The sequence below is a fragment of the Gelidibacter mesophilus DSM 14095 genome (genome assembly GCF_000423005.1).
Lineage (GTDB): Bacteria > Bacteroidota > Bacteroidia > Flavobacteriales > Flavobacteriaceae > Gelidibacter > Gelidibacter mesophilus.
Genome location: NZ_AUHD01000007.1, coordinates 230,685 through 331,742, shown reverse-complemented (window position 1 = coordinate 331,742; position 101,058 = coordinate 230,685). Strand labels below are relative to the sequence as shown.

At 36.5% G+C, this 101,058-nt stretch carries 107 protein-coding genes and 1 pseudogene (1 of these 108 cut by a window edge); 41 read left to right on the top strand and 67 right to left on the bottom strand.

The annotated features are described in order from the left end of the window. The 7 genes from G525_RS0110265 to G525_RS0110235 form a co-directional block, all read left to right on the top strand. Positions 1 to 319: transposase (locus G525_RS0110265; protein WP_027126103.1), on the top strand; the 319-nt coding region annotated here is incomplete at its 5' end. 24 nt (positions 320 to 343) lie between these two features. Beyond that, the gene (locus G525_RS0110260) at positions 344 to 1,867 is read left to right on the top strand and encodes an OmpP1/FadL family transporter (RefSeq protein ID WP_027126102.1); all 1,524 of its coding nucleotides are present in this window, start codon (positions 344 to 346) and stop codon (positions 1,865 to 1,867) included. A gap of 388 nt (positions 1,868 to 2,255) precedes the next feature. Then, a complete protein-coding gene (folE, locus tag G525_RS0110255; RefSeq protein WP_027126101.1) occupies positions 2,256 to 2,933 on the top strand; it encodes a GTP cyclohydrolase I FolE in 678 nt (225 codons plus the stop codon). Positions 2,934 to 3,146: 213 nt separating this feature from the next. Continuing rightward, positions 3,147 to 4,628, top strand: a complete 1,482-nt coding sequence (gene cysS, locus G525_RS0110250) for a cysteine--tRNA ligase (protein ID WP_027126100.1) — start codon at positions 3,147 to 3,149, stop codon at positions 4,626 to 4,628. Between the two features lie 45 nt (positions 4,629 to 4,673). After that, a complete protein-coding gene (gene yidD, locus G525_RS0110245) occupies positions 4,674 to 4,910 on the top strand; it encodes a membrane protein insertion efficiency factor YidD (RefSeq protein WP_027126099.1) in 237 nt (78 codons plus the stop codon). 228 nt (positions 4,911 to 5,138) lie between these two features. Continuing rightward, the gene (gene lgt, locus G525_RS0110240) at positions 5,139 to 5,972 is read left to right on the top strand and encodes a prolipoprotein diacylglyceryl transferase (protein WP_027126098.1); all 834 of its coding nucleotides are present in this window, start codon (positions 5,139 to 5,141) and stop codon (positions 5,970 to 5,972) included. After that, positions 5,972 to 6,469, top strand: a complete 498-nt coding sequence (locus G525_RS0110235) for a DUF192 domain-containing protein (RefSeq protein ID WP_027126097.1) — start codon at positions 5,972 to 5,974, stop codon at positions 6,467 to 6,469. Before lgt ends, G525_RS0110235 begins: the two co-directional genes overlap by 1 nt. 747 nt (positions 6,470 to 7,216) lie before the next feature. On the opposite strand, the gene secDF is transcribed toward G525_RS0110235, so the two are convergent. From secDF to asnB, 7 genes are all read right to left on the bottom strand, one after another. Further along, positions 7,217 to 10,201 carry a protein translocase subunit SecDF gene (gene secDF / locus G525_RS0110230; protein ID WP_027126096.1) on the bottom strand — a complete coding sequence of 995 codons (2,985 nt, stop codon included), beginning with the start codon at positions 10,199 to 10,201 and terminating at the stop codon, positions 7,217 to 7,219. Between the two features lie 194 nt (positions 10,202 to 10,395). Next, a complete protein-coding gene (locus G525_RS0110225; RefSeq protein WP_027126095.1) occupies positions 10,396 to 11,052 on the bottom strand; it encodes a hypothetical protein in 657 nt (218 codons plus the stop codon). Positions 11,053 to 11,155: 103 nt separating this feature from the next. After that, a complete protein-coding gene (locus G525_RS0110220) occupies positions 11,156 to 12,301 on the bottom strand; it encodes an acyltransferase family protein (RefSeq protein ID WP_281170393.1) in 1,146 nt (381 codons plus the stop codon). Between the two features lie 389 nt (positions 12,302 to 12,690). Next, entirely contained in the window at positions 12,691 to 13,353 is a 663-nt protein-coding gene (locus tag G525_RS0110215) for a DUF4412 domain-containing protein (protein WP_027126093.1), read from the bottom strand. Positions 13,354 to 13,438: 85 nt separating this feature from the next. Beyond that, the gene (gene mdh / locus G525_RS0110210; protein WP_027126092.1) at positions 13,439 to 14,359 is read right to left on the bottom strand and encodes a malate dehydrogenase; all 921 of its coding nucleotides are present in this window, start codon (positions 14,357 to 14,359) and stop codon (positions 13,439 to 13,441) included. A 214-nt stretch (positions 14,360 to 14,573) separates the two neighbouring features. Next, entirely contained in the window at positions 14,574 to 16,514 is a 1,941-nt protein-coding gene (gyrB, locus tag G525_RS0110205; RefSeq protein WP_027126091.1) for a DNA topoisomerase (ATP-hydrolyzing) subunit B, read from the bottom strand. Positions 16,515 to 16,958: 444 nt separating this feature from the next. Next, positions 16,959 to 18,629 (bottom strand): asparagine synthase B, encoded by a 1,671-nt coding sequence (gene asnB / locus G525_RS0110195; protein ID WP_027126090.1) that lies wholly within the window; start codon positions 18,627 to 18,629, stop codon positions 16,959 to 16,961. 259 nt (positions 18,630 to 18,888) lie between these two features. On the opposite strand from asnB, the gene G525_RS0110190 reads away from it, so the two are divergent. Then, positions 18,889 to 19,428, top strand: coding sequence for a DUF2911 domain-containing protein (locus G525_RS0110190; RefSeq protein ID WP_027126089.1), 540 nt, complete (start codon positions 18,889 to 18,891; stop codon positions 19,426 to 19,428). A 50-nt stretch (positions 19,429 to 19,478) separates the two neighbouring features. Here G525_RS0110190 and G525_RS0110185 read toward each other — a convergent pair whose 3' ends face one another. Both G525_RS0110185 and G525_RS0110180 read right to left on the bottom strand, forming a co-directional pair. Continuing rightward, complete coding sequence (locus tag G525_RS0110185) at positions 19,479 to 20,111, bottom strand: 7-carboxy-7-deazaguanine synthase QueE (protein ID WP_027126088.1); 633 nt, start codon at positions 20,109 to 20,111, stop codon at positions 19,479 to 19,481. A 55-nt stretch (positions 20,112 to 20,166) separates the two neighbouring features. After that, on the bottom strand, positions 20,167 to 20,613 hold the full coding sequence (locus G525_RS0110180) for a RidA family protein (protein ID WP_027126087.1): 447 nt from the start codon (positions 20,611 to 20,613) through the stop codon (positions 20,167 to 20,169). 57 nt (positions 20,614 to 20,670) lie between these two features. Here G525_RS0110180 and G525_RS0110175 point away from each other — a divergent pair, with 57 nt between their 5' ends. The 8 genes and pseudogenes from G525_RS0110175 (at position 20,671) to G525_RS20675 (ending at position 26,510) form a co-directional block, all read left to right on the top strand. Then, positions 20,671 to 22,212, top strand: coding sequence for a helicase HerA-like domain-containing protein (locus G525_RS0110175; protein WP_027126086.1), 1,542 nt, complete (start codon positions 20,671 to 20,673; stop codon positions 22,210 to 22,212). A 42-nt stretch (positions 22,213 to 22,254) separates the two neighbouring features. Continuing rightward, positions 22,255 to 22,809: a hypothetical protein gene (locus G525_RS0110170; protein ID WP_027126085.1), complete on the top strand. Its 555-nt coding sequence runs from the start codon at positions 22,255 to 22,257 to the stop codon at positions 22,807 to 22,809. Positions 22,810 to 22,826: 17 nt separating this feature from the next. Continuing rightward, entirely contained in the window at positions 22,827 to 23,798 is a 972-nt protein-coding gene (locus G525_RS0110165; protein WP_027126084.1) for a YitT family protein, read from the top strand. A 43-nt stretch (positions 23,799 to 23,841) separates the two neighbouring features. Continuing rightward, positions 23,842 to 24,210, top strand: coding sequence for a cupin domain-containing protein (locus tag G525_RS0110160; protein ID WP_027126083.1), 369 nt, complete (start codon positions 23,842 to 23,844; stop codon positions 24,208 to 24,210). A 25-nt stretch (positions 24,211 to 24,235) separates the two neighbouring features. Next, positions 24,236 to 25,060: an alpha/beta hydrolase gene (locus G525_RS0110155; protein ID WP_027126082.1), complete on the top strand. Its 825-nt coding sequence runs from the start codon at positions 24,236 to 24,238 to the stop codon at positions 25,058 to 25,060. 17 nt (positions 25,061 to 25,077) lie between these two features. After that, complete coding sequence (gene rluF, locus G525_RS0110150; RefSeq protein WP_027126081.1) at positions 25,078 to 25,839, top strand: 23S rRNA pseudouridine(2604) synthase RluF; 762 nt, start codon at positions 25,078 to 25,080, stop codon at positions 25,837 to 25,839. 58 nt (positions 25,840 to 25,897) lie between these two features. After that, positions 25,898 to 26,083 (top strand): hypothetical protein, encoded by a 186-nt coding sequence (locus G525_RS0110145; RefSeq protein WP_027126080.1) that lies wholly within the window; start codon positions 25,898 to 25,900, stop codon positions 26,081 to 26,083. Between the two features lie 3 nt (positions 26,084 to 26,086). Beyond that, positions 26,087 to 26,510, top strand: a pseudogene (locus G525_RS20675) (VOC family protein). A 2-nt stretch (positions 26,511 to 26,512) separates the two neighbouring features. On the opposite strand, the gene G525_RS0110135 reads toward G525_RS20675, so the two are convergent. The 4 genes from G525_RS0110135 to argS form a co-directional block, all read right to left on the bottom strand. Continuing rightward, positions 26,513 to 27,238 carry a YwaF family protein gene (locus tag G525_RS0110135; protein ID WP_027126079.1) on the bottom strand — a complete coding sequence of 242 codons (726 nt, stop codon included), beginning with the start codon at positions 27,236 to 27,238 and terminating at the stop codon, positions 26,513 to 26,515. A gap of 49 nt (positions 27,239 to 27,287) precedes the next feature. Then, positions 27,288 to 28,163, bottom strand: a complete 876-nt coding sequence (locus G525_RS0110130) for a bifunctional 5,10-methylenetetrahydrofolate dehydrogenase/5,10-methenyltetrahydrofolate cyclohydrolase (protein ID WP_027126078.1) — start codon at positions 28,161 to 28,163, stop codon at positions 27,288 to 27,290. 156 nt (positions 28,164 to 28,319) lie between these two features. Further along, complete coding sequence (gene ffh / locus G525_RS0110125; protein ID WP_027126077.1) at positions 28,320 to 29,648, bottom strand: signal recognition particle protein; 1,329 nt, start codon at positions 29,646 to 29,648, stop codon at positions 28,320 to 28,322. Between the two features lie 220 nt (positions 29,649 to 29,868). Next, positions 29,869 to 31,647 carry an arginine--tRNA ligase gene (argS, locus tag G525_RS0110115; protein WP_027126076.1) on the bottom strand — a complete coding sequence of 593 codons (1,779 nt, stop codon included), beginning with the start codon at positions 31,645 to 31,647 and terminating at the stop codon, positions 29,869 to 29,871. 643 nt (positions 31,648 to 32,290) lie between these two features. Between argS and G525_RS0110110 the strand changes: the two genes are divergently transcribed. Further along, positions 32,291 to 34,354, top strand: a complete 2,064-nt coding sequence (locus G525_RS0110110; protein ID WP_027126075.1) for a tetratricopeptide repeat-containing sensor histidine kinase — start codon at positions 32,291 to 32,293, stop codon at positions 34,352 to 34,354. A 69-nt stretch (positions 34,355 to 34,423) separates the two neighbouring features. Here G525_RS0110110 and ctlX read toward each other — a convergent pair whose 3' ends face one another. After that, on the bottom strand, positions 34,424 to 35,359 hold the full coding sequence (gene ctlX, locus G525_RS0110105; RefSeq protein ID WP_027126074.1) for a citrulline utilization hydrolase CtlX: 936 nt from the start codon (positions 35,357 to 35,359) through the stop codon (positions 34,424 to 34,426). A 102-nt stretch (positions 35,360 to 35,461) separates the two neighbouring features. Between ctlX and G525_RS0110100 the strand changes: the two genes are divergently transcribed. Then, the gene (locus G525_RS0110100; protein WP_027126073.1) at positions 35,462 to 37,195 is read left to right on the top strand and encodes a M14 family metallopeptidase; all 1,734 of its coding nucleotides are present in this window, start codon (positions 35,462 to 35,464) and stop codon (positions 37,193 to 37,195) included. Between the two features lie 89 nt (positions 37,196 to 37,284). Here the strand turns inward: G525_RS0110100 and G525_RS0110095 are convergent, their stop codons facing one another. Next, positions 37,285 to 37,866, bottom strand: coding sequence for an NUDIX hydrolase (locus G525_RS0110095; RefSeq protein WP_027126072.1), 582 nt, complete (start codon positions 37,864 to 37,866; stop codon positions 37,285 to 37,287). Between the two features lie 125 nt (positions 37,867 to 37,991). On the opposite strand from G525_RS0110095, the gene pyrE reads away from it, so the two are divergent. Further along, entirely contained in the window at positions 37,992 to 38,636 is a 645-nt protein-coding gene (gene pyrE, locus G525_RS0110090) for an orotate phosphoribosyltransferase (RefSeq protein ID WP_027126071.1), read from the top strand. An 84-nt stretch (positions 38,637 to 38,720) separates the two neighbouring features. After that, on the top strand, positions 38,721 to 39,116 hold the full coding sequence (locus tag G525_RS0110085; protein ID WP_027126070.1) for an SRPBCC family protein: 396 nt from the start codon (positions 38,721 to 38,723) through the stop codon (positions 39,114 to 39,116). Here the strand turns inward: G525_RS0110085 and G525_RS0110080 are convergent. Beyond that, positions 39,113 to 39,844: a biotin--[acetyl-CoA-carboxylase] ligase gene (locus G525_RS0110080; RefSeq protein ID WP_027126069.1), complete on the bottom strand. Its 732-nt coding sequence runs from the start codon at positions 39,842 to 39,844 to the stop codon at positions 39,113 to 39,115. The genes G525_RS0110085 and G525_RS0110080 overlap by 4 nt on opposite strands. 95 nt (positions 39,845 to 39,939) lie before the next feature. On the opposite strand from G525_RS0110080, the gene rsfS reads away from it, so the two are divergent. The 6 genes from rsfS to G525_RS0110050 all read left to right on the top strand — a co-directional run bounded on the left by rsfS (position 39,940) and on the right by G525_RS0110050 (position 44,874). Then, on the top strand, positions 39,940 to 40,311 hold the full coding sequence (rsfS, locus tag G525_RS0110075) for a ribosome silencing factor (protein WP_027126068.1): 372 nt from the start codon (positions 39,940 to 39,942) through the stop codon (positions 40,309 to 40,311). 10 nt (positions 40,312 to 40,321) lie between these two features. Then, complete coding sequence (gene ftsH / locus G525_RS0110070) at positions 40,322 to 42,340, top strand: ATP-dependent zinc metalloprotease FtsH (RefSeq protein WP_027126067.1); 2,019 nt, start codon at positions 40,322 to 40,324, stop codon at positions 42,338 to 42,340. A 108-nt stretch (positions 42,341 to 42,448) separates the two neighbouring features. Further along, the gene (locus tag G525_RS0110065; protein WP_027126066.1) at positions 42,449 to 43,054 is read left to right on the top strand and encodes an LUD domain-containing protein; all 606 of its coding nucleotides are present in this window, start codon (positions 42,449 to 42,451) and stop codon (positions 43,052 to 43,054) included. Positions 43,055 to 43,132: 78 nt separating this feature from the next. After that, positions 43,133 to 43,945 carry a phosphatidate cytidylyltransferase gene (locus G525_RS0110060; protein WP_027126065.1) on the top strand — a complete coding sequence of 271 codons (813 nt, stop codon included), beginning with the start codon at positions 43,133 to 43,135 and terminating at the stop codon, positions 43,943 to 43,945. A gap of 12 nt (positions 43,946 to 43,957) precedes the next feature. Next, a complete protein-coding gene (locus tag G525_RS0110055) occupies positions 43,958 to 44,611 on the top strand; it encodes a phosphatidylserine decarboxylase family protein (RefSeq protein WP_027126064.1) in 654 nt (217 codons plus the stop codon). Continuing rightward, the gene (locus G525_RS0110050; protein ID WP_027126063.1) at positions 44,608 to 44,874 is read left to right on the top strand and encodes an acyl-CoA-binding protein; all 267 of its coding nucleotides are present in this window, start codon (positions 44,608 to 44,610) and stop codon (positions 44,872 to 44,874) included. Before G525_RS0110055 ends, G525_RS0110050 begins: the two co-directional genes overlap by 4 nt. A gap of 95 nt (positions 44,875 to 44,969) precedes the next feature. Here G525_RS0110050 and G525_RS0110045 read toward each other — a convergent pair whose 3' ends face one another. After that, a complete protein-coding gene (locus G525_RS0110045) occupies positions 44,970 to 45,884 on the bottom strand; it encodes a dimethylarginine dimethylaminohydrolase family protein (RefSeq protein WP_027126062.1) in 915 nt (304 codons plus the stop codon). A gap of 64 nt (positions 45,885 to 45,948) precedes the next feature. Continuing rightward, positions 45,949 to 47,235 carry a citrate synthase gene (locus G525_RS0110040; RefSeq protein WP_027126061.1) on the bottom strand — a complete coding sequence of 429 codons (1,287 nt, stop codon included), beginning with the start codon at positions 47,233 to 47,235 and terminating at the stop codon, positions 45,949 to 45,951. 197 nt (positions 47,236 to 47,432) lie between these two features. Between G525_RS0110040 and G525_RS0110035 the strand changes: the two genes are divergently transcribed. Then, complete coding sequence (locus G525_RS0110035; protein WP_027126060.1) at positions 47,433 to 48,188, top strand: DUF481 domain-containing protein; 756 nt, start codon at positions 47,433 to 47,435, stop codon at positions 48,186 to 48,188. A gap of 685 nt (positions 48,189 to 48,873) precedes the next feature. Here G525_RS0110035 and eno read toward each other — a convergent pair. The 34 genes from eno to rpsL all read right to left on the bottom strand — a co-directional run bounded on the left by eno (position 48,874) and on the right by rpsL (position 69,228). Then, complete coding sequence (gene eno / locus G525_RS0110020) at positions 48,874 to 50,169, bottom strand: phosphopyruvate hydratase (RefSeq protein WP_027126059.1); 1,296 nt, start codon at positions 50,167 to 50,169, stop codon at positions 48,874 to 48,876. Positions 50,170 to 50,377: 208 nt separating this feature from the next. Next, positions 50,378 to 51,481 carry a glutamine-hydrolyzing carbamoyl-phosphate synthase small subunit gene (carA, locus tag G525_RS0110015; protein ID WP_027126058.1) on the bottom strand — a complete coding sequence of 368 codons (1,104 nt, stop codon included), beginning with the start codon at positions 51,479 to 51,481 and terminating at the stop codon, positions 50,378 to 50,380. Between the two features lie 142 nt (positions 51,482 to 51,623). Then, a complete protein-coding gene (gene rplQ, locus G525_RS0110010; RefSeq protein WP_027126057.1) occupies positions 51,624 to 52,145 on the bottom strand; it encodes a 50S ribosomal protein L17 in 522 nt (173 codons plus the stop codon). 148 nt (positions 52,146 to 52,293) lie between these two features. Then, positions 52,294 to 53,286 (bottom strand): DNA-directed RNA polymerase subunit alpha, encoded by a 993-nt coding sequence (locus tag G525_RS0110005; protein ID WP_027126056.1) that lies wholly within the window; start codon positions 53,284 to 53,286, stop codon positions 52,294 to 52,296. A 19-nt stretch (positions 53,287 to 53,305) separates the two neighbouring features. Continuing rightward, the gene (gene rpsD, locus G525_RS0110000; RefSeq protein WP_027126055.1) at positions 53,306 to 53,911 is read right to left on the bottom strand and encodes a 30S ribosomal protein S4; all 606 of its coding nucleotides are present in this window, start codon (positions 53,909 to 53,911) and stop codon (positions 53,306 to 53,308) included. Positions 53,912 to 54,086: 175 nt separating this feature from the next. Next, positions 54,087 to 54,476, bottom strand: a complete 390-nt coding sequence (gene rpsK, locus G525_RS0109995; protein WP_027126054.1) for a 30S ribosomal protein S11 — start codon at positions 54,474 to 54,476, stop codon at positions 54,087 to 54,089. 97 nt (positions 54,477 to 54,573) lie between these two features. Then, complete coding sequence (rpsM, locus tag G525_RS0109990; protein ID WP_027126053.1) at positions 54,574 to 54,948, bottom strand: 30S ribosomal protein S13; 375 nt, start codon at positions 54,946 to 54,948, stop codon at positions 54,574 to 54,576. A gap of 2 nt (positions 54,949 to 54,950) precedes the next feature. Next, positions 54,951 to 55,067, bottom strand: a complete 117-nt coding sequence (gene ykgO, locus G525_RS22050) for a type B 50S ribosomal protein L36 (RefSeq protein ID WP_008269159.1) — start codon at positions 55,065 to 55,067, stop codon at positions 54,951 to 54,953. A gap of 55 nt (positions 55,068 to 55,122) precedes the next feature. Then, positions 55,123 to 55,338: a translation initiation factor IF-1 gene (gene infA / locus G525_RS0109985; RefSeq protein WP_027126052.1), complete on the bottom strand. Its 216-nt coding sequence runs from the start codon at positions 55,336 to 55,338 to the stop codon at positions 55,123 to 55,125. Between the two features lie 7 nt (positions 55,339 to 55,345). Further along, on the bottom strand, positions 55,346 to 56,692 hold the full coding sequence (gene secY, locus G525_RS0109980; protein WP_027126051.1) for a preprotein translocase subunit SecY: 1,347 nt from the start codon (positions 56,690 to 56,692) through the stop codon (positions 55,346 to 55,348). A gap of 13 nt (positions 56,693 to 56,705) precedes the next feature. Continuing rightward, entirely contained in the window at positions 56,706 to 57,158 is a 453-nt protein-coding gene (gene rplO / locus G525_RS0109975; protein ID WP_027126050.1) for a 50S ribosomal protein L15, read from the bottom strand. A gap of 12 nt (positions 57,159 to 57,170) precedes the next feature. After that, complete coding sequence (gene rpmD, locus G525_RS0109970; protein WP_027126049.1) at positions 57,171 to 57,353, bottom strand: 50S ribosomal protein L30; 183 nt, start codon at positions 57,351 to 57,353, stop codon at positions 57,171 to 57,173. 11 nt (positions 57,354 to 57,364) lie between these two features. Beyond that, positions 57,365 to 57,889: a 30S ribosomal protein S5 gene (rpsE, locus tag G525_RS0109965; RefSeq protein ID WP_027126048.1), complete on the bottom strand. Its 525-nt coding sequence runs from the start codon at positions 57,887 to 57,889 to the stop codon at positions 57,365 to 57,367. 6 nt (positions 57,890 to 57,895) lie between these two features. Next, on the bottom strand, positions 57,896 to 58,252 hold the full coding sequence (gene rplR, locus G525_RS0109960; RefSeq protein ID WP_027126047.1) for a 50S ribosomal protein L18: 357 nt from the start codon (positions 58,250 to 58,252) through the stop codon (positions 57,896 to 57,898). Between the two features lie 10 nt (positions 58,253 to 58,262). After that, entirely contained in the window at positions 58,263 to 58,805 is a 543-nt protein-coding gene (gene rplF, locus G525_RS0109955) for a 50S ribosomal protein L6 (protein ID WP_027126046.1), read from the bottom strand. A gap of 12 nt (positions 58,806 to 58,817) precedes the next feature. Next, positions 58,818 to 59,216, bottom strand: coding sequence for a 30S ribosomal protein S8 (rpsH, locus tag G525_RS0109950; protein WP_027126045.1), 399 nt, complete (start codon positions 59,214 to 59,216; stop codon positions 58,818 to 58,820). Between the two features lie 135 nt (positions 59,217 to 59,351). Beyond that, positions 59,352 to 59,621 carry a 30S ribosomal protein S14 gene (gene rpsN, locus G525_RS0109945; RefSeq protein ID WP_027126044.1) on the bottom strand — a complete coding sequence of 90 codons (270 nt, stop codon included), beginning with the start codon at positions 59,619 to 59,621 and terminating at the stop codon, positions 59,352 to 59,354. A 3-nt stretch (positions 59,622 to 59,624) separates the two neighbouring features. Then, positions 59,625 to 60,176 (bottom strand): 50S ribosomal protein L5, encoded by a 552-nt coding sequence (rplE, locus tag G525_RS0109940; protein ID WP_027126043.1) that lies wholly within the window; start codon positions 60,174 to 60,176, stop codon positions 59,625 to 59,627. Between the two features lie 2 nt (positions 60,177 to 60,178). Next, the gene (rplX, locus tag G525_RS0109935) at positions 60,179 to 60,490 is read right to left on the bottom strand and encodes a 50S ribosomal protein L24 (RefSeq protein ID WP_027126042.1); all 312 of its coding nucleotides are present in this window, start codon (positions 60,488 to 60,490) and stop codon (positions 60,179 to 60,181) included. A gap of 11 nt (positions 60,491 to 60,501) precedes the next feature. Beyond that, positions 60,502 to 60,870 carry a 50S ribosomal protein L14 gene (rplN, locus tag G525_RS0109930; protein ID WP_027126041.1) on the bottom strand — a complete coding sequence of 123 codons (369 nt, stop codon included), beginning with the start codon at positions 60,868 to 60,870 and terminating at the stop codon, positions 60,502 to 60,504. Between the two features lie 2 nt (positions 60,871 to 60,872). After that, positions 60,873 to 61,130 carry a 30S ribosomal protein S17 gene (rpsQ, locus tag G525_RS0109925; protein WP_027126040.1) on the bottom strand — a complete coding sequence of 86 codons (258 nt, stop codon included), beginning with the start codon at positions 61,128 to 61,130 and terminating at the stop codon, positions 60,873 to 60,875. A gap of 18 nt (positions 61,131 to 61,148) precedes the next feature. After that, entirely contained in the window at positions 61,149 to 61,340 is a 192-nt protein-coding gene (gene rpmC / locus G525_RS0109920) for a 50S ribosomal protein L29 (protein WP_027126039.1), read from the bottom strand. A 12-nt stretch (positions 61,341 to 61,352) separates the two neighbouring features. Beyond that, positions 61,353 to 61,778, bottom strand: a complete 426-nt coding sequence (gene rplP, locus G525_RS0109915; protein WP_027126038.1) for a 50S ribosomal protein L16 — start codon at positions 61,776 to 61,778, stop codon at positions 61,353 to 61,355. A 19-nt stretch (positions 61,779 to 61,797) separates the two neighbouring features. Next, complete coding sequence (rpsC, locus tag G525_RS0109910) at positions 61,798 to 62,529, bottom strand: 30S ribosomal protein S3 (RefSeq protein WP_027126037.1); 732 nt, start codon at positions 62,527 to 62,529, stop codon at positions 61,798 to 61,800. A gap of 8 nt (positions 62,530 to 62,537) precedes the next feature. Next, positions 62,538 to 62,945, bottom strand: a complete 408-nt coding sequence (gene rplV / locus G525_RS0109905) for a 50S ribosomal protein L22 (protein WP_027126036.1) — start codon at positions 62,943 to 62,945, stop codon at positions 62,538 to 62,540. A gap of 8 nt (positions 62,946 to 62,953) precedes the next feature. Continuing rightward, positions 62,954 to 63,232 carry a 30S ribosomal protein S19 gene (gene rpsS / locus G525_RS0109900; RefSeq protein WP_027126035.1) on the bottom strand — a complete coding sequence of 93 codons (279 nt, stop codon included), beginning with the start codon at positions 63,230 to 63,232 and terminating at the stop codon, positions 62,954 to 62,956. A 10-nt stretch (positions 63,233 to 63,242) separates the two neighbouring features. Continuing rightward, positions 63,243 to 64,070, bottom strand: a complete 828-nt coding sequence (gene rplB / locus G525_RS0109895; RefSeq protein ID WP_027126034.1) for a 50S ribosomal protein L2 — start codon at positions 64,068 to 64,070, stop codon at positions 63,243 to 63,245. 10 nt (positions 64,071 to 64,080) lie between these two features. Next, the gene (gene rplW, locus G525_RS0109890; RefSeq protein ID WP_027126033.1) at positions 64,081 to 64,371 is read right to left on the bottom strand and encodes a 50S ribosomal protein L23; all 291 of its coding nucleotides are present in this window, start codon (positions 64,369 to 64,371) and stop codon (positions 64,081 to 64,083) included. 6 nt (positions 64,372 to 64,377) lie between these two features. Beyond that, the gene (gene rplD / locus G525_RS0109885; protein ID WP_027126032.1) at positions 64,378 to 65,007 is read right to left on the bottom strand and encodes a 50S ribosomal protein L4; all 630 of its coding nucleotides are present in this window, start codon (positions 65,005 to 65,007) and stop codon (positions 64,378 to 64,380) included. After that, positions 65,007 to 65,624, bottom strand: coding sequence for a 50S ribosomal protein L3 (rplC, locus tag G525_RS0109880; RefSeq protein WP_027126031.1), 618 nt, complete (start codon positions 65,622 to 65,624; stop codon positions 65,007 to 65,009). The genes rplD and rplC overlap by 1 nt, the downstream gene beginning before the upstream one ends. Before the next feature lie 212 nt (positions 65,625 to 65,836). After that, positions 65,837 to 66,142 carry a 30S ribosomal protein S10 gene (gene rpsJ, locus G525_RS0109875; protein ID WP_027126030.1) on the bottom strand — a complete coding sequence of 102 codons (306 nt, stop codon included), beginning with the start codon at positions 66,140 to 66,142 and terminating at the stop codon, positions 65,837 to 65,839. An 11-nt stretch (positions 66,143 to 66,153) separates the two neighbouring features. After that, the gene (gene fusA / locus G525_RS0109870) at positions 66,154 to 68,280 is read right to left on the bottom strand and encodes an elongation factor G (RefSeq protein WP_027126029.1); all 2,127 of its coding nucleotides are present in this window, start codon (positions 68,278 to 68,280) and stop codon (positions 66,154 to 66,156) included. Between the two features lie 3 nt (positions 68,281 to 68,283). Continuing rightward, a complete protein-coding gene (gene rpsG, locus G525_RS0109865; protein ID WP_027126028.1) occupies positions 68,284 to 68,760 on the bottom strand; it encodes a 30S ribosomal protein S7 in 477 nt (158 codons plus the stop codon). Positions 68,761 to 68,853: 93 nt separating this feature from the next. Further along, positions 68,854 to 69,228 carry a 30S ribosomal protein S12 gene (rpsL, locus tag G525_RS0109860; RefSeq protein WP_027126027.1) on the bottom strand — a complete coding sequence of 125 codons (375 nt, stop codon included), beginning with the start codon at positions 69,226 to 69,228 and terminating at the stop codon, positions 68,854 to 68,856. A 159-nt stretch (positions 69,229 to 69,387) separates the two neighbouring features. Between rpsL and G525_RS0109855 the strand changes: the two genes are divergently transcribed. From G525_RS0109855 to rlmB, 4 genes are all read left to right on the top strand, one after another. After that, entirely contained in the window at positions 69,388 to 71,085 is a 1,698-nt protein-coding gene (locus G525_RS0109855; protein WP_245577767.1) for a POTRA domain-containing protein, read from the top strand. Positions 71,086 to 71,437: 352 nt separating this feature from the next. After that, positions 71,438 to 74,674: a SusC/RagA family TonB-linked outer membrane protein gene (locus G525_RS0109850; RefSeq protein ID WP_027126025.1), complete on the top strand. Its 3,237-nt coding sequence runs from the start codon at positions 71,438 to 71,440 to the stop codon at positions 74,672 to 74,674. A 56-nt stretch (positions 74,675 to 74,730) separates the two neighbouring features. Then, positions 74,731 to 76,125 carry a SusD/RagB family nutrient-binding outer membrane lipoprotein gene (locus tag G525_RS0109845; RefSeq protein WP_342662753.1) on the top strand — a complete coding sequence of 465 codons (1,395 nt, stop codon included), beginning with the start codon at positions 74,731 to 74,733 and terminating at the stop codon, positions 76,123 to 76,125. A gap of 163 nt (positions 76,126 to 76,288) precedes the next feature. After that, positions 76,289 to 77,023 (top strand): 23S rRNA (guanosine(2251)-2'-O)-methyltransferase RlmB, encoded by a 735-nt coding sequence (gene rlmB / locus G525_RS0109840; protein WP_027126023.1) that lies wholly within the window; start codon positions 76,289 to 76,291, stop codon positions 77,021 to 77,023. 159 nt (positions 77,024 to 77,182) lie between these two features. Here the strand turns inward: rlmB and G525_RS0109835 are convergent, their stop codons facing one another. After that, positions 77,183 to 77,998 carry a rhomboid family intramembrane serine protease gene (locus tag G525_RS0109835; RefSeq protein WP_027126022.1) on the bottom strand — a complete coding sequence of 272 codons (816 nt, stop codon included), beginning with the start codon at positions 77,996 to 77,998 and terminating at the stop codon, positions 77,183 to 77,185. Positions 77,999 to 78,230: 232 nt separating this feature from the next. On the opposite strand from G525_RS0109835, the gene G525_RS0109830 reads away from it, so the two are divergent. Next, positions 78,231 to 79,511: a replication-associated recombination protein A gene (locus G525_RS0109830; RefSeq protein ID WP_027126021.1), complete on the top strand. Its 1,281-nt coding sequence runs from the start codon at positions 78,231 to 78,233 to the stop codon at positions 79,509 to 79,511. Between the two features lie 200 nt (positions 79,512 to 79,711). Here the strand turns inward: G525_RS0109830 and G525_RS21725 are convergent, their stop codons facing one another. The 4 genes from G525_RS21725 to radC all read right to left on the bottom strand — a co-directional run bounded on the left by G525_RS21725 (position 79,712) and on the right by radC (position 83,726). Continuing rightward, on the bottom strand, positions 79,712 to 80,599 hold the full coding sequence (locus G525_RS21725) for a hypothetical protein (RefSeq protein WP_157491913.1): 888 nt from the start codon (positions 80,597 to 80,599) through the stop codon (positions 79,712 to 79,714). 68 nt (positions 80,600 to 80,667) lie between these two features. After that, positions 80,668 to 81,357, bottom strand: a complete 690-nt coding sequence (locus G525_RS0109820) for a YjjG family noncanonical pyrimidine nucleotidase (RefSeq protein ID WP_027126020.1) — start codon at positions 81,355 to 81,357, stop codon at positions 80,668 to 80,670. Continuing rightward, a complete protein-coding gene (locus G525_RS0109815) occupies positions 81,338 to 82,648 on the bottom strand; it encodes a polysaccharide deacetylase family protein (RefSeq protein ID WP_027126019.1) in 1,311 nt (436 codons plus the stop codon). Before G525_RS0109815 ends, G525_RS0109820 begins: the two co-directional genes overlap by 20 nt. A 379-nt stretch (positions 82,649 to 83,027) precedes the next feature. Further along, the gene (gene radC / locus G525_RS0109810) at positions 83,028 to 83,726 is read right to left on the bottom strand and encodes a RadC family protein (RefSeq protein WP_027126018.1); all 699 of its coding nucleotides are present in this window, start codon (positions 83,724 to 83,726) and stop codon (positions 83,028 to 83,030) included. A gap of 126 nt (positions 83,727 to 83,852) precedes the next feature. Here radC and G525_RS0109805 point away from each other — a divergent pair, with 126 nt between their 5' ends. From G525_RS0109805 to G525_RS0109765, 9 genes are all read left to right on the top strand, one after another. Next, positions 83,853 to 84,305 (top strand): DUF1569 domain-containing protein, encoded by a 453-nt coding sequence (locus G525_RS0109805; protein ID WP_027126017.1) that lies wholly within the window; start codon positions 83,853 to 83,855, stop codon positions 84,303 to 84,305. A gap of 147 nt (positions 84,306 to 84,452) precedes the next feature. Continuing rightward, the gene (locus G525_RS0109800) at positions 84,453 to 85,019 is read left to right on the top strand and encodes a GNAT family N-acetyltransferase (protein WP_027126016.1); all 567 of its coding nucleotides are present in this window, start codon (positions 84,453 to 84,455) and stop codon (positions 85,017 to 85,019) included. A gap of 176 nt (positions 85,020 to 85,195) precedes the next feature. Then, entirely contained in the window at positions 85,196 to 85,762 is a 567-nt protein-coding gene (locus G525_RS0109795; RefSeq protein ID WP_027126015.1) for a hypothetical protein, read from the top strand. 113 nt (positions 85,763 to 85,875) lie between these two features. Beyond that, positions 85,876 to 86,652, top strand: coding sequence for a YoaK family protein (locus G525_RS0109790; protein ID WP_027126014.1), 777 nt, complete (start codon positions 85,876 to 85,878; stop codon positions 86,650 to 86,652). A gap of 163 nt (positions 86,653 to 86,815) precedes the next feature. Then, positions 86,816 to 87,148, top strand: a complete 333-nt coding sequence (locus G525_RS0109785; protein WP_027126013.1) for an ArsR/SmtB family transcription factor — start codon at positions 86,816 to 86,818, stop codon at positions 87,146 to 87,148. 37 nt (positions 87,149 to 87,185) lie between these two features. Beyond that, positions 87,186 to 88,070 carry an arsenite methyltransferase gene (locus G525_RS0109780; RefSeq protein WP_027126012.1) on the top strand — a complete coding sequence of 295 codons (885 nt, stop codon included), beginning with the start codon at positions 87,186 to 87,188 and terminating at the stop codon, positions 88,068 to 88,070. Between the two features lie 91 nt (positions 88,071 to 88,161). Then, positions 88,162 to 88,941, top strand: coding sequence for a HipA family kinase (locus tag G525_RS0109775; RefSeq protein ID WP_027126011.1), 780 nt, complete (start codon positions 88,162 to 88,164; stop codon positions 88,939 to 88,941). Then, complete coding sequence (locus G525_RS0109770; RefSeq protein ID WP_027126010.1) at positions 88,931 to 89,314, top strand: DUF3037 domain-containing protein; 384 nt, start codon at positions 88,931 to 88,933, stop codon at positions 89,312 to 89,314. The genes G525_RS0109775 and G525_RS0109770 overlap by 11 nt, the downstream gene beginning before the upstream one ends. Positions 89,315 to 89,500: 186 nt before the next feature. Continuing rightward, positions 89,501 to 90,607: a formylglycine-generating enzyme family protein gene (locus G525_RS0109765; RefSeq protein ID WP_027126009.1), complete on the top strand. Its 1,107-nt coding sequence runs from the start codon at positions 89,501 to 89,503 to the stop codon at positions 90,605 to 90,607. Between the two features lie 405 nt (positions 90,608 to 91,012). Here G525_RS0109765 and G525_RS0109760 read toward each other — a convergent pair whose 3' ends face one another. From G525_RS0109760 to G525_RS0109715, 10 genes are all read right to left on the bottom strand, one after another. Then, the gene (locus G525_RS0109760; RefSeq protein WP_027126008.1) at positions 91,013 to 92,464 is read right to left on the bottom strand and encodes a glycosyltransferase family 2 protein; all 1,452 of its coding nucleotides are present in this window, start codon (positions 92,462 to 92,464) and stop codon (positions 91,013 to 91,015) included. 616 nt (positions 92,465 to 93,080) lie between these two features. Beyond that, the gene (locus G525_RS0109755) at positions 93,081 to 93,449 is read right to left on the bottom strand and encodes a hypothetical protein (RefSeq protein WP_027126007.1); all 369 of its coding nucleotides are present in this window, start codon (positions 93,447 to 93,449) and stop codon (positions 93,081 to 93,083) included. A gap of 140 nt (positions 93,450 to 93,589) precedes the next feature. Then, positions 93,590 to 94,003 carry a VOC family protein gene (locus G525_RS0109750; RefSeq protein ID WP_027126006.1) on the bottom strand — a complete coding sequence of 138 codons (414 nt, stop codon included), beginning with the start codon at positions 94,001 to 94,003 and terminating at the stop codon, positions 93,590 to 93,592. A 204-nt stretch (positions 94,004 to 94,207) separates the two neighbouring features. Beyond that, positions 94,208 to 94,549, bottom strand: a complete 342-nt coding sequence (locus G525_RS0109745; protein WP_027126005.1) for a hypothetical protein — start codon at positions 94,547 to 94,549, stop codon at positions 94,208 to 94,210. 2 nt (positions 94,550 to 94,551) lie between these two features. Beyond that, a complete protein-coding gene (locus tag G525_RS0109740; RefSeq protein ID WP_035479391.1) occupies positions 94,552 to 95,532 on the bottom strand; it encodes a deoxyhypusine synthase family protein in 981 nt (326 codons plus the stop codon). Then, on the bottom strand, positions 95,519 to 96,463 hold the full coding sequence (gene speB / locus G525_RS0109735) for an agmatinase (protein ID WP_027126003.1): 945 nt from the start codon (positions 96,461 to 96,463) through the stop codon (positions 95,519 to 95,521). Before speB ends, G525_RS0109740 begins: the two co-directional genes overlap by 14 nt. Before the next feature lie 70 nt (positions 96,464 to 96,533). Then, the gene (locus G525_RS0109730) at positions 96,534 to 97,943 is read right to left on the bottom strand and encodes a type III PLP-dependent enzyme domain-containing protein (protein WP_027126002.1); all 1,410 of its coding nucleotides are present in this window, start codon (positions 97,941 to 97,943) and stop codon (positions 96,534 to 96,536) included. Between the two features lie 472 nt (positions 97,944 to 98,415). After that, positions 98,416 to 99,327: a pseudouridine synthase gene (locus G525_RS0109725; RefSeq protein WP_027126001.1), complete on the bottom strand. Its 912-nt coding sequence runs from the start codon at positions 99,325 to 99,327 to the stop codon at positions 98,416 to 98,418. A 67-nt stretch (positions 99,328 to 99,394) separates the two neighbouring features. Further along, the gene (locus tag G525_RS0109720) at positions 99,395 to 100,297 is read right to left on the bottom strand and encodes a geranylgeranylglycerol-phosphate geranylgeranyltransferase (RefSeq protein ID WP_027126000.1); all 903 of its coding nucleotides are present in this window, start codon (positions 100,295 to 100,297) and stop codon (positions 99,395 to 99,397) included. Positions 100,298 to 100,366: 69 nt separating this feature from the next. Further along, positions 100,367 to 101,058 carry the 3' portion of a mevalonate kinase family protein gene (locus G525_RS0109715; RefSeq protein WP_027125999.1) on the bottom strand. Its footprint extends 238 nt past the window's final position, so the window shows 692 of its 930 coding nt (coding positions 239–930); the start codon falls outside the window, past its right edge — the gene reads right to left on this strand; it ends in the stop codon at positions 100,367 to 100,369.

Here is a 101,058-nt window from a genome sequence, read left to right as displayed (position 1 = left end):
CGACCATATAAGCCGGGAAGCCAATGTTACAACGGATAAATGGAGAGGTTACAGGCCCATTGCAAAAGCCTACAACATCAAACAAATAGAAAGTAACAAGGGATTAAATTTTAAAGCGCTCCATACAATGATACACCAGGTCAAATCTTGGATAAGAACAACCTATTCCTGGGTAAGTCCTGACAATCTAAACAGGTATTTTAATGAGTTTTGTTTTAGAATAAACCGCTCACAGAGCAAAGCCACAATATTCAACAATCTTATTGTGAAAATGGTGCAAAGAGACAAAATATATCAGACAGAATTAATAAGCAACTAACTACTGACCTCTAAAATTTAAAATATGAAAAAGTTAAATTTACTCTTCATAGCGGTCCTATCTATGTCTAGTATTATGGCTCAGGATATTACTGATGCCGTCCGATATTCACAGGATGAAGTTCAGGGAACTGCAAGATTCAGAGGTATGAGTGGCGCTTTTGGTGCACTTGGCGGCGATATGTCCGCAGTAAGCATCAACCCGGCTGGCTCTTCAGTTTTCACCAATAGTCATGCCTCTATAACCTTATCTAATTTAAGCACTAAAAACAACATCAATTATTTTAATGGTGTGAGCTCTTCATCAGATTCTAAATTTGATCTCAATCAAACCGGTGCAGCATTTGTATTTAATAATATGAATTCAAGTTCTGCTTTTAAAAAATTCACGCTGGGTGTGGCGTATGATAAAGTCTCAAATTATGACAATGCATGGGCTGTTAGAGGTGTAAACACCAATTCTAATTCTATTGCCGAGTATTTCCTCAGTTACGCACAGGGGTTAAGGCTTGATGAAATTTCTGCACTAAATGGAGAAAGCCTGACCAAAGCCTATTCTGAAATCAATCGTTTATATGGTTTTGGAAATCAACAGGCTTTTTTAGGGTATAAATCTTATATTCTTGAACCTACTGCGGACATTGACGACAATACATCGTATACGTCCAATGTTGCTGGGAACAATTTTGATCAGCAATATACCTACGCATCCACAGGTTATAATGGAAAATTCAGTTTTAATGCATCCTCGCAGGTTGGTGATAATTTCTATTTCGGACTTAATTTGAATTCCCATTTTATTAATTATGATAAATTCACTAACCTATCGGAAACCAATAATAACGCTGGTTCCTTAGTTAATCAGGTAAGATTTCAAAACGGGCTTTCTACAATAGGCTCAGGTTTTTCATTTCAGTTGGGTGCCATTGGAAAAATAAATGAATCTTTTCGTGCCGGATTATCTTATAACTCACCAACCTGGTACAATATCTCAGAAGAAACTACACAATACCTAGGAACCATCAGAAATGAAGGAGGTACTAACATTTCACAAATCATCGACCCTTTGGTGGTCAATGTGTATCCAACTTATAAACTCCAAACTCCCGGGAAGTTTACTGGAAGTTTAGCCTATATTTTTGGAGACACCGGTTTAATCAGCTTTGATTATTCATTAAAAGATTACAACAATACAAAATTCAAACCCACATCTGACCCTTATTTCGCCGCTCAAAACAACATTATGAGCACTAATCTAAAAAATGCTTCCACCTTTAGAGTTGGAGGTGAATATAGAATTATGCAAGTGAGTCTTAGAGGCGGTTATAGATTTGAAGAAAGTCCTTATAAGGACAATTCTTTCTATGGTGATCTCAACGGCTATTCTTTTGGTCTTGGTTACAGTTTTGGAACTATCAAATTGGACATTGCCTATGATCATGCTCAAAGAGATTATAATCAACAATTATATGCGGTAGGCCTGACTGATGCTGCTCAAATTGATTCTAAAAACTCCAATTTCACCTTCACTTTAGGCTTGAGCTTATAAAAGATAACTTACAATGTTTATTTAGGCATTCCATGATAAGGAATGCCTTTGGATTTCATAGGCCATTTGATGCTTAATTTTGAACTTTAATTAATTGATTCTTCCTTCAGTCCACAATTGTCCACGAGAATCATGATGCGATCTTAAAAAAATTTAAAATAACCAATTAAAATTTTAGGATTTTTATAAGTTTCACGCTCTACTAAGGATGACCCCTTATTAGCACTTCTCATGAAGAACTTAAAGCTATTTTAAATTTAATTTAGACAAAAGCAATTATACAATCAACCTCATGTTATGATTTTATATTTGTTTATCTTTGCAACTTATTTCAATCAAAATGCAGGTTGAACAGAACTTGAGCAGTTGATCGATTTACAAAATGACTATGAAAACAGATAAAAATATTGAAGCAATTGACGCCATTGGGGATGATCACGTTGGCACATCGGCTGAAACTCCTATGCGCAGTGATGCCTTTAAGCTTTCTTCTGATGAAAAAATAGACATCATAAAGGATGATGTCCGTCACATCTTGGAAACCTTAGGATTAGATCTTTCTGATGACAGTCTTAGAGGAACCCCATTACGTGTGGCAAAAATGTTTGTCAAAGAGATTTTTGGCGGCTTAGATCCAGAGAAAAAACCGAATGCATCTACCTTTGAAAACAAGTATAAGTATGGTGAAATGTTGGTTGAAAAAAATATCACTCTATATTCTACCTGTGAGCATCATTTACTTCCTATTGTTGGAAGAGCGCATGTAGCCTATATTAGCAATGGTACTGTTGTTGGCCTTTCTAAAATGAACCGTATTGTGGATTATTATGCAAAACGCCCTCAGGTACAAGAACGTTTGACAATTCAAATTGTAAAAGAATTGCAACACGTTCTAGGAACGGAAGATGTGGCTTGTGTAATTGATGCCAAACATTTATGTGTAAACTCTCGTGGCATTAGAGATATTGAAAGCAGCACGGTAACCTCAGAGTTTGGAGGTGCATTTAAAACACCACAAAACCGTCGAGAATTTTTGGATTATATTAAATTGGATACAAATTTCTAATTAGGATTTTAACAGGCTGTGAATTTACATATACTATCACTATAAGTTATAAAGTTGTTCGTTATCAATTGCAGGATCTCAGCTTTTCTTTTTTAATCAAAAACCATAATTTCTCTTTTGACTTTTAAAATAAGTCTAGGCATATAAATAAACATTATAACAAGTCATTTCCGAATAATTTAGTTTTTAATTTGCAACAAACACTACAAAACAATGCCACTTTACAAAGACAATAGCATAAAAATATACAATTCCTTATCAGGAGAAAAAGAAGTCTTTACCCCAATAAGCGAAGGCTATGTTGGAATGTATGTGTGTGGTCCAACGGTATATAGTAATGTGCATTTGGGTAATGTGAGAACGTTCATGTCTTTTGACATTATTTTTAGGTATCTGAAACATTTAGGATATAAAGTACGTTATGTTAGAAATATTACCGATGCTGGGCATTTGGAAAATGATGCTGACGTTGGAGAAGACCGGATTGCAAAAAAAGCCCGTTTAGAAGAAATTGAACCAATGGAGGTTGTACAGCGCTACACAGTTGATTTTCATAACATCCTAAACAAATTCAATTTCTTACCTCCTAGCATTGAACCGACAGCCACGGGGCATATTATTGAACAAATTGTAATCATTAAAAATATTCTTGAGAAAGGATTGGCTTACGAAATCAATGGATCTGTTTATTTTGATGTTTTAAAATACAACGAAACAAAACCATATGGTATATTAAGTAAGCGCAATGTTGAAGATTTATTGCACAACTCACGCGAACTTGACGGCCAGAGTGATAAGAAAAACCCTCAGGACTTTGCTCTTTGGAAGAAAGCAGAACCGCAGCATATAATGCGTTGGCCGTCACCATGGAGCGATGGTTTTCCTGGTTGGCACTTAGAATGTACCGCCATGAGCACTAAATATCTAGGTGAACATTTTGACATTCACGGGGGCGGGATGGATTTGAAGTTCCCGCATCATGAATGTGAAATTGCACAAGCTGAAGCTTCAAATGACCAAGCGCCTGTAAACTATTGGATGCATGCCAATATGCTTATCATGAACGGCAAAAAAATGGCCAAATCTACTGGAAATTTTATTTTGCCTACTGAAATTTTCTCAGGTGACAATGAACACATCTCCAAAGCATTTTCTCCAAGTGTAGCACGGTTTTTTATGCTTCAAGCACATTACAGAAGCATTTTAGATTTTACGAACAATGGACTTTTAGCCAGCGAAAAAGGCTTTTTTAGATTGATGGATGCTATTAATGCCATTGATGATTTAGTTCCGGCAACCACCTCAACATTCAATATTGAAGAATGGCAACAAAAATGCTATGACGCGATGAATGACGATTTCAATTCGCCAATTCTCATTGCTAACTTATTTGAGGCCGCTAAGTTCATCAATCAAATAAAAGAAGGCACAGCTACCATAACCCAAGACGATTTGACCTTATTAAAAAACACAATGCATAACTTTGCCTTTGACGTGTTAGGGTTGGTTAACGTCACCAAAACTGAAAATGGCACCGAAAAACTATCGGGTGCGGTAGAACTTTTAATTCAAATAAGACAAGAAGCCAGAGAAAATAAGGATTTTTCTATGTCTGACAAAATCAGAGATGAACTGGCCGCTGCAGGGATTCAGCTTAATGATGGTAAAGAAGGTACGACATTTACGACGAGTTAAAAACTTATCCCTAAATACTTTTTTAAGGATAAAGACATATCTGTTATGAAGAAAATATTGACCTATCCTTTTTTGTTGTTGATTAAGATATACCAAACGTTCATTTCTCCGTTAACACCCGCCAGTTGCAGATTTCAGCCTACATGTTCAACTTACGCAAAAGAAGCCTTAGAAAAACACGGTCTTTTTAAAGGGGGCTGGTTGGCGACTAAGCGTATATTCAGTTGCCATCCTTGGGGAAAATCTGGATACGACCCCGTACCGGAAAAAGACAGCAACTAAGTTCGTTGATCCTTCAAAGTTATTTGGATACATAAATGGGTATAGAAGATTCACTTTAAACCATTAAAGACACTGATTTTTATTCTCCTCAAATATTGGCTTTGAAATGAATTCCTATTCTCATTTTCAATTGTAAGCACTATACTAAAGCTTTCGTAAAATTTAAGGCCATTCTCGCTTATTACTTTTCAAAATATTATATTTACCCTTCTAATTAAATTAAACTCAATGCACGCACTAAAATTTGTTTGGGATCCTTCAAAAGGACTGGATATTCTTGGTTTTTTCACATTACATTATTATAGCGTCATGTGGATTGTAGCCTTTATTTTGGGGTTTTTAATTATGAAGCGTATTTATAAAAACGAAAAACAATCCGAAGAATCCTTGGACTCGTTATTTATCTATTCCGTCATTGGCATTATGCTCGGGGCACGATTGGGCCACGTAATTTTTTACCAACGTGAACTCTTTAGCGAAGACTTTTTTAGTATATTTTTACCAGTTAAATTTAAAGGTGGGTTTGAATTTACTGGATTTCAAGGACTAGCAAGCCATGGAGCAGCTATAGGAATGATCATCTCTATGTACCTTTACAACAAAAAAGTATTGCACAAATCGGTTATTTGGATTTTGGATCGTGTAGTAGTTCCTGTAGCGTGTGGTGCTATTTTTGTCCGAATTGGGAATTTCATAAATTCTGAAATCGTGGGCAAACCAACAGGAACAGATTTTGGCGTGGTCTTTGTCCAAAACGGTGAAGCCTTCCCACGGCATCCAGCCCAATTATATGAAGCGTTTTGCTATATCTTTGTATTTATAGCACTTTGGTACTTCTATTGGAAAACCAAAAAAAGTGAACAACAAGGATTTCTTTTCGGCCTATTTTTAGTTTTGCTATGGGTGGTGAGATTTATTGTGGAGTTTGTAAAAGAACCTCAGAGTGAACACGAATATATCGCAACCTCCACGCTCAATACAGGACAGTTGCTAAGTATTCCGTTTATTCTTATTGGTCTGTATTTCATGTTTATGTACAAATCAAAAAAACAAACTGCCTAATGAGAATGTCTGCTTTTAAAATAGTGATGCTATGTACTTTAGGTGCGTTTTATTTCCAGCTCCAAGGGTGTAAAGAAGAGCAAAAAACTATCAAGCCTCTCGTTATTGAATTCAAAAAAGAAGGCCAACTCATTCTCAAAAAAGCCAATGACAGCATCATTAAAAGTATAGATATAGAAATTGCCGACGATGACTACCAAACACAAACAGGCTTAATGTACCGTGATGTCTTAGGTCAGGATCAAGGAATGTTATTCGTGTTTCCTGAAGCTGATTATCATTCCTTCTATATGAAGAATACTAAAATAGCCTTAGATATTATTTATATAGACGCAGACAAAAAAATAGTGAGTTTCCAAAAGAATGCCGAACCTTTTAATGAAGGCTCGTTACCTTCTAATGTACCTGCAAAATATGTTTTGGAAATCAATGCAGGCTTATCAGATCAATGGCAATTAGAAATTGGGGATAAAATTGAATATCATAGAGTAAACTGATCTAAAAGTTCACCTCAAATTTAAATCTAAATAAAAATTGCAATTCTGTCCGTTCCTCAATTAAAACAATCGCTTTCTTGTAAAATACGACGGTCCATATCCTAAAAATTTAGGGCATCCTTTCTTTCATTATTTTAATATTTGAAGTTAATTTTTTATTAAATTCCCAAAGCTTTCCTTTAATCTTGAGCCTATACCTGTCTCTAGATAGGAATATCCTTTAGCCCTCAAAGTATATTTCTCAAAAAAAGCCTTATTGACAAGAATGTCTTAAAAATGTAGCAATCAAACCGTTATCAAAATGATAGATTCATAAGTAGTTTTGTCTAAGCATTGAACTAAACCTCATTATGACGAACATCCGAAAAAAATGAGAGAAGTAAGAAAGTACTATCTCAGGAGGAATTGGCTGAACCGCAACGGTAAATCTGAGATCAATTCAGCGTATTCAGAATAACGAGAACGAACCTAAGGGAAAAACCTTAAATCTAATTTGTGGTGTTCTTTGGATAAATGTGGAAGACATCCTAGACTACGGAAAATAAACGGATGAATATTACCAATAGCATTTTTAGCCATTCCGGTTGAAAATATAATTATCCGCAGATATTAAACTCATCTTAGTCAACATTTAGTGGAGTCTAAACGACAACTTCAAAAGGATTAATCACCATCACAGCAAAACTTAAAACAAAAATGCCGCTCAATAGAGCGGCACTTTAAAATATTTACAAATTTATTGTCCTCCTATATTTTTGTGTTTTCATCAATTGTTTCACCTTTATCTTTTAAGGTGTCATACATCAATGGTGTTGCAATAAATATTGAAGAATAGGTTCCTACCACAATACCCACTATAATAGCAAAAAGAAGGCCTCTTAATGAATCTGCTCCCAACAAGAACATGGCCAACAATACTACTAACGTTGTCAATGAGGTATTCAAGGTTCTACTAATAGTGCTATTGATTGAGTAGTTGATATTACGTCCACCTGCAAAGCCACCACGCTCTAAAACGGTCTCTCTAATTCTATCAAAGATAATAACCGTATCATTCAGCGAGTATCCAATTACCGTCAAAATAGCAGCAATGAACGCCTGATCAATTTCCATTGAGAATGGCATAAATGTATAAGCGAATGAGAAGATCCCCAATACAATAATAACGTCATGGAATACTGCCGAAACTGCACCAAGTGAGAATTGCCATCTTTTAAAACGTAATAAGATATATAAGAAAACAACAATCAAAGATCCGATAACTGCCCAAAATGATTCTGTTTTGATATCATCAGCAATAGTTGGACTTACTTTACTTGAGAACATCTGCCCTATCTTCTGTTCTCCAGAACCCACTTTAAAATCGTCAAAGGTCATTCCTTTTGGAAGATATGGGATTAAGGTTTCAAATAGCTCAGATTGCACTTTTTCATCTGCTTCTGCAGTATTGACATCTACCAAATATTTGGTTGAAATCTTTAACTGATGTGAATTACCAATAGTTTTCACCTCTGCACTTCCAAAGGCTTCCAAAACATCAGCTTTCACCTCTTCCGGATTAACTTCTTGCGCAAATCGTACTTGGAAAGTTCTTCCTCCAACAAAGTCAATTCCTTCATCTAAGCCTTTGGTAAACAAAGAAAATAGACTCAAAAGGATGGCTATTGAAGAAATAATATATGCCACCTTTCTTTTACCAATAAAATTGATATTCATATTTTGGAAAAGTCCTTTTGAAACTCCTGTGGTAAAGGTCAAGCCTTTGCCTTTATTGACATACCAATCAACTAGTAACCTTGTGATGAAGATTGCAGTGAACAAGGAAGTTACAATACCAATAATTAAGGTTGTTGCGAAACCTTTAATAGGACCAGTTCCAAAGACGAATAAGATTATCGCCGTTAATAGGGTCGTGATATTCGCATCCAAAATTGAAGATAGTGCATTACCAAAACCATCTCTTACAGATTCCTTCTGGCTTTTACCCTTGGCTAACTCCTCCTTAATACGTTCAAAAATAAGGACGTTCGCATCCACTGACATACCAATGGTCAGTACAATACCGGCTAGACCAGGAAGCGTCAATACGGCGCCTAATCCAGAAAGTACCCCAAATATGAGCAAGATGTTCAATAATAAGGCAATATCAGCAAACAAGCCACCTTTACCATAATAAAGAATCATCCAAACTAAGACTAGTGACAAAGCAATCAAAAATGAAGATGTACCACTTTCAATAGCTTCCTGCCCTAAGGACGCACCTACTTCATCTGCTTGCACAATATCAGCCTTTGCTGGTAATTTACCTGCTCTTAATACGTTGGCCAGGTCAATCGCTTCATTAAGAGTAAATGATCCGGAGATTTCAGAATTACCACCAGAAATTGGACCTGTGGTCACCCCTGGAGCAGAATACACAATATCATCAAGAACAATGGCTATCTGACTTTGTTGTGTGTAAGCCTTGCCGGTCATTTCTTCCCAAATCTTGGCACCTCTACCGTTCATTTGCATACTTACGGAAGGTTGATTTCTTTGGTTATAAGATTGAGTGGCATCGGTAATGACGGCTCCACTCAATTCAGGTGTATTTTCCCTGTTACCTTTAATCGCATATAAATCAACAAACTCACTGTTCTTTGGCTGGATACCCCACGCAAACTTTACATAGCGCTGCTCTGCAGGCAAGAGCGAACGTACTTGAGGCATATTTAAATAAGACATGATTTTCTCTTTGTCTTTCGCCTCAAATGTCGCCACCACTGGACCTCCAGAACCGTAACCTCTCAATAAATCTAAAATTGGATTTTCACCCACTTCAGTAGAATCAGTGGAAGTAACTCCAGTCAATTCTTTAATTTTACTATCAGCATCATCAATTGTATCCGTTACAATTTCAGATTCTACAACTTCAGTATTCGCACCTTTATTTACCAACGGTTTTAAAGTTTCATTGGCTTGCGCTAAAAACGGAAGAAATTCTTCGCCTTTATAAACATCCCAAAACTCTAGTTGTGCAGTACTTTGCAAGAGGTTTCTAATACGTTCTACATCCTTCGCACCAGGAAGTTCTACTAGAATTCGTCCTGTGTTTCCTAAACGCTGAATATTAGGAGAGGTCACCCCAAATTTATCAATACGCTTCCGCAATACTTCAAAGGCAGAGACAATAGATTCGTCAATTTTTTTCTTAATGACTGGCTCAACTTCACTGTCCGTCATGTCAAAAGTGATTTCCTCACTTAAGTTTCTGTTGGCAAAAATATCTGGAGATGCTAGTTTTTTATCCCCCTTAATTTTATCAAACGCGATGAAAAAGTCTTCAACATAGGCATTTTGACTTGTCTTCTGGAGCTCAGATGCATCATCCAAGGCTTTATTAAAAACAGGGTCTTTACTGTTATTGGAAAGTCCCTTTAAAAGATCCTTTACAGAAATTTCAAGAATAACGTTGATCCCACCTTTAAGGTCAAGACCCAAATTCATGGCTTTGTCTTTTACCTCATTATAAGTATAACTTGCGATTCCAAGATTAAATACTTCCTGATTGGAAAGTGAATCTAAATAACTAGTTTCATCTGCTGCCCTTTGTATGGGGTCATCAGATTTGCGCGCGGCAATCTCTTCGGCACGACTTTCAATTTGGTTAGCTTTGAATGTAAATGATAACTGATAAATACTTACCAACCCAAATAACACAGCAAACAGCTTTACTAATCCTTTGTTTTGCATTACTTTAATTTTTTTTTAAGTCAAATTTTTCAACGCGCAAATATAGAGCTTACGGACGATTTGACAATTGTTTTTTATGAATAAATACGAATTGCTAAAGCTTGGATAGACTTAGCAGAATAAGGCCTTTATATAAGACTTTCTTAATTTTTATTAGGATATAAAAAATGGAAGTACTAAACAGTCAAACTATTTTATACCTCATAAGATAAAGGGCCAGCTCTGACTTCAGGAATTTTATGTGATCGGTAATCCTTTGCAATGACTAGATGCCTCTGAAAGCGGATGTGTACTTTTGAAGTTTGACTTGAGTCAACTAGTAAGGTCTCTTCTGAAGGGAAATAAAAATTAGGATTTATAAATCGATAGTTTCCTGACTTGAACTCTACCGCACATTTACCTCCTAAATTTACTAATGAGTTTTGACCATCTTGTAATTCATAAACATTAAGATTATAGGAAATAGACTGGTCCTTAAATGGAAAGTCGACGGGTTTGTCTTTTTTATCAGAAGCTACAAAGCCCAAAGCAAGTTCTTCTTTTTTGGACAGTAGTTTTTTAATGTTTTCTACATTGGTATCACTATAATAACTGATGACCAGTCTCCCCTTTTCTTGATCACCTACATGAATATTTGTAACTCCAATGCGTTGTAGTTCTTTTTCAACAATGGCAATAGTGTGCTCAGCATCATTGAATGGGATGTGGGCATCGGAAAACTGCAAAACAATTTCCTGATTTGGAAGAGTGACTTGCTGTTTACCTAAAATGCCGCCTAATACAGCAATAAAGATGAATGCTGCACTGATATACCATTTCGGTTGGGTCTTTATATCTCGAATACTTTTCAATTGATATAATTTCTATTTTATCCAATTTTCAGAAAACTTCGCTCTCGGTGGATCATAGGTCGGCAAATATATGTAAAATAAAGTCTTTTTCTAATAAGAAAGGTTAGTATTGTTTAGATTCAATATTGTATAGAGTTCTACTCTTTAATAGCGTCAGTTGCGCAGCCTTATTTTGTTTGGGATTATAACCAATAAGCATACAGGTGTAGGTAGGCAATATTCTGTGAAGAACTTTTGCTGTGAGAATACTCATAATAATTAAAAACAAGACGATTAGAATAAATGAGAGTACAGAATAATCTTCAAAACTTAATTTAAAATAGCTTTTAATAACATAGACCACTTTTAAGAAATAAACATGTAAGAAATATATGGAAAAACTTGCGGAAGCAATATTGCTAATGATGTTATTCTTCACATGTTCAAACCTGCGTAACCACACCATATAAAACAAACAGAAAAAAACCATTTTAATAATTACTGATCCAACCCCATTATAGGTTGGAAACTCAGTTTTATAGAGTCCTATATGGCCATGATTAGTTTGCCAAGTAACAATGAGAAGTACTACAGCAAACAGGTAAATCTCCTTATTTCTAAGAGATTGATAGACTTTAGTTCTATAAACGGCACACATTATTCCCATTAAATATAAGGGCGTAAAATAAAATATAGCGTGTACCGCTTGGAATAAATCGGTACGCTCAAAAGGTCTTTGGACGAAAGTTGCAATTATTAAAGCTATTCCGAAAACAAGCAATTGCTTTTTAAAATTTAGTTTGATGAATGTTATAAAAAAAGGGGAAATTAAAACCATGAGCATTATAAAGGGAATATACCAATAAGCTGTGATATGTGCGCCGGTCACTAAATACTTTAAGCTAGAAACAAAAGCCCAGAGACCTGTGTTTTGAGTATTGTAGTCCATCACATTAGAATTGTCCCAATACATAGGAATTGTGACAACACTAACAAGTATAGGCAGGATGGATAGGAAAATATACGGTTTTAAATAGCGATCAACCCGACCTTTAACAAATGTTGAGTATTGATAGCTTTCATAAAAAACGATATAAAACAAAAACCCTGAAATAAATATAAAATTTAAGGTTGCGCCGCTAATGAGGTTGAAAAAAAACCGACTGCTATAACTATCCAAAGCAACATCTGCTGTAGAATAAACATGGAGAGTCACAATTAATACAATAGATAACGCGCGATAATGATTAAGGGAGTTAAAATACTTCAAAATAAAAGCATTGGATAGTTGAGTCTTATCATATAGTTATTTGTCAGAAAAGATATCAAACAAACTGTTTTAATACAAAATAAACCTATCAATGGTTTTAAAAGTCGGTTAAACAGAAAAATCTTACATTTTAAAGATGTGATTATGGTATAAATTACAATAGCTGTTAACGAAATTATCTTTCACCAAAAATACGATGAGCAAATCAAGTTACGCGGTATTTTCATAAAATTCAACATCATATGCAATTAAGGATCTTCTCATTACAGTGAATTCTCAATTTAACTTTTCTTTTCGCACAAACATTAAAACCATAGTTTGATATCGTTATTAACAAAAAAAAAGACCGCATGTCTGCAGTCTTTTTTCTATTATTTAATTCCTATAAATTACATTCCTGGAAGATTCTCAGTTTTGGAATAGCCTTCTGGAGGCGTCATCACAAATTTATCGTCAGAAACTTTTTCTGCTTTAACATCTGTAACTTCAATAACCATATCCATTTTCATTCCTTGTTGTTCCAAAGCCATACTCATATACATTGGAAATCCAGAAAAATCTTTGCCAAAAGCAGCTGCTTGTTGGGAAATGGCTTTTAATTTATCAGTGGCGTAAATTTCCATTTTCACATCTGCACCATTTTTGTTCATGGAAACATTGTATTTCGTACACTCATAACCAAGAATCGTCTTTGTCTCGTTTGTTTTTTCAATGGTCGTATTTTCGGCATCCTCTTCTGATGCTGAAATATTAGATTCCATATATTTCTTACCAATCATCGCATTGTCCATAAGAATCAATGACTTCTTTGAATTGTTATCGGCGATAAATACGGAAGACCCCGTCATTGGATTGCTTAACTCAGAACGTGATTTATCATTCTTAAAATAAGTAGTTGTTATCATATCACCCAACATGGCCAACTGCGCATTCATTTGCTCATTATCACTGGACATGGTTTGTTTTGAAATGATAACACCTTCATCGATTTGCTGTTGAGCAAACATGGTAACGCTTAAGCTTAAGGTCAATATAAATAATATTTTTTTCATGTGTATTGTTTTAAAATTAGGTGAACCAGATTTTTAAGCATCTAAAATAGTGCCAACTTTAAGTTATATCCTTAAATACCTACTCCTATAATAGGTCATTGGTTTTACGAACGCCTTCAGCACTTTCTTTCATATGCGTTTTTTCAGCATCGCTCAATTCTATTTCCACAATTTTTTCGATTCCATTTCTACCTAAAATTACTGGAGCGCCAATACAAATATCATTCAAACCATATTCTCCTTCCAACAAGACTGAACAAGGGAACATTTTCTTTTGATCACAAGCAATAGCCTGGACCAGACCACTTACCGCTGCCCCTGGAGCATACCAAGCTGAAGTCCCCAATAATTTTGTAAGTGTTGCACCTCCTACTTTGGTATCTTCCATTACCTGACCCAATCTATCTTCAGACAAAAACTCAGTTACAGGCACACTGTTTCTAGTAGCCAAACGTGTTAAAGGCACCATTCCTGTATCACTATGACCACCAATTACCATTCCGTCAACATCACTAATAGGGGCTCCAAGAGCTTCTGCCAATCTGTATTTGAAACGTGCAGAATCCAATGCTCCACCCATTCCTATAATTCTGTTTTTTGGAAGATCTGTAGATTTATGAACTAAATAAGTCATTGTATCCATTGGATTACTCACTACGATAATAATGGTTTCAGGAGAATGTTTGATTAAGTTTGAAGAAACTTCTTTAACTATACCAGCATTGATACCAATCAATTCTTCTCGCGTCATTCCTGGTTTACGAGGAATACCAGAGGTTATTACACAAATATCACTTTCTGCAGTTTTAGAATAATCATTTGTAACTCCTGTTATTTTGGTATCAAAACCGTTTAATGATGCGGTTTGCATTAAATCCATAGCCTTACCTTCAGCAAAACCTTCTTTAATATCCAACAAAACAACTTCGCTAGCAAAATTTTTAATTGCGATATATTCTGCGCAGCTTGCCCCAACGGCTCCTGCTCCAACTACTGTAACTTTCATAATTATATTGATTTTTAATGTGAAACTTCGTGTACAAAACGATACAAAATTACGAATAAAATTACTGTTAATGAAGAAAGCGCACTATTTCCTCTTACACTCTCCATTATTCATAGTTTTATAGCAATCACATAGGACTAATGAGAGATTTGGTCATAAAAAAGCACCTCATTTGAGGTGCTTTTTTCAATTGTTATAGTTTAATCAATCCTTTTTAAGCATCAATTTTTGCATAAATCGCATTTTTCTCAATAAACTCTCTACGAGGTGGCACTTCATCTCCCATCAACATTGAAAACACACGGTCTGCCTCTGCGCCATTGTCAATTTGTATTTGACGTAAAGTACGGAACTCAGGATTCAAAGTGGTGTCCCAAAGTTGCTCTGCATTCATTTCTCCAAGACCTTTATATCTTTGGATACCTACACTTCCTCCAAACTGTTCAGCTATTTCATCACGCTCTTTATCACTCCAAGCATATTCTTTTTTCTGTCCTTTTTTAACCAAATACAATGGTGGTGTTGCGATATAGATATGTCCATTTTCAATTAATTCCTTCATATATCTAAAGAAGAATGTCAAAATAAGCGTGGCAATATGACTTCCATCAATATCCGCATCACACATAATGACCACTTTATGATATCGTAATTTTGAAAGGTTGAGCGCTTTACTATCCTCCTCTGTTCCTATCGTAACACCTAAGGCAGTAAAGATATTTTTGATCTCTTCATTTTCAAAAACACGATGCGTCATTGCTTTCTCAACGTTCAAAATCTTACCTCGTAATGGCAAGATGGCCTGAAATGCTCGGTCACGACCTTGCTTTGCCGTTCCACCTGCAGAATCTCCCTCAACTAAAAACACTTCACATTTTGCAGGATCTTGCTCTGAACAGTCACTCAGTTTCCCAGGCAGACCGCCAATACTCATCACAGTTTTGCGCTGCACCATTTCACGTGCTTTTTGAGCTGCATGACGCGCTTGAGCGGCCAGAATAACTTTCTGAACAATGGTTTTAGCATCATCTGGATGTTCTTCCAAATAATCAGTCAACATTTCAGACACTGCCTGACTTACAGATGCCGAAACTTCTCTATTCCCTAATTTGGTTTTGGTTTGACCTTCAAATTGTGGTTCTTGAACTTTTACTGAAATAATAGCCGTTAATCCTTCACGGAAGTCATCTCCCGCAATCTCAAATTTAAGATTTTTGAGCAAGCCAGATTCATCAGCGTATTTTTTAAGAGTATGAGTTAAACCACGTCTAAAGCCCGATAAATGTGTTCCACCTTCGTGCGTGTTAATATTGTTTACATAAGAATGCAAATTCTCAGCGTAGCTCGTATTATAAATCATGGCTACTTCAACAGGAACACCATTTTTTTCGCCCTCAAAAGCAATCACCTCTTTTACTAAAGGTTCACGATTACCGTCTAAGAATTTGATAAATTCCTTTAAACCTTCTTCTGAATGAAAGGTCTCTCCTTCAAAAGTCCCATCTTCTTTCACCGTACGTTTATCAACCAAGTGAATTGTAATTCCTTTATTAAGATAGGCCAATTCACGCATACGGCTGGCTAAAGTATCATAGCTATACTCTAAAACATGTGTAAAAATTGTAGGATCTGGTTTAAAAGTAACCATAGTTCCTCTTTTATCGGTCTCACCAATCTTCTTGACAGGATACATTGGTTTCCCTTTCTCGTATTCCTGTTCCCAGATCTCCCCCTTTCTATACACCGTTGCTGTCAAGTGCTCAGACAAGGCGTTCACACAACTCACACCTACACCATGCAATCCTCCAGAAACTTTATAGGAATCTTTATCAAATTTCCCACCAGCACCAATCTTGGTCATCACCACCTCAAGTGCGGATACACCTTCCTTTTTGTGTAAATCTATAGGAATACCACGACCATCATCTTCTGTGGTTATGGAATTATCTTCATTTATAGTGACCGTAATATTATCACAATGCCCGGCCATTGCCTCATCAATAGAGTTATCCACCACCTCATAAACTAAATGATGCAAACCTCGTACTCCAGTATCACCAATATACATGGACGGACGCATACGAACGTGCTCCATGCCCTCAAGGGCCTGAATACTATCCGCAGAATAATTATCCTTATTAAATTCTTCTTTCATGTGTTTTTATTTATTATTTATAAATGGACACTTGCAGCTCTTTATACACGTCTCTTCAATAAATACGTTTTGAACATGCCTGTGTCATCATGCTTTTTATTTGCTTTAAAACAAAATTTAACCCCTATCCCTACCTAGAGCACAAAGTAAAAGATCATTTTAAACTTTGTTTTGGTTGGTTAAACGTCATAAAAAAAAATGATACTTGCGCATCATTTTTGGATACTCACAAAGATACGAAATAACAACGCTTTTTGAAAGCATTTCGTCGATAAAGTATTGAATTTATCAACATTTGTTAACTAACCAATAACCTCTTAAATCGCTTAAAAAACACCTTAAAATCGATTTTGACAGATTTCAACATGTCCCCAAAATCATAAAAACGCCAAAATCCCGCACAAGCGAGATTTTGGGGGAATAAAATTCAACAATAAAACCCATTTATGCTTTAATGTAAGCATCGGAATGTACTTTAGCCACGGCCCGACCACTTGGGTCATTCATGTTTTTAAAGCTCTCATCCCATTCCAAAGCAATTTTGGTGCTACAGGCAACTGAAGCTTCCTGAGGCACACATAATGCTGCGGCATCACTCGGGAAATGTTCCGTAAAAATAGAGCGGTAATAGAACTCCTCCTTACTTGTTGGGGTCTGGATTGGAAACTTATATTTGGCGTTTGCTAATTGCTCATCACTTACCTCATTGGCAACCATAAGTTTAAGTGTATCAATCCAGCTGTAGCCAACGCCATCGCTGAACTGCTCTTTCTGTCTCCACGCCACACTTTCTGGCAACATATCTTCAAATGCTTTCCTGACTACCCATTTTTCCATGCGTTCGCCATTGATCATTTTATCTTGTGGGTTGATGCGCATGGCAACATCCATAAATTCTTTATCTAAAAATGGCACACGACCTTCAATGCCCCAAGCCGCAAGACTTTTATTGGCACGTAAACAATCGTACATGTGAAGTTTGCTTAATTTCCTAACTGTTTCCTCATGGAATTCTTTGGCATTTGGCGCTTTGTGAAAATAGAGATAGCCTCCAAATAATTCATCTGCTCCTTCGCCTGACAACACCATCTTAATACCCATTGATTTGATGACACGTGCCATCAAATACATTGGCGTACTGGCGCGAATGGTGGTTACATCATAAGTTTCAAGCTTGTAAATCACGTCTCTAAGTGCATCTAAACCTTCTTGGATGGTGAATTTAATTTCGTGATGGATCGTTCCGATATGATCCGCCACTTTTTGGGCAGCGGCCAAATCTGGAGAACCTTCCAATCCTACAGAAAAACTGTGTAATTGCGGATACCAAGCCGTCTGTGTGTCATCAGATTCAATACGTCTTTCTGCATATTTTTTAGCAACGGCAGAGGTAATGGAAGAATCCAACCCCCCGGACAGCAACACGCCATATGGCACATCGCTCATCAACTGCCTGTGCACAGCTGCCTCTAAAGCTTCTTTAATAGTTTTTATGCTTGTTTCATTGTCTTTCACCGCCTCATATTCCGTCCAATCACGTTTGTACCACTGCACGAATTCGCCATCCCTACTGGACATATAATGCCCTGGAGGAAATAATTCAATCTTGGTGCAATATCCTTCCAATGCTTTCAGTTCTGAAGCCACATAAAAAGTTCCGTTCTGATCCCATCCTATATATAAAGGAATAATACCCATATGGTCACGAGCGATAAAATATTCATCCTTTTCAACATCGTAAATAGCAAAGCCAAAGATCCCGTTCATCTCATCTATAAAGTCAAAGCCTTTTTCTTTATACAGCGCCAAAATAACTTCACAATCACTTTCAGTCTGAAACTTATAGTCTGGAAATTGCTTTCTTAATTCTCTATGGTTATATATTTCACCATTAGTGGCTAAAATCAAATTTTTATCCTCGCTCAATAAAGGCTGTTTTCCTGAAGCTGGATCAACAATAGCCAATCGCTCATGAACCATAATCGCCTTTTCATTATTATAGATGCCAGCCCAGTCTGGTCCGCGATGACGGATTTTTTTCGACATTTGCAATAATTGAGGTCTTAAATCTTCAGCTTTCTGTTTTAAATCAAAAGCACATACAATTCCACACATGATTCTATTTTTTAATAGTTATTGTTATTTTAATTCTAATGATAAGGCAAATATGACTATATGATTCTAAATATGAAACCAATAAGCGTTAAATGATTACATATTAAAACCAAATAATCAATTATATGTGTAATACAAAAGTATGAACACTCGTTATGGTATAATTTTTGAATATTCATAAACTTTTGATCTGCGTCTCATTATTAGTTCAATTTTAAGATAATTAACCTTATTTTTAACCTTCAAAAAAAATAGTTCTATGAAAACAGTTATTAAAACAGTCGTATTGGCATTCACTTTAATATTATCCTATAATGTCAACGCTCAAAAATTCCCCGATTTAGATCCGAGTCCAATGGATGCCGCAACTTACCCAAGTAGCTATAAGGTTTCTGATAAGACCATAAAGATCGTTTATAGCAGACCACAGTTAAAAGGTCGCGATTTGGCAAAATTAACACCTACAAATGAGGTTTGGAGAACAGGTGCGAATGAAGCTGCCGAAATAACGTTTTACAAACCTGTGACGTTTGGTGATGCTAAAGTAAAAGCAGGTACCTATTCTTTATTTACCATACCTGGGGATAAAGAATGGACTGTTATTTTAAGCTCAGATATCAACGTTTGGGGTGCTTACACTTATAAGCAAGCAAATGATGTGGCACGTATTAAAGTTCCAGTGTCTGAAAATAAAGAAGTTTTAGAGGCTTTTTCCATTACTTTTGAAGAATCAAAAACGGGCGCGGATATGTATATGGGATGGAGCACCTTAAGAGTTAAAGTTCCTTTTACGTTTTAAAGAACACCTTACATGAAAAAAAAGAGTCTCACCCTGTTAGACTCTTTTTTTTATGGAATATTTAAATATTTATGTGTTTGCAAAGACACTTTCCATTTAGGATTGGCCATGACATAATCGACTATTTCTGGAACCACCTTGTCGCGTTTACTCCATTCAGGCTGTAAATATAAAATACAATCCTTATTGACTTTGGCGGCTTGCTCTTCCGCAAATCTAAAATCGTCCTTATTATAAATGATCACTTTTAGCTCATTGGCATGGTCATAAACATCTTGGGTAGGGAGTTTCAGTTTTTTTGGCGACAAACAGATCCAATCCCAATTTCCGGTTAATGGATAGGCGCCTGAAGTCTCAATGTGTATCTGCAAACCCTTCTCTTTTAGTTTGGAGGTTAGCGGCTCCATATTCCACATTAATGGCTCTCCACCAGTAACAACAATTGTCCTGCTATATTTGGCTGCATTTTCAACAATAATATCGGCCATCGTGGGCGGATGCAATTCAGCATCCCAACTTTCTTTGACATCACACCAATGACAGCCCACGTCACAACCACCCAATCTTATAAAATAGGCAGCCGTTCCTTTGTGGAATCCTTCACCCTGAATGGTGTAAAACTCTTCCATTAATGGCAACAAAAGTCCTTGATCAATCAATACCTGTTTTTCACTTTTTATCATAGGGCGCAAAGATACTTTATAATCCTAAAAGGTAGAGATTAGATAAAAGAAGTTTTTACTTGGAGGCAATGACATCAATTTCGATAAGTGCATTGACCGCCAAACCATTTGCTGCAAAGGTGGTCCGTGCTGGTTTATTGGAAAAATATTCTTTATAAATCATATTGAATATCATAAAATCATCCATATTATTTAAGATCACCGTACACTTGACCACTTTATCCAATGAAGAATCATGATGTTCCAAAACAGCTTTGATATTCTCAAAACACTGTCTGGTTTCAGCCTCAATACCACCTTTAACCAAAGTACGTGTTTCGTGGTCCATCCCGACTTGACCGCTTAAAAACAAAAAGCCATTACTCTCAACCACATCACTAAATGGTGCGTCTTGTTTTTTTGCTTCATGTGATTTATGGAAAATAACCTCATGAGACGACTTTTTACATCCATTGGCAAGGAAGACGAGCAAAACGATGAACAAAAGTGACTTAAGTTTCATTTTTTATCTTTTATACTTGAATAAAATTACACTATTTTTATCCAAAATTTAGAATTTATGGCCAGAAAGGATGATTTCTTCAAGCACATACAAAAGGGCAACACAAATAAAGGCGATTTTATTACGCTAGGTGCTGCAATGTTGGATGGCGAAACCATTACGAACGCTTTCGTTAATGTGCCCTTAAAAACTTTAAATAGACACGGACTGATTGCTGGTGCCACAGGAACCGGAAAAACCAAAACCCTACAGGTGTTAGCTGAAAACCTATCAGAAAAAGGCATTCCCGTTTTATTAATGGACATAAAAGGTGATTTAAGTGGGTTGGCAGAGGCAAGTCCAGGACACGCTAAAATTAACGAACGTCACGCTAAAATTGGCCTCCCATTTGAACCTAAATCGTTTCCAGTTGAGATCCTAACTTTATCTGAACAAGATGGCGTCCGACTGAGGGCAACGGTCAGCGAATTTGGCCCCGTGCTTTTATCCCGTATTCTTGATCTTTCAGACACCCAGTCTGGAATAGTTGCAGTAATTTTTAAATACTGTGATGATCATAAAATGCCACTTTTGGATATCAAGGATTTTAAAAAGATTTTACAATATTCTACTCAAGAAGGCAAGGCCGAGTTTGAAGAAGAATATGGTCGCATTTCTACAGCATCCACTGGCGCTATTCTTAGAAAAATTGTAGAATTGGAGCAACAAGGTGCCGATTTGTTTTTTGGTGAGACCTCCTTTGAAGTGGACGATTTATTAAGGATTGATGAAAATGGTAGAGGCTATATTAATATTATTCGCTTGACGGATATTCAAGATAAACCAAAATTGTTCTCAACTTTTATGTTGAGTCTATTGGCTGAAATCTATTCTACATTCCCTGAAAAAGGTGATACAGGAAGGCCTGAACTTATTCTTTTCATTGACGAGGCGCATTTAATTTTTGATGAAGCTTCAAAAGCCTTATTAAGCCAAATCGAGAGCATTGTCAAATTGATCAGAAGTAAAGGTGTAGGAATTTATTTTGTTACCCAAAACCCAACCGATGTTCCTGAAGCGGTATTAAGTCAGTTGGGATTAAAAATACAACACGCTTTACGAGCGTTTACTGCTAAAGATAGAAAAGCCATTAAATTAACGGCACAAAACTATCCTGACACCGACTACTATGATACCGCATCTGTGTTAACTTCTTTGGGCACTGGAGAAGCCTTGGTAAGTGCTTTGGATGAAAAAGGCAAACCGACACCTTTGGCTGCAACCATGATGCGAGCACCAATGAGTCGTATGGATATTCTGAATGACAATGAATTATCAAACTTATTATCTAAGTCTCAACTAGTCAAAAAATACAACGAGACCATTGACCGAGACAGCGCCTATGAGATGCTTAACCGAAAGATTGAAAAGGCTGAAGCTTTAGATGAAAAAGAAAAGGCTAAAAAAGAATTGGAAGATCTCAAAAGGGCACAATCCAAGCAAAGCACTACCACGACACGCAGAAGTTCTGCCATGAATCCTATTGTTAAAGTACTTACCAGTGCTACGTTTATACGAAGTGTATTCGGGATTCTCTCCAAAGCCATGAAAAAAAAGTAAAACAAAAAAAAACTATTAACCACTAATCAATTTCTATTTCAAATGCACAAATCGCTTATTTATGTTGCTCTATTTTCACTTTTAGTAACCAGTTGTGGAAAAGATCAAGCCCCATTCTTAATTCAAAATCAAAATATTGGATCATTGACGGATTCTACCCAAGTTAAAGATTTAAAATCAGTTTTTGAAAATGATTCTATCGCCAACTATACTGGGAATAATGAGTTTACAAGAAACATTAATAATATCGATATTTTTGATAAAGCGGGCGCGGCATTATTAAGTGTATCACCGGCAAAAAGAGCTGATTCAACTGCCGTTATCAGCAGTGTTCGCATTTTGGATCCACGTTATAAGACAAAAAAAGGAATTTCGACGTCAAGTACTTTCAAAGACATCCAAAGCGCATATACGATTTCAAAAATTGACAATTTAATCAATTCCATAGTAGTTAGTGTCAAGGAAATCAATGCCTCATTCACCATCGACAAAAAAGAATTGCCATCAAATTTACGCTTCGATAGAAGCATTTCCATTGAAGCCTCTCAGATACCAGATACTGCAAAAGTAAAATACTTTTTCATCCACTGGAACTAAACCAAAACCCATAACGGATGAGTTCATTTTTTTCAAAAATATTAGTTACGATTGCTCGGAGAAAACTTGAGCACGAAAACTCATCTGAAAAAATTAGTAACAAACAGGTCATTCCTTTAGCGCGGCAGATTCGCGTAGAATTCAAACACGCTATTAAAGATTCTACTTATGTTCTTATAGGTATCTTGTCGGCAGGTTTCGGATTAAAAGGCTTTTTATTGCCCAATCGATTTATAGATGGAGGTGCTACAGGTATTTCATTACTCTTAGAGAATATCACTGAGATCAATTTGAGTTATTTATTGATCTTAGTGAATATCCCATTTTTAATTCTTGCGGCAAAAACATTTAGTATAAAGTTTGCCGTAAGAAGCATCATTACCATTGCTATATTAGCCGTGGTAGTGCACTATGTGGACTATCCAACCATTACTGAAGACCCCTTATTAATTGCGGTTTTCGGAGGATTTTTTCTTGGTTTGGGAATAGGAATGGCGATGCGAGGCGGCAGCGTTATTGATGGCACTGAGGTATTGGCCATATGGCTCAGTAAAAAGCTTTCGATTACCATAGGAGATGTCCTTCTCTTAATCAATATCATCATTTTCTCATTTGGGGCTTATATTTTATCAATAGAAGTTGCCCTTTACGCGATATTAACGTACCTATCTGCTGCGAAAACAGTCGATTTTATTGTGGATGGTGTTGAAGAGTATGTTGGCGTAACGATCATATCAGAGAAAAACTCAGAACTTCGGAAAATGATTGTGGAAAAACTAAGACGTGCCTGCACTATTTATGCGGGAAAAGGTGGATTTGGAGGAAGCAGCGAAAGTTATGATAAAGACATCATTTACACGGTGGTCACCAGACTTGAACTCGCAAAGCTACATACTGAAATAGATAAAATTGACGAAAATGCATTTATTATCATGGGACTTGTAAAAGATATCAGAGGTGGTATGATCAAACGAAAACCTTTAAAGTAAGTTGGAGGACTGAGGACTTAAAAAATTTAAAAAAACACAATCAATGTCGAAAAAACGCTATATCATCCAAAGATCTCCTTTTGTTGTACCTACTACCGACGGCAAAATAATAAAAGAACATTTTGGAGCTGCAACAGATAGTAACTCCCAACTGAGTATTGCCCACATGATCGCGCCAGCAGGATGGAGTGAACCTTTTCAAACCCCAGAGTTTGACGAATACACCTTTGTCATTAGCGGTAAAAAGCAATTTAATATTGAGGATGAAACGGTAATTCTTTCAGCAGGCGAATCCATAAAAATCGAAAAGAACACCAGAGTTCAATACTCTAATCCATATACTGAGCCTTGTCACTACATTGCTATTTGTCTTCCAGCATTTTCAATGGCGCTTGTAAACAGAGAAGGTTAACAAAACGCATATAAAGCTCCCAAGCATGAAACTTCTCATCAAAATAATCGGAACTTATTACAACGCACTTAGCTATGTCTCAAAACCGTATGCTGCAGATAAAGCTTTGAATTTGTTCACAAAGCCACGCGCCGGAAAAATAAGTGAGGAACAATCCGATTTTTTACATACCGCATTTCAAGAAGAGCTGAATTATGAAAAATATCATATTATGACCTATCGGTGGCTTGGAAAAAAACAAACTATCCTACTTACCCATGGTTGGGAAAGCAATTCTGCCCGTTGGAAAAAACTCATCTTAGAACTCAAAAAAAGAGGGCATAATGTGGTTGCACTTGATGCGCCAGCTCACGGCCGCTCCGGAGGCCGCGTCTTTAATGCGATGTTGTATGCAGAATTCATTAATGTGGCTGCAAAACGATTTTCTCCAGATATTATTATCGGGCATTCTGTTGGCGGCATGGCTTCTGCTTTTTTTCAACATAAATATCAATTTGCTAAAATAAAAAAAATCATTCTGTTAGGGTCACCTTCTGAATTTCAAGATGTCATAAAGCGCTATACAGACATGTTAGGTTATAACCAGCGTATCGTCTCTCAATTGCAACACACTATTATAGAACGTTTCGGGAATACTGCGGACAGCTTTTCAACGGCAAAATTTCTTGCAACCATTGAATCCGAAGGCCTGATCATACATGATCAGGATGATCGGATTATCCCTTATAATGATGCCTTACTTATAAAAGATAGTTTTAAGAATAGTCATCTCATTACCACCAAAGGTCTCGGACATTCTTTGAGTGATGAATCTGTTGCCAATCATATTTACGCATTTATTGATGCCTAATCCGTTATCTTTGTTACATGGAAGAAAATCTCAAAAGAATCAATAAATTTTTAAGCGAAGCAGGCTATTGCTCTCGTAGGGAAGCCGACAAACTGATTGACGCAGGCCGCGTAACCATCAACGGAAAGATACCTGAAATGGGTACAAAAATCTCAGTTAATGATGTGGTTCAGGTGGATGGAAAACCTATCAAGAACACTAAGGACGCCTTTGTTTATTTAGCATTCAACAAACCAATAGGCATTGTATGCACAACGGACACGCGTGTTGAAAAGGATAACATTATAGATTACATCAAATATCCAAAACGCATCTTCCCTATTGGCAGGTTGGACAAACCTAGTGAAGGTTTAATCCTCTTGACCGATGATGGCGATATCGTAAACAAAATTCTTAGAGCAAGCAATAATCATGATAAGGAATATATCGTTACCGTAAACAAACCTATTTCTCAAACCTTTATTGAAAGAATGTCTAACGGCGTACCTATTTTAGATACCATCTCAAAAAAATGTACGGTCGAAAAGTTGGGCACAAACGAGTTCAGAATTATATTGACCCAAGGATTGAATAGACAAATCCGGAGAATGTGCGAGTATTTGGATTATGAAGTGGAGACATTAAAGCGGGTAAGGATTATGAATATCAAATTAGATATGCCCATTGGCACCTATCGTGAATTGACTGAAGAAGAATTTAAGGATTTGAATAAACTCTTGGAGGATTCAGCTAAAGAAGTAACGTCCACCGAACCTCCCCGCAGAAGAAAAAACAAATAAAATTTGCATAGCTGCTACCTTGAATTAATTTTACGATACAAACCTAAAACTTTATTTTATGATTAGAATCTTAGCATTAATATTGACCATTGGAGGAATGATTGCCTTGATATTAGGTGTATTGGGCATCTTCGGAAACAGTTTAACTTCATTAAGTCCTTGGGCTTTGACTATTTTGGGAGGTGTTTTTTTTATTGCCGGTGTCTCCCTGTTAAAATATCGAAAAGACGAACCAACCAAATAAGATATGACAATTGCTTTATCACCATTTCACATTGCCATTCCGGTACATAATCTAGAAACATGTCGTACTTTTTATAGGGATGTTTTAAACTGTGCCGAAGGCAGAAGCTCTGACCATTGGGTAGATTTCAATTTTTTTGGACATCAACTGGTCATTCATTATAAAGAGAAATCAACAGACGACGAACACACTAATAGCGTTGACGGAAAAAATGTTCCCGTCCCACATTATGGTGTAGTATTACCATGGCAGGTATTTCAAGATTTCGCAAAGGATTTAAAAAATAAGGAGGTTCAATTTACAATAGCACCATATTCGTTTTGAAGGTCAAGTAGGAGAGCAAGCCACCATGTTTTTTCTGGACCCTTCTGGTAATGCACTAGAATTCAAAGCTTTTAAAGATATAGACCAATTATTCGCTAAATAAATCTAGACAGTTTCAATATGGCGCTTGCTCCCTTTTTTTCTTTGATAGAAATAAAAAGGTAAATAAATGAGCATGAAATAAGGGATCAAAATTATTTGTACGACTATAATATATAGTGGCCATTCTCCTAGATAATCCAACAAGGATGCTGATTGTGGTTTTCTATTGAGATAAAAGTAATTCGCGTTGAGCAGATAATTGATAAACATTATTGCCAAAAAATAAAGTTGTAAGGCTAAAAATGACTTGAGTACACTTCTAAACGTTGGCATCATTTTAAAGACAAAAGTGGCGTAGCTTATTATCATCAAAAGTCCTAAATGCACTACCCAATATCTGATAAAATTAAACGAAGGAAACCCGGAAGCAATATCCGGAGTGATAACAGCTTGTAAGGTTCCAGCAATAATCCAGAACACCAAAATTTCATACATCCAAAATTTACGGTAATACGTAAATAAAGGAATTAAAATAGCCAATAAGCTACATAGGTATAATGGTAGGTCTTTTTGGATATCGTAATCATCAAAAAGCAACTTATGAAGATGAAAGCCAATCACGGTCAGCGAGACCCCAATAGCAATAATGTGAATAAGTTGGGATTGGATTTTTAAGCCTGGGTGTTTTTTTGCATAATAAATGATAGCAACTCCTAGAATGAGGGCAATAAGAATAGGAAGCCAATGCTCCAAACTTCCAAATGCCACACGTTGTATGACTAGTGGCATTGAAGAACGAATGATTTGCATAAAGCCCTATAATTGGTGATTGTCTTTTTTAAATTTGACGCTCTCTTGCCAAAAGCGTATTTTTAAGTAACATGGCAATCGTCATTGGACCAACACCACCAGGGACTGGCGTTATAAAACTTGCTTTTTTACTGACATTCTCAAAATCGACATCACCAGTAATTCGGTATCCCTTTTCTGTAGTGTCATCAGGAACTCGGGTAATTCCCACATCAATGATAACGGCATCATCTTTTACCATTTCCGCTTTTAAGAAATTGGGCACACCAAGAGCTGAGATAATAATGTCCGCCTGAGAAGTGATTTGTGTGATGTTTTTAGTATGACTGTGTGTTAAGGTAACCGTTGAGTTTCCTGGAAACCCTTTTCTCCCCATCAATATGCTCATCGGTCTTCCAACAATGTGGCTACGACCAATGACAACAGTATGTTTTCCTTGGGTATCCACACCATATCTATCCAACAATTCTAAGATGCCAAAAGGCGTTGCAGGAATAAAAGTGGACATATCTAAGGCCATTCTTCCAAAGTTCATTGGGTGAAAACCATCCACATCCTTATCAGGATTTACGGCTAAGAGTACCTTTTGGGTATCTATTTGTTTTGGTAATGGCAACTGAATAATGAAACCGTCAATATCTGGGTTTTCATTTAATTCTTTAATCTTATCCAACAATTCAACTTGACTTGTGGTATTTGAAAGACGCACCATGGTGGATTCAAACCCAACGCGTTCGCAGGCGCGAACTTTACTGGCGACATAGGTCAAACTTGCACCATCGTTACCCACTATAATAGCGGCAAGATGAGGCACTTTTTCGCCATTATCCTTCATTTTTTTTACCTGTTCGGCAATTTCATTCTTAATGTCATTGCTTACTTTTTTACCATCGAGTAAAACCATTCTTATTTAATGTTTAATTAACCACGAATACACGAATAATTTTCTCGCAGAGACGCAGAGGCGCACTTGTTTATTTTTAATTATTATAACTAACTTTCGGCTAAAACTTATCAACTGAGGACTGTTAACCGAAAGCTGCCAACTGAGAATTGAAGACTACTTCATTCCTTTCATTGCCTGCATCATCGCTTTTCCTTTACCACCTTGCATCATCTTCATCATTTTGCTCATTTGATCGAACTGTTTCAAAAGTTGATTTACTTCTTGAACCGAAGTCCCTGAACCTTTACCAATACGTTTCTTTCTACTGGCATTAATAACCGAAGGATTTGTTCTTTCTAATGGGGTCATGGAATGGATAATGGCTTCAATGCCTTTAAAAGCATCGTCATCAATATCAACATCTTTCATCATCTTTCCAGCCCCAGGAATCATGCCCATAAGGTCTTTCATGTTCCCCATCTTTTTGATTTGCTGAATCTGCTTCAAGAAATCATCAAACCCGAATTGATTTTTAGCAATTTTCTTTTGAAGTTTCCGCGCTTCATCTTCATCAAACTGCTCTTGAGCCCGCTCAACAAGTGAAACAACATCTCCCATGCCCAAAATACGATCTGCCATACGTGATGGATAGAACACGTCAATGGCTTCCATTTTCTCGCCTGTACCAATAAATTTAATTGGCTTATTGACCACAGATTTAATCGAAATGGCCGCACCACCACGTGTATCCCCATCTAATTTGGTAAGGATAACACCGTCAAAATTTAATAAGTCGTTAAAGGCTTTTGCGGTATTCACGGCATCCTGACCGGTCATAGCATCCACCACAAATAAGGTTTCTTGGGGCTGAATAGCTGTATGGATGTTTGATATCTCGGTCATCATCACCTCATCAACAGCCAAACGCCCTGCCGTATCTATAATGACCACATTATAGCCGTTTGCTTTGGCGTGCGCAATACCAGCCTTAGCAATGGCCACAGGATCAGTATTGCCCTTATCACTGTACACCTCAACATTAATTTGATCTCCTACAACATGCAATTGATCTACTGCTGCAGGACGGTACACGTCACAGGCCACCAATAAAGGCTTCTTTGTTTTCTTATTTTTAAGATAATTGGCAAGTTTACCAGAAAAAGTAGTTTTACCAGAACCCTGCAAACCAGACATTAAAATAACACTTGGGCTGCCAGAAAGATTAAGTCCTTCAGCATCGCCACCCATAAGTTCAGTCAGTTCATCCTTGACCAATTTTACCATTAACTGTCCTGGCTGCAAAGTGGTCAATACATTTTGACCCAATGCTTTTTCCTTGACTGTATTGGTAAATTCCTTGGCAATTTTAAAGTTGACATCCGCATCCAACAAGGCTCTACGCACCTCTTTTAAGGTTTCGGCAACGTTAACTTCTGTAATACTGCCATGTCCTTTAAGAACGTGTAGTGCTTTATCTAACTTTTCACTTAAATTATTAAACATATGATTTCAGTCTTCTGTTTGTAGTTTTAAACTACAACCAATTAAATTTTGAATTGCAAATTTACATATTTGATGTCTATTTATAAAACCTATGGGCTTAATAAATATCATCTTGACAAGCTTGTCAGATATTGAATTTCGGATCCCCCGAAACAGCAGGATAAGTTCAACCATCATAACCTCATCCCTTCGTCGTAAAGTTATGGATTTCACTAATAAATTACATCCGCTCGGGCACATCAATTCCCAATAAACCAAAGGCATTTTTGATTGTCACGGCCACTTTATGAGACAAGGCTACTCTGAAGGCTTTTTCATTATCATTTTCAGCCCCAAGAATGGACACATTTTGATAAAAAGAATTAAACTCTTTTACCAAATCATAGGTGTAATTGGCAACAAGTGCCGGGCTGTGATTTGCCGCCGCATTTTGGATGACTTCAGGAAACAAGAGCAACTGTTTAATAAGTTCCTTTTCCTTCTCATGTAACGCGATTGCGTCACTATCAATAGCCGCTGTCAAATTTGATTTTCTTAATATGGATTGGATTCTGGCATAGGTATATTGAATAAACGGCCCAGTATTGCCTTGAAAATCGATAGATTCTTTCGGATCGAAAAGAATCCGTTTTCTTGGATCCACTTTTAATATATAATATTTCAGTGCCCCCAAACCAATGGATTTGTACAGCTCGTCTTTCTCAGCATCTGAATATCCATCCAACTTGCCCAATTCTTCAGAGATCTCTTCAGCTGTTTTAGCCATTTCGACGATCAGATCATCAGCATCTACAACAGTACCTTCTCTACTCTTCATTTTTCCAGAGGGCAAATCAACCATGCCATAACTTAAGTGAAATAAGTTTTTGGCCCATTCAAAACCTAACTTCTTAATGATCAAAAACAAGACTTGAAAATGGTATTCCTGCTCATTTCCTACCGTATAAACCATGCCTCCAACATCAGGAAAATCTTTAACCCGCTGTATGGCCGTGCCAATATCCTGTGTCATATATACGGCGGTTCCGTCTGAACGGAGGACTATTTTTTCGTCCAAACCATCTTCAGTCAAATCACACCAAATAGAACCATCTTCTTTTTTAAAAAACACACCCGATTTGAGACCTTCCGCTACAAATTCCTTACCTAAAAGATAGGTTTGACTTTCGTAGTAAAGATTGTCAAAATCAACGCCCAAGTTCTTATAAGTTTCATCAAAACCTCTATAAACCCACACATTCATTTTTTCCCAAAGTGCCACAGTTTCTAGATCTCCTGCCTCCCATTTCTGAAGCATTTCTTGTGCATCAATGATGAGAGGTGCTTGCTTCTTCGCTTCTTCTTCAGTTTTACCCTGAGCAATCAATTCCTGAATTTCCTTTTTGTATTCTTTATCAAACTTTACATAGTAATTCCCTACCAGCTTATCCCCTTTCAATCCAGAAGATTCAGGAGTCTCTCCGTTTCCAAAACGTTTCCAAGCCAACATACTTTTACAAATATGGATTCCTCGGTCATTGATGATTTGTGTTTTATAGACTTTTTTACCTGAAGCTTTTAAGATTTCTGCAACACTATAACCTAACAAATTATTACGGATGTGTCCTAAATGCAAAGGCTTATTGGTGTTTGGAGAAGAATATTCTACCATAATGGCCTTGTTCTCTGGTTGAGATGCTACAAATCCGAAAGTTTCATTGTCTTTTATAGATTCAAAAATTTTAAGATAATAGGCAGCGTCGATCTCAATATTCAAAAATCCTTTCACCACATTGAACGATTTGACCTCATCAATTTTATCTAGAAGGTATGCGCCAATTTGTTCACCAATCTGTACCGGATTCCCTTTAACCACACGGAGCATCGGAAAAACAACTACAGTCACATCGCCCACAAATTCTTTGCGGGTGGCCTGTAATTCTACTGAGTCCAAAGTGGCGCCGAAAATATCGTTTACTGCTTTTTTTACCTGTTGTGATAAGGTTTCCTGAAGATTCATCTACTGTACAATTTAAGTTTGCAAAGATAGGATTTTAATTAATTTTTTTTAGATGCTAGAGCTGTATTGTTATGTAAAACGCCTCGTTCCGTTTTGACCCTAATATATTTCACTAAGATGAAACCTAAAAATACGTTATGAAAATAGAATCGAGCTTCTTTGTATTGCTATTCTTATTATAGAATGCAGAGATTCCAGACTAAGGATTGAGCATTATTAAAATCGAAACTCAGCACTTCAACATCCACTTGGTAAATTCCTTCTTCAATTAGAGCCATTTTTATAAACCAATGATTTTAAACACTATAATTAAACTTTACTTAGCCGTGGCCGCAGCTGTGCATTTCAACGGCAAAAGTGTCGTTTTTCCAAGATTTTGACCTTTCATCGGAAATGGAAAATATTAAAAAAAATACAGTCTTCACTTTATCTAATTTATTGGTAGTAAAACCCGAAAATTAGGGTATTAAAACCCTTTTATCCATTTTTGACGCAGCTATTAATCAAGGTCTTAAAAAACGTTGATACATTATATTAAAAATCCTTAACGTCATTGTTATTGTATTCTGTGAACGTACCTCTCCTCTCCCTCAAGGCAAGTTCAAATCACATTGTCATTACAATTTATAACTAATTACCAAAAATGAAACGGTTAATTGCCTTAGCTGCCCTTTTTGCTGCCTTATCTGGTCATTCACAAACCAAGGAGATAGACAGTATTGCTATCCAATTAGCGTATCAAAAACAGGATTCTTCTAAAGTAGACACTTCATTACGCCTTATTAAAGCGCTTTATAAAGCACAGGAGTATAAAAAAGCGCTCTTATATATTTCAGAGACAGAACAACTTTCATCATCTATAAATTATACTAAAGGAATTGCTGATTCCCATTATTACAGAGCGCTTATTTACAGTAATAAAAATGATTACTTCAACGCCATTGACCTTTTCAATAAATCCAAAAAATTATACACAGAGCTCAATGATACTTTAGGAATTGCCAAAGTGAGCAATAGCATTGGCTTATTAGAAATCCAAAGAGGAAATTATAATACGGGATTGGTAAATTCTTTATCTGCCATCAAAATATTTGAAGATCAAAACCTCTACGAAGACCTTAGTTTGGCCTACAACAATCTAGCTGAAGCTTATTTGAGCACCCATCAAATAGATAAATCTCTCGAATTTAATTTGAAGGCCTTGAACGTCAGAAGCCGTTTGCAAGACAGTTCTGGCATTAAATTGTCCACAAAAAATATTGCCTTGTTGTATTCAAAGCGCAAAGAACACCGAAAGGCGATTGAATATTACGAAGCTGTTTTAGAACTGATCAATCCTGAAACGGACGCCTCGCTCAGAGGTGAAATCTTACCGCGAATTGGGGAAGAGTATCTGAAGTTTAAAGACTATGACAAAGCTGCTCAATATCTTGTTGAAGGCTTAAAATTAAACAGAAAAACAAATGATCAAGAAGGTCTTTTAAGATCATTGAATTCTGCTGGACGTTTGAACCTTGAAAAAAGAAATACACGACTTGCCGAAAGCCAGATTTACGAAGCTTTTGAATTGACAAAAAAAGTAGACAATGCAGAAGAGCAATTAAAAAACTACAAATTACTGATGGCTTTGGACTCCACCAAGGGCAAATTTCAAAATGCTTACAAGTGGCAACGTGAATATTTTAGTTTAAAACAGCGTCTCCATTTTCTCAACCAGCCGCAACTTCCTATAAATACAGATTCTATTGAAGCCCTCATTCTCAACGATTCCAATGCTACCGCTGCTCTACCCACACCCCTTGACACATCAGTTATCAATACAGATCAAGTAAAGCAATTAAAACTTCTATCCTATGGTTTGGTTGTTGCCTTCGTTACCGTATTGACCTTTTTGCTTTTGATTTATCTGAAAAGAAAAAGCACCATTAAATACACGCAGGAACTTGAAGAAAAGAACATGCAGATTCAGCTTCAGAACGAAGCTATTATGGAACAGAAACTCCATCTCCAAGAAATCAATGATGTCAAAGATCGTTTGTTCAGCATTGTTTCACATGATTTAAAAGATTCCATCTCTTCCATCAAGGCATTTTTAGATTTACTCAAGGAGGACAGTATTAGCAAAGAAGAATTTGATGATCTGATACCAGAATTGAGTGAAAATGCGGATAATGCGTCCTTGTTATTATTCAATCTTTTGAATTGGTCTAAATCACAAATGCAGAATTTGGAACCAAATCCTGAACATTTCAATATCCAAGAAGTTTTTCATAGCAAAATCAGGTTGGTAGAACAAAAAATTGAGCAAAAACGCATTGTAGTGATTGATGAAACTCAACAAGATTTTATCTATGCGGATAGGAGCATGGTGGAAATTATTGTGCAAAACTTACTCACCAACGCTGTAAAATTTAGTCGCGTGGGAGATATTATAACCATTTCCAACAAAGACCTTAATGGAAAATCCTTGATCTGTGTAGAAGACACTGGTGTTGGAATTCCGAATGAAAACCTCAAAAGACTTTTTCAAAACAATAATTTTACAACCGTTGGTACCAAAAACGAAAAAGGGACGGGTTTAGGCTTGACGATTTGCAAAGAATTGGTAGAACTTAACCACGGACGAATTTGGGTAGAAAGCACTCAGAACGTTGGCACCAAATTCTACGTTGAACTTCCAAAAACTAAAACGGAAGATCATAACTAACGTGTGTTTATTGTTCCAAATTCAAACTTCAACAGTCGAAATTAGAAATTCATTAATGACATTGCAACTTTATTCTGCTTTGGGCAAAAACACTTCTGCCATCATACAACGCGCACTTCCACCCCCACAAGTTTCTATGGTCTCCAAATCACTAAATAAAGTTTCGCAATGCATAGAAATTTTTGCAATTTGCAGACTTGTTAAACTGTCATGCGCTGCTTTGCTCATCACTAAATAGCGTTTTTCATCTGCGCCCCTAACCTGTAACATGTTTCCTGCAAAATGGTGCATTTGGGCTTCAGTAATAGCGATAACTTCCTTTCCATCTTTTTTAAGGTGATCCACCACGTTTTTACGCTCTTTCTTATTGTCAATACTATCCAAACTGATGATTGCAAAAGTTTCTGCAATACACATCATGACGTTGGTATGGTATATTGGTAAACGTTGGTCATCTACCGTTTGATACGCTGTAAACACAACTGGGAAATAATCAAAATCTTCACAAAATTCTATAAACAACTCCTCATCCGCTCGTGCAGATAAAGCGCAGTATGCTTTTTTATTGACACGATCCATCAAGATACTTCCGGTGCCTTCCAAAAAGAAATGATCCTCTTCGGCGCTGGTATAGTCCATAATATCATTCAGCTCAAATCCTTCTTCCTCCAAACGATCAAGAAGGTCTTCACGTCGTTCCTTACGTCTGTTTTCTGCAAACATAGGATAGAGCGCTACGTCACCATTTTCATGAAAACTCACCCAGTTGTTCGGAAAAATAGAATCTGGTGTATCATTTACTTTATCATCATCTTCTACAATAACGTTCACCCCCACTGCTCTGAGTTTATCAACAAAAGTATCAAACTCAGACTGCGCCTTTTTATTAATTTCAGAGTTCTTAATATCTAGATCTTCCTGAAAATAATTATTAACAGCAGTCTGTTCGTTCATCCTAAAATTTACGGGACGAATCATTAATATTGTATTTGTAGTTTGATGCATATTGAAGTCAAATTTATGCCGGCAAATCTAGTTTAAATTGATTAAATTTGGAAGCTATTGTGCCATTATATCTGCATAGTTTTTAATTGATAATAACATCTAATGAAAACCTTTTTTTTCTCCCTTTTAATAAGTTTTTCTCTTATTGCCCAAAATAAGAATTCAACCCAAGATTTTTTGACGGTCTTTGAAAAGTCCAACGGACTTGAAACGGGCACCTATCACGAAGTGATTGCTTATTATCAACTTTTAGCCGACACCTTTCCACAAATCAATCTGGATAGCATAGGCATGACGGATTCCGGAAAACCTCTGCATGTAGTTACTTTTAATGCGGAAAAAGTTTTCGACTTTGAAACTATCAGAACCACAAAACAAATTATGCTGATCAACAACGGAATCCACCCAGGAGAGCCGGATGGCATTGATGCCACTATGCTTTTATTCAGAGATTTGGCACATGGCAAAATAACAATGCCAAAACACACGGTGTTGGTGACCATTCCCATTTACAATGTTGGTGGCAGCTTAATTAGAAATTCAACCACACGCACCAATCAGGATGGTCCTGAAGCATACGGGTTTAGAGGAAATGCGAGAAACTATGATTTAAACCGTGATTTTATTAAAGCGGACACCAAAAACGCACGGACTTTCAACCAAATATACCATTTGGTACAACCTGCCGTTTTTATTGACAACCATGTGAGCAATGGCGCGGATTACCAATATACCTTGACCCACCTGTTTACACAACACAATAAATTAGGTGGTGATTTAGGAAATTACCTTCACACAGAAATGATGCCGGGTCTGGAGCAAAAATTGGCCGCTAAAAAATGGGATATTACTCCATATGTCAATGTTTTTAATGAAGTTCCTGAAGCTGGCTTTAGTCAGTTCAATGACTCTCCGCGCTACTCCACAGGCTATACTTCACTTTTCAACACCTTAGGAATGATGGTGGAAACGCACATGCTCAAACCCTACAAACCTCGTGTGGAAGGGACTTATGAGCTGATGAAAGCCATGTTGGACATCATGGAAACTGATCATGAGAAAATAAAAAATCTACGCGCTAATGCCAACAAACAATTTTTAACTGCCAAAACTTATCCATTAAACTGGGCGGTGGACACTACAAAATCTTCGATTCTAAAATTCAAAGGTTATGAAGGACAGATGATTCCAAGTACTATTACCGGAGGCAATCGATTGAAATTTGATCGAAGCAAACCATTTACAAAAGAAGTTGCTTATCAAAATTATTTCAGACCAACTTCAGAAGTCTCTATACCAAAAGCCTACATTATTCCCCAAGGTTGGTGGAACGTCATTGATTTATTAAAATTAAATCACGTAGAAATGAAGATTTTAGAAAAAGACTCCACTATTTCAGTTGAAAGCTATAAAATTGATAGCTATCAAACCAGAAATCAAGCGTATGAAGGACATTATCAACACTACAACACCAATGTCATCTCCACAACGCAAGATATCTCCTTTAAAAAAGGTGATTATTATATTTTAACAGATCAGATAGCTTTTAGATATTTACTGGAAACCCTAGAGCCACAGGCTCCAGATTCATTTTTTAACTGGAATTTCTTCGATACTATCCTACAACAGAAAGAAGGTTTCTCGCCTTATGTCTGGGAAGATATGGCAGAAGACCTATTAATGAAAAATAACACATTAAAAAGAAAGTTCGAGGAGAAAAAGAGTGCGGAACCTGAATTTTCAAAAAACTGGTATGCCCAATTGGATTGGTTGCACAAACAAAGCCCCAATTATGAAAAAGCACATCTCCAGTATCCTATTTATAGAGTAAAATGAGTTTGAGAAGTAGCTATGGAAATAACCTATCTTAAATTTGGCGGTAAACATCTCTATCAAAAAATGTAGAAATTGGAAATAGAATCGGGTCAAACTAAGATCTTAATATTGGCATAAGAATTCTCCATGGCTTTCTTGATCTGTTTTGGATTCAGCCATTCTACTTTGGTGATACCCTCGTCTTCCTGAGGCTCCAATTTACCTTTATACGAAGAGGTCATTTCAAACCAATAGGTAATTTTTAATTGATGCCTGCCGTTGCGCTTAAATATATGATAGGTAGTTTCTAAGGGTCTGACAATTTTTAGACCGTTGACCTTAGTTTCTTCTTCGACTTCACGTAAAGAAGTCTCCTCAATACTCTCTTTACCTTCTATCTTTCCTTTTGGCAAATCCCATTTATCGTTTCTGTAGATAAAAAGGATCTCTCCTTTATCATTAAATACTTTACCACCGCCCGCAACCACATTCGGTAGTTTTTTTAGAAAGGATTTTAAAAGTTTCTCCTCATTTTTACCTATAAGATGAACACCTTCAATATTGGTAGCGTTAAGTTCTCGAATAACCTTTCCAATATTCACCGTACACATTAAATAGTTCTTAAAGTGCTTTTCCTTTTTGACTACTGTTGTCAAAATAATCGGCTTATCATTAACAAAAACTTTGTACATCTTTTCTTTAATAAAAGTGTGGAATCTGTAAAAATATGATTTTTTGATTGACAGAGAACTTTTTGAAAATTTTTTTTCAATAATTTTATAAATTTAAAATCTATAAAATTGTGTAATTTTGCATCATGATTTTCAATAAACAAACCGCTAAAAAAACCGCGGAACTGCTATTGCAGATTCACGCGATCAAACTACAGCCAAACAATCCCTTTACTTGGGCATCCGGCTGGAAATCTCCAATTTATTGTGACAACCGTATTGTTCTCTCCTATCCACCAATTCGAAATTTTGTGCGTGAAACGATGGCCAAGCATATTGAGCAAAAGTATGGCAAACCAGACGTAATTGCTGGTGTAGCTACTGGCGCCATAGGCATTGGTATATTAGTCGCTGAATATTTAGGATTGCCCTTTATTTATGTCAGACCTGAAGCTAAAGGGCATGGCCGCCAAAACCAAATTGAAGGTCACGTTGAAAAAGGGCAGAATGTTGTCGTCATTGAAGATTTGATCAGTACAGGCAAAAGCAGTCTTAATGCCGTCAAAGCTCTAGAAGAAGCCGGCGTAAACATTAAAGGAATGGTCGCTATTTTTTCTTACGGATTTGAAGTGGCAAATAATAATTTCAAAGAAGCCAATATCACCTTGGACACACTTAGCAATTATGATTGTCTCCTTGAACAAGCTTTGGACACCAAATACATAACCACTAAAGAACAGACTGTTTTAGCAGAATGGAATGCCAATCCAAGTGAATGGAATGCTTTTTGAACATTTTAATGCTTAAAAGTTGTTTAACCTTAAGTCGAGCAACTATAATAAACTTAAAGTCAAACAACAAAACAAGATACACTAATGAATTTAGAATCTCCAAAAGTAACCGTTGAAAAAAACCCTCAAGAAATTTTTGATTTCCTATCAGATATCAGGAATTTTGAGCAATTAATGCCTGATAACATCAGTAAATTTGAAGTCTTAGGTGATGACAAGTTTTTGTTCGCGTTAAAAGGAATGCCAGAAATTATATTAAAAAAGAAAGAAGCCATTGCGCCAAATAAAATTGTACTTGGTGCTGCCGGTGGAAAATTAGATTTTTCCTTAATTGGAGATATTCAAGAAACAGGCACCAATCAAAGCGATGTAAAATTGACTTTTGAAGGCGATTTCAACCCGATGATGGCAATGATGATTAAAGGACCGATCTCAAAATTTATCGAAACTTTGGTGAAAAACATGCCAAAATCAATTTAGTACATCAGAACGACTTCTTTAAAATCAAAAGTCTTGATGGCGTTGCCCTCTACTTTAACTAAAAGTCGTCCGATATCCGAAATACCCGTTATAAATCCTGAAAACAGTTCGCCTTCAGCACTTTTAAATGTTGAAGGCTTATTTTTTCTAAATAAGTGAGACTCATACTTCGATTTCAAAAGTTCAAATTGTTTGTTCTTTAAATAGTTAAATTGAATTTCAATTTGTTTTAAGAGGATATCAAGAACTTCATCTAAATTATAAATCCGTCCAGAAAGCAACAACAAAGAGGTAGCGGATGGCAAATCTGTAAAATCAGTTTGATTGACGTTTAAGCCAATTCCAATTACAGAACCAGAAATAACATTGCTTTTGATGACATTTTCAATCAAGACCCCAGCAATTTTTTTATTGTCTGACAAAATGTCGTTAGGCCATTTTACTGTAATCCCCTTTAAACCTAAGCTGCTCAGACCTTCATAAATAGCCAAAGATACCGCAATACTGATATAGAAATGCTGATTTACAGTCACAAAAGAAACCTCCTTAAACACGCTAAAGGTTAAGCTCTTAGCCTCTTGAGAGTCCCAAACAGTCCCCATTTGGCCTCTTCCTTGGGTTTGAAATTTAGCTGCAACGGTAAGGCCATCTTCAACACTACTCGTAGCGGCCAACTTCTTTAAGTAAGTGTTGGTAGAGTCAATGGCATCAAGTTTGATAATACGCATGTGCAAGCTTTAAACAATTTATAATTTTCTTATGAGATTTTAGGACTTAAAAGAACAAATAAAACAATAACTTTGCACAAATTTAAATTAAATTAATGGCGAAAGAAAATAACAACTCAGACGAATTGATTACCACTATTTTAGCTGGTATTGAAGACGTCAAAGGAAAAGAGATAAAAATACTTGATCTTCGAGAAATTGAGAACACAGTATGTGACTATTTCATTATTTGTGAAGGCAACTCAAACACACAAGTTAACGCCATTGTTAGCGCCGTTCAAAAGAAAGTCAGCAAAACACTTAAGGATCATCCTTGGCATGTTGAAGGCAGTGAGAACGCCGAGTGGGTTTTAATGGATTACGTTAATGTGGTAGTGCATGTATTTCAAAAGCACATTCGACAATACTATGATATTGAAAGCCTTTGGGGAGACGCAAAAACAACCGTTATAGAAACTAGTTACTAAAAAAATATTAATGTCAAAAGATAATAAAAACTTAAACAAAAAACCAAAGTTGAGTCCGTATTGGATTTACGGAATGGTGATTGCAGCCTTTTTTGCGGTGCAAATATTCTCTGGAGGTTTTGGTGGACAAGATGCTAAAAGCACCACCCCGTCGCAATTTTTCGAGTATTTGAAAAATGGCGATGTCTCTAAAGTAGAAATTGTAAACAATAGAGAAGCCAAAGTTTATTTAACTGAAGAAGCTTTAAAGACAGAAACCCATAAAGGGACGAAACCAAATAACATATTACCATCCGTTACGCCAAGTCCAAATTACAAATTTGAGTTTGGAGATTTGGCTCTTTTTCAAGAAGAGATAAGAAACATCATTAGCGAGAACAATCTTAACAACACTCAAGTTACTTTTGAAACTGAGCACAATGTTTGGGGAGATTTCCTTTTAGGCTTGTTGCCCTTTGTATTAATTATAGGCGTTTGGATATTTATCATGAGACGTATGTCAGGTGGCGCTGGGGGTGGTGCTGGTGGACAGATATTCAATATCGGAAAGTCGAAAGCAAAATTGTTTGATGAAAACACAGACGTTAAGACGTCTTTTAAAGATGTTGCAGGTTTGGAAGGCGCCAAGGAAGAAGTCCAAGAGATTGTAGACTTCTTGAAAACACCTGAAAAATACACCTCCTTAGGTGGTAAAATTCCTAAAGGAGCATTGCTAGTTGGACCTCCAGGAACAGGTAAAACCTTATTGGCAAAAGCTGTTGCTGGTGAAGCCAAGGTTCCTTTCTTCTCTTTATCTGGTTCAGATTTTGTAGAGATGTTTGTGGGTGTTGGCGCATCAAGAGTTAGAGATTTGTTCAAACAAGCTAAAGAAAAATCGCCATCTATTATCTTTATTGATGAGATTGATGCCATAGGTCGTGCGAGAGGTAAAAATGCCATGTCAGGTTCTAATGATGAACGTGAAAACACATTAAATCAATTACTGACAGAAATGGACGGTTTTGGGACCAACACCAACGTTATTGTCATTGCCGCTACTAACAGAGCTGATATCTTAGATAAAGCGCTAATGCGTGCTGGTCGATTTGACAGACAGATTTTTGTTGACCTTCCTGACATTGTTGAGCGTAAAGAGATTTTTGAGGTTCATTTAAGACCAATCAAAAAAGCTGAAGATTTAGACATTGATTTTCTGGCCAGACAAACCCCTGGGTTCTCTGGTGCAGACATTGCAAATGTATGTAATGAAGCCGCATTGATTGCTGCTCGTAAAGGTAAAAAAGCAGTCAATAAGCAAGATTTCTTGGACGCTGTAGACCGAATTATTGGAGGTCTTGAGAAAAAGAATAAAATTATTACTGTAGATGAAAAACGCGCTGTGGCGTTCCATGAAGCTGGTCATGCTACAATAAGCTGGATGCTCGAGCATGCTGCGCCTTTAGTCAAGGTGACCATTGTGCCAAGAGGACGATCTTTAGGAGCTGCTTGGTACTTACCAGAAGAACGTCTTATAGTAAGAACAGAGCAAATGCTGGATGAAATGTGTGCTGCCCTTGGTGGTCGAGCCGCTGAGAAGGTGATTTTTGATAAAATATCCACAGGTGCTTTAAGCGATTTGGAAAAAGTAACCAAACAAGCGCGTGCCATGGTCACTGTTTATGGTCTGAGTGAAAAAGTTGGGAATTTGACCTATTATGATTCCTCAGGACAATCTGAATACGGATTTACAAAACCATATAGTGAGAAAACGTCTGAACTGATTGATGAAGAGATTTCTGTTATCATAGAAGAACAATATGCCCGTGCCATAAGAATTCTTGAAGAGAACAAGGATAAATTAACTGAATTAGCAGAAGAACTACTCGAAAAAGAAGTCATTTTTAAAGACAACCTCGAACGCATTTTTGGGAAGCGACTATTTGATAAAGACGTCTTGGAACGTTCAAAGAACGATAAACAACCAGACCCTGAAATTGAAGTCATCGAAGCACCAGTTGAAGAGGTGAAAAAAGATGAGTCGTTAAAATAAATTCGAATTTCAAAATTCATATAAAAAACTTAAATTAATCATATGTTAATTTAAGTTTTTTTATATTTGATGAAATCATTAGTAAAATCAGGTTAATAGCACCGTTACATGAGTCTATTTCGTAAAATTTTCGGCTTAAAAAGTAAGCCAGAAGATACCATAAAAAGCGAAGAGAGAGGCAAATACATGCCTGAAATCAAGCTACCTATTGACGAAAAATTTACTATAAATTTTAAAGCTAATGGAGGTAAGTTTCTGTATTGTGAAAACATGGAAGAAATTTACAGAACCTTAAAGCATATTCTTGAAGAAAACCATTGGGAAGACAAGAATGTCTTTCTGCTCGATTCTAGACTTAAAGAATTATTTAAAGACTTTGACCTGAAAACCACGAGAGCCTCTTCTGAAAGCGAATACTTTCTGTCTACTTGCGAATATTTAATAGCAGATGATGGCTCACTATTGATCTCCTCAAACCAAATTGCTGAAAAAAAGCTACGAGAACTCCCTCCAAATTTCGTGATCTACGCCACAACCAGCCAATTTGTCGAAAACATTGGTGAGGGTCTAAGAGGCATCAAAAACAAGAACAAAGAGAGAATTCCAACCAATATTACTACCATCAAACATTTCAAGGCTTTAGAAGATAAAGACTTTCTTACATATGGAAGTAGCTCAAAAAACCTATATTTGCTGCTACTTGAAGATTTATAATGAATCCCTTATTTTAATCGATGTTCAGAAGTTTATTTAAAAGATATCATCTGTCATTAGAAATAACCGCAAACACGGATGAAAGAATTTAGCACAAGAGCCATTTCTGGGGCTATCTATATATCATTGCTGATATTATCCATTTATTGGCGATATATGCTGGTCATCCTTTTCTTTGTGTTTGGGCTTATCTGTATGGCAGAATTCAAAAAGCTCATCCAATTAAAAAGTAAAGCGCCTTATATCGTTTTTACAATCATGTATCTTGGTTTTAGTATTTGGTGCCTTATCCCTGAAACCGATTTAGGGTTTAATGAAACCGTAAAAATCCTCCAGGTTTTAACAATTTTCGTACAACTTTTCTTAATCAAGGATTTGTTTTCTGAAAAAACAATTCCATTATTTGAATCCAAACGATTTATACTTACCACGTTCTATCTTACCAGTGCCTTTATCTTTTTAATATTGATTGCCAATAATAATAAAGAGTTTACACCATTGTTATTGCTTGGCGTGTTTATATTAATTTGGGTCAATGACACGGGGGCTTATCTGATTGGGAAAAATTTTGGGAAGCAAAAGCTCTTTCCAAGCATCTCACCTAAGAAAACCGTTGAAGGATTTATGGGTGGTTTATTTTTTGCCTGTGTCGCCAGTTATTTTATTGCTACATTTACAGGAACTTTAAGTTTTACAAATTGGCTTATCCTGAGCGTCATCGCAAGTGTTTTTGGCACGCTGGGAGACTTGATAGAGTCTAAGTTTAAAAGACAGGCTGGAGTAAAAGACAGTGGCGTAATCATGCCGGGGCATGGTGGCTTGTTAGATCGGTTAGATAGTATTATTTTTGCTGCTCCATTTTTATATTTATTTTTAAGATTATTATCCTAAGATTGTCCGTATATGTTTCATAAAGAAGGCCATAAAATAGTAATGTTTTCTATTGCAATAGTTGTAATAGCCATCATGACTATTGATTATTTTGTAGCATTAGCATGGCTAAGAACCACTTTAATGCTTGTTGTTTTAGCATTTTTCATCATTATTCTTCAATTTTTCAGAAATCCAAAACGCATTGGAACACTTCATGACCATCATGCACTTTCTCCGGTTGATGGGAAGGTTGTAGTCATTGAAGAGGTTTTTGAAAAAGAATATTTTAAAGACAAACGCATTCAGGTGTCGGTATTTATGTCGCCCATCAATGTTCATGTTACGCGTTACCCTATTGGCGGAAAAGTGATTTTTAGTAAATACCATCCAGGTAAATACTTGGTGGCATGGCATCCAAAGGCCAGTGAAGAAAACGAGCGCACCACAGTTGTGGTTGAAAATAAAACTTTTGGAAAGGTTTTATATCGTCAAATTGCGGGAGCTTTAGCAAAACGAATCGTTAATTATGCTCAAGTAGACAATGAGATTCAACAAGGGGCAGATTCAGGATTTATAAAATTTGGGTCGAGAGTAGATTTATTTCTACCTTTAGATGCCGATATTAAAGTGACGCTCAATCAAAAAGTTAAAGGTGGTGTGAGTATTATTGCTGAAACAAAATGACTTCAGATAACTTAGATATTGAATTTTACGAGGCTGTAGAACGCATTAACAGTTACACGGAGCCTTTTCCTGCCGATTTGTTGCTTAGGCTCTACGCCTATTACAAAAAGGCGACTAACAACTACAAGAGTCCCAAAGGAAAGAAACCTATTATAACTGCGTTCAAGACGAACGCTCTCTTTCAAGTAAAAAGTGTTACACCAGACGAGGCCAAACGCATCTATATTGATTTGGTCAATAATTATTTTCTGTACGGGAAATAATTTTCAAGTTCAAAGTCTAAATTTTAAACTTTTCTAACTCTATGCTCTAAACTCTGAACATTAAGCCCACATGCATTTCACACCTTATATCTCAATTAATCCCTGATCAAAGGCATTGTACTACAGCGTAATAAGCCTTCCTGCTTTGCTATTTCGGCGTAAGGCACTTCTTCTACGGTAAAACCATGATCACGCAGCCAAGTATTTAAACGTGTGAAATTCTGTTCTGAAATAACCACGTTTTCCGAAATAGAGAATACGTTACTATTCATATGGTACATTTCTTCGCGTGTGATGTGGAACAAATTCTCTTTTCCAAATAAGTCTACGAGGTACATATAATCACTTTCTTCCCGGAACCCACTTTTATAAATGATCCCCTTATCTTTTCCTACGGGTTGAAAACAACAATCAAGGTGCAACGCATTATCTCTCGGTTCAATTCTAGATTTTACCAGATCAAATTCTTTGACTATTTTATTCGGAAACAATTCCCTTATATAATTGACGCCTTCTAAATTGGTCCTGGCTGTAATATAATCACTATAATCACTTCCCTTATAAGTACCTATAAAGATATAATCCTTCCATAGCATAACGTCACCACCCTCAATATGTACTTCCTTGGGCGGACGAATGACTTTTTCTGGGTCAATTTGATCTATAACACATTTAATAGCATCTAACTCCTTTTCTCTATCGGGAAGAATGTTGGCCTTAATAAAGACATCATCAATAACAAAAGCAATATCTCGAGCAAAAATCTGATTATAGTCCTTGACTTGATCTGGGCGAAAAACCTTGACATCATACTTCTCAAGAATTTTGGCTACTGCCTCCATTTCCAGCACCATATCTTCTTCTATCGGATAAGTTCCGGCTTTGATATGCTCTAAGGATTTTGGATCATAAGCGTTTTCTATTTTAGGAGTTGGTCCATTACTAATGGCGGCACCTAGGACAACGGCCCTTAGCCTTGATGTTTCGTTATTAATATTCAGTTTTAGCATGTTATAATGTATAAAAAAAGCTTCATCTTAAAAAATGAAGCCCTTTTGTATTAATCTATCTCGTTTAACGCTTTTCAATAGTTTTAAATGGCCTTAAAGTTTCACCAACATAAATCTGTCTTGGTCTACCTATTGGTTCCTTATTCAATCTCATTTCTCTCCATTGGGCAATCCAACCAGGTAAGCGACCCAATGCAAACATTACGGTGAACATATCTGTAGGTATTCCCATGGCTCTATAAATAATTCCAGAATAGAAATCAACATTAGGATATAGCTTGCGATCCACAAAGTATGGGTCCTGTAACGCCTCTTTTTCTAAAGCTTTGGCAATCTCAAGGATTTTATCTTCCACACCCAAATCATTCAACACTTCATCCGCCGCTTTTTTAATGATTTTTGCTCTAGGGTCAAAGTTTTTGTAAACTCTATGTCCAAAGCCCATCAAACGGAAAGGATCTGCCTTGTCTTTGGCTTTTGCCATATATTTATCAGTATCACCACCATCAGCATTGATTCCTTCCAACATTTCCAATACTGCTTGATTGGCACCACCGTGAAGTGGTCCCCAAAGTGCAGAAATACCTGTAGAAAGCGAAGCAAACAAACCAACGTGGGATGACCCAGCTATTCTTACAGTAGATGTTGAACAGTTTTGCTCATGGTCAGCATGAAGAATCAATAGTTTATCCAAAGCATTCAATACAATGGGATTCATTTTATAGTCTTCATTGGGTTGTTTGAACATCATTTTAAGAATGTTCTCAACATAACCTAAGTTTTTATCACCATAATCAAACGGTAATCCGTGTTTTTTTCTGAAGGTCCATGCCACAAGTACAGGAAATTTACCCAGGATTTTAACAATGGCTTTGTACATATCCTCTTCAGAATCCACATTGACAGAAGAAGGATTAAAAGCTGTTAAAGCAGAAGTCAACGATGCAACAACACCCATTGGATGTGCTGATTTAGGAAAGGCATCAACTATTTTGCGAATATCTTCATCAACTACGGATTGCGCTTTGATATCTGAATGAAATTTAGTCAATTGCTCTTTCGTTGGCAATTCACCAAAAATTAACAAGAAAGCTACTTCAAGAAAATCTGCTTTTTCAGCTAATTCCTCAATCGAATACCCACGATATCTTAAAATTCCTTTTTCACCATCCAAAAAAGTTATGGCACTTTCACAAGACCCCGTGTTTTTATAACCTTGATCAAGTGTAATGACACTATCTGTGGTGCTTCTTAAATTGCTAATATCAATGGCAACCTCGTTCTCGGTTCCCACAATAAGAGGAAATTCATATTTTTTTTCGTTTATTTCTAGCGTAGCAGTTTTTGACATATCTTTAGTAAATTTTTATTTTGAATTTTGTATCTGAAAAAGATGTTACGAATTTACAAAATATATGATTACTAATGAAGTAAGTTTACAATGGTTTTAACAATTTTGGTATTAATAAAATCGATATAGAATAAGCCGTCTAATCTCTAATATTTACGGTAAAATTGTAAAAAGATTTTCTATAAAAAATCCAATCAATGAACATACCATTTTTAACAGTACTTTTATTCCTTCTCACCACTCTCGCTAGCGCACAAGTAATTAATATAGAAAGCTTTAGAAAGTCTACTGACTCCATAAGTTGGACAGGGGCTGCCGGTCTGGACTTCAGCATTATAAAAAATAAAAACTCGCTTTTTAGAATTGGCACTAAGGCCCATGTCCAGTATAAAAACGAGTTTGAATTATGGCTTATTGTAAATGAAATAAATTTTCAAAAAGTAGCAGGTAGCTCTTTTGTCAATAAAGGGATTCAACATCTTAGGTACAACTATAGAATTACTCCGAAAATTAAAATGGAAGGTTTTGTGCAGGTGCAATATGATGCTATTTCTGAAATTGACTACAGAGGTCTTATCGGTTTAGGACCACGCTTTAAACTTAATTCCAATGATGATTACCGCTTTTATCTTGGAACTTTAGTCATGATCGAACACGAAAAAGCATCTCCAATCGTGGAAGACCGAATTCAAAAAGATATCCGTGGAAGTGTTTATTTTTCATTAAGTATGTATCCCACAGATAATCTTTCTATCATAAGTACTTCCTATTATCAACCAAGTTTTGAGCTCCTCAAAGATTTTAGATTTTCAAACGAGAGCTCTCTCTTGCTAAAGATTTACGAATCATTAGCGTTAAAAACGACATTCACCTATAATTTTGATGCTTTCCCAATTGAGGGCATCCCAAAAACCCAGTACGAATTAACAAATGGACTTCTCTATATTTTCTAAAAATTTGGATTTGATTTGTAGAATTTCTTCAGGTGTTCAAATAACTTGAAGATTTTTCCATTATGTAAATTCTGAGATTGCTCCCATAATTTTGGATGCATGCGCTCCATTTTTTTTAAAATCTTATAGTTACTTAACTCTGCATTCTTAATGCAACTCCATTTCCCCACTATTTTAAAGCCATGGACTATATTTAAATGAACAATTTGGCCTAATTACATCGGAGAATTCCCGATGTCCGTAATTTTTTGAGGAATTCATATTTTTAATCCATCGATATAAGGTCATTCGCAACTTCAAGCCTATAGGCATCATTACCAAGTTTTTATTTGTATTGTCTAGTTCTCTCAATCCATTCATCAACAGTGTTCTAAGGCATCACCAACTATTATAGTCATATCTTGATTTTTAAGAAAAATTACCGTTCCCAAGGCAATGACAGAAACATTGATAATGCCAAATTCGGTAGTCATTGCATCAGTTAATTGGTGATTTGCTAAATTTAAGGACTTATGTTAAGCTCGAGAAACGAGTATACTTGAATTTTCATAAATATTATGGCACAAGATCGGCAGTGCTGAGAAACGGGAATTGGTAGTGTGTATTAGTTCTATATTTATTGATATAAAAACAAAAAACCCAGACTAGATCGCCTGGGTTCTAAAATAATTATACGTTTTTGATCTTACTTTTTAATCTTAAATGCATTTTCCTTAGGAAAATAAGCAACATTTTCAAGTTCTTCCTCAATACGCAGTAATTGATTGTATTTAGACATACGATCACTACGCGATGCTGAACCTGTTTTGATTTGTCCACAATTTAAAGCCACGGCTAAATCAGCAATGGTATGATCTTCAGTTTCGCCGGAACGGTGAGACATTACCGAAGTGTAACCCGCATTATGGGCCATATTTACAGCAGCAATAGTTTCTGTTAACGTACCAATTTGATTAACTTTAATAAGGATGGAATTGGCAATCCCATTATCAATACCTTTTGATAAACGCTCAACATTGGTCACAAATAAATCGTCGCCCACCAGTTGTACAGTCTTACCAATTTTTTCGGTCAGATACTTCCAGCCTTCCCAATCGTTTTCGTCCATACCATCCTCAATAGAGATAATTGGGTATTTAGACGCTAATTCTGCTAAGTAATCAGCTTGTTCCGTACTTGTTCTTACTTTCCCAGAATCACCTTCATACTTACTATAGTCATATTTGCCATCCACATAAAATTCTGCAGCAGCACAATCTAAAGCAATCATTACATCGTCACCCAAATTATATCCTGCTTTGTTAACTGCCGTTTTAATGGTATCCAAAGCATCCTCAGTACCACCCGCTAGATTTGGTGCAAAACCACCTTCATCGCCTACCGCAGTACTCAACCCTCTGTCATGTAAAACATTTTTGAGATTATGGAAAATCTCAGTTCCCATTTGCATGGCATGCGTAAAGTTATTCGCTTTTACAGGAATAATCATAAACTCTTGAAATGCAATAGGCGCATCTGAATGAGAGCCACCGTTGATGATGTTCATCATTGGTACTGGCAAAGTATTGGCAGACACCCCACCAACATATCTATATAAAGGCATGCCTAACTCTCCTGCTGCAGCTTTAGCAACTGCTAGAGAAACGCCGAGAATCGCATTGGCACCCAATTTCGATTTGTTTTTGGTACCATCCAGATCAATCATCATTTGATCCACTTTGTTCTGTTCAAAAACTGAGGTTCCCAAGAGTTCTTGAGCAATGATTTCATTGACATTTTCTACGGCTTTAAGAACGCCTTTGCCCATATAAGCCTTTCCGCCGTCTCTAAGTTCTACAGCCTCATGTTCGCCCGTAGAGGCTCCTGAAGGCACCGCAGCACGCCCCATGATTCCGTTTTCTGTAACGACATCTACTTCAACTGTTGGATTACCTCGTGAATCAAAAATTTGTCTTGCATGAATGTTGATGATGATACTCATTGTTATATTTTTTTATTATTATTTATTCTTGTTTTTATCTCAAAAGATACCGAAAGCCCGCAAACCCAAAGCATCTCCATTCTCGCTAATTTACGAAATACTTCACCCAAATTCTCATGTAGACTTGAGAATTGCATATTAAATCAGCGATAATGATTGCGCTATAAGAAAACCTCAAAAAATCAACTGAATTTTTGAGGTTTTTATACTATTTTGTTTTGATGTTTTCTATAAACTCGTCAAATAAGTATGACGCGTCATGCGGTCCCGGACTAGCTTCAGGATGGTATTGTACGGAAAAGCAGTTCTTTGATTTCATGCGCATTCCTGCAACAGTATGATCATTTAAATGGGTGTGCGTAATTTCAAAATCTGGATGTTGTTCCGTTTCTTCCTTATTAATCGCAAAACCATGATTTTGTGAGGTAATTTCTCCTTTGCCTGTAATCAGATTTTTGACAGGATGATTGATTCCGCGATGTCCATTATGCATTTTATAAGTTGAAATACCATTAGCCAAACCAATTACTTGGTGACCTAGGCAGATACCGAATAACGGAAGGTCGCGCTTCAATATTTCATTAGCCAAGGTAATGGCACCCTTTAGCGGTTTTGGATCTCCTGGTCCGTTGGACAGAAAAAACCCGGCCGGTTTAAATGCATTCATTTTTTCAAATGTAGCATTGTACGGAAATACTTTCACATACGCATCTCGTTTAACGAAATTACGTAGTATGTTTCTTTTGATTCCTAAATCGAGTGCAGCAATGCGATAAGTCGCATTTTCATCGCCAACATAATAAGCTTCTTTTGTACTGACTTTTGATGCCAGTTCCAAGCCTTCCATATCAGGAATTTCGGCCAACTGCTTTTTTAGACCTTCTATGTTGTCCACTTCTGTAGAAATGACCGCATTCATAGCACCATTTGTTCGAATGTAAGTCACTAATGATCGTGTATCAACATCTGAAATAGCCAATAAATTATGTTTCTCAAAAAACTCTTCAAGAGAACCATCAGCGGCCGGTCTTGAATAGTTGAAACTAAAGTTCTTACAAATTAGACCTGCAATCTTTATGTCGTCAGATTCCACTTCTTCAGTTAGGGTCCCATAGTTTCCAATATGTGCATTGGTGGCAACCATCAGTTGTCCATAATAAGATGGGTCCGTAAATATCTCTTGATAGCCCGTGGTGCCAGTATTAAAACAAACTTCCCCAAAGGCCGAGCCTTGTTTACCTATTGATTTACCATGGAAAATCGTGCCATCTGCTAGCAGAATGATGGCGTTGTGTCTTTTAGTATATTTCACAATAAAAAAATTACTTGTTTAATTATTTTAGATCTACAAGGTTTAAGAACCTTAAAGATCAACTTAAAGTATCGCAAAATTGCATAAAAAAAAGGATAAACTAAAATGTTTACCCTTTTTGTATTTAAGAAATTAATCTCATTTATTCTTCTTCTCCACTTTTATCTTCAGCTTTAGCTGGAGCTTCTGGTGCCTTTTTCGTTTTAGTTTCTGCAACTGGTGCAGTTACTGCAGCATCATCTGATTTCTTAGAACGACCTCTACGGGTTGTTTTCTTCTTAGGTTGCTTCTCTGCATTATAGATTTCGTTGAAATCTACCAATTCAATCATTGCCATATCAGCGTTATCACCTAAACGATTCCCCAATTTGATGATACGTGTGTATCCTCCCGGTCGATCGCCAACTTTTGGTGCAACATCTCTGAACAATTCTGCTACCGCTTCTTTTTGTCTAATTCTGCTATACACAATACGTCTGTTATGTGTGGTATCTTCTTTAGACTTTGTAATCATTGGTTCTACAAATTGCTTTAAAGCTTTTGCTTTTGCTACTGTAGTATTGATTCGCTTGTGCTGAATCAATGAACACGCCATATTAGCCAACATTGATTTTCTGTGTGCGGTTTGACGACTTAAATGATTTACTTTTTTTCCGTGTCTCATGACATTTTTGTTATCATCATCTTGCTACAATATCCGTTCGTCGGAGAGCAAACTATGATGGGTTATTTATTAATTTTTGATTTAGGAGTTACAATTTGGATTTACGATTTCGCTATTCAAAAATCGCAAATCTAAAATCGTAATTCTACTAGTCTTTATCTAATTTATATTTGCTCAAATCCATTCCGAAATTTAAACCTTTAACGTTCACTAGTTCTTCTAGCTCAGTCAACGATTTTTTACCGAAGTTTCTGAATTTCATCAAATCATTCTTGTTGAAAGATACCAAGTCTCCTAAGGTATCAACTTCAGCAGCTTTCAAACAGTTCAGTGCACGTACAGAAAGATCCATATCAACCAATTTGGTTTTCAAAAGCTGTCTCATGTGAAGAGACTCTTCGTCATACGTTTCCGTTTGCGCTATTTCGTCAGCTTCTAAAGTAATACGCTCATCAGAGAATAACATGAAGTGGTGGATTAAAATCTTAGCCGCTTCAGTTAACGCATCTTTAGGGTTAATGGAACCATCAGTTATGATTTCAAAAATTAATTTTTCATAATCTGTTTTTTGCTCAACACGGAAGTTTTCAACTGCGTATTTTACATTTCGAATTGGCGTGTAGATTGAATCCGTAAAGATGGTTCCAATTGGTGCAGAAGCTTTCTTGTTCTCTTCAGCAGGAACATATCCTCTACCTTTTTCAATAGTCAACTCCAGATTGATGCTCACTTTTGAGTCTAAATTACAGATGACCAAATCTTTGTTCAGAACTTGAAATCCTGAAATGAATTTTTGGAAATCACCAGCAGTAATTTGATCTTGTCCTGAAATAGAAATGGTAACGGTTTCGTTATCAATTTCATCAATCTGACGCTTAAAGTTAACTTGCTTTAAGTTCAAAATAATTTCAGTAACATCTTCAACTACACCTGCAATTGTAGAAAACTCGTGATCAACACCTTCAATTCGAACAGAAGTAATTGCAAATCCTTCCAAAGAAGATAACAAAACTCTTCTTAAAGCATTACCTACTGTCAATCCATAGCCTGGCTCTAAAGGTCTAAATTCAAACTTCCCTTCAAAAGGAGTTGAATCAATCATAATGACTTTGTCGGGCTTTTGAAAATTTAATATTGCCATATTAGTTTTGTATCAGTTATTATTTAGAGTATAATTCGACGATAAATTGTTCGTTGATATTTTCTGGAATTTGAACTCTAGCAGGAATTGAAACATAGGTTCCTTGTTTAGTTTCGCTGTTCCATGTCATCCACTCATAAACGTTGTTAGAGTTAGACAATGCATTTTGAATAGTTTCAAGAGATTTAGATTTCTCTCTTACGGCAATAACATCACCTGCCTTTAATTGGTAAGAAGGAATGTTTACAATTTCTCCGTTTACAGTGATGTGTCTGTGAGAAACTAATTGACGTGCACCACTACGTGATGGCGACAAGCCCAATCTGAAAACCACGTTATCTAAACGAGACTCGCATAATTGTAACAACACCTCACCGGTAATACCCGTTGCAGCAGTTGCTTTTTTAAACATGTTTCTAAATTGCCTTTCCAAAATACCATAAGTGTATTTTGCTTTTTGCTTTTCCATTAACTGAATAGAGTATTCAGATTTTTTTCCACGACGCTTGTTAGCTCCGTGTTGACCTGGAGGATAGTTTCTTTTTTCGAAAGCTTTATCATCTCCAAAAATAGCTTCACCGAATTTTCGGGCTATTTTAGTTTTAGGACCAGTATATCTTGCCATTTCTTAAATTAAATTATGAGAGTGTTTATGAATTAAGGTCTTAATCTTATCCTTCGATAAACAATAATCTCTCGTTGATACTTGTTATTGATTTTTTTCAGTTTGCAAATTTACACATAAAAAACTAATATCAACCATTTAAAATGATTGATATTAGTTACTAGCATGTTATAAATTATACACGTCTACGTTTTGGAGGACGACATCCATTATGTGGCAATGGTGTAACATCAATAATTTCTGTTACTTCAATACCTGCATTGTGGATAGAGCGGATAGCAGATTCTCTCCCGTTACCTGGTCCTTTTACATATACTTTTACTTTTTTCAATCCCGCTTCTCTTGCTACAGCTGCAGCATCTTCAGCGGCCATCTGGGCAGCATAAGGAGTGTTCTTTTTAGAACCTCTAAAGCCCATTTTACCAGCTGATGACCATGAAACTACATCACCTTTTTTGTTTGTCAAAGAGATAATGATGTTGTTGAATGAAGCAGCAATGTGTGCTTCTCCATTAGCTTCAACAATAACCTTACGTTTTTTAACTTTTGTACTTGACTTTGCCATAATATTTAGTTTTTAGTATTAGTTTATAGTCGCTAGAATCCTAAACCGTTAAATTTCAAACAGATTCTTTCCAACGTCTAAAGACTAAAGACTATTTTTATTTCGTTGCTTTTTTCTTGTTAGCAACAGTTTTTCTTCTACCTTTTCTAGTTCTAGAGTTGTTTTTAGTACGTTGACCTCTTAATGGAAGTCCAGCTCTATGACGAATTCCTCTGTAACATCCAATATCCATTAAACGCTTGATGTTCAACTGGATTTCTGAACGCAACTCACCCTCAATAGTTAAGGCCCCTACAGCTTCACGAATATTACTAATTTCGTCATCTGTCCAGTCTTGAACTTTTGTGTTTTCATCAACTTTAGCTTGTGCTAAAATGTCTTTTGCTCTGCTCGCACCTATCCCGTAGATGTAAGTTAAAGAGATTACTCCTCTTTTCTGTTTTGGTATATCAACACCTGCAATTCTTGCCATATCTATCCTTGTCTTTGTTTGAATCTAGGATTCTTTTTGTTAATGACGTAAAGTCTACCTTTTCTGCGCACTAGTTTACAGTCTGCGCTTCGTTTTTTAACTGATGCTCTTACTTTCATCTGTTTATTTTATTAGTTTTATACTGTGAGATAAAATCTTTAGATCCTATCCTTGTTAGTACCTATAAGTTATGCGAGCCTTAGATAAATCATAAGGGCTCATTTCCAATTTTACTTTGTCTCCTGGTAACAGTTTGATGTAGTGCATACGCATTTTACCAGAAATATGCGCTGTTACAATATGTCCATTTTCTAATTCAACACGGAACATAGCATTGGATAATGCTTCAATAATTGATCCGTCTTGTTCTATTGCTGCTTGTTTTGCCATAATAATATTAAGCTACTGCTTTTCTATTTTTGCCGGTTTTCATTAAGCCATCATAGTGCTTGTTCAACAAGTATGAGTTAACCTGTTGCATCGTGTCTATTGCAACTCCTACCATAATCAAAAGTGAAGTTCCACCAAAGAACAATGCCCACCCTTGCTGTACGCCCATCAACTTAACTACAACCGCCGGGAACACAGCAATCATTGCCAAAAAGATAGAACCTGGTAAGGTAATTTGAGACATTATCTTATCGAGATACTCAGATGTTTCAGTTCCTGGTCTAATACCCGGAATGAAGCCACCACTACGTTTTAAATCATCTGCCATTTTATTGGTAGGTACTGTAATTGCCGTATAAAAATACGTGAAAATGATAATTAACAAAGCAAATACAACATTATACCAAAGACCAAAGATGTCAGAGAAATTAGTCTGTAACCAGACGCCAACCGTTCCTTCACCTAAACCTTTACCTATTAAAGTAGGAACAAACATAATTGCTTGAGCAAAGATGATTGGCATAACTCCAGAGGCATTCAACTTTAAAGGCAAGAACTGACGTGATCCAAATACATTCTTCTCATATCCGCCAGACGCAGTACGACGTGCATATTGAACCGCAATCTTACGAACACCCATGACCAACATAATTGATAGTAAGATGATCACAAACCAAATTACCAATTCAATTAATACCATCATCAATCCACCATTTCCACCACCTTCTAATCTAGAAGCATAGTTTTGAATAAATGATGCAGGCATACGCGCTATGATACCAACCATGATCAATAATGAAATTCCATTACCAATTCCTTTGTCAGTGATCTTTTCACCCAACCACATGGCAAAGACACATCCTGTTACCAAAATAATTACTGAAGACACATAAAACATAGTCCCTGTTCCCAATAAAAATGCACTGGAAGGAATACCTAATGCCGGTAAACTAGCCAAATAACCAGGGGCTTGCACCAAACAGATGCCGATAGTTAACCAACGTGTAATTTGGGTAATCTTTTTTTGACCACTTGCACCATCCTTTTGTAATTTTTGAAGATAAGGAATTGCGATACCCATCAACTGAACAACAATCGAAGCAGAAATGTAAGGCATGATCCCTAAAGCAAATACTGAAGCATTTGCAAAAGCGCCACCTGTAAATGCATTAAGAAGCCCTAAAATACCTTGATCAGTGTTACTGGCCAAAGCACCCAATTGATTTGCATCAATTCCTGGCAATACTACTTGAGCACCAAAACGATAAACTAAAAGTAGACCAAGCGTAAGCATGATTCTATCTTTTAGTTCTGTTATTTTCCAAACATTTTTTAAAGTCTCTATAAATTTCATCCTCTAAATGGTCTTATAAAGTTACAGCTTCTCCTCCTGCGGCTTCAATAGCAGCTTTTGCTGAAGCGGTAAATTTATGAGCAGTTACTTTTAATTTTGACTTCAACTCGCCACGACCTAGAATTTTAACAAGATCATTCTTGTCAACAAGTCCTAATTCTAACAAGGTAACAAAATCAACAGTATCTGTTATCACATTATCATCCACCAATTGTTGTAACTTATCAAGATTCACTCCCTGATATTCTACACGATTGATATTTGTAAATCCAAATTTAGGCACACGTCTTTGAAGTGGCATTTGACCACCTTCAAATCCTACTTTCTTAGAATAACCAGAACGTGATTTAGCTCCCTTGTGACCACGAGTTGCGGTACCACCTTTTCCAGAACCTTGTCCTCTACCTATTCTTTTGCCTTGATTTTTAACTGACCCTTCAGCCGGTTTTAAATTACTTAAATCCATTATTATGCTGTATTATTTTGTTTCTACAATAGAAACTAAATGTTGAACTTTATTAATCATTCCAAGGATACTTGGCGTGTCATCATGCTCAACAACCTGATTCATCTTATGCAAACCTAAAGACTCTAATATCCTCTTTTGTGTTTGCGTACGGTTGATTGCACTTCTTACTTTTTGTACTTTAATCTTTGCCATTATTCTATAGATTAACCGTTAAATACTTTATCAAGTGAAATTCCTCTGTCCTTCGCTACAGATTTAGCATCTCTTAATTGTAACAAAGCATCAAAAGTTGCTTTTACTACGTTATGAGGGTTTGAAGATCCTTGAGATTTTGATAATACATCATGTACACCAACAGCCTCTAAAACCGTTCTTACTGCTCCACCAGCAATCACACCAGTACCTTCAGCAGCTGGAATGATATTTACTCTTGCACCGCCATACTTTCCTTTTTGTTCGTGTGGCAATGTTTTTTTAAGGATTGGAATTCTCACTAAGTTCTTTTTAGCATCTTCAATGCCTTTAGCAATTGCAGTGGCCACGTCTTTAGATTTACCTAAACCTTGACCAACAACGCCTGCCTCATCTCCAACTACTACAATAGCTGAAAAACCGAATGCTCTACCACCTTTGGTAACTTTCGTTACTCTTTGAACGCCTATAAGATGATCTTTAAGGTCTAAACCACTTGGCTTTACTAATTCTGCGTTTTTATATTTTCGATACATAATCTCTTAAAATTTTAGTCCTGCTTCTCTAGCACCATCTGCTAATGATTTTACTCTTCCGTGATATTGATACCCACCTCTATCAAAAGAAATAGTTTCCACCCCAGCTTTTAAGGCTCTTTCACCAATAGCTTTACCAACTAAGGCCGCTATTTCGGTTTTAGTTCCTTTAGCAGAACTAATGTCCTTGTCTCTTGAAGATGCAGCACTAATAGTATTACCAGTAACATCGTCTATAATTTGAGCATAAATTTCTTTATTGCTTCTAAATACAGCTAAACGAGGTCTTGCTTCTGTTCCAGAAATAACCTTACGGATTCTGCTTTTTATTCTTAATCTACTTTGATTTTTTGTCAATGCCATAACTAAACGATTATGCTGATTTACCTGCTTTTCTTCTTAATACTTCTCCTACAAATTTAATTCCTTTTCCTTTGTAAGGTTCTGGTTTTCTATAGCCGCGAATTTTCGCTGCAACTTGTCCAACCAACTGTTTGTCGTGAGAAGTTAATTTAATGATCGGGTTCTTTCCTTTCTCAGAAATTGTTTCAACGGTCACTTCAGGAGCTACGTCTAAAACAATATTGTGAGAGAAACCTAGAGCCAAATCTAATCTTTGTCCTTGGTTAGATGCTCTATAACCTACACCTACCAATTCTAATTTCTTAGTCCAACCTTCAGAAACACCTTCTACCATATTCTTTACCAATGATCTATATAGACCATGGTTAGTTCTTGCTTCTTTACTGTCTGAAGGGCGTGCCACTGACACTTGACCATCTTCAACAGTAATTTCAACGCCTTCAAATTTTTGAGTTAATTCACCCAACTTACCTTTTACGGTAATTAGGTTGTCTTGGACGTTTATTGTAACCCCTTGTGGGATTGCTACTGGATTATTACCTATTCTTGACATATCTTCTCTTTATTAGTAAACGTAGCACAATAATTCACCACCAACATTTTGTTTATGCGCTTGCTTTCCTGTCATTACTCCGTAAGAAGTAGAGACTATAGCAATCCCAAGCCCGTTAAGGATTCTTGGCATTTCGCTAGAGCTTGCATATTTACGTAAACCTGGTTTACTTATTCTTTGAATTTTTCTGATTACCGGTTCTTTAGTCTCTTTGTTATACTTAAGCGCTATCTTAATAGAGCCCTGTACAGAAGAGTCATCAAACTTGTAACTTAAAATATATCCTTGATCGAATAATATTTTAGTAATTTCTTTTTTCAGATTGGATGCAGGAATTTCAACAACTCTGTGGTTGGCCTTTACTGCATTTCTAACTCTTGTTAGATAATCTGCGATTGGATCTGTATTCATTTATATTAAATTGCGGACGTGGTTTTTGGTTCTCCCCAAACCTACGCCCAGTTTATACTCTTATTGAGATGCAAAATGTTGCATCTTTACAACGTGATGCATCGCGTTGTATATGAAACGCATGGTGTAGCGCTTCTACCAGGATGCTTTTCTAACTCCCGGGATCAAGCCTTGGTTTGCCATTTCGCGCAACATTACACGGGAGATTCCAAAAATACGAACGTATCCTCTTGGTCTTCCTGTTAATTTACAACGGTTGTGCAAACGTACCGGTGATGCATTTCTTGGTAATTTTTGTAAAGCCTCATAATCTCCAGCCTCTTTCAAAGCTTTACGTTTATCAGCATACTTATCTACCATTTTTTGTCTCTTCACCTCACGGGCTTTCATTGATTCTTTAGCCATATCTTAGTTCTTTTGAAAAGGTAAACCTAATTCTGTTAATAACGATTTTGCTTCTTTATCTGTATCAGCTGTAGTAACAAAGGCAACATCCATTCCTGAAATATTGTTAACTTTATCAATATCCATCTCTGGGAAGATAATTTGCTCAGTAATACCTAAGTTATAGTTACCTCTACCGTCAAAGCCAGTTGCTTTAATACCGTTAAAGTCTCTTACTCGTGGTAAAGCTGATGTCACCAAACGGTCTAGGAACTCGTACATTTGCTCTCCGCGTAATGTAACTCTAGCACCAATTGGCATACCTTTACGTAACTTAAACGTTGCGATATCTTTTTTTGATACTGTAGGAACTGCTTTTTGACCAGATATTTTAGTCAACTCTTCCACGGCATGATCTACTAATTTCTTATCGGCAACTGCAGCACCAACTCCTTTGGATATAACTATCTTTGTAAGTTTAGGAACTTGCATTACGTTTTTATATCCGAATTCTTCTGTAAGAGTTGTAACAATTTTGTCCTTGTACTCTTGTTTTAATCTTGGAATATAAGCCATAACTAAATTACTTCATTTGATTTTTTTGAAAATCTCACTTTTTTATCGCCTTCCATTCTATAACCAACACGTGTTGTCTCACCTTTAGTATTTAAAAGTGATAGGTTGGAAATATGAATGGGCGCTTCTTTCTCTACAATGCCACCCTGAGGGCTTTGTGCACTTGGTTTAGTATGTTTCTTAACCATGTTCACGCCTTCAACGATCGCTTTGTTCTTATCTTTTAAGATTTTTACAACCTTGCCTTCTGTACCTTTATGGTCTCCGGCAATAACTTGTACTGTATCTCCCGATTTTATTTTAAACTTTGTCATCTTATTAGTCATTAAAGCACTTCAGGTGCCAATGATACAATTTTCATGAATTGCTTATCACGAAGTTCTCTTGCAACAGGTCCAAAAACACGTGTGCCTCTCATTTCTCCCTGCGGGTTTAAAAGCACACAAGCGTTATCGTCAAATCTGATATAAGATCCGTCTGGACGTCTTACTTCTTTCTTGGTACGTACAACAACAGCTGTAGAAACAGCACCTTTCTTAATGTTACCATTAGGTGTTGCATCTTTTACAGAAACAACTATCTTGTCACCTACAGAAGCATATCTTCTTTTAGTACCGCCTAGAACACGGATAGTCAAAACTTCCTTTGCCCCAGTGTTATCAGCTACTTTTAATCTTGATTCTTGTTGTAACATAATTACTTCGCTCTTTCAATTATTTCTACTAATCTCCAACTTTTAGATTTACTTAAAGGTCGTGTTTCCATGATCTTTACCGTATCTCCAATGTTACAGTCGTTTGTCTCATCGTGTGCAACGTATTTCTTCGTTTTCAACACGAATTTTCCATACATAGGATGTTTTACTTTTTTAACTTCGGCAACAACGATGGACTTCATCATTTTGTTACTAGTTACAACTCCTATACGTTCTTTTCTTAAATTTCTTTTTTCCATCTTTCAGCGGAATACAAATTATTGTACTTCTCTTTTAGTTAATTCGGTTGCAATTCTTGCTACAGAACGTCTGACGTTGCGTAATTGAATCGGATTTTCTAAAGGAGAGATTGCATGAGCCATATTCAGGTCAGCATAACTCTTTTTAGTTTCACCTAACTTATCTTGTAATTCAGCTGTAGAAAGCTGTTTAATTTCTGATTGCTTCATAATATCTATGTATTAAGCTTCGTAATCTCTAGCGATTAAGAATTTTGTTTTTACAGGTAATTTTTGAGCCGCCAAACGTAATGCTTCTTTAGCAACGTCTAATGGCACGCCACCTACTTCAAACATAATTCTACCTGGTTTCACTACAGCTACCCAATATTCTACAGCACCTTTACCTTTACCCATACGTACTTCTAAAGGTTTTTTGGTGATAGGCTTGTCTGGAAATATTTTGATCCAAAGTTGCCCCTCTCTTTTCATAAAACGTGTTGCTGCAATACGAGCTGCTTCTATTTGACGAGATGTTAAAAACATTCCCGTTTCGTGTACCGATTTTATACCGAACGTTCCATTTGAAAGTTCATGTCCTCTACCGGAATTTCCCTTCATGCGGCCTTTTTGCTGCTTACGGAATTTCGTCTTTCTAGGTTGTAACATTTTTCTTTAACTTTAAAAATTACTTTCTACGGCGGGGTTTGTTATTCCCACCACGTCTTGGCGCATCAGATCCTCCTTTGCCACCTTGTTTCTTGGATAAACCAACCAACGGGGAAAGTTCTCTCTTACCATACACTTCACCTTTCATGATCCATACTTTAACACCCAATCTACCATAAGTAGTATGTGCCTCAACTAAAGCATAGTCAATATCGGCTCTAAACGTTGATAATGGAATTCTTCCTTCTTTGTAGTGCTCTGAACGCGCCATCTCAGCACCGTTTAGACGACCACTAATTTGAATCTTGATCCCTTCAGCATTCATACGCATTGTTGCAGCAATTGCCATTTTGATGGCACGTCTGTAAGAAATACGATTCTCGATTTGACGAGCAACGCTAGATGCCACTAAAAAGGCATCCAATTCTGGTCTCTTGATTTCGAAGATGTTCAATTGAACTTCCTTATCAGTAATTTTCTTAAGCTCCTCTTTTAACTTGTCTACCTCTTGACCACCCTTCCCGATAATGATACCAGGTCTTGCAGTAGTGATAGTAACGGTTACAAGTTTAAGCGTACGCTCAATAATTACTCTCGACACACTTGCTTTAGATAAACGAGCGTGAACATATTTTCTAATCTTATCGTCTTCAGCAAGTTTATCTCCATAATCATTGCCACCATACCAGTTAGATTCCCATCCTCTGATAATTCCTAAACGATTTCCGATTGGATTTGTCTTTTGTCCCATATCTCTATTTAAGCTTGTGTATTATTGTTTGCTCCAATGACCACGGTAACGTGGTTGGAACGTTTTCTAATTCTGTGTGCGCGACCTTGAGGTGCTGGACGCAGTCTCTTCAACATGGCACCACCATCTACTCTGATCTCTTTTACGAATAAATCAGCATCTTCAATGCTTGCATCTTCGTTTTTCGCTTGCCAGTTGGCAATTGCCGAAAGAACCAATTTCTCTAAACGACGAGATGCTTCTTTTGGACTAAATCTTAAGATATTAAGAGCCATTTCTGCTTTTTGTCCTCTCACCAAATCCGCAACTAAGCGCATTTTTCTTGGTGATGTAGGACAGTTATTAAGCTTTGCAAAAGCGATGTGCTTTTTTTCTTCCTTAATAGCGTCTGCCATTTGTTTTTTACGACTTCCCATAGCTCTACTTATTTTTTACCTTTATTTTTTGCACCTGCGTGACCTCTAAAAGATCGTGTAGGTGAAAATTCTCCTAATTTGTGACCTACCATGTTCTCAGTTACATAAACCGGTACAAATTGACGACCATTGTGAACAGCGATAGTTTGCCCAACAAAATCTGGTGAAATCATAGAGGCTCTAGACCACGTTTTGATAACCGTTTTCTTGTTTGAAGCTACATTGTCTTCAACTTTCTTACTCAATTTATAATGGATGTAAGGTCCTTTTTTTAATGAACGTGCCATATTATCTCAATTATTTCTTTCTACGTTCTACAATATACTTATTACTAGCTTTGGTCTTAGTACGTGTTCTATAACCTTTAGCTGGAATACCATTTCTTGATCTTGGATGACCACCTGAAGCTTTACCTTCACCACCACCCATTGGGTGATCGACAGGGTTCATAACTACTGGTCTAACTCTTGGACGTCTTCCTAACCATCTACTTCTACCTGCTTTACCAGATACAATCAACTGATGGTCATGATTAGATACAGCGCCAATAGTTGCCATACATTCTACAAGGATCAAACGTGTTTCACCTGAAGGCAATTTCACTGAAGCGAATTTCCCATCTCTCGCCATTAATTGAGCGAATGAACCAGCACTTCTTGCCATAATCGCTCCTTGTCCAGGACGCAATTCAATACATGAAATGATAGTACCAAGTGGCACATACTTCAAGGTCATTGCATTTCCAATTTCTGGAGCAATGTTTTCAGTACCTGAAACCACATTCTGTCCAACTTTTAAACCAGTTTGAGCAATAACATATCGTTTCTCACCATCTTGATAATTCAAAAGAGCGATAAAAGCTGTTCTGTTTGGATCGTACTCGATAGACGCTACTTCCGCTGGAACTCCAGGTTTGTTACGTTTGAAATCGATGATACGATATCTTCTTTTATGACCACCACCAAGCTGGCGTACGGTCATTTTTCCTTGACTGTTTCTACCACCAGATCGCTTGTTCGGAACGAGTAAACTCTTCTCCGGCTTATCAGTAGTAATGGCGTCAAAACCATTTACTACTCTAAATCGCTGACCTGCTGTGATCGGTTTTAATTTTCTTACTGACATTTGTCTTTAATTACATGTTAGTGTATAAATCAATAGATTCACCTTCCGCCAGCTGTACTAATGCTTTTTTAACAGCATTAGTTTTACCATGTTGAATACCTGTCTTTGTATGACGGGTTCTTCTGTCTGGACGGACATTTATAGTACGAACTTTTTCAACGGAAACGCCATAAGCAGCTTCCACTGCTTTTTTTATTTCAACCTTGTTCGCCTTCGTATTTACCTGAAAGCTATAGCAGTTGTTCAACTCACTATTCATAGTCGCTTTTTCAGTAATAATAGGTTTAATTAAGATGCTCATGTTTCCTTATTTACTTAAATTCGATTCAATTCCTTCTAAAGCACTTTCTAAAAGGACTAACTTATTTGCATTTAAAATCTTGTAAGTGCTTAATTCTGAGTTCATTACAACTTCAGAACCTTTTAAATTACGTGAGGACAAATATACATTATTATTTGAAGCACCCAACACAAACAAAGATTTTTTATTCTCAACTCCCAACGCTTTCAATACGTTAGTGAAGTTTTTCGTGTTTGGAGTATCAAAATTGAAATCTTCCATTACCACGATTTCTGAACTATTGGCTTTCATTGTTAAGGCTGATTTACGTGCTAAACGCTTCACGCCTTTGTTCAATTTAAAGCTATAGTTTCTTGGTCTTGGACCAAACATACGTCCACCACCTCTAAATACACCAGACTTGATAGATCCTGCACGTGCAGTACCAGTACCTTTCTGTTTTTTAATCTTACGTGTACTTCCAGAGATCTCAGCTCTTTCTTTAGCCTTGTGCGTTCCTTGACGTTGGTTAGCAAGATATTGCTTAACATCTAAGTAAACTGCATGATTATTAGGCTCAATAGCAAACACCTCTGCAGAAAGTTCAACCTCTCTACCTGTGCTTTTTCCGTTTATATCTACAACTGCTACTTTCATTATTTCTGAATAATTACATAAGAGTTTTTATGACCAGGAACACATCCTTTAACCACCAATAAGTTCTTTTCAGGAACTACTTTGTAAACTCTTAAATTTTCAACATTCACTCTTTCGCCCCCCATTCTTCCGGCCATCTTTATTCCTTTAAAGACTCTTGCTGGATATGAAGCAGCACCAATAGAACCTGGAGCTCTTAAACGGTTGTGTTGACCATGCGTAGCTTGACCAACTCCTGCAAAACCATGACGTTTTACAACCCCTTGGAATCCTTTTCCTTTAGATGTACCCGTAATGTCAACAAATTCACCTTCGATGAAATGATCAACAGTGATGGCATCGCCTAATTTGTAATCTTCTCCAAATCCTTGGAATTCAACGACTTTTCTTTTAACAGAAGTACCGGCTTTTTTAGCATGACCTGCTTCAGCCTTAGTGGAACTTTTCTCTGTCTTGTCATCGAAACCAAGTTGAAGAGCACTATACCCGTCAACCTCTTCGGTTCTGACTTGGGTGACGATATTAGGACCAACTTCGATTACTGTACATGGAATGTTTTTTCCATTTTCATCAAAGATGCTGGTCATACCGATTTTTTTTCCAATTAACCCAGACATAAATATTAATTTGTTTGTTATGGACAATTCACGACTTGTCCGCTTTTGTTTTTGATAGATAATCCGTGACTTACCTAGACTATTTAAAAATATTCAGGGCCGAAAATACTTCAGCCCTGAATGTATTTTTACCGTTTTTCCCTAACCGACGTTAGGGACATGTTGAGCGCGCAATGCATTGCAACTCTGCGCAAACGCATAAGTTTGCGACTCTATACCTTAATCTCTACTTCTACACCACTTGGCAACTCCAGTTTCATCAAAGCATCAATTGTTTTTGACGAAGAGCTATAGATATCCAAAAGTCTTTTGTAAGAACTTAATTGGAACTGTTCTCTCGCTTTTTTGTTAACGTGTGGAGAACGCAAAACTGTAAAGATTTTTTTATCTGTAGGTAAAGGAATAGGACCAGTAACCACTGCACCTGTACTTTTTACCGTTTTAACAATCTTGTCAGCAGATTTGTCCACCAAACTGTGATCGTAAGATTTTAGTTTTATTCTGATTTTTTGACTCATTTTCTTAAAATTTAAGCTTCTACGCCTTTAGCTGCTTTAATCACCTCTTCAGATATGTTAGAAGGAGTTTCTGCATAATGTGAAAATTCCATAGTTGATGTTGCACGCCCTGAAGACAAGGTTCTCAATGTTGTAACATATCCAAACATTTCAGATAACGGCACCGTTGCTTTTACAGTTTTTGCTCCAGCTCTATCACCCATATCACTCATTTGTCCTCTACGACGGTTAAGGTCACCAACAATATCACCCATGTTTTCTTCTGGAGTGATTACTTCAATCTTCATTATAGGCTCCATGATCACCGCCTTCGCAGCTTTTGCAGCATTTCTAAATCCAATCTTAGCAGCCAACTCAAATGATAGTTGATCAGAATCGACATCATGGTACGAACCATCTGTCAATGTTACTTTCATAGCATCAACTTCGTAGCCCGCCAAAGGTCCATTGACCATAGCTTGTTTAAATCCTTTTTCAATAGATGGGATAAATTCTTTAGGAACGTTACCACCTTTGATTGCAGAAATAAACTCTAAACCAGTTTTGCCTTCCTCCGCTGGCTCCAATGTAAATTGGATATCAGCAAATTTACCGCGTCCACCAGATTGCTTTTTGTAAACCTCTCTATGTTGTGCAGGTCTAGTAATAGCTTCTTTGTATTCCACTTGCGGCGCTCCTTGGTTTACTTCAACCTTGAACTCACGACGCATACGGTCAACAATAATATCTAAGTGAAGCTCACCCATTCCAGAAATAATAGTCTGTCCTGAAGCCTCATCCGTTCTTACGGTAAACGTTGGGTCTTCCTCTGCCAATTTAGACAGCGCCATACCCATTTTATCAACATCTGCTTTAGTTTTAGGCTCAACCGCGATACCAATAACTGGATCTGGAAAGTCCATAGATTCTAAAACAATAGGATGTTTTTCATCAGACATGGTATCCCCAGTCTTAATGTCTTTAAATCCAACGGCTGCTCCAATATCACCTGCTTCAATAAAATCAAGAGCAATTTGTTTATTAGAGTGCATTTGGTAGATGCGCGAGATACGTTCTTTTTTACCTGAACGGTTGTTTAAGATATAAGAACCGGCGTCCAATCGACCAGAATAAACTCTGAAGAATGCCAAACGACCTACAAATGGATCTGTTGCAATCTTAAATGCCAAGGCTGAAAATGGTTCAGCAACACTTGGTTTACGTCTTTCTTCTTTTTCTGTATCTGGATTGACACCAATAACACTTTCTCTATCCATTGGAGAAGGCAAATAGCGACAAACAGCATCCAACAAAAACTGAACCCCTTTATTTTTGAATGATGAACCACATACCATTGGTATAATAGCCATATCCATAACGGCAGCTCTAAGCGCAGCGTGTACTTCGTCTTCTGTAATAGAGTTTTCATCTTCCATGAATTTCTCTAATAGGTTTTCGTCGTAACTTGCAACTTCTTCTATTAATAAAGCTCTGTATTCACGCACTTCATCCTTCATTTCTTCAGGAATCGCTACCACGTCAAATGTAGAACCAAAGTTCTCATCATGCCATACTATAGCTCTGTTTTTAACTAGATCCACAATACCTTTAAAATCACCTTCGTCTCCGATAGGCAATACAATTGGCACCGCATTAGAACCTAGCATTTCTTTTACTTGTTTGTTAACCTCTAAAAAGTTAGAACCTTGACGGTCCATTTTATTAACAAATCCAATTCTTGGCACCTTATAATTATCGGCTAATCTCCAGTTAGTTTCAGACTGTGGCTCAACACCATCAACCGCACTAAACAAGAATACCAACCCATCAAGAACACGTAATGAACGGTTTACTTCAACCGTAAAATCAACGTGACCTGGAGTGTCAATAATATTAAAGTGATAACTTTGTGCATCTTCTGTTGGCTCACCGTTTTCTTTAGGAAAAACCCAATCACAAGTTGTTGCAGCCGAAGTAATTGTTATCCCTCTTTCTGCTTCTTGCTCCATCCAGTCCATTGTAGATGAGCCTTCGTGAGTTTCACCTAATTTATGGTTAACACCGGTATAAAATAAGATACGCTCTGTAGTAGTTGTTTTTCCAGCATCAATATGTGCTGCAATCCCAATATTTCTTGTAAGTAATAAATCTCTTGCCATATACTAGAATCTAAAGTGTGAGAATGCTTTATTAGCTTCTGCCATTTTATGTGTATCCATACGCTTTTTAACAGCGGCGCCTTCTTCCTTGGCTGCTGCTAAAATTTCAGCAGCAAGCTTTGCTGGCATGGATTTTTCATTTCTTTTACGTGAATAACTAATCAACCACTTCATGGCTGTAGATACTTTACGGTCTGGACGAATTTGCATTGGTATTTGGAATGTTGCACCTCCAACACGACGACTACGTACTTCTACGTGAGGCATTACGTTAGATAAAGCATCTTTCCATGTTTCCAAGGCCGTTTTTTCTTCATCAGTTTTCTTTGATTCTACAATGTCAATCGCATCGTAAAATACTTTAAAAGCTACGGACTTCTTTCCATCCCACATCATCATGTTAACGAAACGAGTTACTAACTGGTCGTTAAAACGTGGATCTGGTAAAAGCGGTCTCTTTTTTGCTGCTCTTTTTCTCATGTCTTCTTTTTGAGTTTAATTGTCTATCGTTAATCGTTGTTCGCCTAAATGCAGTGCATTCAAAATTCATAACTCATAACTCAAAACTTGATTTTACTTCTTAGGGCGTTTTGTTCCGTACTTAGATCTACGTTGCGTTCTACCTGTAACACCTGCGGTGTCCAAAGCTCCACGAACAATGTGATATCTAACTCCTGGCAAATCCTTTACCCTTCCACCTCTAACCAATACTATCGAGTGCTCCTGTAGATTATGACCCTCACCGCCGATGTATGCATTGACCTCGTTACCGTTTGTTAAACGCACCCTTGCTACCTTACGCATTGCTGAGTTAGGTTTCTTAGGCGTCGTCGTGTAAACACGAGTACACACACCACGTCTTTGTGGACACGAATCAAGGGCAACCGATTTACTCTTCTTGGTTATTTTGGTTCTTCCTTTTCGTACTAATTGTGAAATTGTTGGCATATATTTCTATATAAATTTGTTTTACTCCTCGCTTTTGAGGGCTGCAAAGGTAAAGAATAATTTCTTTTTTTCAAATGTAAATTGATTATTTTTCAAATCTTTACGCATTTATTTATCATTGCACCTAATTATGATTTAATTTTTACCTTAGCTTTGAGGATGTTTAAGCAATATATGGTTTTGAGAACAGCGTTTTTCACATGTTTTTTTGGGTGCGTGTCCTCTTCAATCCTCTTTGCACAGTCCTTACATCTTACAGCTACCACTAATAAAGATGATTCACTAATTATTGAAGCATTGGACTATCAAAAAACCTTCAACGACTACAACGCGTTGCAAATAGAGGTGACCAACATTGCAGAAACCCTATCTCGGTTAGGATACTTAGAAAGTAAATTCATCAGTCTAAACAAAACGAATGACTCATCTTTTGTGGCAAATTATAAGATTGGTGAACTATATACAAAAGCGAGAATTTATTTTGATTCAAATTTTGATCAGAAAGTTCTAAAACTAATCTCACACACGATAACGGACAGTTATTTTGACCTCGCTGTAAATGATTTAGAGTCCAAACTCAACACCTTAAACTCAGAAATATCCAATACAGGCGACCCTTTTTCAACGCTCCAACTCCATAACATACGCCTGATTGACGGCATTTTGTACGCCGACCTCAGAATCATACAAAAACAAGAAAGGACCATTGATAACATTATTATTAAAGGGTATGAAAAATTCCCAGACTCATACGTAAAGCGCTACCTGAAAATTAAGGTCAATCAAACCTTCAATTTAAAAACTATAAAAGGAAAAACCACAGGATTGGAGAATTTACAGTTTGCTTCCCAAATAAAAGAACCCGAGATTCTCTTCACAAAAGACTCTACCCTCCTGTATCTCTATTTAGAAAAACAAAAAAGCAACACATTTGACGGATTTTTGGGTTTTGGCACCAACACGGAAACCGACAAAATTGAATTTGATGGCTACCTCAATCTCAAACTTATCAATAACCTCAATTATGGTGAATCACTAAGGTTACTCTATAAAAGCGATGAAAGTGAACAAAAGACTTTTGAAGTAAAGGCCAGGCTTCCCTATTTATTCAGCTCACCAATCGGAACGCAATTTGGTCTTCATATATTTAAAAAAGATTCTTCGTTTGTCACAACATCACAATTTGCCAAAATAGATTATCAAATCAATCCGAGAAACAGTCTCGACATAGGTATCAATGCTCAATCATCTACCAATTTACTAGAGAACAACATCATGTTTATAGCAGACTTTAAATCCACTTTTTACACCTTAGGCTACCACTACATAAAACCACAACGCCATGACAAGTTATTTCCGGTAAATTTCATTTTCGATATATCTACAGGTTTTGGGAGCAGAACTATTGAAAACTCGAATGAACCCCAGTCCAAATTTGAACTGAATTCTTTTAAAATCTTTAATTTGAATCCGAGAAATAGTATTTATGGCAATATCAGCGCTGCAATTTTAAATTCAGACACATATGTCGAAAACGAATTGTTTCGTTTTGGTGGTATCAATTCCATAAGAGGCTTTGAAGAAAACAGTTTGATGGCCAATTTATTTGCGGTGTTTAATTCAGAATACCGTTATAAAGTGACGAACACTTTATATGTCAACTCTATTATTGATGTAGCCTACTACGAAAATCAAATCCTTGCCATCAAAAGTAAACTTCTAGGATTAGGATTTGGCTTTGGTGTACTTACCCAAGCCGGACTTTTTAAATTGAACTACAGTAACGGTAGTGCAGATAATCAAGCCATAAAATTGTCGAATTCTAAAGTTCATATTAGTTTGTCGACAAGCTTTTAACCATTTCATATAGGGCATCACCTTAAATCTTCTCAACATTTTATGTGAGCACATTAATCCCAGGTTGTGTTAATAAAAATATAAAGCTGCATGTTTTCATGATAATTTGAAAAATTTTAAAACAATTGTAATACACGCAATTACGGGCTAACAACACTGTATTTCCCAATTCTAGACTTCAATAATTAAAACCTACTAAAACGTTATCGTAACACCAAACCCTTGTTTGACAGCAATTTAAAAAAATTAAATATGTTAAATTCAAATAAATTTCAAATTGGACCTTAATTTTATTGGTTTTTTAACTTTTTATTAGGACTTTTGGAGCTGGCTAATTCAAATTAATTTAAATATGAAAACAAAGTTTAGTGGAATTTTAACGCTATTACTAGCGTTCCTTGTGCAAATATCGTTTGCACAAGAAAAATCAATTTCAGGAACGGTATCAGATGTATCTGGTCTTCCTCTTCCTGGGGTTAACATTATTGTAAAAGGTACAACTAACGGAACTCAGACGGATTTTGATGGTAATTACACTATCACCGCTCAAACCGGAAATGTTTTAACTTTTACATACGTGGGATTGAAAAACCAAGAAGTTACGGTAGGCGCTTCTAATACTATCAATGTAACAATGCAAGAAGATGCTGCGGTGCTAGATGAAGTTGTAGTAACGGCTTTAGGTATTAAAAGAGAGAAGAAAAGTTTAGGTTATGCGACCCAAGAAGTTAAGGGTGACGCTGTATCGAACGTAAAAAGTTCTAACTTCGTGAACTCATTATCTGGGAAGGTTGCTGGTCTTGACATTAAAACATCTGGTACTCTAGGTGGTTCAACTCAAGTAGTCATTAGAGGTAATAACTCAATTGCTGGTAATAACCAAGCTTTATTTGTTATTGACGGAGTTCCTATAGATAACAGCAACTCAAACACTGCAGATCAGCAAGCTGGTAGAGGTGGTTATGATTACGGTAATGCTGCTTCTGACATTAATCCTGATGACATTGAATCAATTAACGTCCTAAAAGGTGCGGCTGCAACTGCTTTGTACGGTTCTCGTGCATCTAATGGTGTGGTCATGGTTACTACCAAAAAAGGTAAGGCTAGAAAAGGAGTTGGGGTTACTATTAGCTCAAGTATGACAATGGGTAGTCCTGATTCTTCAACATTACCAACTTATCAGAATAAATATGGTGCAGGGTACGGACCTGATTACGCATCTCCAGATGGTTATTTTGAATTGTACGATGTTGATGGTGATGGAATTAAAGATTTAACTACACCATTCACGGAAGATGCTTCATACGGTGCCGCATTTGATGAAAATTTAATGGTTTACCAATGGAATTCCATCTATCCGAAATTAGACACTTACCAACAAGCTACTCCATGGGTAGCAGGTAAGAACAATCCTAATTCAATTTACAAAAACTCTACAACTGCAGTTAACTCTGTATCTTTAGACGGTGGAAATGAAACCAGTTCATTCAGATTAGGTTTTACTAACTTATTGCAAGAAGGTAATTTACCAAATAGTGAAATCAAAAGAAATACGATAAATTTCTCTGGATCTCATGATTTAACTGACAGACTTACGGCGTCAACGACTTTTAATTTTATCAAAACTGATGGAAAAGGACGTTACGGAACAGGTTACGATGGATTAAACGTTATGCAATCTTTTAGACAATGGTTTCAAACGAATGTTGATTTTAAAGAACAAAAAGACGCCTACTTTGCAACAGGTGACAACGTTTCTTGGAATGCGAAGAGTCCTTTCGATTTAGCACCAGCTTATACAGACAATCCATACTGGGTATTCTATGAAAATTATGAAACAGACACACGTTCAAGATACTTTGGTAATGTTGCTTTAAATTACGAGATTACAAGTTGGTTAGGTGTACTAGGAAGATTTTCTTTTGATACCTACAGCGAGTTGCAAGAAGAAAGAATCAACGTAGGCAGTAATGCCGTATCGTCTTATTCACGCAAGAATAACAATATCGGTGAATACAACTATGATGTGATGTTGAATTTCAACAAAGATTTAACTGATAAGTTAAATTTAGAAGGTAATGCTGGTATTAACATTAGAAGAAATACCTACAACAGCATTTTTGCTGCTACTAACGGTGGTTTAAATTTAGCTGGACTTTATGCATTGTCTAACAGTGTGAGTCCTATTAATGCGCCTAATGAATATGACGCTACAACTATGGTTGATGGTGAATATATCCGTGCCAGTTTAGGTTATGACAACCTTGCTTATTTAGAAGGATCTTATAGATCTGACCGTTCTTCAACATTACCAAAAGACAACAATAGATATGGCTATTTTTCTGTATCAGGAAGTTTAGTGTTCTCTCAATTATTTGACGCGAGATGGCTATCATTTGGTAAATTAAGAGCTAACTATGCAGAAGTTGGAAACGATACAAATCCATATAGAGTTTTCAATACATTTGGTATTGGAACACCTTTTAATGGAAATGGAATTGCATCAAACCCAGGCGCTCAATCTAACAGAGAACTATTACCAGAAAGACAAGAAAGTTATGAGATTGGTTTAGAAATGCAATTTGCTGATAGACGTGTTGGTTTTGATATATCTTATTACAATACTCAAAACATTAACCAAATTACCAGCATTCCATTATCAACATCAACTGGTTATACATCAGCTATTAAAAATGCAGGAACCATTGAGAACAAAGGATTAGAAGTTCAATTAAATTTGACACCTCTCAAAAGTGAAAACTTCCAATGGGATATTACTGCAAACTGGTCTAAGAACGAAAGTTTAGTAGTTGAGCTACTAGGTGGTATCAAAAACTTACAATTAGCGTCATTACAAGGTGGAATATCCATCAATGCTACGCCAGGTGAGCCTTATGGTACGATTAGAGGTACTGATTTTGTTTATACAAATGGCCAAAAAACTGTTAAAGCCAACGGCTATTACGATAAAACGGCCACAAGTAATAACATTATCGGTGATATTAATCCTGACTGGAAAGGTGGTGTGTATAATAATTTCAAATACAAAAATTTCAACCTTGGTTTCTTAATTGACGTTCAAAAAGGTGGAGACGTATTCTCATTAGATACTTGGTATGGTTATGCAACAGGTCTATATGATTTCACTGCAGCGGATAATGATTTAGGCAACCCTGTTAGAAATCCTATTGTTGGAACTCCTGGTAACTACGCAGCCAATAGTGGTGGTGTAATTCTAGATGGTGTTCAAGCGGACGGATCTCCTAATAATGTTAGAGCAGATGCCACTACAGCTGGTAACCCTTGGGGATACGCAAGATCTACCAGTGCCGCGCACGTGTATGACGCTAGTTATGTGAAATTACGTGAAGCAAGTTTAACCTACAATCTTGGTGCTAAAGTATTAGATCAAACAGCGTTTACTGGAGTTTCCATTTCAATTATCGGTAGAAACTTATGGATCATTGACAAGAACACACCTTATGCTGATCCTGAAGCAGGTTTGAGTTCTGGTAATGTTCAAGGTTACCAATCCGGTGCATACCCGTCTATTAGAGAAATAGGTGCAAGTCTTAAACTACAGTTTTAAAATAAAAAAGAATTATGAAAAAAATAATATTAACCGTTTTCACTTTCGTAGCACTTGTGTCCTGCCAGTCAGACGCCGCCTACGAAGATTTAAATAGAGATCCTAAAAACCCAACGCAAGTTGAAGCCGATTTTTTATTCAACGCTGCTACCAAGAGTTTATATGATCAAATGACGAGTACCAATGTGAATACTAACGTTTTTAGAATGTTAGGCCAGCATTGGACAGAGACCACCTATATTGATGAGGCAAATTATAATCTTAATCAAAGAAATATACCTCAGAACCATTGGTCAGAAATGTACAGAGATGTCCTTTTGGATTTAACAACTGCTCGTGAAAATACAAACAACGATGCGGATTTAACTCAAGCAGAAAAAGACACAAGAAATGCTCAAATTGAAATACTCATGGTATATACTTGGGCACAATTGGTAGAAACTTATGGTGACATCCCATATACTCAAGCATTAAATGCTACTGAATACGTTTTACCAGTATATGATGATGCTGCAACAATTTACACTGATTTGCTTTCACGTTTAACTGCTGCTATCCCAACTATTACTGGTTCAGGTTTTGGTTCTTCAGACCCAATTTATGGCGGTGACTCTGCAAGTTGGAAAAAATTCGGAAACTCATTACTTTTAAGAATGGGAATCAGAGTTGCTGATGCTCCAGGATTTTCGTCTCTTGCACAAACAGCAGTTCAAACAGCTGTTAGTGGTGGTGTATTTACGTCAAATGCTGATAATGCTTCTTTAGTATATTCAAATACTACACCTAATACCAACCCAGTTTGGGTTGACTTAGTGCAATCAGGTCGTCAAGATTTCGTAATTGCCAATACTTTAGTAGATATAATGAATGATTTACAAGATCCAAGAAGACCTTATTACTTTGATGAAAACCTAGGTAGCGGTGTTTACAAAGGTGGACCATATGGAGACAGTAATAGTTATAATTTATACACACATGTTGGAGCTCCAATGTTAGATCCAACTAATCCAGCTTCATTGCTTGATTTTTCTGAAGTATCCTTTTATTTAGCTGATGCCGCAGAGCGTTCCCTATCTGGAACACCTGCTTTAGCTGAAGGATTCTACAACGCTGGTATTACAGCGTCATTTGATTACTGGGGCGTACCAGGTGTTGCAGCTTACTTAGCTAAACCTGACGTAAAGTATACCTCTGCTCCAGGAACTTGGAAAGAAAAAATTGGAAAACAATTATGGTTAGCTATGTACAACAGAGGTTATGAAGCATGGACTGCTTGGAGAACTTATGATGTACCAACCTTTAACTTACCTGTGGATACTGGAAATCCAGTACCTACAAGATATACATACCCTGTTAATGAGCAAAACCTAAACGTAGATAATTATACAGCAGCAGCATCGGCAATTGGTGGTGACGATCAAACAACCAAGTTGTTCTGGGATGTTAACTAAATAATCCTTTCTTACAATTATCTTAAAGCCTCTTAAGTTTCAAAACTTAAGAGGCTTTTTTTATGAATTCAGATTATCTTTAAGTCTATTACCGGTTATTTTATCACCCTTCTTTTTTATAGCACATCTAAAAATAAGAACGTTTATTTTATACCTTTACAGTATGGAACACGAAACAACTATTTTTGGAATCAGAGCGGTTATAGAAGCCATTAAATCTGGTGAAAACATTGATAAAATCTTTTTACAAAAAGGACTGCACGGCGAATTATTTACGGAACTCGAGCAGCTCTTGCATAAAGAACGCTTAAACTCTTCTTACGTTCCTGTTGAAAAACTCAACCGTCTTACTCAAAAAAACCATCAAGGCGTGGTGGCACAAATTGCGCCTATTAGCTTCTATCCTTTGGAAGAGTTGGTGACCAATGTACTTGAATCAGGTAAAACGCCCTTATTTCTATTGTTAGACCAGTTGAGTGATGTCCGTAATTTTGGTGCGATCATCAGAACTGCAGAATGTACCGGTGTTTCAGGAATTATCATTCAGAAAAAAGGTGGTGCCCCTGTAAATGGAGATACCATTAAAACAAGTGCAGGAGCCATTTTTAAAATTCCTATTTGCAAGGTGGATCATATAAAGGATGCCGTGTTTTATATGCAGGCATCTGGCATTAAAGTAATTGCTGCTACTGAAAAAACATACCAAAACCTTTATGATGTATCTTTTACAGAACCCTGTGCACTCATCATGGGATCCGAAGGAAGAGGCATCAATCCGTCCATCCTAAAAATCGTAGACGACAAAGCCAAACTGCCAATTTTAGGCGAGATTGAATCACTGAACGTTTCTGTGGCCTGTGGTGCGTTTTTGTATGAAGTGGTTAGACAGCGGCTGTAATGTGGGGATTAGGGATTATTTGGTTGACGATTAACGATTGAAGATTGACGATTAAAGATTGCCGAATTCTGACTGCCTACTACCGACTGCCTGACCTGCGGGAAATTTTATGAATTCTAAACTTTTTTATCCTTGGAGAACAGATAGAATCACTGAAAATTAGTTCTTCGGATTTTCCTTATAAATATAATTGTACTTTGGAATAATTTGTTTTTCCTCATCTTCTTTATTGGGGACAGTCGATGTCTCAATTTCTTTTTCAAGCTGCTGTCCGTCGGGCAGGCGGGCAATTTCATCTTCATTTTCTGGTGCGAGGTTTTCGATAAAATTTCCATTTTCGTCAAAATGCTTTAAAAACGGATCGTCGTCTTCATTATATTGTGGTTCCTGCCACACGTAGCGCTCAGGTTTGGCAATTGCCTTCCTGAAGACAAGGGCAAATACAAAACCCGTAATAAGTCCGCCCAAATGCCCCTCCCAAGACATCCCTTCCTTGATGGGGAAGACATACCAGATCATGCTGCCATATAAAAAAATAATCATTAAAGATAAGGCCACCAACCGATAATGCCTGGCCAAAATTCCTTTAAAGAAAATAAAACTGACCAGAACGTAGATGATGCCACTGGCCCCAATATGATTTGCCGGTCTGCCAATAGCCCAAGTAATTAAGCCTGAAAGCAAAATCCCATAAAGCAACACCTTCCATGCGATTTGCCTATAGAAATAGAATAGTGCCATGGTTAGAACTACTAGGGGAATACTGTTATGGTAAATGTGTTCAATGTCTGAATGAATGAGCGGGCTTAAAACAACACCTCGCAAACCAATGAGGGTTTCAGGGACAATGCCCCAAGTTTTAATAACCGGAAAGAATCGCACCTGTAACCAAAAAACGACCCAAATGAGCATCAAAAAAAAGACGGGATAAACCACAACGCCCGTTGAATACCTAAAATGTTGCTGATTGCTCATGGTTAAATTTAAAGGTTTATTATCAATTTCACATCCAATTGCTAGTAATATGAAAAATTGTCACGTTTCTGCATGAGTGATGGAGCGGGATTGTTTGAAATCCTTTTTGTTTTTTTTCAAACAAAAAGATTGAGCCGCGAGAGCACGACTTTTTTGTCCTTCACAAAAAAGGCATGCCCAAAAAAATATATTGAGATTCCTGTTTTCACAGGAATAGATGTAATTTTGCATTATGAACGCACCATTAGCAGAACGATTACGCCCACAGTACTTAAAGGACTATTTGAGTCAATCTCATTTGATTGGCGATCAAGGTGTCCTGACCCAACATATCAGGCAAGGTATTATTCCGTCGATGATTTTTTGGGGTCCACCAGGAACCGGAAAAACGACCTTGGCAAACATTATTGCCAATGAGTCCAACCGTCCGTTCTATAAATTGAGTGCCATCAATTCAGGTGTTAAGGACATCAGAGAAGTGATTGACAAAGCAAAACATAGTGGTGGATTATTTACGGCAAAAAATCCGCTTTTGTTTATTGATGAGATTCATAGGTTTAGCAAATCCCAACAAGACTCGTTGTTGGAAGCTGTTGAAAAAGGTTGGGTGACTTTAATTGGTGCAACGACTGAAAACCCGAGTTTTGAAGTCATCCCTGCCCTACTTTCGCGCTCCCAGGTATATGTGCTCAATTCGTTCGACAAAAAGGATTTGGAAGCACTATTGCATCGCGCTATTACTGAAGATGAAATTCTTTCTAAATGCGATATCCAACTCCAGGAAACTGAAGCCTTATTGCGACTTTCAGGAGGCGATGCCCGTAAACTTCTGAATATTTTTGAGCTGATTATCACCTCGTATGACGACAATGAAAAAATTGTGATTACCAATGACGCTGTACTTCAAAAAGTACAGAGCAATACGGTGCGCTATGACAAGACTGGGGAGCAACATTATGATATAATCTCGGCGTTTATAAAATCGATACGTGGAAGTGATCCCAATGCCGCTGTGTATTGGCTGGCACGTATGATTGAAGGTGGTGAAGATGTGAAATTTATTGCACGGCGCTTGCTCATTTTGGCGAGTGAAGATATTGGCAACGCCAATCCAACCGCATTGGTTATGGCCAATACTACCTTTCAGGCCGTTTCTGTGATTGGACATCCTGAGTCTCGAATTATTTTGAGCCAATGTGCCACCTATTTAGCGAGTTCTCCAAAAAGCAATGCCGCTTATGAAGCTATCGGAAGAGCGCAACAATTGGTTAGGGAAACGGGTGACTTATCGGTGCCATTATCCGTGCGTAATGCACCCACCAAACTCATGAAGGAATTGGGTTATGGCGATAACTACCAATATGCACATAGCTATGAAAACAACTTTGCACCACAAGAGTTTCTTCCTGAAGATATCAAGAATACTAAATTGTACAATCCGGGAAATAATGCCCGGGAAAATGCGCAGCGTGAGTTTCTAAAACAGCGGTGGAAAACTAAATATGGGTATTAGAGGGTAGAGATTAGAAGGTAGAGGTTTTAGGGAATAGAAAGATAAAAGACCATAGAACCTATAAAATAAAGATTGAAAAAAGACTCTAGAACATTGATGCAATAAAGAGCCGATAAAAAATGGTCTTGAAATTTAACAAAATAAAACCCCGAGGCACGAAAAGCGTCTCGGGGTTCTTATTTAGTAAAAAACTTCAGTCATTAATTGAACTTCATATTTAGCGTTTTTATGGTCACGCCAGAATCATTGGCTTTTGAAACAATCCAGGTGTTATTCATTTTATAGACAATGGCGTCCTGGCCCTTGACGATGTAAACATCTTCCTTTCCCGAAAATATCAGATGATATAATACCTTGGAAGACGCATCTGTAATAGTGAAGCCGTTATCCACTGGGTTAGCGAATAAGGTTTGCATACTTTCATCAGATTTGGTTTCGTTTTTTAATGTAGTTGCCACCTTTTCAGTAGCCTCGCCCTGTACTTTTTCTATGGTCGCACCAGTGGCAGCTCCCACCACAACGGCCTCATCTATAACTTCCTTCCCTTTTAAGGCTTCCACCTCTCTTTTTAAACGGGCAATTTCTTCCTGTTCTTTAGAAGCTTTTACATTTTCTGAAGGCTTGATTGTACTTTTTGAAGTGATGTTAGCACTTGGCTGATAAGAATAATTTAAGGTTTCGAAGCTTTTAAAAGCATCTCTTAACGCCAAATTATACACTTTTGAATATTCTTTTTCACGAGATTGACCAACATCTGATGAGAGTACCAATTTATTATTGCAGTCTTTTAAGTGGACTTGCAATTTCGTATTTAAGAATGCTTTCTGCTTTTCAACATCAGCATATAACCCTAAGCAACGGTTATTGTTCAGGTCTTCAGGAAATTCTTCATCTGCCATTAAGACCGTAAATCCGTATTTTTCAAATAAAAATTTAGTTAAGGAGTTGGTTTGATATTGATCGGGTTCACTTAAAAAAGTATAGGATGTTGGAACAACCACGTACTTATAAGCATTGATATTTTCTTGGGAAAAGCCTTTAAAAATGAACAACATTAAAAAGGCACATATAGTGAGACGAGATTTCATAGCGTTTTTGGATAAATTAATTTGATTATAAAGATATAATTTTTGAAGTTAAAAAACCTATTTAATATTTAAAGGTATTTCTTAAGCTCCGATAAATGCTTGATTTGTTTAACATTAGACTCCGTGTCATCATTCCTATAATTAAAAAATATAGCATCGTAACCAACATGCAATGCTCCTAAGATATCAGCTTCATAATTGTCACCAATCATGATGCTCTCTTTTGGATGGGCATTGGCGATATTGAGCGCATAGTCAAAAATGATTGGATTTGGTTTTTTAACACCTGCCACTTCAGCATTGGTTATGGTTTTAAAATAGGAGGTGATTTGTGACGCATTCATTTTTCTTAACTGTGCCTCTTCAAAACCATTGGTTATAATATGCAGTTGATATTTAGGTTGCAAATACTGTAACAATTCTAGAGTGCCATCAAAGAGGTGGTTAAAACTGGAGAGATGGGCAATATAATCTAGAGATAAGCTATGGATCAATTGATCATCAATCCTATAGTCAATCTCATTAAACGTGTCCCGTAGTCTTCCATAGCGCAACTCCATCTGATCGATCTTGTCATGTCTGTAAAGTTTCCAATATTTTAAATTTACTGGCTCATACACTTGTAAAAAGACGTCCAGACTGAGGTCAACATTATGTATCTTGAAAATCTTATCAAATGTCAATGCTGAGTTTTTATCAAAATCCCAAAGGGTATGATCCAAATCGAAAAAAACGTGTTTAATTGCTTTTATCTTCATCTACTGATTCTAATATCATCCTAAATAAATCCCTAAATCCTTTCCATCGGTCCAAATCACTAAACGCATAGTTATGGAATACGGGCACAAAGGTGCCATTCACATTTTTCACTTCCTGCATTAAGCGTTCCAAATCCTGTTTTTTATCTAACAACGATTGGCGTTTTAACAAGGCATAATCTACACAATGAAACGGATTAATTTGCAAGGGCGTTTGCACTTCATAATCCAAATCATAAAACTGAAATGGTGTGCAGGTACCCGCTCTAAACCCTAAATGATTGATATACCCCATTGTGAAATCCTGTTTCACTTCCAATTCAATAAGATTTCTATAAGTTTCTGGCAAATTTAACTTAGAAAACGAATTCCGCGAAGCTTCCAATGGATAATTTGTGGTCGCTTCCATTTTTCGTTTTTCCTTTTTAAGGGTTGGCATATCATCCAATGACAAATAGGATGCTTTTAATCCAATCTTACAATAATCGCCCACATACTTAATCAAGGAAACAAATCGTTTTTTGTTGATGTTGACATTCTTGTCATACGTTGAATATTCTCCTATCAGGAAAAACACGATAAACTTATTGGAAGTTTGCTTTTGTTTGGTCACGATCCATTTAAACGTATCGTAGGGATCTCTCTTAAAGCCCGCCAAACATTGATACCGATGATAAAGCTGTTTCAATCTTAAACTAAACAGATCAGCAACAGTGCCTCCAAAGGTTCTTAATAAACCTTTGTCCTTAAAATAATAGGCCACAGGCACATCAATGACTGGTTGTATATTATAACTTCTGGATGGGAATTCAAATTCCGGAAACTGCGCTTGGAGGATTTCCTTAAATTTATAGGCCCAAATATCCACCACGGGTTGGTGAAGAAAGCCTTTATTGTACGCTAAGCTCTCTGTGGCCAAAAACCGGCCATACTCATCTTTTACGTGTGGTAAATATTCTTCATACCTACTTAATAAATAAAAAGTAGCCGCAAAAATATCAAATGGCAAATTGCTTTTATCCGATGTTGAAAAGAAACATTTTGTTGCCCCCCAATCTTGTACATTGATATCCAAATCAGAAAGTCCTTGCTCAAATATCAATTCATGACTTCGTATAAACAACTCACTGCTCAACGGTTGTTTGGTATAAGAAATCTTCATGCTATCATGTGCAATAAATTCCTCGACGGTAGTTGTAAAACTCACTGGCACATTTAAAATGCGCAAAACAATATGCTTAAAGGCATACGTCATTCTTGGAGTTATTTTATGAGTGTAAACTAGTAACATTCGATGGGGTAAATTCCAAAGTTAAAAATCTCAAATGCAAATCTTAAAATGCTTCCCTTCATTAGACTTTGGTCTTTATGTATCATTTATTAAATATAGTGAAATGGAAATTCCAAAGTTAAAAATTCCAAATCCCAAAACAGAATCTTTTCTGATGTATTTCAATAATGATGTCATCATTCGAAAACTAAATTCCGCTCTCTTGACTACAGACAAATAAAATAATCAGTAGGTTACTATAAGTTCACTTTCTTACCGCTGAGCAAATTTAAGTCTTCCGCAACATTTAGACATAATGGCATTTGATTATTATGATTTGGCAGTTTTATTCTAATAATGATAATGGAAATTTGATGCTTCTACATTGGGAATTTTATTTTCACAATATTCCTTCATCCGCAAAACTAAAGTAAGCATTTTCAGTAATGATCAGATGGTCCAAAACTTTGATATCCAAACTCTCTCCAGCATTTTTTAATTTTTGAGTAATCTGTTTATCGGCTTCGCTTGGCTTTAAATTACCTGAGGGATGGTTATGTGCCAAAATTAGGCCCACTGCTCCAGTCTCTAAAGCTGTTTTAAGAGCCAAGCGAACATCAACTAAGGTGCCCGTGATCCCACCTTTACTCAATTGGTTTTTTTGTAGGACTTTATTGGAATTGTTTAAATAAATGATCCAAAACTCTTCATGGGCCAATTCGCCAATAATGGGTTGCATGAGTTCAAAAACTGATTGGCTAGAATCAATTTTGTGGTGTTGCAAGGCCTCCTCTCCCCTGCGTCGCCTGCCTAATTCTAATGCTGCGATAATGGCAATTGCTTTAGCCTCGCCAATTCCCTTAAACTCGGTCAGTTGTTTGATGGATAATTTGCCCAACGCACTCAAATTATTATTGGCACTTGCCAAAATGCGTTTGCAAAGTTCCACTGCACTTTCATTTCTGCTTCCTGAGCCTATGAGAATGGCTACCAATTCTGCATCACTTAAAGCCGCTTTTCCTTTATCTCTTAATTTCTCGCGAGGCTGATCATCTTGCGACCAATTTTTAATGGAAAATGAAGGTTGTTTTTCTGCCATTGCCACCAAATAGTTTTAAAGTGGTTATATTGTTAGTGAGTATTTCGCACACAAAAAATAGGCATTAATTATCAAAGAAAAGATAAAAATTGTAAATTTCAGAACCGATTTATAAATCACGGTAAAATGGAGACTCTATTTAATCAAAAGGTCTATCAAGAAGTCCTTAGACGTATTGACAGCTTAACTGAAAACACTAAGCCAATATGGGGAACGATGAATGTGGCTCAAATGGTAAAACATTGCCAAATGCCATTATTGGTTGCCAATGGAAAAATGGAACTTACTGAAAACGTGGGGTTTTTAAAAAAAATGATTTTCAAACTCTATAAACCAGTAATGTATAACGATAAAGTTTGGCCAGAAAACATTACTACCCCTAAAGACTTCAAAGTGAAAAATGCCCCAATTTTTGAATTTGAAAGAGACCAATTAAAACTTCATATTAGTGAATTTCATGGTAAAGCCATGAACATGCATTGGCCAAAACATCCCTATTTTGGAAATTTCACTACAGATCAATGGGGCAAAATAGAATACAAACATTTAGATCATCATTTAAGGCAATTTGGCGCATGATCTGGATTATATAATTTAAACGCTCCTATTAAAAAAAGGACACCAATTCTACCTTATAACAAACACTCAGGAATAGTAGGAAATTCTAAAATTCCTATTAAAAAGCATATCTTTCAGGGTTTTTATAACCCCTTATTAAAAGACAAAATGATCATAAGAAAAGCCAACCAAGAAGATGCTAGTCCTATCACCAACTATTTACTTTTGGCCATGGAAGCTATTGTTTATGAATTTATAGGCAAAAAAGATCCTATCACGGCCCGAGAATTTTTACATCATTTTGTAAAGCAAGAGGCTAATCAATACTCTTATCAAAACTGCTTGGTGGTTGAAGATGAAGGTGAGATTGTTGCGGCGGTCAATATCTATGATGGCTCAAAATTAAAACAATTACGCGCTCCAATTACGCAATATATTAAAACCCAATTTTTAAAGGATTTTAATCCTACAGATGAAACCCAAGCGGGAGAATTTTATATAGACACTTTAGGCGTTCACCCTAACCAACAGGGCAAAGGTATTGGCGCCAAACTTCTAAGACATGTAATCAACTATTACGTTTATGAAAATAAACAAGCGGTGGGACTTCTTGTAGATGAAGACAATCCGAATGCTCAAAGACTCTATTTAAAACTAGGTTTTGAGCCAGTGGGAGAATTGGTATTAGAAGGCAAGCATATGATTCATCTTCAAATCAAACCCAAGACTTCCTAAAAACAACACCTCAACGCTTCAAAACACGATTTTAGAGCATGTAAATTCGGGCTGTATCATGCGTATAATTTATCCTTAAAAAACGAATCCTACCTAGAGTCTCTTTTTATTTATTAAATTAGTTGCTTCAAAATTCATCTGAGACAAACCCTCAATCGTGGTTAAATTTACTCCTCATGATACACATTAGAATAGGAACCAATTCTGATATTAAAGACATTCTAGCGCTTCAAGAAAAATATTTGTACAAAAATTTGAATGAAGCAGAACGAATTAAAGGTTTTGTGACGACACCATTTACGAGTAAACAAATTGAAGACATCATTGGTGAAAATGGTATTTTTATAGCAAAAAAAGACAATGATTTAATCATTGCCTACGCTTTTGCGGGAAGTTGGGCTTATTTTGAACAATGGGAAATTTTCAAATATATGACGTCTCGATTTCCATATTTAACATTTCAGGCCAAAGCGATTAACACAGATAATAGTTTTCAATACGGCCCCGTTTGCATTGATGAAGCTTTCAGAGGAAAAAGGCTTTTAAACCTTCTTTTTGAAGAAATGAGAATTGAATTCCTAAAGAAGTATCCCATTTCAATCACATTTATCAATAAAGTGAATGCCGTTTCCACGAAAGCACATACGGAAAAGTTAGGTTGGGAAATCATCGATGAATTTGAATTCAATAACACTAATTATATTGGACTGGCATTTGACATGAAAACCTCGGTGCTGCAATAGAAATAAAACAAACCATAGAAAAATGTCCGTTCTTTGGAGAATGTGAAAAATGTTCTTCGTTTTTCATTATAAATAGTGTAAGTTATCATTTAACCAAACCAAATAAATCCTGAATGTTCAAACATCAAGGCAAGAATAGGACTCTAAGCCATAACTTACGGATTGCCACCATCCTATCTTTTGTTGCAGGAATTGTGAATGCCACCGGTTTTTTGGCATTCACTGAACTGACCACAAACGTCACGGGGCATTTTGCATTATTTTTGAGAGATGTGGCAGATTTCAAATTCTGGATGTTGACGGTATATTTTTTGTATATTTTCTCCTTTCTATTAGGCTCATTTTCATCAGGTCTTCTCATTGAATTATTTAAGGAAAACAAAAAGCTTAACGTTTTCGTGATCCCAACAGTTATTGAAATTCTCATTTTAATTGCCGTGGCATTTTTGAGTCATTTTCCCAAACTATATTCTCCCGATGTTATGGTGTGCCTATTACTATTTGCCATGGGATTGCAAAACTCATTCGTGACCAAACTTTCAAATGCCGTAGTAAGAACCACGCATCTCACAGGATTGTTCACTGACTTAGGAATTGAACTTTCACAATTATTATTCCCCAAAGCCCATCCCAATAGAAAAGAAATTAAATCGACCGTTAAACTCCGATTGTTTATTATTTGTTTCTTTTTCCTTGGAGGATTAGTTGGAGGCTTCTTTTACTCAAAAATGGATTGGAAATTAAACACGCTCCTATTGGGCGCATTAATTTTAATCATAAGCTTACTCTATGACGATTCCAAACTCCGTTTCATCAGGGCTAAAAGAAGATTCAGGCAAGGAAGGAAACCGGTATTGAAATTCAGACGACGTGCGAAAGTGAGGTCTTAGTAAAAGATTCATGATCCTTTTAGCGCCCGAAATAGGACGTCAGCCAATTGCAGACGGTCGCATTGTGGAGTGTGCATGACATTTTAAAAATGTTAAAAAAATAAAAAACATTTGGCAAGAAATAGATTCATCGTAATATTGCAATGAAATAATATATTAAATTATGGGCATCTCAAAAACAGAAATCTTTACCGACCAACAAAACGAAATTTCACTTTTCGCCAAAGTATTTGGTCACCCTGCGCGCGTAGCAATCTTACAACATTTGTTTAAAATTGACGCCTGTATTTGTGGTGATCTGGTGGCTGAGATCGGACTTTCACAGCCCACGATTTCTCAACATTTAAAGGAATTAAAGCATTTGGGATTGATCAAAGGTAGTGTTGAAGGCACCCGTGTCTGCTATTGCATAGACGCCAAAAACTGGTCTAAAATGAAACTTATCATCTTAGAATTTCTAAATCAGGATATTTCTATCAAGGAAGAGTGTTGTTAAAAATGCGATAATTTAATTAAAATAAAATCTTATTATCATGACAAAAGAACAAGAATTAAAAGACATCGTCAAAGATCGTTACACGAAAATCGCTGAGCAAGGTAAAGCAGAAAATGCGGCTTCATGTTGTGGTGCCACCACTCCATCCAACAAAATTTACAATATTATGATGGATGATTATACAGATACTGGAGGTTATATTGAAGATGCTGATTTAGGTCTGGGATGCGGTCTTCCTACGCAATTTGCTAAAATAAAAAAAGGTGATACAGTTATCGATTTGGGCTCAGGAGCAGGAAATGATTGCTTTGTGGCACGTCATGAAACTGGCGCAGAAGGTAAGGTCATTGGGATTGATTTCACCCCTATCATGGTAGAAAAAGCGCGAACAAACGCAGAAAAACTGGGATACAATAATGTTGAGTTTAGAGAAGGTGATATTGACGCTATGCCAATTAGCAATGATGTTGCAGATGTTATTGTCAGTAATTGTGTGCTCAACCTCGTACCCGATAAACAAAAAGTGATTGGAGAAATCTATAGGGTTTTAAAACCAGGTGGCCATTTTAGTATTTCTGATATTGTGCTGGTAGGCAACCTTCCTGACGCTTTAAAAGAAGATGCTGAAATGTATGCAGGTTGTGTTGCAGGTGCTATTCAAAAATCAGAATACTTACAAATGATCACTGCTAAAGGGTTTAAAAATGTAACTATTCAAAAAGAAAAGCCAATTAGCATTCCTGATGATATCCTTTCAAAGTATCTGTCAGAAGATGAAATAAACGCTTTTAACAAGGGAGCAACGGGTATTTTCAGTATTACCGTTTATGCAGAAAAAGCAGGAGCCAAGCTAGAAAAACCAAAACTGATCCTTTCTGAAATATCAGGCAATACCTGTTCTCCATCTACCGGATGTTGCTAAATAATTGCTCAGGTTTCTCAAAACATTATCTAATTTTTAGAATGTGTTTTTTGATGTCTGAGCAATTTACATTTTTAGTACCTTCGTTATTATGAATGCACTTGATATTCGCACCGTTGATGTTGTGCAATATGTTACGCCTTTGCGAGAAGGCGGTTCTCTTCCCGCCATTGTTAAGGCTAGTGACGGATTTCTTTATGTTCTGAAATTCCGTGGTGCCGGCCAGGGCAAAAAAGCACTTGTCGCCGAGTTTATTGGTGGCGAATTGGCACGGGCCATAGGATTAAAAGTTCCCGAAGTCGTTTTCATGAACCTTGATGACTCGTTCAGCAAAACAGAGCCCGATGAGGAAATTCAGGACTTATTAAAGTTTAGTGTTGGGCTCAATCTTGGTCTTCATTTTCTTTCCACAGCTATAACCATCGATCCTTTGGTCACCCAAATTGATGGGCTTATCGCCTCAAAAGTGGTGCTATTGGATAGCATGATCAGTAATATTGATAGAACTCCAAAAAATCCCAATTTGCTTTATTGGAACAAAGAACTTTGGGTTATAGACAATGGTGCCAGTTTTTACTTTCATCATAATTGGCCTACTTGGGAAAATCATCTTAACAGAACATTTCCGCTCATCAAAGACCATGTTTTATTAGCGCAAGCAACACAATTGGCGGCTGCTACCAAAAGCATACAACTTACATTGGACAGTGAAAAAATCACTCAAATCATAAAAAGTATTCCTGAAGATTGGTTACTCAATGATATTGATACACAATCTCCAGAGATTATGAGAGCGGCCTACATCAAGTATCTGACCACAAAATTATCTATGATTGACATACTAGCAAAAGAAGCTCAAGATGCAAGATAAAGTGACCTATGAATATGCTGTATTAAGGATTGTCCCGAAAGTAGAACGCGAAGAGTTCTTTAATGTAGGTGTGCTGCTTTTTTCTAAACGGAAGAATTTTCTGGATGTTAAATATACTATTGATAAAAAAAAGTTAGAAGCATTTTCTGACACATTGGATATCCAAGATCTTAAAAATCATTTAGACGCTTGGAAGCTTGTATGTGATGGTGTAAAAGAAGGCGGCACCATTGCACAATTTGAAATTTCTGACCGGTTTAGATGGTTAGCAGCCGCTAGAAGCACCATCATTCAGAGTTCAAAAACACATTCTGGATTATGTTGCGACCCGAAAGACGAACTGGAACACCTTTTTAAAACCTTTGTTCTATAAATAATCCGTATTTCCCATATTTTAAAGCTGTATATTTTCTCAATTTTATTCCCATTTAGAATCCGTTAGAGCAAGAAAATTTCCGAATTATTAATTCACCAATTATTTAAGTAAATTTACATTTATCAATTTTTGGGCAGCTTCCCATATCAACATTCACAACGTTATCTTCAGAAATCCAGTTATATGTACAATACTATCCTTAAAAATTTCTTGTTTATCACAATTTTATTTTTGGCATTTACAGGTTGCAAAAACAAATCCGTTTCAAAAACAGAGGTCTTAGCTGAACCCCCACGACATGTTTTATTAAAAGAGCAGCCCAATACCGTTAAGACTCCTGAAGGCATGGTTTGGGTAGAAGGCAAAACTTTTACGCAAGGTGCAAAATCAGGCGATGCCTATGCTATGCCAAGGGAGCAGCCAGCACATAAGGTTATGGTTGATGGTTTTTTTATAGATGTCACTGAAGTCACCAACAAACAATTTAAAGCTTTTGTAAAGGCCACAAATTATATAACTGTTGCAGAACGACCTATAGACTGGGAAGAAATGAAAAAAGACGTCCCAGAAGGCACTCCAAAACCAGCCGACAGCGTATTACAAGCTGGGAGCTTAATTTTCAATAAAAACTTAAATAGTGTTGCCAACATGAACAATTATACCAATTGGTGGACCTGGAAGATTGGAGCCAATTGGAGACATCCAGAAGGTCCAAAAAGTACTATTGATGGCAAAGACGATTATCCTGTTGTACATATTGCTTATGATGACGCCATAGCCTATTGCAAATGGGCCAACCGCCGACTTCCTACTGAAGCGGAATGGGAATCTGCTGCACAAGGAAAAAACACTAAGAGTATCTACACTTGGGGAAATGATAACTCTCAGCTCAATGCATCAGCAAACACTTGGCAAGGTACCTTTCCAGTAAAAAATGAAAGTGTAGATGGATTTGAACTCATCGCACCTGTTAAATCCTTTCCTCCCAACAGCATCGGAATTTATGATATGTTGGGGAACGTATGGGAATTGACTAATGATTGGTTTAATGTGGACTATTATAAGCAATTGGATATTTCAAAATCGCTAATAAATCCTCAAGGTGCCGATAAAACCTTCACGCCCAACAATCCCTATGCTAAGGAACATGTCATTAAAGGAGGCTCATTTTTATGTCATGCATCCTATTGTGCAAGCTTCAGAATATCTGCGCGCATGGGTACGAACTGGGATTCAGCATCTGACCATTCTGGGTTTAGAACGGTGGCCAGTGTGGAGATGCTTGAATAATAACTAAAACACTACTATCACGGTTTTAGCTTAAAAATACTGATAAGAATACTGACAACACTCTTTGCGAGCGCCACTTTTAGTTCACATTCTGAATTGTCTATTTAAATTTAAAGGGGTCTTATCCTTCTCTGATTTGAGCTCCTCTTTGATTGTTATCAAATCTCACGCGAGAAGTACCCTCATGAAATTTTAACCATCATTCAATAGTGATATGGCTTCAATGGGCATGCTCTCATACACAATTCTTGTGCTTATCCTTTCGTTAAGCGTTATTGATTCGTAGAGAATCGTCTTAATTCTCTAAGGCAGACCTATTTTTAGAAAACAAGAAAAAGGATCACGACTTACATACATAAGCCGCAATCCTCTACCAAATTTTAATGTTCTATACAGAACAAATTATTATTTACTCTCTGCTAATTCACGTGTTAACCAACCTCTCCTGCTTGCCGTTGCAATGGCATAAGGTGTAATCCAAAACAAACCAAAAGTATATAGGACACTGTATGAATACGCCCAAAATGATTCTGATAATGTATAGCGTTTTGCGTAAAATAACACCGGGAAACTAGACAACACTAAGATACTAACGAAGGTTGAGCTAATAAATAATATAGGATGCATCACAATAAAGAATAACATAAATACCAAGAACGGATAGCTCATTATTATTTTTGATGATTGACTGATAAACAATAGTCGAGTTCCAAGCTTAGAACCCTCTCTAAAATTCGTGAATACATATTTTGACATTTGTATATTTTCACGCACATTACTTCTACCCCATCTGATAAACATTTTATACAATCCTTTATATCGTTCAGGCACATTAGTATAACAATATGCATTTCTTTGGAAAAGCACGTATTTACCTTGCTTCAAAATCATATTGGTCATGGCACGATCTTCTCCAATGTCAGATGGCTGCCCCATAAAGGTTTGGTTGATCCAATCTTCAAGACACGCAAACACAGCTGATCTACGGTATGCTGCCAATGCTCCAGGCGTACACAATACAGAGTTTAAACTACTTTCCGCTGATCTGACAAATTCGAAACTGAGTACAAAACTCACATTCAACATTTTTGGTAAGATGGCCTTCTCATTATTTAATACTCTAATGTTTCCAGCAACTGCACCACAGTTTTCGTTTACCACAAACGGACTTACCAAGTTTCTCAATGTATCACTTTTCACTACTGAATCACTATCGACAGTTACGAAAACTTCACCTTTCCCTAGATTAAATCCACGGTATAGGGCATGACGTTTACCTTGATTTTTTGGTTGTTGATAAATTGACAAACGATCACCAAGTTTCTTTTTAGCTTGCTGCATCCAATACCAAGTATCGTCTTTACTTCCATCGTCAATGGCTAAAAGCTCTAACTTGCCTTCAGGATATTCGCTGTCCGCCAGACTCATTAAGGTATCCCAAACTTGTTTACCTTCATTATAAGCTGGTACAATTACAGTACACGTTGGTAATTCTTCATCACTCACAGATTTAATAGATCGATATCTAAAATATAGAAAGAGGTTGTAGATAAAAAAACCTGCTTTAAAAACAAATAGACCTGTCGCGACAACCAAAAATATGAGTCCGAAAGTAGAACTCATACGATCTGTTCTAAATTGTTGAAAATCGTTTTGCAAATCAAATACCAAAAAAATGGATCCAATCATCAAAATAAAAGTACTAACCAAAATAACAACGCCCCATGGGTTAATTGTTTTTTGATTAGGCAAGTTATTGAAGAAAGAACCTTTTTTGGTTGTTCCATTAACGGTCGTTGCATTTTTAGAGGTTTTGAGGTCTCTTGAAGAATTCGTATTGAGGGTTTTAGTGTTCATAGATATTTGTCCAAGTTTTAAACAAAATGATTTTATTATTTGTTGTGATTTATAATCATTAAGTAATAAGCAACACTTGTGCCATGCGCGAACAATGCGGTTTTAAAGGGGGTTTGGGATAATGTGAGAATAAAAGTGTATAACTTTTACACACTTCAAGGGATGTTTACACAGCGTTTACACAGTTTTGAAAAATTAGAGCTAATGTGTAACCCTTATTTATTATTAAAGCTATTGCCATAAAATGGAATTGAATCCCTACGTCAGAATCATCTCTGAACTAATACTCACTGGACGCTTGCGGTTTGAGTTGGAATTCCAACTTGGTAGCGTTTAGTTATAGAGCATTAGAACTCCGAAGACCTAGCAAAATCTGTCAAACTAATTTTTTATACTCTAACTCAGATGACGTTGAGTGCGTCATTGGACAGTTTGAGACAAGACATCACGTTTTAACCTTCTATACAAAAAAAGTAAGAACTAAGCGCTGCTGACTAGACTAAAAAAGCGATAACATAAAAGTTAATTTTATCCTATCGCTTATTACGCTGTTTTTAAGATAGAATAGTACTGTCGATACGCTCTGAAAGTACTGTTCTAATTACGGATATTATTCCTAAATAGCTTTTAGCTGGATTATGGTGAAGACTTCGTTTTCATCATCAAATCCATTTTCATCCTTGGTAACCACCTTTTTGATAGTGTACGTCACTTCAAATTTTTGATTTAAAAATAGTTCGGCATCGATATCAAATTCTTTCATTACCGCTTCATTAACCTTTTGAAAGGTCATGGTAAATTCAGATCCGTCGTCTTTATTTGTTGTAATGAAATTATAACCATAGCCTTCATTCCCGTCATACACCCCGATTATTTTTAATTCTTGGGCATGGGAAGCCGTGAGGGAATCATCAATTGGCAAAGGCTTAAAGGATAGTAAAAGTAGGCATAAAGCCGGGATCGTCATTATAAGAGTTGCTTTCATAATATTTTCAATTTTAGATAAAAACGTTTCGCTTTTCGGAAGTTAGCCACAACAAGTCCGATTACTTTTAGCAACCTCATCCCGATGAAGTTTGCACGTGGATAAATCAATTGATAATATCGACTATAAGAATTTTATAATTAAGCGTTGAAAACATCGTCTGATTTAGTAAAGCATTTAAATTCTACGGTATAGCCATTAGGATCTTTGACAAAGAATGATTGGTGCTCTCCAGTTTTGTTTTCCAAAAATTTTACTTGGGATACGAAAGCAATATCCTTAGACTGCAACCGCTCATGTACTTTGTGCCAATCTTCTTTTATTAATATGACTCCAAAATGGAATGACGGTAAAATATCGCCATTAAAACTGTAACTATTACAATCAAATTTAAAAGGACCACTTTCAGTAAAAGTAATTTGATGACCAAACAAATTGATATCTATCCACTTTACAGAGGAGCGACCAATTTCTGATCCTAGAATATCTTTATAAAAGATTCGGGTTTTGTTAATGCTTACACAAGGTAAGGCTAGATGAAATTGTGTTGCCATAAGTTGTTTGTTTTCATCAGATTATTACTAACTCGTGTGTTAAAGTTAAGCTATTTTTTGAAGGATAATTATATTTTGCTATCTTTTTTTGATCGTCCCAAAACTGTCATAAACAAAAAAGTTGCCTATAAATAGGCAACTTTTAAGTCCATATGATATCATGACCTATGAAAATAGATCATGGTTCTAATTCCTAATCTTCAACTAGTCTTCATCTTCATCATCGATCTCTAACTCAGGATCATCTTCTCCCAATTCTGGGTCTCGAACTGCATCCGGATCATCGCCTTCAAAATCCTCATAATCATCTTCATCATAGTTTTCCATGGTCATTTGAAGTTTTGTACTAACCTTTACTAAATATTTAGTGTCGCTAGTAGTCACTTCCACCGCCTCTACAATTTCATTATTGGCGTTCTTGAACGTTATGATATTATCATCATCATAACCATCAGGATACTTTTCCACCAATAAGGATAGGATTTCTGGGGTCAATTTTTTAAAATCGACGATTACACGTTTTAGATTGTCTCTTTTGTTACTCATAATTACATGTCTAATAGATAGGCAAATATAAGTGGTGCAACTATTGTAGCATCACTTTCTATTATAAATTTAGGGGTATCTACATCGAGCTTTCCCCAGGTTATTTTTTCATTAGGAACGGCTCCTGAATACGATCCATAACTTGTTGTAGAATCGCTAATCTGACAGAAATAACTCCAAAATGGAGTGTCTGTACGCTCCATATCTTGGTAGAGCATTGGCACAACACAGATAGGAAAATCTCCCGCAATGCCACCACCAATTTGGAAGAAACCGATTCCGTCTTTGGAATTATTAGTGTACCAGTCTGCTAAGAACGTCATATATTCAATCCCAGACTTCATAGTACTCGCCTTTAATTCTCCCTTAAGAACATAGCTGGCAAAAATATTACCCATGGTACTGTCTTCCCAACCTGGTACAATTATAGGTAAATTTTTCTCTGCTGCAGCAAACATCCAAGAATTTTTTATGTCAATTTCATAGTATTCTTCAAGCACTCCGCTCAAGAGCATTTTGTACATAAATTCGTGTGGGAAAAAGCGTTCGCCTTTCTCTTCGGCATCTTTCCAGATTTTAAAAATATGGTTTTGTAAACGTCTAAAAGCTTCTTCTTCTGGAATGCAGGTATCTGTAACTCGGTTTAATCCTTTTTCCATCAAATCCCACTCTTCCTGTGGTGTTAAATCACGATAGTTAGGCACTCGCTTGTAATGGGAATGCGCAACCAAATTCATGATGTCTTCTTCAAGATTTGCGCCGGTACATGAAATAATCTGTACTTTATCTTGACGGATCATTTCTGCAAATATTTTACCAATCTCAGCAGTACTCATTGCCCCAGCCAAAGACACCAACATCTTGGAGCCTTTTGCCAACTGGTCTTCATACCCTTTTGCAGCATCTACCAATGCCGCTGCATTAAAATGCAGATAGTATTTTTCAATAAATTTAGAAATTTCTCCCTTATTAGTTGTCGTCATCATTATCGAATTTTGAAAATTTGTTTGTTCCTGAACCAGTTTCGTTAAAGTTACTTTCATAACCATCTTCTACATTATCGTCCAAAAATTTATAAGTTAACATTTTATAGTACAATTTGGCAGCAAGAAAGTCTGAAGATTTTTCTTTTGGATCTGGACAGAGTTCAACAATATCAAATCCAACCACATTTTTTTCTTCAAATACTTTTCTTAAAAAGTCCAAAGTCTCGTACCACAGCAATCCCCCAGGTTCCGGTGTTCCTGTTGATGGCATGATGGACGGATCAAAAGCATCCAAATCTATGGTAATAAATACATTGTCCGTCATTTGATCAATTGCACTGTCCATCCAAAACTCATCACTGACCATATCATGGGCAAAATATGTTTTTTCTTCGTCCATTACTGTGGTTTCAATAGCATCCATACTGCGAATACCTACCTGGATCAAATTGGTGTTTTGACTTGCTTCATATACAGCACAAGCGTGATTGCATTTGCTGCCTTGATATTCCTTACGTAGATCAGCATGAGCGTCAATTTGAAGCACCGTTAGATTGTCAAAACATTCATTAAAAGCTCGGATGGTACCAATTGAAATAGAATGTTCGCCCCCAAAGGCTGTTACAAACTTGTTACGCTTAATGTATTTTTTCACAGTCTGATGTACCGCCTCAACCATTTTTTCAGGTGATTCGTTTTCCGTTACAGCATCTGCAAGATAAACGCCTTGTTTATAAACCTCTGTTCTGGTTTCAATGTCGTACAATTCCATGTTTTCAGAGGCGTCTAAAAAAGCTTTTGGGCCTTTATCTGCTCCTTTTTGCCATGTACTTGTACCATCATAGGGCACAGGGATCAATACGATTTTTGCCGTTTCTAATTTGGAATATTCTTCGTCTATTCCTGCATACGTTATATTACTATTCATTTTGTACTAATTATTATTTTTTAAGTAAAATGCAATTTGCGAAATTATTAGTTGGTGCTTATAGAAATCATTAGTTGTCGCTCGCGTCATTATATCCTAAAATATCAAGTAAGTCTTCACTTTTTTGCTGCTCCGCAAAAACTTTGGTCGTTAAATTACCGTTTTCATCTTTATCAATCAAAATATGTTTTGGCGAAGGTATTAAACAATGCTGCAATCCACCAAATCCACCAATAGTTTCCTGATAGGCACCAGTATTGAAAAACCCAAGATACAAAGGTTTTTCCTTATTGTATTTAGGAAGGTAAATAGCATTCATATGTTGCTCACTATTATAATAATCATCACTATCACAGGTCAATCCTCCCAACAGCACACGCTCATAGCTATCGTGCCAACGGTTTATTGGCAACATGACAAAGCGTTTGTTGATGGCCCAAGTGTCAGGGAGCGTTGTGATGAACGATGAATTGATCATGTTCCACTTCTCTCTATCGTTTTGTTGTTTCTGATAAAGTACTTCATAAATAGCACCACCACTCTCGCCTACGGTAAAACTTCCAAATTCTGTAAAGATATTTGGCACTTCTACTTCTTCCTGTTCACAAAATTCTTGGATTTGATTAATGATTTCATCAACCATGTATTCATAATCAAAATCAAAAGCCAATGAATTTTTAATTGGAAAACCGCCGCCAATATTCAAACTGTCCAAGGATGGGCAAATACGTTTCAAACTGGCATAAACCTTCAAACACTTGGAAAACTCATTCCAATAGTATGCATTATCACGGATGCCGGTGTTAATGAAAAAGTGCAACATTTTCAGTTTCACTTTTTTATTATCTTTAATCTGATTCCTATAGAAAGGTAAAATATTTTTGTAACCAATACCTAAGCGGGAGGTATAAAACTCAAATTTTGGCTCTTCCTCAGACGCAATACGGATTCCTATATTATATTTTCCTTTGATTTCCTGCGAGAGCAAATCAATTTCTTCATAATTATCAATTATAGGAATGCAATTTTTATGACCTTCATTGATCAATCGTGCAATATTGGTAACATATTGTGCGCGTTTGAAACCGTTACTAATAACGTAGGTCTTGTTGGTAATCTTTCCTTCTTTCTTTAGGCTTTCAACAATATCAATATCAAAAGCCGAGGACGTCTCAATATGAATGTCATTTTTTAAGGCTTCATTCAATACATGTTTAAAATGTGAACTTTTAGTACAGTAACAGTAATGGTACTTCCCCTTGTATTTATGTTTTTTGATTGCTTTTGCAAACCAATCCTTTGCACGCCCAATATTGTTTGATATTTGAGGGAGATAGGTAAACTTTAAAGGTGTACCATAATCTTCCACCAATTGCATCAAATCGATATCGTGAAATTGAAGGGTTTTGTCTTCCAGTTTGAATTCATCTTGTGGAAAATAAAAGGTTTGATTGATAAGGTCAATATATTTTGTATTCATTATGCTTTATTAAAGTTTAAAATTCTGAAAAATAAATCAATTACGGCAATAAATTCCGGAAAATAAATAATGAATCAAACTTGGATTTGTTGATGCGAAGGAAGAGACACGTAAACAAAGTGTCTATATTCTGATAATTTGGAAGTAAGCTTTAAAATTTGGTGACTTATCTTATAAGTAGCTTTTGAAAATGACTTCTTAAAATCCAAAAGCCCAAACATAGAAACACGGTTCAAGGGTTCAGCTAAATAAAGTGCAAATGAACTATAAAAATTTTAAAAAACAAGTTGCAAAGAACAAAAAATGTATCTCTCTTAATTTAAAGATTTCAAATGGAAAAATTTAATGCAAGTACTAGTGTCGTAATGTCTAAAACACCACTGTTAAAAGCATTAAATTTCTCTATAAAAAAATCCTGAGAATAAAATTGTTTAACTGTTTATAGCACAAGAAAGCAGCCCAGGCTTTATCATTACTGCATCATCTTTAAGGTATTAACCTCTTGTTCGGTAAGGTGTTTCCAGTGCCCTCTGGGAATATCCTTTTTAGTGAGACCAGCAATAGCAACACAATCCACCTTTATAATTTCGTAATTCAAATGATCAAAAATGGTGCGAATAATGGTACTGCCAGTATTCTTTATTTTTAAACCAATTTGATTTTTTGACTCCCCTTCCACAAAGCTAATTTCCTCTACGCTAATAAATTTACCTTCAATCTTCAAGCCATCCTGAATTCTCTTAAGGTCTTCAAACTTTAAGTTCTTGTCCAGTTCAATTTGAAACAAGCGCGGCACACCATGCTTAGAATTGGTAAACTTATCCATTAAGGCGTCATCATTGGTGAAAAGAATCAATCCTAAAGAGTTTCTTCCTAAACGACCAATAGGTTTGATGCGCGACGTGGTGGCATTTGCAACAAGATCCATTACGGTTCTTCCCTTACCTTCACTAGTGGTTGTAGCGAAACCTTTAGGTTTATTCAGTAAAACGTAAGCTTTTTTCTCTGGATTAATGCGTGAGCCATCAAACCTGACGTCGTCGTCCAATTTTACCTTATAGCCCATTTCCGTAATGATCTTCCCATTAACGGTTACGCTTCCTGTGGCAATATGCATATCAGCATCACGACGTGAACAAATACCTGAGTTTGCTATGTATTTATTCAATCTGATTTCGTCTGGATTTGATTTTTTAGCTGGTGCTTTTTTGTCTGAAGACGGTTTCACAACCTCTTTTGTGACTTTTCTCATTGGAGCATTTCCTCTAGCATAACTCTTGTTTTTAGGATTGTCGCTCCCTCTTGCAGAATCTGCAGAGCCATTTTTACCCTGACCTCTTCCTGAAGATTTTCCTTTACCACTACTCCCTTGATGTCTACTCATGACTTAAAATTTTCCACAAAGATACTTTATTATATAACTATTTAAGAGCTTTCAATTTACGATTTTATCAAATCCTATTCAGTACAACATCTACATTGATTAGAACGATACAAAAAACACCCGCCACAATGATAAATTTTAAAATGTTATGCAATATCAGATACTGTGTTTTGGTTTTTGACCGCCACAGCATCAGTATGAACACAAACAATAAAAAGGTGCTTAAATAAAAGAAATAATTCATGTGGCCAATGTCAAAATAATAGATCAATAAAAGTGTAGGGATTAAAGTGAACATTGCCAAAACAGTCAGCATCACTTTTGATACACTTTCGCCATAAACTACAGGAATGGTAAGATAATTTTGGGCAAGATCACCCTTAATATTCTCAAGATCCTTGGTAAGTTCTCTCATTGAAATAATTAAAAACAAAAACATGGCATGGAAAAATATAACTGTTTCAAAGTTTCTATAGTAGATGAAAATTGCAAAAAATGGCGTAATGGTTAATATGGCAGAAGTTAGATTACCAACAAATGGGAGTTTTTTTAATTTATGGGAATAAAACCAGATTCCGAAAATATATAATGAAAAGAAGATAACAGCATTAAAAGATACATAACTTGCCATGACCACGGCCAAGAAATTCAGCACAAAATAAAATGACAATTTGGTGTTCTGGCTTACCAACCTGTCCAACATGGACTTATTGGGACGATTGATTAGATCCTTTTCTGAATCGTAAAAATTATTGATAATGTATCCCCCCGCAATAGTTAATGCGGAAGATAAAACCAGCATGAATAAGTTCAAATCGAGCACCACTTCCCGCACCGGTCTGTCATGGGCCAAGATATAAATGGAAGTTAAATATTGTGCAAGAATAACAATCAGAATGTTATAGCCTCTAATGACAGAAAACATACTGAAAAACTTAAGTAGAAGGTGTTTTTGTTTTCTGGTCAGCATATAAAAAGATTCAAACTTTATGACTTAACCCGAATTGGGAACAGCCCAAAGACTGAACGTAATACAAGTTTAAAAATTATAAACCACTTCTAATTTGTAATCTTTAAGAGATTGCTTTGCTTTTTCGAGATCCTCAGTAAAGCCCAGAATATAACCGCCGCCACCTGAACCACATAGTTTTAGATAGTAATCATTAGTATCAAGTCCATTTTTCCAAAGCGCATGAAATTGTGGCGGAATCATTGGTTTAAAATGGTTTAAAGCCACTTTAGAAAGCTTCTTGGTATTAAGAAACAACGATTTAAAATCGCCTTTTAAAAAGTCTTCCACACAAGCGTCTGAATGTTTGATAAATTGATTTTTAAGCATTCTTCGGAAACCTTCTTGTTTCATGTTTTCCATAAAGATGCTTACCATTGGAGCTGTTTCGCCAACAATTCCACTATCTAGCAAAAACACCGCACCTTTCCCATCACTTTTCTGTGAAGGAATTCCCGTAGCTTCAATATTATCTTTTGAATTGATTAAAATTGGAATGCTCAAATAACTATTTAGCGGATCGAGTCCTGAAGATTTTCCGTGGAAAAAAGACTCCATCTCGGAAAAAATCATTTTTAAAACCAATAATTTTTCTCGAGTTAAGTTCTCTAAAACTGTAATTTTATCAGAAGCGTATTTATCATAAATAGCAGCTACCAATGCGCCACTGCTGCCAACACCATATCCTTGTGGAATGGAGGAGTCAAAATACATTCCTGCAT

Coding starts and splice junctions, on each gene's coding strand:
- G525_RS0110260 (WP_027126102.1), top strand. CDS start 344: ATGAAAAAGTTAAATTTACTCTTCATAGCGGTCCTATCTATGTCTAGT.
- folE (WP_027126101.1), top strand. CDS start 2,256: ATGAAAACAGATAAAAATATTGAAGCAATTGACGCCATTGGGGATGAT.
- cysS (WP_027126100.1), top strand. CDS start 3,147: ATGCCACTTTACAAAGACAATAGCATAAAAATATACAATTCCTTATCA.
- yidD (WP_027126099.1), top strand. CDS start 4,674: ATGAAGAAAATATTGACCTATCCTTTTTTGTTGTTGATTAAGATATAC.
- lgt (WP_027126098.1), top strand. CDS start 5,139: ATGCACGCACTAAAATTTGTTTGGGATCCTTCAAAAGGACTGGATATT.
- G525_RS0110235 (WP_027126097.1), top strand. CDS start 5,972: ATGAGAATGTCTGCTTTTAAAATAGTGATGCTATGTACTTTAGGTGCG.
- secDF (WP_027126096.1), bottom strand. CDS start 10,201: ATGCAAAACAAAGGATTAGTAAAGCTGTTTGCTGTGTTATTTGGGTTG.
- G525_RS0110215 (WP_027126093.1), bottom strand. CDS start 13,353: ATGAAAAAAATATTATTTATATTGACCTTAAGCTTAAGCGTTACCATG.
- mdh (WP_027126092.1), bottom strand. CDS start 14,359: ATGAAAGTTACAGTAGTTGGAGCAGGAGCCGTTGGGGCAAGCTGCGCA.
- gyrB (WP_027126091.1), bottom strand. CDS start 16,514: ATGAAAGAAGAATTTAATAAGGATAATTATTCTGCGGATAGTATTCAG.
- asnB (WP_027126090.1), bottom strand. CDS start 18,629: ATGTGTGGAATTGTATGTGCTTTTGATTTAAAACAGAAAGCTGAAGAT.
- G525_RS0110190 (WP_027126089.1), top strand. CDS start 18,889: ATGAAAACAGTTATTAAAACAGTCGTATTGGCATTCACTTTAATATTA.
- G525_RS0110185 (WP_027126088.1), bottom strand. CDS start 20,111: ATGATAAAAAGTGAAAAACAGGTATTGATTGATCAAGGACTTTTGTTG.
- G525_RS0110180 (WP_027126087.1), bottom strand. CDS start 20,613: ATGAAACTTAAGTCACTTTTGTTCATCGTTTTGCTCGTCTTCCTTGCC.
- G525_RS0110175 (WP_027126086.1), top strand. CDS start 20,671: ATGGCCAGAAAGGATGATTTCTTCAAGCACATACAAAAGGGCAACACA.
- G525_RS0110170 (WP_027126085.1), top strand. CDS start 22,255: ATGCACAAATCGCTTATTTATGTTGCTCTATTTTCACTTTTAGTAACC.
- G525_RS0110165 (WP_027126084.1), top strand. CDS start 22,827: ATGAGTTCATTTTTTTCAAAAATATTAGTTACGATTGCTCGGAGAAAA.
- G525_RS0110160 (WP_027126083.1), top strand. CDS start 23,842: ATGTCGAAAAAACGCTATATCATCCAAAGATCTCCTTTTGTTGTACCT.
- G525_RS0110155 (WP_027126082.1), top strand. CDS start 24,236: ATGAAACTTCTCATCAAAATAATCGGAACTTATTACAACGCACTTAGC.
- rluF (WP_027126081.1), top strand. CDS start 25,078: ATGGAAGAAAATCTCAAAAGAATCAATAAATTTTTAAGCGAAGCAGGC.
- G525_RS0110145 (WP_027126080.1), top strand. CDS start 25,898: ATGATTAGAATCTTAGCATTAATATTGACCATTGGAGGAATGATTGCC.
- G525_RS0110135 (WP_027126079.1), bottom strand. CDS start 27,238: ATGCCACTAGTCATACAACGTGTGGCATTTGGAAGTTTGGAGCATTGG.
- G525_RS0110130 (WP_027126078.1), bottom strand. CDS start 28,163: ATGGTTTTACTCGATGGTAAAAAAGTAAGCAATGACATTAAGAATGAA.
- ffh (WP_027126077.1), bottom strand. CDS start 29,648: ATGTTTAATAATTTAAGTGAAAAGTTAGATAAAGCACTACACGTTCTT.
- argS (WP_027126076.1), bottom strand. CDS start 31,647: ATGAATCTTCAGGAAACCTTATCACAACAGGTAAAAAAAGCAGTAAAC.
- G525_RS0110110 (WP_027126075.1), top strand. CDS start 32,291: ATGAAACGGTTAATTGCCTTAGCTGCCCTTTTTGCTGCCTTATCTGGT.
- ctlX (WP_027126074.1), bottom strand. CDS start 35,359: ATGCATCAAACTACAAATACAATATTAATGATTCGTCCCGTAAATTTT.
- G525_RS0110100 (WP_027126073.1), top strand. CDS start 35,462: ATGAAAACCTTTTTTTTCTCCCTTTTAATAAGTTTTTCTCTTATTGCC.
- G525_RS0110095 (WP_027126072.1), bottom strand. CDS start 37,866: ATGTACAAAGTTTTTGTTAATGATAAGCCGATTATTTTGACAACAGTA.
- pyrE (WP_027126071.1), top strand. CDS start 37,992: ATGATTTTCAATAAACAAACCGCTAAAAAAACCGCGGAACTGCTATTG.
- G525_RS0110085 (WP_027126070.1), top strand. CDS start 38,721: ATGAATTTAGAATCTCCAAAAGTAACCGTTGAAAAAAACCCTCAAGAA.
- G525_RS0110080 (WP_027126069.1), bottom strand. CDS start 39,844: ATGCGTATTATCAAACTTGATGCCATTGACTCTACCAACACTTACTTA.
- rsfS (WP_027126068.1), top strand. CDS start 39,940: ATGGCGAAAGAAAATAACAACTCAGACGAATTGATTACCACTATTTTA.
- ftsH (WP_027126067.1), top strand. CDS start 40,322: ATGTCAAAAGATAATAAAAACTTAAACAAAAAACCAAAGTTGAGTCCG.
- G525_RS0110065 (WP_027126066.1), top strand. CDS start 42,449: ATGAGTCTATTTCGTAAAATTTTCGGCTTAAAAAGTAAGCCAGAAGAT.
- G525_RS0110060 (WP_027126065.1), top strand. CDS start 43,133: ATGAAAGAATTTAGCACAAGAGCCATTTCTGGGGCTATCTATATATCA.
- G525_RS0110055 (WP_027126064.1), top strand. CDS start 43,958: ATGTTTCATAAAGAAGGCCATAAAATAGTAATGTTTTCTATTGCAATA.
- G525_RS0110050 (WP_027126063.1), top strand. CDS start 44,608: ATGACTTCAGATAACTTAGATATTGAATTTTACGAGGCTGTAGAACGC.
- G525_RS0110045 (WP_027126062.1), bottom strand. CDS start 45,884: ATGCTAAAACTGAATATTAATAACGAAACATCAAGGCTAAGGGCCGTT.
- G525_RS0110040 (WP_027126061.1), bottom strand. CDS start 47,235: ATGTCAAAAACTGCTACGCTAGAAATAAACGAAAAAAAATATGAATTT.
- G525_RS0110035 (WP_027126060.1), top strand. CDS start 47,433: ATGAACATACCATTTTTAACAGTACTTTTATTCCTTCTCACCACTCTC.
- eno (WP_027126059.1), bottom strand. CDS start 50,169: ATGAGTATCATCATCAACATTCATGCAAGACAAATTTTTGATTCACGA.
- rplQ (WP_027126057.1), bottom strand. CDS start 52,145: ATGAGACACGGAAAAAAAGTAAATCATTTAAGTCGTCAAACCGCACAC.
- G525_RS0110005 (WP_027126056.1), bottom strand. CDS start 53,286: ATGGCAATATTAAATTTTCAAAAGCCCGACAAAGTCATTATGATTGAT.
- rpsD (WP_027126055.1), bottom strand. CDS start 53,911: ATGGCAAGATATACTGGTCCTAAAACTAAAATAGCCCGAAAATTCGGT.
- rpsK (WP_027126054.1), bottom strand. CDS start 54,476: ATGGCAAAGTCAAGTACAAAAGTTAAAAAACGTAAGGTTATTGTTGAA.
- rpsM (WP_027126053.1), bottom strand. CDS start 54,948: ATGGCAAGAATTGCAGGTGTTGATATACCAAAACAGAAAAGAGGAGTA.
- ykgO (WP_008269159.1), bottom strand. CDS start 55,067: ATGAAAGTAAGAGCATCAGTTAAAAAACGAAGCGCAGACTGTAAACTA.
- infA (WP_027126052.1), bottom strand. CDS start 55,338: ATGGCAAAACAAGCAGCAATAGAACAAGACGGATCAATTATTGAAGCA.
- secY (WP_027126051.1), bottom strand. CDS start 56,692: ATGAAATTTATAGAGACTTTAAAAAATGTTTGGAAAATAACAGAACTA.
- rplO (WP_027126050.1), bottom strand. CDS start 57,158: ATGGATTTAAGTAATTTAAAACCGGCTGAAGGGTCAGTTAAAAATCAA.
- rpmD (WP_027126049.1), bottom strand. CDS start 57,353: ATGGCAAAGATTAAAGTACAAAAAGTAAGAAGTGCAATCAACCGTACG.
- rpsE (WP_027126048.1), bottom strand. CDS start 57,889: ATGTATCGAAAATATAAAAACGCAGAATTAGTAAAGCCAAGTGGTTTA.
- rplR (WP_027126047.1), bottom strand. CDS start 58,252: ATGGCATTGACAAAAAATCAAAGTAGATTAAGAATAAAAAGCAGAATC.
- rplF (WP_027126046.1), bottom strand. CDS start 58,805: ATGTCAAGAATAGGTAATAATCCAGTAGCAATCCCACAAGGGGTTACA.
- rpsH (WP_027126045.1), bottom strand. CDS start 59,216: ATGAATACAGATCCAATCGCAGATTATCTAACAAGAGTTAGAAATGCA.
- rpsN (WP_027126044.1), bottom strand. CDS start 59,621: ATGGCTAAAGAATCAATGAAAGCCCGTGAGGTGAAGAGACAAAAAATG.
- rplE (WP_027126043.1), bottom strand. CDS start 60,176: ATGGCTTATATTCCAAGATTAAAACAAGAGTACAAGGACAAAATTGTT.
- rplX (WP_027126042.1), bottom strand. CDS start 60,490: ATGACAAAGTTTAAAATAAAATCGGGAGATACAGTACAAGTTATTGCC.
- rplN (WP_027126041.1), bottom strand. CDS start 60,870: ATGTTACAACAAGAATCAAGATTAAAAGTAGCTGATAACACTGGGGCA.
- rpsQ (WP_027126040.1), bottom strand. CDS start 61,130: ATGGAAAAAAGAAATTTAAGAAAAGAACGTATAGGAGTTGTAACTAGT.
- rpmC (WP_027126039.1), bottom strand. CDS start 61,340: ATGAAGCAATCAGAAATTAAACAGCTTTCTACAGCTGAATTACAAGAT.
- rplP (WP_027126038.1), bottom strand. CDS start 61,778: ATGTTACAACCTAGAAAGACGAAATTCCGTAAGCAGCAAAAAGGCCGC.
- rpsC (WP_027126037.1), bottom strand. CDS start 62,529: ATGGGACAAAAGACAAATCCAATCGGAAATCGTTTAGGAATTATCAGA.
- rplV (WP_027126036.1), bottom strand. CDS start 62,945: ATGGGAAGTCGTAAAAAACAAATGGCAGACGCTATTAAGGAAGAAAAA.
- rpsS (WP_027126035.1), bottom strand. CDS start 63,232: ATGGCACGTTCATTAAAAAAAGGACCTTACATCCATTATAAATTGAGT.
- rplB (WP_027126034.1), bottom strand. CDS start 64,070: ATGTCAGTAAGAAAATTAAAACCGATCACAGCAGGTCAGCGATTTAGA.
- rplW (WP_027126033.1), bottom strand. CDS start 64,371: ATGAGCATCTTAATTAAACCTATTATTACTGAAAAAGCGACTATGAAT.
- rplD (WP_027126032.1), bottom strand. CDS start 65,007: ATGAAAGTAGCAGTTGTAGATATAAACGGAAAAAGCACAGGTAGAGAG.
- rplC (WP_027126031.1), bottom strand. CDS start 65,624: ATGTCTGGGTTAATTGGAAAAAAAATCGGTATGACCAGCATCTTTGAT.
- rpsJ (WP_027126030.1), bottom strand. CDS start 66,142: ATGAGTCAAAAAATCAGAATAAAACTAAAATCTTACGATCACAGTTTG.
- fusA (WP_027126029.1), bottom strand. CDS start 68,280: ATGGCAAGAGATTTATTACTTACAAGAAATATTGGGATTGCAGCACAT.
- rpsG (WP_027126028.1), bottom strand. CDS start 68,760: ATGAGAAAAAGAGCAGCAAAAAAGAGACCGCTTTTACCAGATCCACGT.
- rpsL (WP_027126027.1), bottom strand. CDS start 69,228: ATGCCAACAATTTCACAATTAGTACGAAAAGGAAGAACCAAAATAACC.
- G525_RS0109855 (WP_245577767.1), top strand. CDS start 69,388: ATGTTTAAGCAATATATGGTTTTGAGAACAGCGTTTTTCACATGTTTT.
- G525_RS0109850 (WP_027126025.1), top strand. CDS start 71,438: ATGAAAACAAAGTTTAGTGGAATTTTAACGCTATTACTAGCGTTCCTT.
- rlmB (WP_027126023.1), top strand. CDS start 76,289: ATGGAACACGAAACAACTATTTTTGGAATCAGAGCGGTTATAGAAGCC.
- G525_RS0109835 (WP_027126022.1), bottom strand. CDS start 77,998: ATGAGCAATCAGCAACATTTTAGGTATTCAACGGGCGTTGTGGTTTAT.
- G525_RS0109830 (WP_027126021.1), top strand. CDS start 78,231: ATGAACGCACCATTAGCAGAACGATTACGCCCACAGTACTTAAAGGAC.
- G525_RS21725 (WP_157491913.1), bottom strand. CDS start 80,599: ATGAAATCTCGTCTCACTATATGTGCCTTTTTAATGTTGTTCATTTTT.
- G525_RS0109820 (WP_027126020.1), bottom strand. CDS start 81,357: ATGAAGATAAAAGCAATTAAACACGTTTTTTTCGATTTGGATCATACC.
- G525_RS0109815 (WP_027126019.1), bottom strand. CDS start 82,648: ATGTTACTAGTTTACACTCATAAAATAACTCCAAGAATGACGTATGCC.
- radC (WP_027126018.1), bottom strand. CDS start 83,726: ATGGCAGAAAAACAACCTTCATTTTCCATTAAAAATTGGTCGCAAGAT.
- G525_RS0109805 (WP_027126017.1), top strand. CDS start 83,853: ATGGAGACTCTATTTAATCAAAAGGTCTATCAAGAAGTCCTTAGACGT.
- G525_RS0109800 (WP_027126016.1), top strand. CDS start 84,453: ATGATCATAAGAAAAGCCAACCAAGAAGATGCTAGTCCTATCACCAAC.
- G525_RS0109795 (WP_027126015.1), top strand. CDS start 85,196: ATGATACACATTAGAATAGGAACCAATTCTGATATTAAAGACATTCTA.
- G525_RS0109790 (WP_027126014.1), top strand. CDS start 85,876: ATGTTCAAACATCAAGGCAAGAATAGGACTCTAAGCCATAACTTACGG.
- G525_RS0109785 (WP_027126013.1), top strand. CDS start 86,816: ATGGGCATCTCAAAAACAGAAATCTTTACCGACCAACAAAACGAAATT.
- G525_RS0109780 (WP_027126012.1), top strand. CDS start 87,186: ATGACAAAAGAACAAGAATTAAAAGACATCGTCAAAGATCGTTACACG.
- G525_RS0109775 (WP_027126011.1), top strand. CDS start 88,162: ATGAATGCACTTGATATTCGCACCGTTGATGTTGTGCAATATGTTACG.
- G525_RS0109770 (WP_027126010.1), top strand. CDS start 88,931: ATGCAAGATAAAGTGACCTATGAATATGCTGTATTAAGGATTGTCCCG.
- G525_RS0109765 (WP_027126009.1), top strand. CDS start 89,501: ATGTACAATACTATCCTTAAAAATTTCTTGTTTATCACAATTTTATTT.
- G525_RS0109760 (WP_027126008.1), bottom strand. CDS start 92,464: ATGAACACTAAAACCCTCAATACGAATTCTTCAAGAGACCTCAAAACC.
- G525_RS0109755 (WP_027126007.1), bottom strand. CDS start 93,449: ATGAAAGCAACTCTTATAATGACGATCCCGGCTTTATGCCTACTTTTA.
- G525_RS0109750 (WP_027126006.1), bottom strand. CDS start 94,003: ATGGCAACACAATTTCATCTAGCCTTACCTTGTGTAAGCATTAACAAA.
- G525_RS0109745 (WP_027126005.1), bottom strand. CDS start 94,549: ATGAGTAACAAAAGAGACAATCTAAAACGTGTAATCGTCGATTTTAAA.
- G525_RS0109740 (WP_035479391.1), bottom strand. CDS start 95,532: ATGACGACAACTAATAAGGGAGAAATTTCTAAATTTATTGAAAAATAC.
- speB (WP_027126003.1), bottom strand. CDS start 96,463: ATGAATAGTAATATAACGTATGCAGGAATAGACGAAGAATATTCCAAA.
- G525_RS0109730 (WP_027126002.1), bottom strand. CDS start 97,943: ATGAATACAAAATATATTGACCTTATCAATCAAACCTTTTATTTTCCA.
- G525_RS0109725 (WP_027126001.1), bottom strand. CDS start 99,327: ATGAGTAGACATCAAGGGAGTAGTGGTAAAGGAAAATCTTCAGGAAGA.
- G525_RS0109720 (WP_027126000.1), bottom strand. CDS start 100,297: ATGCTGACCAGAAAACAAAAACACCTTCTACTTAAGTTTTTCAGTATG.